This window comes from Nocardia sp. AB354, from assembly GCF_049538315.1.
Taxonomy (GTDB): Bacteria; Actinomycetota; Actinomycetes; order Mycobacteriales; family Mycobacteriaceae; genus Nocardia; species Nocardia nova.
In genome coordinates this window covers 397,903-497,577 of record NZ_JBMVFU010000002.1, presented here as the reverse complement: position 1 = coordinate 497,577, position 99,675 = coordinate 397,903, and the positions used below count along the sequence as shown (strand labels likewise).

90 protein-coding genes and 1 pseudogene (1 of these 91 only partly in view) are annotated in these 99,675 nt (G+C 69.0%); 44 read left to right on the top strand and 47 right to left on the bottom strand.

The annotated features are described in order from the left end of the window. On the bottom strand, positions 1-2,495 hold a 2,495-nt coding region (locus ACPCUW_RS04845), incomplete at its 3' end, for an ABC transporter permease (protein ID WP_423423782.1). A gap of 4 nt (positions 2,496-2,499) precedes the next feature. Further along, on the bottom strand, positions 2,500-3,264 hold the full coding sequence (locus tag ACPCUW_RS04840) for an ABC transporter ATP-binding protein (protein ID WP_104392629.1): 765 nt from the start codon (positions 3,262-3,264) through the stop codon (positions 2,500-2,502). Positions 3,265-3,391: 127 nt separating this feature from the next. Here ACPCUW_RS04840 and ACPCUW_RS04835 point away from each other — a divergent pair, with 127 nt between their 5' ends. Continuing rightward, on the top strand, positions 3,392-4,150 hold the full coding sequence (locus tag ACPCUW_RS04835; protein WP_423423781.1) for a phosphatase PAP2 family protein: 759 nt from the start codon (positions 3,392-3,394) through the stop codon (positions 4,148-4,150). On the opposite strand, the gene ACPCUW_RS04830 is transcribed toward ACPCUW_RS04835, so the two are convergent. Further along, positions 4,086-5,327 (bottom strand): serine/threonine-protein kinase, encoded by a 1,242-nt coding sequence (locus tag ACPCUW_RS04830; protein WP_082857283.1) that lies wholly within the window; start codon positions 5,325-5,327, stop codon positions 4,086-4,088. The two genes, ACPCUW_RS04835 and ACPCUW_RS04830, sit on opposite strands and share 65 nt — an antisense overlap. Before the next feature lie 151 nt (positions 5,328-5,478). On the opposite strand from ACPCUW_RS04830, the gene ACPCUW_RS04825 reads away from it, so the two are divergent. The 5 genes from ACPCUW_RS04825 to ACPCUW_RS04805 all read left to right on the top strand — a co-directional run bounded on the left by ACPCUW_RS04825 (position 5,479) and on the right by ACPCUW_RS04805 (position 9,625). After that, positions 5,479-6,249 (top strand): deoxyribonuclease IV, encoded by a 771-nt coding sequence (locus ACPCUW_RS04825; RefSeq protein WP_423423780.1) that lies wholly within the window; start codon positions 5,479-5,481, stop codon positions 6,247-6,249. 121 nt (positions 6,250-6,370) lie between these two features. Then, on the top strand, positions 6,371-7,300 hold the full coding sequence (locus tag ACPCUW_RS04820) for a TauD/TfdA dioxygenase family protein (RefSeq protein WP_423423779.1): 930 nt from the start codon (positions 6,371-6,373) through the stop codon (positions 7,298-7,300). 32 nt (positions 7,301-7,332) lie between these two features. After that, a complete protein-coding gene (locus ACPCUW_RS04815) occupies positions 7,333-8,541 on the top strand; it encodes a CaiB/BaiF CoA transferase family protein (protein ID WP_423423778.1) in 1,209 nt (402 codons plus the stop codon). Continuing rightward, positions 8,541-8,684, top strand: a complete 144-nt coding sequence (locus ACPCUW_RS04810) for a hypothetical protein (protein ID WP_423423777.1) — start codon at positions 8,541-8,543, stop codon at positions 8,682-8,684. The genes ACPCUW_RS04815 and ACPCUW_RS04810 overlap by 1 nt, the downstream gene beginning before the upstream one ends. Beyond that, positions 8,684-9,625 (top strand): hydroxymethylglutaryl-CoA lyase, encoded by a 942-nt coding sequence (locus ACPCUW_RS04805; RefSeq protein ID WP_423423776.1) that lies wholly within the window; start codon positions 8,684-8,686, stop codon positions 9,623-9,625. The genes ACPCUW_RS04810 and ACPCUW_RS04805 overlap by 1 nt, the downstream gene beginning before the upstream one ends. 12 nt (positions 9,626-9,637) lie before the next feature. Here ACPCUW_RS04805 and ACPCUW_RS04800 read toward each other — a convergent pair whose 3' ends face one another. Continuing rightward, entirely contained in the window at positions 9,638-10,387 is a 750-nt protein-coding gene (locus tag ACPCUW_RS04800) for a TetR/AcrR family transcriptional regulator (RefSeq protein ID WP_423423775.1), read from the bottom strand. 48 nt (positions 10,388-10,435) lie between these two features. Between ACPCUW_RS04800 and ACPCUW_RS04795 the strand changes: the two genes are divergently transcribed. Beyond that, positions 10,436-12,004 (top strand): FAD-dependent monooxygenase, encoded by a 1,569-nt coding sequence (locus ACPCUW_RS04795; RefSeq protein ID WP_423423774.1) that lies wholly within the window; start codon positions 10,436-10,438, stop codon positions 12,002-12,004. Positions 12,005-12,068: 64 nt separating this feature from the next. Then, positions 12,069-12,503, top strand: coding sequence for an SgcJ/EcaC family oxidoreductase (locus ACPCUW_RS04790; protein ID WP_423423773.1), 435 nt, complete (start codon positions 12,069-12,071; stop codon positions 12,501-12,503). A 6-nt stretch (positions 12,504-12,509) separates the two neighbouring features. On the opposite strand, the gene ACPCUW_RS04785 is transcribed toward ACPCUW_RS04790, so the two are convergent. Next, positions 12,510-13,334: a GNAT family N-acetyltransferase gene (locus ACPCUW_RS04785; RefSeq protein WP_423423772.1), complete on the bottom strand. Its 825-nt coding sequence runs from the start codon at positions 13,332-13,334 to the stop codon at positions 12,510-12,512. Positions 13,335-13,395: 61 nt separating this feature from the next. Beyond that, the gene (locus ACPCUW_RS04780) at positions 13,396-13,647 is read right to left on the bottom strand and encodes a hypothetical protein (RefSeq protein ID WP_146097564.1); all 252 of its coding nucleotides are present in this window, start codon (positions 13,645-13,647) and stop codon (positions 13,396-13,398) included. Between the two features lie 284 nt (positions 13,648-13,931). Here ACPCUW_RS04780 and ACPCUW_RS04775 point away from each other — a divergent pair, with 284 nt between their 5' ends. Continuing rightward, positions 13,932-14,480, top strand: coding sequence for a hypothetical protein (locus ACPCUW_RS04775; RefSeq protein ID WP_423423771.1), 549 nt, complete (start codon positions 13,932-13,934; stop codon positions 14,478-14,480). A 75-nt stretch (positions 14,481-14,555) separates the two neighbouring features. Here the strand turns inward: ACPCUW_RS04775 and ACPCUW_RS04770 are convergent, their stop codons facing one another. Both ACPCUW_RS04770 and ACPCUW_RS04765 read right to left on the bottom strand, forming a co-directional pair. Next, positions 14,556-15,689: an acyl-CoA dehydrogenase family protein gene (locus ACPCUW_RS04770; RefSeq protein ID WP_030514966.1), complete on the bottom strand. Its 1,134-nt coding sequence runs from the start codon at positions 15,687-15,689 to the stop codon at positions 14,556-14,558. Between the two features lie 9 nt (positions 15,690-15,698). After that, positions 15,699-16,871, bottom strand: coding sequence for an acyl-CoA dehydrogenase family protein (locus ACPCUW_RS04765; protein ID WP_423423770.1), 1,173 nt, complete (start codon positions 16,869-16,871; stop codon positions 15,699-15,701). Between the two features lie 382 nt (positions 16,872-17,253). Here ACPCUW_RS04765 and ACPCUW_RS04760 point away from each other — a divergent pair, with 382 nt between their 5' ends. Next, positions 17,254-17,904 carry a class I SAM-dependent methyltransferase gene (locus tag ACPCUW_RS04760; RefSeq protein ID WP_423423769.1) on the top strand — a complete coding sequence of 217 codons (651 nt, stop codon included), beginning with the start codon at positions 17,254-17,256 and terminating at the stop codon, positions 17,902-17,904. Here ACPCUW_RS04760 and ACPCUW_RS04755 read toward each other — a convergent pair. Further along, positions 17,901-19,766 carry a DEAD/DEAH box helicase gene (locus ACPCUW_RS04755; protein ID WP_423423768.1) on the bottom strand — a complete coding sequence of 622 codons (1,866 nt, stop codon included), beginning with the start codon at positions 19,764-19,766 and terminating at the stop codon, positions 17,901-17,903. The two genes, ACPCUW_RS04760 and ACPCUW_RS04755, sit on opposite strands and share 4 nt — an antisense overlap. Positions 19,767-20,145: 379 nt before the next feature. Between ACPCUW_RS04755 and ACPCUW_RS04750 the strand changes: the two genes are divergently transcribed. Both ACPCUW_RS04750 and ACPCUW_RS04745 read left to right on the top strand, forming a co-directional pair. Further along, positions 20,146-20,937 (top strand): carbon-nitrogen hydrolase family protein, encoded by a 792-nt coding sequence (locus tag ACPCUW_RS04750; protein ID WP_064909714.1) that lies wholly within the window; start codon positions 20,146-20,148, stop codon positions 20,935-20,937. 13 nt (positions 20,938-20,950) lie between these two features. Next, the gene (locus ACPCUW_RS04745; RefSeq protein ID WP_104392640.1) at positions 20,951-21,595 is read left to right on the top strand and encodes a phosphoribosyltransferase; all 645 of its coding nucleotides are present in this window, start codon (positions 20,951-20,953) and stop codon (positions 21,593-21,595) included. A 19-nt stretch (positions 21,596-21,614) separates the two neighbouring features. Here ACPCUW_RS04745 and ACPCUW_RS04740 read toward each other — a convergent pair whose 3' ends face one another. Genes ACPCUW_RS04740 through ACPCUW_RS04720 form a run of 5 tightly spaced genes read right to left on the bottom strand, consistent with a single transcriptional unit; the run spans position 21,615 to position 25,414 of the window. Continuing rightward, a complete protein-coding gene (locus tag ACPCUW_RS04740) occupies positions 21,615-22,154 on the bottom strand; it encodes a gamma carbonic anhydrase family protein (RefSeq protein ID WP_063016926.1) in 540 nt (179 codons plus the stop codon). Between the two features lie 6 nt (positions 22,155-22,160). Next, on the bottom strand, positions 22,161-22,916 hold the full coding sequence (locus tag ACPCUW_RS04735; RefSeq protein ID WP_423423767.1) for an ESX secretion-associated protein EspG: 756 nt from the start codon (positions 22,914-22,916) through the stop codon (positions 22,161-22,163). Positions 22,917-22,955: 39 nt separating this feature from the next. Then, a complete protein-coding gene (locus tag ACPCUW_RS04730; RefSeq protein ID WP_423423766.1) occupies positions 22,956-24,326 on the bottom strand; it encodes a WXG100 family type VII secretion target in 1,371 nt (456 codons plus the stop codon). Continuing rightward, on the bottom strand, positions 24,319-24,753 hold the full coding sequence (locus tag ACPCUW_RS04725; RefSeq protein ID WP_423423765.1) for a hypothetical protein: 435 nt from the start codon (positions 24,751-24,753) through the stop codon (positions 24,319-24,321). Before ACPCUW_RS04725 ends, ACPCUW_RS04730 begins: the two co-directional genes overlap by 8 nt. 16 nt (positions 24,754-24,769) lie before the next feature. Continuing rightward, complete coding sequence (locus ACPCUW_RS04720) at positions 24,770-25,414, bottom strand: alpha/beta hydrolase (protein ID WP_423423764.1); 645 nt, start codon at positions 25,412-25,414, stop codon at positions 24,770-24,772. 204 nt (positions 25,415-25,618) lie between these two features. Here ACPCUW_RS04720 and ACPCUW_RS04715 point away from each other — a divergent pair, with 204 nt between their 5' ends. After that, positions 25,619-28,957 (top strand): AAA domain-containing protein, encoded by a 3,339-nt coding sequence (locus ACPCUW_RS04715; protein ID WP_423423763.1) that lies wholly within the window; start codon positions 25,619-25,621, stop codon positions 28,955-28,957. Here the strand turns inward: ACPCUW_RS04715 and ACPCUW_RS04710 are convergent. Next, positions 28,954-30,132, bottom strand: a complete 1,179-nt coding sequence (locus ACPCUW_RS04710) for an alanine racemase (RefSeq protein WP_423423762.1) — start codon at positions 30,130-30,132, stop codon at positions 28,954-28,956. The genes ACPCUW_RS04715 and ACPCUW_RS04710 overlap by 4 nt on opposite strands. A gap of 53 nt (positions 30,133-30,185) precedes the next feature. After that, positions 30,186-30,662 carry a TetR family transcriptional regulator gene (locus ACPCUW_RS04705; RefSeq protein WP_227462692.1) on the bottom strand — a complete coding sequence of 159 codons (477 nt, stop codon included), beginning with the start codon at positions 30,660-30,662 and terminating at the stop codon, positions 30,186-30,188. 372 nt (positions 30,663-31,034) lie between these two features. Between ACPCUW_RS04705 and ACPCUW_RS04700 the strand changes: the two genes are divergently transcribed. Continuing rightward, the gene (locus ACPCUW_RS04700; protein ID WP_423423761.1) at positions 31,035-31,826 is read left to right on the top strand and encodes a tyrosine-protein phosphatase; all 792 of its coding nucleotides are present in this window, start codon (positions 31,035-31,037) and stop codon (positions 31,824-31,826) included. A 24-nt stretch (positions 31,827-31,850) separates the two neighbouring features. Here ACPCUW_RS04700 and ACPCUW_RS04695 read toward each other — a convergent pair whose 3' ends face one another. Next, a complete protein-coding gene (locus tag ACPCUW_RS04695; protein ID WP_063019537.1) occupies positions 31,851-33,107 on the bottom strand; it encodes a class I adenylate-forming enzyme family protein in 1,257 nt (418 codons plus the stop codon). Positions 33,108-33,201: 94 nt separating this feature from the next. After that, positions 33,202-33,996, bottom strand: a complete 795-nt coding sequence (locus ACPCUW_RS04690; protein WP_063019539.1) for an enoyl-CoA hydratase/isomerase family protein — start codon at positions 33,994-33,996, stop codon at positions 33,202-33,204. Positions 33,997-34,061: 65 nt separating this feature from the next. Here ACPCUW_RS04690 and ACPCUW_RS04685 point away from each other — a divergent pair, with 65 nt between their 5' ends. Then, positions 34,062-35,099 (top strand): glutathione S-transferase family protein, encoded by a 1,038-nt coding sequence (locus ACPCUW_RS04685; RefSeq protein ID WP_423423760.1) that lies wholly within the window; start codon positions 34,062-34,064, stop codon positions 35,097-35,099. A gap of 58 nt (positions 35,100-35,157) precedes the next feature. Here the strand turns inward: ACPCUW_RS04685 and ACPCUW_RS04680 are convergent, their stop codons facing one another. Continuing rightward, positions 35,158-35,586: a VOC family protein gene (locus tag ACPCUW_RS04680; protein ID WP_063019541.1), complete on the bottom strand. Its 429-nt coding sequence runs from the start codon at positions 35,584-35,586 to the stop codon at positions 35,158-35,160. Beyond that, positions 35,507-36,442 carry a helix-turn-helix domain-containing protein gene (locus tag ACPCUW_RS04675; protein ID WP_423423759.1) on the bottom strand — a complete coding sequence of 312 codons (936 nt, stop codon included), beginning with the start codon at positions 36,440-36,442 and terminating at the stop codon, positions 35,507-35,509. Before ACPCUW_RS04675 ends, ACPCUW_RS04680 begins: the two co-directional genes overlap by 80 nt. Before the next feature lie 162 nt (positions 36,443-36,604). Here ACPCUW_RS04675 and ACPCUW_RS04670 point away from each other — a divergent pair, with 162 nt between their 5' ends. The 7 genes from ACPCUW_RS04670 (at position 36,605) to ACPCUW_RS04640 (ending at position 49,453) form a co-directional block, all read left to right on the top strand. After that, on the top strand, positions 36,605-37,351 hold the full coding sequence (locus ACPCUW_RS04670; RefSeq protein ID WP_063019543.1) for a hypothetical protein: 747 nt from the start codon (positions 36,605-36,607) through the stop codon (positions 37,349-37,351). Beyond that, a complete protein-coding gene (locus ACPCUW_RS04665) occupies positions 37,348-38,277 on the top strand; it encodes an ABC transporter ATP-binding protein (RefSeq protein WP_423423758.1) in 930 nt (309 codons plus the stop codon). The genes ACPCUW_RS04670 and ACPCUW_RS04665 overlap by 4 nt, the downstream gene beginning before the upstream one ends. Next, complete coding sequence (locus ACPCUW_RS04660) at positions 38,274-39,068, top strand: ABC transporter permease (protein ID WP_423423757.1); 795 nt, start codon at positions 38,274-38,276, stop codon at positions 39,066-39,068. Before ACPCUW_RS04665 ends, ACPCUW_RS04660 begins: the two co-directional genes overlap by 4 nt. Before the next feature lie 84 nt (positions 39,069-39,152). After that, positions 39,153-42,896: an ABC transporter ATP-binding protein gene (locus ACPCUW_RS04655; RefSeq protein WP_423423756.1), complete on the top strand. Its 3,744-nt coding sequence runs from the start codon at positions 39,153-39,155 to the stop codon at positions 42,894-42,896. Positions 42,897-43,046: 150 nt separating this feature from the next. Further along, positions 43,047-46,919, top strand: a complete 3,873-nt coding sequence (locus tag ACPCUW_RS04650) for a multifunctional oxoglutarate decarboxylase/oxoglutarate dehydrogenase thiamine pyrophosphate-binding subunit/dihydrolipoyllysine-residue succinyltransferase subunit (RefSeq protein ID WP_423423755.1) — start codon at positions 43,047-43,049, stop codon at positions 46,917-46,919. 251 nt (positions 46,920-47,170) lie between these two features. After that, a complete protein-coding gene (locus ACPCUW_RS04645) occupies positions 47,171-47,869 on the top strand; it encodes a PadR family transcriptional regulator (RefSeq protein ID WP_030514941.1) in 699 nt (232 codons plus the stop codon). 93 nt (positions 47,870-47,962) lie between these two features. After that, complete coding sequence (locus tag ACPCUW_RS04640; RefSeq protein ID WP_423423754.1) at positions 47,963-49,453, top strand: DHA2 family efflux MFS transporter permease subunit; 1,491 nt, start codon at positions 47,963-47,965, stop codon at positions 49,451-49,453. A 158-nt stretch (positions 49,454-49,611) separates the two neighbouring features. Here ACPCUW_RS04640 and ACPCUW_RS04635 read toward each other — a convergent pair whose 3' ends face one another. Then, on the bottom strand, positions 49,612-51,318 hold the full coding sequence (locus ACPCUW_RS04635) for a molybdopterin-dependent oxidoreductase (protein WP_423423753.1): 1,707 nt from the start codon (positions 51,316-51,318) through the stop codon (positions 49,612-49,614). A gap of 214 nt (positions 51,319-51,532) precedes the next feature. Between ACPCUW_RS04635 and ACPCUW_RS04630 the strand changes: the two genes are divergently transcribed. Then, a complete protein-coding gene (locus tag ACPCUW_RS04630; protein WP_423423752.1) occupies positions 51,533-52,798 on the top strand; it encodes a S1C family serine protease in 1,266 nt (421 codons plus the stop codon). On the opposite strand, the gene ACPCUW_RS04625 is transcribed toward ACPCUW_RS04630, so the two are convergent. After that, positions 52,765-53,274, bottom strand: a complete 510-nt coding sequence (locus ACPCUW_RS04625; RefSeq protein WP_423423794.1) for a winged helix-turn-helix transcriptional regulator — start codon at positions 53,272-53,274, stop codon at positions 52,765-52,767. The genes ACPCUW_RS04630 and ACPCUW_RS04625 overlap by 34 nt on opposite strands. Positions 53,275-53,393: 119 nt before the next feature. Here ACPCUW_RS04625 and ACPCUW_RS04620 point away from each other — a divergent pair, with 119 nt between their 5' ends. Together ACPCUW_RS04620 and ACPCUW_RS04615 are read left to right on the top strand one after the other, a co-directional pair. Further along, positions 53,394-54,095 (top strand): SDR family oxidoreductase, encoded by a 702-nt coding sequence (locus ACPCUW_RS04620; protein ID WP_423423751.1) that lies wholly within the window; start codon positions 53,394-53,396, stop codon positions 54,093-54,095. 38 nt (positions 54,096-54,133) lie between these two features. Beyond that, positions 54,134-54,559, top strand: coding sequence for a tautomerase family protein (locus ACPCUW_RS04615; protein WP_063019032.1), 426 nt, complete (start codon positions 54,134-54,136; stop codon positions 54,557-54,559). Positions 54,560-54,607: 48 nt separating this feature from the next. Here the strand turns inward: ACPCUW_RS04615 and ACPCUW_RS04610 are convergent, their stop codons facing one another. The 5 genes from ACPCUW_RS04610 to ACPCUW_RS04590 all read right to left on the bottom strand — a co-directional run bounded on the left by ACPCUW_RS04610 (position 54,608) and on the right by ACPCUW_RS04590 (position 60,513). Next, positions 54,608-55,033 carry a VOC family protein gene (locus tag ACPCUW_RS04610; RefSeq protein WP_064902061.1) on the bottom strand — a complete coding sequence of 142 codons (426 nt, stop codon included), beginning with the start codon at positions 55,031-55,033 and terminating at the stop codon, positions 54,608-54,610. Positions 55,034-55,202: 169 nt separating this feature from the next. Continuing rightward, positions 55,203-56,993, bottom strand: a complete 1,791-nt coding sequence (locus ACPCUW_RS04605) for an AMP-dependent synthetase/ligase (protein ID WP_423423750.1) — start codon at positions 56,991-56,993, stop codon at positions 55,203-55,205. Positions 56,994-57,117: 124 nt separating this feature from the next. Continuing rightward, on the bottom strand, positions 57,118-58,044 hold the full coding sequence (locus tag ACPCUW_RS04600) for an alpha/beta hydrolase (protein WP_423423749.1): 927 nt from the start codon (positions 58,042-58,044) through the stop codon (positions 57,118-57,120). Positions 58,045-58,066: 22 nt separating this feature from the next. Then, positions 58,067-58,897 (bottom strand): SDR family NAD(P)-dependent oxidoreductase, encoded by an 831-nt coding sequence (locus tag ACPCUW_RS04595; protein WP_030514931.1) that lies wholly within the window; start codon positions 58,895-58,897, stop codon positions 58,067-58,069. Continuing rightward, positions 58,894-60,513: a flavin-containing monooxygenase gene (locus ACPCUW_RS04590; RefSeq protein ID WP_423423748.1), complete on the bottom strand. Its 1,620-nt coding sequence runs from the start codon at positions 60,511-60,513 to the stop codon at positions 58,894-58,896. Before ACPCUW_RS04590 ends, ACPCUW_RS04595 begins: the two co-directional genes overlap by 4 nt. 60 nt (positions 60,514-60,573) lie before the next feature. Here ACPCUW_RS04590 and ACPCUW_RS04585 point away from each other — a divergent pair, with 60 nt between their 5' ends. Continuing rightward, positions 60,574-61,233 (top strand): TetR/AcrR family transcriptional regulator, encoded by a 660-nt coding sequence (locus tag ACPCUW_RS04585; RefSeq protein WP_423423747.1) that lies wholly within the window; start codon positions 60,574-60,576, stop codon positions 61,231-61,233. 27 nt (positions 61,234-61,260) lie between these two features. Here ACPCUW_RS04585 and ACPCUW_RS04580 read toward each other — a convergent pair whose 3' ends face one another. From ACPCUW_RS04580 to ACPCUW_RS04560, 5 genes are all read right to left on the bottom strand, one after another. Beyond that, positions 61,261-62,835 carry an MFS transporter gene (locus ACPCUW_RS04580; RefSeq protein ID WP_423423746.1) on the bottom strand — a complete coding sequence of 525 codons (1,575 nt, stop codon included), beginning with the start codon at positions 62,833-62,835 and terminating at the stop codon, positions 61,261-61,263. Between the two features lie 178 nt (positions 62,836-63,013). Beyond that, on the bottom strand, positions 63,014-63,577 hold the full coding sequence (locus tag ACPCUW_RS04575; RefSeq protein ID WP_423423745.1) for a hypothetical protein: 564 nt from the start codon (positions 63,575-63,577) through the stop codon (positions 63,014-63,016). A 69-nt stretch (positions 63,578-63,646) separates the two neighbouring features. Then, entirely contained in the window at positions 63,647-65,707 is a 2,061-nt protein-coding gene (locus ACPCUW_RS04570; protein WP_423423744.1) for a phosphatase PAP2 family protein, read from the bottom strand. 31 nt (positions 65,708-65,738) lie between these two features. Continuing rightward, positions 65,739-66,656, bottom strand: coding sequence for a DMT family transporter (locus ACPCUW_RS04565; RefSeq protein ID WP_063012324.1), 918 nt, complete (start codon positions 66,654-66,656; stop codon positions 65,739-65,741). A 98-nt stretch (positions 66,657-66,754) separates the two neighbouring features. Beyond that, positions 66,755-67,795, bottom strand: coding sequence for a glycine betaine ABC transporter substrate-binding protein (locus ACPCUW_RS04560; protein WP_423423743.1), 1,041 nt, complete (start codon positions 67,793-67,795; stop codon positions 66,755-66,757). 178 nt (positions 67,796-67,973) lie between these two features. Between ACPCUW_RS04560 and ACPCUW_RS04555 the strand changes: the two genes are divergently transcribed. The 3 genes from ACPCUW_RS04555 to ACPCUW_RS04545 all read left to right on the top strand — a co-directional run bounded on the left by ACPCUW_RS04555 (position 67,974) and on the right by ACPCUW_RS04545 (position 70,570). Next, positions 67,974-68,648: a response regulator transcription factor gene (locus tag ACPCUW_RS04555; protein ID WP_063026572.1), complete on the top strand. Its 675-nt coding sequence runs from the start codon at positions 67,974-67,976 to the stop codon at positions 68,646-68,648. Continuing rightward, positions 68,645-70,108 carry an ATP-binding protein gene (locus ACPCUW_RS04550; protein WP_423423742.1) on the top strand — a complete coding sequence of 488 codons (1,464 nt, stop codon included), beginning with the start codon at positions 68,645-68,647 and terminating at the stop codon, positions 70,106-70,108. Before ACPCUW_RS04555 ends, ACPCUW_RS04550 begins: the two co-directional genes overlap by 4 nt. Positions 70,109-70,240: 132 nt before the next feature. Then, positions 70,241-70,570 carry a heme-binding protein gene (locus ACPCUW_RS04545; RefSeq protein ID WP_064902039.1) on the top strand — a complete coding sequence of 110 codons (330 nt, stop codon included), beginning with the start codon at positions 70,241-70,243 and terminating at the stop codon, positions 70,568-70,570. A 79-nt stretch (positions 70,571-70,649) separates the two neighbouring features. Here ACPCUW_RS04545 and ACPCUW_RS04540 read toward each other — a convergent pair whose 3' ends face one another. The 4 genes from ACPCUW_RS04540 to ACPCUW_RS04525 form a co-directional block, all read right to left on the bottom strand. Continuing rightward, the gene (locus ACPCUW_RS04540; protein WP_423423741.1) at positions 70,650-71,870 is read right to left on the bottom strand and encodes an NAD(P)-dependent malic enzyme; all 1,221 of its coding nucleotides are present in this window, start codon (positions 71,868-71,870) and stop codon (positions 70,650-70,652) included. Positions 71,871-72,470: 600 nt separating this feature from the next. Then, a complete protein-coding gene (locus ACPCUW_RS04535; protein WP_423423740.1) occupies positions 72,471-74,054 on the bottom strand; it encodes an FAD-binding protein in 1,584 nt (527 codons plus the stop codon). Between the two features lie 51 nt (positions 74,055-74,105). Beyond that, positions 74,106-74,372, bottom strand: a complete 267-nt coding sequence (locus tag ACPCUW_RS04530) for a hypothetical protein (RefSeq protein WP_063012332.1) — start codon at positions 74,370-74,372, stop codon at positions 74,106-74,108. Next, entirely contained in the window at positions 74,369-75,223 is an 855-nt protein-coding gene (locus ACPCUW_RS04525) for a PHP domain-containing protein (RefSeq protein ID WP_423423739.1), read from the bottom strand. The genes ACPCUW_RS04530 and ACPCUW_RS04525 overlap by 4 nt, the downstream gene beginning before the upstream one ends. 32 nt (positions 75,224-75,255) lie before the next feature. On the opposite strand from ACPCUW_RS04525, the gene ACPCUW_RS04520 reads away from it, so the two are divergent. Continuing rightward, the gene (locus tag ACPCUW_RS04520; protein WP_063012334.1) at positions 75,256-76,338 is read left to right on the top strand and encodes a magnesium and cobalt transport protein CorA; all 1,083 of its coding nucleotides are present in this window, start codon (positions 75,256-75,258) and stop codon (positions 76,336-76,338) included. A gap of 35 nt (positions 76,339-76,373) precedes the next feature. Here the strand turns inward: ACPCUW_RS04520 and ACPCUW_RS04515 are convergent, their stop codons facing one another. The 4 genes from ACPCUW_RS04515 to ACPCUW_RS04500 all read right to left on the bottom strand — a co-directional run bounded on the left by ACPCUW_RS04515 (position 76,374) and on the right by ACPCUW_RS04500 (position 79,766). Further along, complete coding sequence (locus tag ACPCUW_RS04515) at positions 76,374-76,973, bottom strand: suppressor of fused domain protein (RefSeq protein WP_082856862.1); 600 nt, start codon at positions 76,971-76,973, stop codon at positions 76,374-76,376. A 22-nt stretch (positions 76,974-76,995) separates the two neighbouring features. Continuing rightward, the gene (locus ACPCUW_RS04510) at positions 76,996-77,487 is read right to left on the bottom strand and encodes a general stress protein (RefSeq protein ID WP_030514914.1); all 492 of its coding nucleotides are present in this window, start codon (positions 77,485-77,487) and stop codon (positions 76,996-76,998) included. A 161-nt stretch (positions 77,488-77,648) separates the two neighbouring features. Beyond that, positions 77,649-78,683 carry a fused (3R)-hydroxyacyl-ACP dehydratase subunits HadA/HadB gene (locus ACPCUW_RS04505; protein WP_063012336.1) on the bottom strand — a complete coding sequence of 345 codons (1,035 nt, stop codon included), beginning with the start codon at positions 78,681-78,683 and terminating at the stop codon, positions 77,649-77,651. 135 nt (positions 78,684-78,818) lie between these two features. Then, on the bottom strand, positions 78,819-79,766 hold the full coding sequence (locus tag ACPCUW_RS04500) for an HpcH/HpaI aldolase/citrate lyase family protein (RefSeq protein WP_063012496.1): 948 nt from the start codon (positions 79,764-79,766) through the stop codon (positions 78,819-78,821). 50 nt (positions 79,767-79,816) lie between these two features. Between ACPCUW_RS04500 and ACPCUW_RS04495 the strand changes: the two genes are divergently transcribed. From ACPCUW_RS04495 to ACPCUW_RS04455, 9 genes and pseudogenes are all read left to right on the top strand, one after another. Beyond that, complete coding sequence (locus tag ACPCUW_RS04495) at positions 79,817-81,184, top strand: magnesium transporter MgtE N-terminal domain-containing protein (RefSeq protein ID WP_082856864.1); 1,368 nt, start codon at positions 79,817-79,819, stop codon at positions 81,182-81,184. Then, positions 81,181-81,789 carry a DUF1003 domain-containing protein gene (locus ACPCUW_RS04490; protein WP_063012338.1) on the top strand — a complete coding sequence of 203 codons (609 nt, stop codon included), beginning with the start codon at positions 81,181-81,183 and terminating at the stop codon, positions 81,787-81,789. Before ACPCUW_RS04495 ends, ACPCUW_RS04490 begins: the two co-directional genes overlap by 4 nt. A gap of 328 nt (positions 81,790-82,117) precedes the next feature. Continuing rightward, positions 82,118-83,398 carry a lytic murein transglycosylase gene (locus tag ACPCUW_RS04485; RefSeq protein WP_423423738.1) on the top strand — a complete coding sequence of 427 codons (1,281 nt, stop codon included), beginning with the start codon at positions 82,118-82,120 and terminating at the stop codon, positions 83,396-83,398. Between the two features lie 169 nt (positions 83,399-83,567). Continuing rightward, a complete protein-coding gene (locus tag ACPCUW_RS04480) occupies positions 83,568-84,404 on the top strand; it encodes a lytic transglycosylase domain-containing protein (RefSeq protein WP_030514908.1) in 837 nt (278 codons plus the stop codon). 141 nt (positions 84,405-84,545) lie between these two features. Then, positions 84,546-85,682, top strand: a complete 1,137-nt coding sequence (locus ACPCUW_RS04475) for an Mrp/NBP35 family ATP-binding protein (RefSeq protein WP_030514907.1) — start codon at positions 84,546-84,548, stop codon at positions 85,680-85,682. A gap of 62 nt (positions 85,683-85,744) precedes the next feature. Further along, a pseudogene (locus tag ACPCUW_RS04470) lies at positions 85,745-86,018 on the top strand (DivIVA domain-containing protein); the annotation flags it as partial. A 982-nt stretch (positions 86,019-87,000) separates the two neighbouring features. Further along, positions 87,001-87,573, top strand: a complete 573-nt coding sequence (locus ACPCUW_RS04465; RefSeq protein ID WP_030514905.1) for a DNA-3-methyladenine glycosylase I — start codon at positions 87,001-87,003, stop codon at positions 87,571-87,573. 180 nt (positions 87,574-87,753) lie between these two features. Further along, positions 87,754-87,921, top strand: coding sequence for a DUF3117 domain-containing protein (locus tag ACPCUW_RS04460; RefSeq protein WP_064902036.1), 168 nt, complete (start codon positions 87,754-87,756; stop codon positions 87,919-87,921). Between the two features lie 228 nt (positions 87,922-88,149). Beyond that, on the top strand, positions 88,150-88,965 hold the full coding sequence (locus ACPCUW_RS04455) for a putative RNA methyltransferase (protein WP_423423793.1): 816 nt from the start codon (positions 88,150-88,152) through the stop codon (positions 88,963-88,965). Positions 88,966-88,981: 16 nt separating this feature from the next. Here ACPCUW_RS04455 and ACPCUW_RS04450 read toward each other — a convergent pair whose 3' ends face one another. Then, on the bottom strand, positions 88,982-89,842 hold the full coding sequence (locus ACPCUW_RS04450) for a sigma-70 family RNA polymerase sigma factor (protein WP_305779152.1): 861 nt from the start codon (positions 89,840-89,842) through the stop codon (positions 88,982-88,984). An 87-nt stretch (positions 89,843-89,929) separates the two neighbouring features. Here ACPCUW_RS04450 and ACPCUW_RS04445 point away from each other — a divergent pair, with 87 nt between their 5' ends. Next, the gene (locus ACPCUW_RS04445; RefSeq protein WP_423423737.1) at positions 89,930-90,421 is read left to right on the top strand and encodes a DoxX family protein; all 492 of its coding nucleotides are present in this window, start codon (positions 89,930-89,932) and stop codon (positions 90,419-90,421) included. On the opposite strand, the gene glgA is transcribed toward ACPCUW_RS04445, so the two are convergent. Next, positions 90,397-91,554 (bottom strand): glycogen synthase, encoded by a 1,158-nt coding sequence (gene glgA, locus ACPCUW_RS04440; protein ID WP_423423792.1) that lies wholly within the window; start codon positions 91,552-91,554, stop codon positions 90,397-90,399. The genes ACPCUW_RS04445 and glgA overlap by 25 nt on opposite strands. Positions 91,555-91,725: 171 nt before the next feature. Here glgA and glgC point away from each other — a divergent pair, with 171 nt between their 5' ends. Further along, positions 91,726-92,940, top strand: coding sequence for a glucose-1-phosphate adenylyltransferase (gene glgC / locus ACPCUW_RS04435; protein WP_030514900.1), 1,215 nt, complete (start codon positions 91,726-91,728; stop codon positions 92,938-92,940). 28 nt (positions 92,941-92,968) lie between these two features. On the opposite strand, the gene ACPCUW_RS04430 is transcribed toward glgC, so the two are convergent. The 5 genes from ACPCUW_RS04430 to ACPCUW_RS04410 all read right to left on the bottom strand — a co-directional run bounded on the left by ACPCUW_RS04430 (position 92,969) and on the right by ACPCUW_RS04410 (position 97,431). After that, positions 92,969-93,217 (bottom strand): hypothetical protein, encoded by a 249-nt coding sequence (locus ACPCUW_RS04430; protein WP_030514899.1) that lies wholly within the window; start codon positions 93,215-93,217, stop codon positions 92,969-92,971. Positions 93,218-93,346: 129 nt separating this feature from the next. Next, complete coding sequence (locus ACPCUW_RS04425; protein WP_195073485.1) at positions 93,347-95,005, bottom strand: ABC transporter permease; 1,659 nt, start codon at positions 95,003-95,005, stop codon at positions 93,347-93,349. Beyond that, entirely contained in the window at positions 95,002-95,967 is a 966-nt protein-coding gene (locus ACPCUW_RS04420) for an ATP-binding cassette domain-containing protein (protein ID WP_423423736.1), read from the bottom strand. The genes ACPCUW_RS04425 and ACPCUW_RS04420 overlap by 4 nt, the downstream gene beginning before the upstream one ends. Before the next feature lie 24 nt (positions 95,968-95,991). Then, entirely contained in the window at positions 95,992-96,645 is a 654-nt protein-coding gene (locus ACPCUW_RS04415) for a TetR/AcrR family transcriptional regulator (protein ID WP_030514896.1), read from the bottom strand. A gap of 147 nt (positions 96,646-96,792) precedes the next feature. Further along, the gene (locus tag ACPCUW_RS04410) at positions 96,793-97,431 is read right to left on the bottom strand and encodes an O-methyltransferase (protein ID WP_104364296.1); all 639 of its coding nucleotides are present in this window, start codon (positions 97,429-97,431) and stop codon (positions 96,793-96,795) included. A gap of 215 nt (positions 97,432-97,646) precedes the next feature. Here ACPCUW_RS04410 and sigE point away from each other — a divergent pair, with 215 nt between their 5' ends. The 3 genes from sigE to ACPCUW_RS04395 all read left to right on the top strand — a co-directional run. Continuing rightward, positions 97,647-98,489 carry an RNA polymerase sigma factor SigE gene (gene sigE / locus ACPCUW_RS04405; protein ID WP_063012350.1) on the top strand — a complete coding sequence of 281 codons (843 nt, stop codon included), beginning with the start codon at positions 97,647-97,649 and terminating at the stop codon, positions 98,487-98,489. Between the two features lie 66 nt (positions 98,490-98,555). Further along, the gene (locus ACPCUW_RS04400) at positions 98,556-98,945 is read left to right on the top strand and encodes a hypothetical protein (RefSeq protein ID WP_030514893.1); all 390 of its coding nucleotides are present in this window, start codon (positions 98,556-98,558) and stop codon (positions 98,943-98,945) included. Continuing rightward, positions 98,930-99,675: the start of a S1C family serine protease gene (locus ACPCUW_RS04395; RefSeq protein ID WP_218401501.1), read on the top strand. Its footprint extends 829 nt past the window's final position; 746 of the gene's 1,575 nt are visible here — the first part of the coding sequence; its start codon is at positions 98,930-98,932; the stop codon falls past the right edge of the window. The genes ACPCUW_RS04400 and ACPCUW_RS04395 overlap by 16 nt, the downstream gene beginning before the upstream one ends.

The following is a 99,675-nucleotide window of genomic DNA, read 5'->3' as shown; positions in this document are numbered from 1 at the left end:
GGTGGTGTGCGCGCGGCGCGCACGGCCGGCCACAGCGCCGCCAGCACACCGACCACGGCCGAGCCGATCAACATGCCCACGATCTGGCCCCACGGCACGGTGATCGTGCTCAACCCCAGATCCGACAGCGTGCGCAGGAATCCGACGCCGAGTCCCAGCCCGAGGACCACCCCGACCACGGCACCGAAGACCGCGATCAGCATGGATTCGAGATAGATCGTGCGCCGGACCTGTGGGCGCTGCATGCCGACCGCACGGAGCATGCCGATCTCGCGCCGCCGCTCGACGACCGAGAGGGCGAGCGTATTCACGATGCCGAGAATCGCGATCACCACCGCCAATGCCAGCAGCCCGTAGAGGATGGCGAGCATGGTGTTGATCTGTTTGCCCTGTGCGCCTTTGAATTCCTCGCGGTCCTGCACCTGCACCACCACGTAGGACGCGGTCGCCTTCTCCAGGTTGCCCCGCATCGCGGCGACGTCGGCGCCCGGCGCGGCCTTGACCAGCACGATCAGGTCGGTGCGGAACGCCACCGGCATCACCTGGTTGTAGAGGTCCGGCGCCACCACCAGGGGGCCGAGCAGCTGGCTGTCGGCATAGATGCCGGCGACGGTCACCGAGAACTTCTTGTTGTCCACACTGGTGACCTCGACGCGGTCGCCCGCATGCCAATTGCGTTTGCCCGCTTCGGTTTCCGACACCAGCAGGGAGTCGCCGGTGAGGTTGTCGGTGCCGTGGCGGATGTCGTAGCGCAGGACCTGCCCCATCGGCGCGTCCGGCGAGGTGCCGGTGACCTGGTCGTCGCCCACCCGCAGCGCGACCCCGCGGAAGGCCACCACGTCGGAAACCCCGGGGACCGAGCGCGCCGCCTCCGCGGCGCCCAGCGGCACACCGATCATCTGCGGCCCGGCCAGGACGTAGTCGGCGTTCACACCCTTGTCGACGAGTTCGCCGACACTGGCCTTCGCCGAGGCGCCGAGCATGCCGATCGCCGAGACCAGCATCAGCCCCAAGGTGAGCGCGAACGCCGTGGCGGCGGTGCGGCGTGGGTTGCGCATCGCGTTGTTGCGCGCCATCGCGCCGATCGAGCCGAACGGACGTACCAGCAGGCTCAGCGCTCCGACCACCGGTCGCGACAATGCCGGTGAGGCGAACAGGACCGCGAAAATCAAAGCGGCCGCGCCGACTCCGACCGTGGCCGCGGCATTGCCGCCGGTGTTGCGGGCCCCGAGCACCACCAGCACCACACCGATCACCGCCAGGACCGCACCGATCAGCGTGCGCACGCGCAGCGATTCACCGACCGAGGCGAACTCCTCGCGCATCGCCTCCACCGGCGGAATCTTGGCCGCCCGCCGAGCGGGTGCGTAGGCGCTGGCCACCGTCACCACCAGGCCGATGCCGATCGCCGTCAGCACGGTCCGCGGCAAGACCTGCATGGTTCCGGTGGGCAGTCCGAGGTCGAAGGCGTTGAGCAGCGCGGACAGCCCGAACGCCAGCCCGATGCCGCCGGCCAGTCCGAGCAGACTGCCGATCAGGCCGATGACGAAGGCCTCCGCCACCACCGACAAGCCGACCTGACGCCGCCCGGCCCCGACCGCTCGCAACAGCGCCAGCTCCCGCAATCGCTGTGCCACGATCATCGAGAAGGTGTTGTAGATGATGAAGGTGCCGACCAGCAGCGCGATCGCGCCGAAGGCGAGCAGGAAGTAGTTGACGAATTTCAGCGCGTTGCCGACCTGGGCCTTCAGATCGGCGCGCACCTGATCGCCGTTCATGACCTTGTAATCGGGCGCCACCTTCGCAATCCGGTCGCGCAATGTATCCGGGGACACCCCGGGCACCGCGGCCACATCCACGTAGGCGACATGCGCTCCGTCGGTGAACAGTTCCCGGGCCTGCGAGTCGTCGAACAGCAGCCCGATGAATCCGCCGGTGTCCGAGGACACGGTGTAGATGCCGCTGACGGTCATATCGATGGTGCCGCGGGAAGGAATCAGCACCTTGGCCTTGTCACCCACGTGCAATCCGGCCCGGTCCGCCCCACCGGAATTGATCGCGATCTGCCCCGGTGTCACCGGCGCCACTCCGTCGACGAAATGCTCCGGGTCGGCGATCGCCTTGTCCGGCGGCAGATAGGACCGGCCCCAACTCGGCGCGCCGCCCGTCTGCACCGCATGCCCGTCCTTCAGCAGAACGATCGGTCCCTGCACCGCCGGCGCCACCGCGCGCACGCCGTCGGTCGCGGCGACCTTGGCGACCAGGTCGTTCGGAACACCCAGCGACTGGCTGTGTTTCGGCTCCACCCGTACGTCGACGCCCTTGGCCTGGTCGGCGAAGATGCCGTCGAAGGTGCGCTGCAGGGTGTCGGTGAAGACGAAAGAGCCTGCGACGAAGGCGGTTCCGAGCACGACCGAGAGCAATGTCAGCGCCAGCCGCACCTTGTGCGCGGCCAGATTACGCAAGGCCACCTTGCGCATCGGCGATCCAGCCATGGCGCTATGCCTCCAGGGATTTCATGCGGTCCAGCACCGACTCCGCTGTCGGATCCCGCAATTCGTCGACGATGCGCCCGTCGGCGAGGAAGATCACGCGGTCGGCGTAGGAGGCGGCATGGGGTTCGTGCGTGACGATCACGACCGTCTGGCCGAATTCGTCGACCGCCGCCCGCAGAATCGACAGCACCTCACCGGAGGACCGCGAATCGAGGTTGCCGGTCGGCTCGTCGCCGAAGATGATGTCGGGCCGGCCGACCAGCGCCCGCGCACACGCGACACGCTGCTGCTGCCCGCCCGACAACTCACTCGGCCGGTGGTCGAGGCGATCGCCCAGACCGAGACGTCCGATCACGGTGTCCAGCCACTCCTGATCGGGCTTGCGGCCCGCGATATCCAGCGGCAGGGTGATGTTCTCGAGCGCGGTCAGCGTCGGCACCAGGTTGAACGCCTGGAAGACGAAGCCGATGCGGTCGCGGCGCAGGCGCGTCATCTGCTTGTCCGACAGACCGGTCAGCGCGGTGTCGCCGATGTACACCGTGCCGGAGGTGGCGCTGTCCAGTCCGGCCAGGCAATGCATCAACGTCGATTTTCCGGAGCCGGACGGGCCCATGATCGCGGTGAACTCCCGCTGGGCGAAATCGGCCGAAACCCCGTCGAGGGCGCGGACCTGGGTGTCTCCGGATCCGTACAGTTTCGTCAGGTCGGTGGCGCGGGCCGCGAGCGTGGTCGCCGCGGCGGGTTCGGTGCCCAGGGCATCGGCAGTCATGGTCTCCAGTCTGGCCAAACCGGCGTGCGGGCGCCATCAGGATTTCCCCCCAATACCTGGGGCGCATTTCCCGGGACCCGCCGGGGATCCCGCAGCGCCGAGCTTCCGCGCACCTATCCTCGTGCGCATGGCTGCGCTCACCCCGGTCCTGCTGATGCTCGTCGGTGGGATCGCGCTGGCGCAGTACGGCCTTCTGCGCTGGATTTCGGCCGCCCGATTGCTTCTGCCGGCGGTGGTCCTCGGCCTCGCCGCGCAACTCACCCACGACGCGATCGACGGTGGCGGCATCACCCGCATCGACGAACCCGTCACCGACTGGGTGATCGACCATCGCATCGGTTGGCTGAACCCGGTGATTCGGACACTCACCGATTTCGGCGGCGTCGCCGCGATGACGGCCGTGACCATTGTGGCCTGCGCCTGGTTCGGCGTGCGACGGCAGTGGGCGCGGCTGCTGACCACGGCCGCGGTGGGTGTCGGGACAGCGGTGATCGGTGCCGTGCTGAAGTCGGCTATCGGGCGGCACCGGCCGCCCGCGATCGATCAGCTGGTCACCGAGACCAGTCCGTCGTTCCCGTCCGGTCACACGTTGGGGAGTACCGCGGTGGTCGGGGTGCTGGCCGCCATGGTCGTGCTCTCGGCGTGCGGCCGGATGGCCCGCGTCGCCGCGGTCGCGGTCGCGGCACTGTTCGCGGTGGTGATCGGCCTGACCAGAATTTATCTCGGCGTGCACTGGACCACCGACGTGCTGGCCGGTTGGTCGATCGGGCTGATCTGGCTCGCGCTGTGCCTCGGCCCCTACCTGTGGTGGCGGGCGCGGGTCAACTCGAGAGCGCAGCCAGCAGAACCAGAACCACCAGCAGCAGCACCACCGCGCCGACGATGATGCCGATGATGAGCCCGGTGTTCGATGTGTTCTGCGCCGGGACGGGTCGCATCGGCTGCATCGGCGCCGGCGGCCGCTGTCCGTACGGCTGGTTGTACTGGTTGTACTGCCCGGAGGCTCCGTACGGCTGCGGCTGATTCGCCGGACGCGCGGCGGTGGCGGGATACGGCTGCGGCACGGGCCCGTGGTGCGGCATCGGTTGGGGCCGGGCCGCGTGCGGCATCGACGGACCGGTCGCCGGCCGATGCACGACCGGCTGTCCCGGCCCGGTGCCCGGCCGGCCCGTCGTCGGCATCGGCGGACCGGTGTAGGGGCGCCCGACCGTCGGCATCCGCGGCGCACTGGCCGGGGACAACGCCTGGCGGGCGGCGGCGGCGAACTCCGCACAGCTGCCGAATCGGTCGCCCGCACGCTTCTGCATCGCCTTCAGCAGGACCGCGTCCAGGCTCGCGGGCAGGCCGGGTCGCACACTGCTCAGCGCGGGCGGCGGCCCCTGCAGATGGCCGCGGATCACCGCCGCCGGATTCGGCGCGTTGAACGGTCCCCGGCCGGTGAACAGCCAGAACAGGCTGCACGCCAGCGAGTACTGGTCCGAACTGCCGTCCAGCGGCGCGCCGGTGAGCTGTTCGGGTGAGGCATAGGCCAGGGTCGCGGTGAAGGTTCCGGTCTGGGTGAGGTGACCGCCGTCGTCGCGCAGGCGGGCGATGCCGAAGTCGGTGAGATACACCCGCTCGCCCTTGCCTCCGGTGGAACGGGCCAGCAACATGTTGCCGGGCTTCACATCCCGGTGCATGACCCCGTTGCCGTGCGCGTAGTCCAGCGCCTCGGCCACCTCGGCGATGATCTGCACGGCCCGCTCGGGTGGCAGCTTCTTCGGGTCCACACTCGCGGCGTCGATACCGTCGATGTACTGCATCGAGATCCAGAGCTGACCGTCCTCGAGGCCGCGATCGTAGACCGTGACGACCTTGGGATGATCGAGTTGGGCGACCAGATCGGCCTCGCGCTCGAAGCGGGCCCGGATCTCCGGATCGGCGACCATCTCGCGGTTGAGCAACTTCAGCGCGGTCATCCGCGGCAACCGCGGGTGTTTGGCCAGATAGACCTGCCCCATACCGCCGCGGCCCAACAGTCGTTCGATGACGTAGCCCGCGAACACATCACCGTTGGCCAGCATGCCCCGCTCCCACTTCCCGTGCCGGAATCCCCGAAACCATAGCAGTCCACCGGAACCGGCATTCTCGATCGACGGGGCCGCCGGCCCGCGTGAACAACGGGTCACCGCCTGTCACTGCGGGCTGTCGGTGCCTACCGATACGCTCTCTGCCATGCGTATTGGAGCACACGTCCGTCAAGACAGTGATCCGATCGGCTTCGGCGAGCGATTGGGTGCCGACGTCATCCAGATGTTCGTCGTGGATCCGCAGGGCTGGGACAAACCGCAGCCGCATCCGCGCACGGAGGAGATCAAATCCAGCCCCATCGACGTGGTGGTGCATTCCTCCTATCAGATCAACGTGGCCAGTACGAACAATAGGTTGCGCATGCCCTCGCGCAACGCGGTCGCGCAGCAGGCGCAGGCCGCCGCCGATCTGGGCGCGTTCGGCCTTGTCGTGCACGGCGGGCACGTGCGTTCGGATGCCGAGATCGAGGCCGGAATCGTCAACTGGCGCAAGCTGTTCGAGCGCCAGCAGGACAAAGGCGGGTTCGCGGTGCCGATCCTCATCGAGAACACCGCCGGCGGTAATCACGCCATGGCACGTCATTTCGATTCGATCGCCCGGCTGTGGGATGCGGTCGGCGACTTCGGCGCGGGCTTCTGCCTCGACACCTGCCACGCCTGGGCGGGTGGTGAGGAGTTGGTCGGCGTGGTCGATCGGATTCGCGCGATCACCGGCCGCATCGATCTGGTGCATCTGAACTCCTCGCGCGACAACTTCAACTCCGGCGCCGACCGGCACGCCAACTTCGCCGACGGCACCATCGATCCGCAGTTGCTCGCCGAGGTGTGCCGGACCGCCGACGCGCCCGTGGTGCTGGAAACACCGGCCGAGGGTGTCGCCGAGGACCTCGCCTACCTGCGCGAACACCTCGGCTGAGCAAGGTCGGCCGGGCGCAGCGCCGGCGCCGCCTTTGTGATCGCGCTGACCGTAAACCTGGTCGCGCGCGGGCCCCGATGGTGTGCTCGGAACACAGCACGTTCCGAGCGAAAGGCCCTCCATGTCAAGCGATCACGCAGCAGAGTCCGTGTCCGTGGTGAAACTCGGAACCCACATCGGCGCCCGGATCGACGGCGTCCGGCTCGGCGGGGATCTGGCTCCGGAGACGGTCGCGGCCATCCGCGCGGCCCTCAACGAGCACAAGGTGATCTTCTTCCGGGATCAGCACCATCTCACCGAAGACGGTCAGCACGAATTCGCTCAGCTGCTCGGCAGTCCGACCACGCCGCACCCCACGGTCACCTCCAAAGGCGTGAAGAGCCTGGCGATCGATTCCCACCACGGCCGAGCCAACAGCTGGCACAGCGACGTCACCTTCGTCGACCGGATCCCGAAGGCCTCGATTCTGCGCGCGGTGACCCTTCCCAGCTACGGCGGCTCGACCACGTGGGCCTCGACCGTGGCCGCCTACGCCTCGCTGCCGGAGCCGCTGAAGCGCCTGGCCGAGGAGCTGCGCGCCGTGCACACCAACAAGTACGACTACGCGGCGAGCCACGAGGAGCAGCCGGACCCGAACGCGCAGGCCTACCGGGAGGAATTCCAGTCGACCTACTACGAGACCGAGCATCCGGTAGTCCGGGTACACCCCGAGACCGGTGACCGTGCGCTGCTGCTCGGACATTTCGTCAAGCAGTTCGTCGGTCTGTCCAGCAACGAGTCGCACGCCCTGTTCCGCCTGCTGCAGGATCGCGTGACCCGGCTCGAGCACACCACCCGGTGGAACTGGTCGCTCGGCGACGTGGCGATCTGGGACAACCGTGCCACTCAGCACTATGCGATCGACGACTACGACGGCGCCGAGCACCGCAAGCTGACCCGCATTACGCTGGCCGGAGACATTCCGGTCGGCGTGGACGGCCGGACCAGCCTCAGCATCGCCGGTAACGCCGACCACTACTCGATCATCGAGGATCTGGCCGAGGCGGCCTGATCCGCCGCGCCGGCCGGTGGTTGAATCGGTACATGGAGATTCGACCGCTGGCCGGCGTTCGGGTACTGGAACTGGGCAACTACATCGCGGCGCCGACCGCGGGGCGCATTCTCGGCGACTTCGGCGCCGAGGTGATCAAGGTCGAGCGCCCGAAAACCGGTGACGAGCTGCGCAATTGGCGCCTCTATGGCGGCGACACCTCGATGTTGTATCGCACGGTGAACCGCAACAAGAAGTCGATCACCCTCGACTTGCGCACCGAGGCGGGACGGGCGATCGTGCTGGATCTCATCCGGCACTGCGATGTGCTGCTGGAGAATTTCCGGCCCGGCATGCTGGAGAAGTGGGGGCTGGGGCCGGAGGTGCTCGACGAGGCGAATCCCGATCTGGTCATCACCCGCATCTCCGCCTACGGGCAGACCGGACCGCTCTCCCAGCGGCCGGGTTTCGCCGCGGTCGCCGAGGCGATCGGCGGGCTGCGCGAACTGGTCGGCGACCCGGATCGGCCGCCGGTGCGGGTGGGCGTCTCGATCGGGGATTCCATCGCGGGGATCTACGCCGCCTTCGGCACGGTGCTGGCACTGTTCCAGCGCAAGGGCACCGAGGAGCGAATCCCGTTGCCGCAGCGCATCATCGACGTCGCACTGAACGAGTCGATTCTCTCCGTGATGGAGTCGCTGGTTCCCGACTACGAGGCCTACGGCATCAACCGCCAGCGCGTCGGCGGTCGGATGGAAGGGATCGCGCCGAGTAACGCCTACCCGTGCGCCGACGGCACCAGCATCATCATCGGCGGAAACGGCGACGCGATCTTCCGGCGCTATATGCAGGTGATCGAGCGCCCCGATCTCGCCGAGGATCCGGAATTACAGGACAACGCCGGCCGCTGGCGCCACCGCGACCGCCTCGACGCCGCGATCGGCGAATGGAGTGTGCGCCACACCCGCGACGAGGCGCTGGCGATCCTCGAGCAGGCGGCCATCCCGTGCGGCCCGATCTACACCGCGGCCGATATCGTCGCCGACGAACAGTACCGGGCGCGCAACATGATTCAGCATTTCCCGGTCGACGTCGGCGCCGCCGAACCGAAACAGGTCGCCTTCACCGGCATCGTCCCGGTGATCGGCGAACGTTCGCTGCCGATCCGCACGGTGGGTCCCGATCTGGGCGAACACACCCGAGAGGTCCTCTCGGAACTGCTGGGAATGTCGGACGCCGACATCGACGGCCTGGAGGCGTGATGAGCGACAATCGCGCAGCGGCTCGTCCCGCCGACCGGGTGCGGGTGTCCCGCATGAACACCGCAGGCGTGATGAGCGACAATGGCGCAGCGGCTCGTCCCGCCGACCGGGTGCGGGTGTCCCGCAAGACACAGGAGGCGTGATGAGCGACTTTCCTTCCACCACTGCGGGCACGTTGCGGGATGTGACCCTGCGGGACGGACTTCAGCTGACCGGCAAGGTGCTGCCGACCGAGCACAAGGTGGAGATCGCCCGCACCCTGCTCGCGCTGGGCGTGCCGGAACTCGAGATCGGTTCGATGGCACGCCCGGATCTGGTGCCGCCGATGGCCAACAGCATGGAGGTCGTGGCCGCGCTGACTCCCGAAGAGCTGCAACGCTGCTGGGTGTGGGTGGCCACGCCGCGGCAGGTCGCGCGTGCCGCCGAGGCGGGCGTGCGGAACTTCCAGTACTGCCTGTCGGTATCGGATGCGCACAACAAGGCCAATATCGGCCGCACGGCCGAGGACAGCGTGGCCGCGATGCCCGAGGCGATCCGGCTGACCGAGGAGGTCGGCGGGTCCATTCAACTCTGTCTGGCAACGTCTTTCACCTGTCCTTTCGACGGGCCGGTGGATCCCGAGCGAGTCCTCGCGATCGCCGCCGATCCCCGCACCGACGGCGCCGCCGATATCGTGATCGCCGATACGCTCGGCCAGGCCTATCCGGCGCAGGTGCATGCCCTGATCGCCGCCGTGCGAACGGGAACTCCGCAGCGCCGCATCCTCTTCCACGGCCACGACACCTGGGGTATGGGCGTCGCCAACTCGCTGGCGGCCCTGGCCGCCGGCGCCGATGCGGTGGACGGTTCCCTGGGCGGTCTGGGCGGCTGCCCCTTCGCGCCGGGCGCGAGCGGCAACACCGCCAGCGAGGACATTCTGTTCGCCACCCGCCCGGACTGGTTCACCCCCGCCGCGCTGACGACCATGGTCGGCCTCACCGAACGTCTGCTGACCGACCTGGGCGAGCCCAACCGCTCCCGCACCGCCGAAGGCGCTCGCTCCGAGGCTCGTGCCTTCGAATGGATTGTGCCGCGCCAGGATTAGGCGTGCCGAGCCCTATCGGCCGTCCCGATCGTCCAGGCCCATACGCGCGGTGATGCCGTCGAGCAGGCACCCGAGTGTCCACGCCACGGGGTCGGCGGGACCGGCGCCGGTGCGGCCGTGGAACCAGCGCGTGAAGGCGGGATAGCGACTGTCCGCGAGCAGGGGTTCCACCAGGGGCTTCGCCGCCTCGGCGAGCTCCTGGTCGGTGGCGAGTCCGACGCGGGTTCGCATGCGCCGCTCCTCGGCCACCTGCAGGGCGGCGCCGAACAGATGGCCGTCCACCGCACCGGTCAGCAGTGAGAGGTCATCGGCGGACAGACCGAGCGGTTCGAGCATCGCGAAACGGAAATCGAAGTAGCGCAGCGCATTCGGGCCCAGCGGGGGGCGGGTGTGGACGAGTTCACCGAACCAGAGGTGGCGCTGGATGACAGTCCAGGTATCCAGCGCGAGGCGTTCCAACGCGCCTCGCCAGTCCGAATGCGCCGCCGGAGCCGGAGCGTCGGCGAGCGGCACCTCGCCGTAGACGGCGTCGATCATCAGATCGACCAGCCCGTCCTTGCTGCCCACGTACCGATACAGCGACATCGGCGTGGACGCGCCCACCGCCTGGGCCACCCGGCGCATCGTCAGCGCCCGCGCGCCCTCGGCATCGGCGATCGCCATTCCCGCGCGCAGAATCTCGGCCCGGCTCAGATTCGTCGTCGGCCGGCCGGGCGGTTCCGGCAGGGACCAGATGAGCGGTCCCGGCACTTCCTCGGTCACCGTGCACACCTCCTTGCCGGAATTCAACCACCGGTGTACAACGTACACATGATGTACGACGTACACTCTGATCCGGTCCTCATCGTCGGCGGCGGATTGACCGGCCTGACCGCGGCCTTGTTCCTGCGCCATCAGGGCGTACCGTCCGTGCTGGTCGAGCGCCGGGCCACCACCTCGGCCCAGCCGAAGGCACGCCGGATCAATATCCGGACGATGGAGCTGTTCCGCCGGATCGGCATCGCCGCGGCCGTCGAAGACGCCGCCCGTGGACTCTCGGCACATCAGGCGATGGCGGCGGGGCCGACAATGGCCCGCGCCGAACGGTTACCGTTCACCTTCCCCGGCGGACTGCCGGACTGGGACGCGATCACACCCGCCGCGGCGTGTCTGTGCGCACAGGATCTGCTGGAGCCCACTCTGCGCGAACTGGCCGAGGCACGCGGTTGCGATATCCGCTTCGGTGTCGAATGCGTCGACGTCACCGAGGACGCCGCGGGTCTCACCGCGACCCTGCGCACGGCTCCGGATCGCGTCGACACCCTGCGAGCGTCGTACCTCGTCGCGGCGGACGGTGCGCACAGTCCGATCCGCGAGCGACTGAAGATCGGCCGCCACGGCCGCGGCACCCTCGGCCGCGCCGTGAACGTGTACTTCCGCGCGGATCTGACGGAGTGGGTGCGGGGCCGCGAATTCAACCTCTGCCAGATCGAGAACGACCGCGTCCCCGGCGCTTTCGCCTCGGTGGACGGCGCACACCGATGGATCTTCACCAGTTCGGCGGAGGTCGACCACCCCGCCGGCCGGTGGCCCGAACTGCTGCGAGAGGCCATCGGTGTCCCCGATATCGATGTGGAGGTGTTGAGCGTATTGCCGTGGGAGCCGGGAATGTTCATCGCCGACACGTTCCGATCGGGCCGGGTGTTCCTGGCCGGCGACGCGGCGCATGTGATGCCGCCGTACGCGGCCGCGGGCGCCAACACCGGCATCCAGGACGGCCACAACCTGGCCTGGAAACTGGCGCTGGTCCTGCGCGGCGCGGCGCCGGCACACCTGCTCGACAGTTACGACCTCGAGCGCCGCCCCGTCGGCCGGTACATCGCCGATCAATCGAGCATCCGAACCGCCGACCTGCGCACCATGACTCGCGAATCCACCGACGGCACGCCGCTCGCCGACCCGATCGCCCTGATCCTCGGCACTCGATATCCCGCCGGCGCGTTCGTCGACGACGGCAGCACGCACACCATGGACCATCTGGATCTGACCGGGCAGCCCGGTACCCGGCTGCCCCACCGCTACCTCGCCGCCGGCCGCTCCACGCTCGATCTGATCGGCACGGCGTTCACGCTGCTGGTAGGTCCGGAGGCGCCGGACCGGGAGTTCGACGCACAGCCTGTCGAGATCGTCCGCATGGACCGGTCGTGGTGCGCCACCACCGGATTGACGCCGACGGGCGCGCTGCTGGTCCGCCCGGACCAGGTGATCGCGTGGCGGGTTCCGGTCGCACCGGCCGATCCCGCCGCGGCCTTCCGGTCGGCCTGGGCCCGAATCATGGACGGCACCGATCACGAACCCGAGCGCGGCGGCCGCTCGACCGCCATCCACACGGACGCTTGACCTGAAGTTAACTTCAGCTTCTAGGTTGGCTGTAGCCGAAGCGAACACGACACAGGAGACAGCCATGACACAGCGCCCGACTCTCGACGACCCCGCAGCCCGCACCACGGCACAGCGGGTGGCCGCGCATTTCGCCGCGGAATTGCAGCGCGCGGGCGAGACCGGCGACGCCGATCTCTACGACCACTCCTTCGCCGCGGATGTGCTGTGGGGCAGCCCGTTCGGCGCCACCGTCGTCGGTTACGACCAGCTCAATCCGATTCACCGCCGCCTGATGGCCGGACAGGTGGCGCCGCCCTCGACCTTCGAGGTGGTCGCCGCGACCACGCCGGCGCCGGGCGTGGTGGTGGCCCAGATCCGCAGGCAGGCAGTCGATCCCGACGGCTTCTCCGAGACGGCCATGTACGTGCTGGTGGAACGGGACGGGCGATGGTGGCTCGCGGCCGCCCAGAACACCCCGTTCCAGCCGGAGAAATCGGCACTGGGACGCACGGCGTAGCCGCCGTCACCCGGAAGCGCCGAAGACGAACCTCGGGAAATCGCCGACCGGGAGGTAGCCGATCTCCTGATAGATCTTGTTGGAGGTCGGATTGGCGAGATCGGCGAACAGACATACCTGGGAGCCGCTGTCGCGCAGCACTTTCGACACCTGCGCGGTGGCGGCGGCAGCGTACCCGTGGCGGCGGAATTCGGGAGGGGTGTAGACCGGCCCGATCCGGGTCCAGCCGTATGCGCGCCGCTGATGCGCGACCACGGAGACCGCCGCACCCTCGTCCTCCCACAGCCACCACTGCCCCGCGGCGATCCGATCGGGCACGGCACGCGGATCCGGGCCGATATCCTCCTCGCGGCGCATGCGTTCGGCCAGGCGCACACACACATCGGTATCGAATTCGCCGGCGCGGCGGACACGTCCCGGAACAGCAGGGATGCGCAACTCCCCGAGGCGATACAGTCGCGTCGTCCACTGCGGCCGAAACGCGATGCCGGACAAGCGTTGCCAGTGCACGGCGAATTCCGACGCGGAGTGCGGATCTCCCTCGACGGCCACGACGGCGGGGTCGCGATCGAACAGGGCCGCGGCCAGCCCCGTCGCCGCCGTGGCGGGAATGTCACCCAGGTACGCGCCGTACCCGGGCGTATTCATGGCGACCCCCAGCACCGTGTCGCCCTCGCAGACCATGGCGAAGACCGGATCGACCGTTATCGCCCCGGCCGCGCAGTTGCGGAGCATCGTGGCAATGACCGTGTGCCGCAGCGGGTCTCGCGCGAGGCAGTCGCCTGCGCGGACACGGAGTTCGAACGGGTCCGTGGTCAGCTCGATCCTCATGCCGCCAACGGTAGGCCCGTCGGATCAGCCGGCCCACCGATTTTCCGCGACGGCGGGATCCTCAGGCCGATTGTTGCCCGTCGGCGCGAAGTTTCAGCAGGACCAGACCGGCCGTGCAGGCCAGAATCAGTCCGGCAACGGTGATTTCGACACGAAGACCCGCGATGCCGAGCACCGCGCCGACCAATCCGCCGAGGAAGATCAACCAGGCCGCGATGCGGGATGTGATCGACCAGGCGCTGCGCCCGGATTCGGCGGCAGCCGAATCACTCTGCGACACCGCGCGCGTGGGGGATGTCGAATAAGCTCCCATCACTACTCCTCGATGACGCCCACCGAGACTGTCGAAACGTCCGTTTCACCCGGTAAATAACACGCGTCTCACATGTAACTTCGCTCACACGGTACGTGCCCGACACCGAATCTCCATGCGACACGTGCCCGCGACACGCTGAACGTAACTACTTCGTTATGTGAAGTATTGGCTTTTCACGTTACCGTCCGGTATTTTGCGGTCCGACCGGCATGCCTGGCCCCGGGTGCGGCTCTCGGTTACTGTGAGTCCACTCGGAAACAGTTTGAGGGAGCACCACATCCATGGACGACAGGGCGAGCACGGGGGATCGCGCCGATGAGGAGACCCCGGGCCGCCTGAACATGAAGGTCGCGGGTCCCGCAATGGCCGCCGGTGCGGTATCGCTGGGTTTGGTGTTGATCGGAGCCTGCGGAATCGGTCACAAGGACGTCTATGTCGCCCCGCCGCCGCTCGCCGCGGATCTGCAGGTGGCCACCACCCCGATCACGCGCAGCGGCACCACCACCGCCCCCGCGGTGATCATTCCGCCCTCTCCCTCCTGGCGTGTCGCGGCGAATACCCCGGCCCGGCGCACCACCTCCGCCACGGCGACCAGCACCACGACCGAGGCCGATCCGAGCTACACCGCGTTCGCACCGCCCGTGCCGACCACCACCACCACGACGACGCAGACTCCACCTCCGGCCACGGAACCGTCCGCCGGCGAACCGTCCGCCGATTCCGACACCACGACGACCACGCGGCCCCATCACACACCGCGCACGGTCGAGGAATCCGCACCGACGGCCGATCCCTATCTCGCGCCGACCACCGAGGACGCCGGCAACTGATCCGCACAACGAAAAGGCTGGCGGCCGCGCGGATTCGCGACGACCGCCACCCTCACCGGTGAACCGGCGTACGGATCAGAGTTCGGCCAGGCCGTAGTCGCCGACCCGGCTGCTCAGCACCCCCAGATGTTCGCGGCGGCCACCGAAGGTCTGGTCCACGGCGGTGAGCCGGGCGACGTAGTGGCTGACCGGATATTCGGTGGTGATACCGATTCCGCCGTGCATCTGCACCGCTTCCTGCCCGATGTGGCGGGCGCCGCGGCCGACCTGGAGGCGGGCCCGCGACAGCGCGATCGGATCGACCGTGCCCTCGGCCAGCGAGGCGGTCGCGTAGAAGCTCATGCTGCGAGCCAGTTCCATCGCGACGTACATGTCGGCGGCGCGCTGGGTCAGGGTCTGGAACTTCGACAGCGTGACCCCGAACTGCTTGCGCGTCTTCAGATATTCGGTGGTCAGACGCAATGCCTCGCCCATCGCGCCGATCGACTCCGCGCACAGGCTCGCCTGGGCGGTCGCGATGGCGGTGGCGACGGCCTCCGTGGCGTCGCCGGCCTCGGCCGCGCCGAGCAGTTCGGCCGGGGCCGAGGCGAATTCGATCTGCGCACCCCGGCGTTCGTCGAACGTGCGGTAGGAGGTGCGGGTCACCCCCTCGGCATCGGCGGCCACCAGGAACAACCGCAGCACGCCGTCGGATCCGAGCGCGGTGACGACCAGCTCGTCGGCGCAATCACCGTGCGACACCCGGCTTTTCACACCGGAGAGGCGGTAGCCGTCGCCGTCTGCGGTGGCCGTGGTCGCCACCGTGAGATCCGGCCAGCGCGAACCGGCCTCCTCGTGCGCGAAGGCCAGCAGCCGGGAACCGCCGGCCACCTCGGGCAGAATCCGCTGCCGCTGCTCGGCGGTGCCGAGGGAAGCGATCAGGCCACCGGGCAGCAGGACCGCGTCCAGCAGCGGTTCCGGGGCGAGGCGGCGGCCGACCTCCTCCATGACGACCATCGTCTCCACGGGGCCCGCGCCGACTCCGCCGTCCTCCTCGCTGAAAGACAGTCCGAGGACACCCAATTCGGCCAGCTGCGACCACACGTCGCGACTCCAGCCGAGTTCGGTGTCGAGTACCTTCAGCCGGCTCTCCGGGTCGTAGGCACGGGCCAGCAGATCACGCACCGTCTCACCCAGCATGACCTGTTCATCGGTCAATTCGAAATCCATGGCAGCGCCTCACAATCCGAGGATGGTGGAGGCGATGATGGTGCGCTGCACCTCGTTCGAGCCTCCGTAGATGCTGGTCTTGCGGTAGTTCAGATAGGTGGGGCCGGTGCGCTGCGCCCAGTCCGGCGCGGCGATGTCGTCGGCGCCGACCGGCACCGCGTCCGGGCCCGCCACATCGAGCATCAGCTCAGTGGCCGCCTGCTGCAATTCGGTACCGCGCAACTTCAGCACCGACGACACCGGATTCGGTTTGCCCTCGGCGGAATTGGCCACCACCCGCAACAGCGTCAGTTCGAGCGCCAGCAGTTCGTTCTCCAGCTCGGCGACACGCGTGGCGAAAACCGGATCCTCCAGCAGGGTGCCGGATCCCGTCGCGATCTGTGCCGCATGCTTTTTCGCGGTGGCGATAACCACCTTGGTGCGGCCCACGCCGGCGATACCCGTGCGCTCGTTGCCGAGCAGGAATTTCGCGTACGTCCAGCCCGCATTCTCCTCACCGACCAGTTGATCGGCGGGCACTCGCACGTTTTCGAAGAAGACCTCGTTGACCTCGTGCCGGCCGTCGATCAATTTGATCGGCCGCACGGTGACACCGGGCGATTTCATATCGAAGAGCAGCATCGAAATACCGGCCTGCTTCTTCGGCGCATTCGGATCGGTGCGCACCAGGCAGAAGATCCAGTCGGCGTACTGAGCCAGCGTGGTCCAGATCTTCTGGCCGTTGACGATGTAGGAATCACCGTCACGCACCGCGGTGGTGCGCAGCGACGCGAGATCGGATCCGGCGTCGGGCTCGGAGAAGCCCTGGCACCACCAGATATCGAGGGCGGCGGTCGGCGGCAGGAAGCGCTGCTTGAGTTCTTCGGAGCCGAATTGCGCGATGACCGGGCCGATCATGTTCGCGTTGAAGGTCAGCGGCTCGGGCACGCAGGCCAGCTGCATCTCGTCTTCCCAGATGTGGCGCTGCATCGAGGTCCAGTCCTGGCCGCCCCACTCCACCGGCCACTTCGGCACCGCGATGTTCTTGGCGTGCAGGAGTTTGTGGGCGGTGACGATGTCCTCGCGGGAGAGTTCCCGGCCGTTTTCGACCTTGTCCCGGATCTCGGCCGGTATCTCGGTCCGAAAGAACGTGCGTAGTTCGTCCCGGAAGGCCACCTCGTCGGGTGACAGGGCAAGTTTCATGGGCATCTCCCACCGTATTTCGTAGGTCCGAATCGAATCTACGCCTCGAATCGAACCGGTCGTCGACGGGATCATAAACGACGAATCGCGCACGATGCCGCGATCCCGAGCGGTCCGGTTCCCCCGCCGGTACGAAGGAACCTTTAGGTTGCGGCGAAATGCCCGTACGCTGCGCAATTCCCCGCGAGTGGAATAAGTTAATGATAATTCGCATGCATTCCGCCGAATTCCCTACGACGGGAAACGCGCCCGCCGGCCGCCGCCGCGCCACCGGGCAGCGGGTCGGTTTGCCGTTTCAGCAAGTTTTCTTGCCGCCACTCCGGACCATTGGTGATCCTGGGAGCAGGCGCCGACAGGGGCGCCCCGAGCGACGAGGAGTCTCATGTCCGCCACATCACCCACCGAGGCCGCGGTGTTCTGGGAGCAGCGGTATCGCGACAACGACCGGGTCTGGAGCGGTAATCCGAATCCGTTGCTGGTGCGCGAGACCGCGGACCTGCGGCCCGGCCGCGCATTGGAACTGGGCTGCGGCGAAGGCGCCGACGCGGTCTGGCTGGCCGGTCAGGGCTGGCAGGTGACCGGCGTGGACATCTCGCAGACCGCGCTGGAACGCGCCGCGGCCCACGCCGAGCAGGCCGGCCTGGGCGATCGCATCTCGTGGCAGCGACACGAACTCGGGCGCAGCTTCCCGGACGGCGGCTACGACCTGATCAACGCCCAGTTCCTGCAGTCACCGGTGGCCCTGGACCAGGACGGCGTGCTCCGCCGCGCGGCCGACGCGGTGGCGCCCGGCGGCACCCTGCTGATCGTCATGCACGCCGGATGGCCCACCTGGATGACGCCCGACGAGTACCCGTTCGAGGCCGTCTTCCCCACCCTCGACGGTGTCCTGCACGCCCTGCACCTCGGCGACGAATGGACCGTTCGCACCTGCGAGCCGGTCGAACGCGCACTGACCTCCCCGGACGGCCGTTCCGGCACCCGGGTCGACAATGTCTGGCGCCTCTCGCGCGCCGCGGCGGCCCGTAACTAACTGCGCGGCTTGCGGCGGTCGTATTTGCGCGGACCTTCGCGGCGCGGGCCGCGGCTCAGGGAGCGATGGGACGGCGCGCCCTGGTCCAGCTGCAACTGGATCAGGACACCGCTGATCCGGGTGCGACGCAACGCATCCAGAGTCTCCGACGACAGATCCGCGGGAAGTTCCACGAGGCTGTGGTCGGGGCGGATGCTGATGTGGCCGAAGTCGCTACGACGCAGACCGCCCTCGTTGGCGATGGCGCCGACGATCGCGCCGGGCACCACCCGGTGCCGTTTGCCGACCGCGATGCGGTAGGTGGCCATCTCCGCGCCGGTGGCCCGGTGGTGCTGCGGCCCGCCCTCCGGGCGGCGCTCGCGATCCTCTCGGGGGGCACGTTCGCGACGCGGCGGGCGGATCGGCTCAGCCTCGGCCTCCATGAAGAAGTTGTCGCCGTCGTGGCCGCCCACCGCCAGGGCGGCGGCGATGTCGGCGAGCGGGATGTTGTGCTCGGCCTCGTAGTCCTCGATCAGCTTGCGGAACAGCGCGAGATTCGACGACGCCAGATTCTCGGTGATCGCGTCGTGGAATTTGACCACGCGCTGAGCGTTCACGTCGTCGACGCTGGGCAGCTGCATCTCGGTCAGCGGCTGGCGGGTGGCGCGCTCGATCGCATCCAGCAGGCGGCGTTCGCGCGGCGCGACGAACAGCAGCGCCTCACCGGTGCGTCCGGCCCGGCCGGTGCGGCCGATGCGATGCACATAGGACTCGGTGTCGTGCGGGATGTCGTAGTTGACCACATGCGAGATGCGGTCGACATCGAGTCCGCGCGCGGCCACATCGGTGGCGACCAGGATGTCGAGGGCGCCGGACTTCAGCTGGCCGATGGTGCGTTCGCGCTGGTTCTGCGCGATGTCGCCGTTGATCGCGGCGGCCGAGTAGCCGCGCGCGCGCAGTTTCTCGGCCAGTTCTTCGGTGGCCTGCTTGGTGCGCACGAAGAGGATCATCGCCTCGAACGGCTCGACCTCGAGAATCCTGGTCAGCGCGTCGAGTTTGCGGTGATGCGATACGTGCACCCAGCGCTGCGAGATGTTGGTGTTGGTCGAGGTCTTGGACTTGACCGTGATCTCGACCGGATCCTTGAGGTACTGCTTGGAGATCTTGCGGATCACCGACGGCATGGTGGCCGAGAACAGCGCCACCTGCTTCTCCGCGGGAGTGTCGCGCAGAATGCGTTCGACGTCCTCCTGAAAACCCATCTTCAGCATCTCGTCGGCCTCGTCGAGCACGAGATACCGCAGCTCGGTGAGGTCGAGGGTGCCACGCTCGAGGTGGTCGATGACCCGGCCCGGCGTGCCGACGACGACCTGCGCGCCGCGGCGCAGACCCTGCAACTGGACCGCGTAGTTCTGACCGCCGTAGATCGGCAGCACGTGGATTCCCGGCAGATGCGACGAGTAACGGCCGAACGCCTCGGCCACCTGGATCGCCAGTTCACGGGTCGGTGCGAGCACCAGCGCCTGCGGCGGCTTCGGCCGCTTCTCCAGGCCCATCAGAATCGGGATGGCGAAGGCCGCCGTCTTACCGGTGCCGGTCTGGGCCAGGCCGACGACATCGGCGCCCGCGAGCAGCGGCGGAATGGTGGCCGCCTGGATCGGGGAGGGGGACTCGTAGCCGACATCGGCGATCGCCGCGAGCAGCCGATCGTCGATGCCGAGATCGGCGAACGACGGCTCGGTCGCGCCGGCCGTGACATCCGCTCCGCTACCGTCGCGAGGCCCGGTGGCGGCGTCCGCGGGCCCTTCGTGGTTGCGCGCGTCTGCGCCTTCGGGCCTGTCGTCCCCGCCGCCGGGCACGCTGTCGACCGATGAGTTGTTCATATTGACCAGCAGTTTAATGCCTTGCGGTGGCCGCCCGGACCATCGGGCCAATACGGTGAGACCTATGCAACCGCAGCCGCCGCCCTCGCGCGCCGTTCCGGAGCCCGCCGAACCCCTGCGGCCCACCGCATCTGCGCCCGCCGAGCCGAATTCTCCGGGCGGCGCCGGAGCGCGCGTGAGTGACGAATCCGACACCGCCGACGCACCCGGAACGACCCGGGCGCACACCGCCGAACCGATCGGCAGCCCTGTCCCGATCGTGATCACCTACTCGACGACCGCGGAGGCGGGGCGGCCCGCGCCCGCGGTGGCCGGTGAACTCGAACCCCGGCCCGCCGCCCGACCGGCGCCCACCCCGGCTCCGGCGCAAGCGGTCGACATCGCGGTCGTCCAGTTCGGGCCCTATACCGACAAGGCCGCCAATCTCGCAGCGCTGCGCGGCCATGTTCGCGCCGCTGCCGAACACGGCGCGAAAGTGGTTGTCGCTCCGGAGTATTCGATGTTCGCCGTGAAGCGGCTGGACGAACGGGTAGTGGCGGCGGCCGAACCGATCACGGGCCCGTGGGCGAGCGAATTGCGCGGGCTCGCCGCGGAATTCGGAGTGCACGTGGTCGCCGGCGTCGTCGAGGCGCCGGGCGGGCAGATCACCGACCGGATCTACAACACGCTGATCGCGGCCGGTCCCGATGCCGAGTTCGCGGCGATCTACCGCAAGGTGCATCTCTACGACGCGTTCGGATTCCGCGAATCGGAGGTGGTCGCCCCCGGCCCGATCGAGGATCCCGCCACCTTCACCGTCGACGGCGTCACCTTCGGTCTGCAGACCTGCTTCGACCTGCGCTTTCCGGAGGGCTGCCGCCGGGTGGCGGCCGCGGGCGCGCAGGTGTTGCTCCTTCCCGCGCAATGGATTCCGGGACCGGGCAAACTCGATCAGTGGACCACGCTGCTCCGCGCTCGCGCGATAGAGAACACGGTCTACGTGGCCGCCGCCGACCACTGCGCCCCGCGCGGTGCGGGCGCGTCGATGATCGTCGACCCTTCCGGCAATCCGCTGGCCGAACTCGGTGATGCCCCCGGCATCGCCACCAGCCGCGTCGACCTCGATCACCTGCGCCAGATCCGCACCACCAACCCCAGCCTGAGCCTGCGCCGATTCACCGTCGAGCCATAGACTGGATGGCACCATGATCTATCCGGATCGTCGGTCGGCCGGTCGCACGCTGGGTGAATCGCTGTCGCACCTGCGGGCGTGGCATCCTCTCGTGCTGGGACTGCCGCGCGGCGGGGTGCCGGTCGCGGCCGCCGTGCGCGAGGTCATCGGCGGAGATCTGGATGTACTGCTCGTCCGGAAACTCGGCGTGCCGTGGCAACCCGAACTGGCGATGGGGGCGATCGGCGAGGACGGGGTCCGGGTTCTCAACGACGACGTGGTGCGGCAGACCGGCGTGCGATCCGAACAGATCGCCGCCGTGGAGGAGGCCGAGCGCGCGGAGTTGTCCCGCCGGCAGCGGATGGTGCGCGCGCAGGTGCCGCGAGTGCCGATTCACGATCGCGCGGTGGTGATCGTCGACGACGGGATGGCCACGGGCGCGACGGTCGCCGCGGCATGCCGCGTGGCGCAATCGCACCGGCCCCGCTGGATCACGGTGGCGGTGCCGGTGTCCTCGATCGAGGCGATGGAGCGGCTGCGCGGCCTGGCCCGGGAGACGGTGTGCCCGCTGATTCCACGTTCCCTCGGCGGGGTCGGCGGAGCCTATCGCGATTTCCATCAACTCGACGACGAGGAAATGCTGGACCTGTTGCGCACCGCGCACCAGCCCGGCCGCTGAGGAATCGCACGGGTATCAATCACTCGGTCTCCGAGTCGATCTCGCGCACCCCTTTCCGATGCCGCTGCGCGAGGTCGGCGTAGTACCCGGGGTTGATCCTGACCCAGTTCTCGGCCTGGGTGCCGGCGAGGGGACGTTTGACCTCGGCCGGCGCTCCCGCCGCCAGGACTCCCTCGGGGATTTCGGTTCCGGGCTGGACCAGCGAGTGCGCGGCGATCATCGAACCGGCGCCGATCGTGGCCATATCGAGCACCGTGCTGCCGTTGCCGACGATCGCCTCGGCTCCGACGCTCGCGCCGTGCAGGACCACGCTGTGCGCGATCGTGGCGCCGGGCCCCACCTCCACGGGCACGTCGGGCGGGGTGTGAATCACGGTGTTGTCCTGCACATTCGCCCGCTCGCGGACGATGATCGGCGCGAGGTCGGCGCGCAGCACGGCGCCGTACCAGACCGAAGCGTTCGCCTCCACGCGCACATCGCCGATCAGGGTGGCGGTCGGCGCGATGAACGCGGTCGGATCCACCTGGGGGCGTTTACCTTCGAATTCGTAGCAGGGCATGCGTTCTCACCATTCGTTGTCGTCGGCGACCACTCGTTCCGCGGCCGCGACCATCGGGCGCAATTGCGCGGCAAAGGTTTCCGCGGTGACGCCGACGATATCGACCTCCGCGCGGGTGCGGACCGCGTAACGGCCGTCGCCGGTGACGTCGATCCAGCACAGCACGCCGAGCGGGCGCATGCTGTCGTCGGCGCGACGCGCGGAGACCACGATCTGACCGATGCCGTCGCGGGGCTGCTTGAGCAACCGCCGCATCCGCGCCGTGGTGGAGGGACCGGCGACCGGCACGGTCACCAGATCGCGACTGTCCTCGCGCACCCGGTCCAGCGGTGCGGCGCGGCGCGGTTCGGCCCCGGCCGGGCATTCCGGCAGCAGCGAGACCACCCGGGCCGCGAGGGTGCCGGAATTCCCGACGAACAGCCGCACGTCGCCGCCGCGATCGGGCGCGCTGCCGTGGCGCTGGGCCGCGACCACGGTGATGTGACCGGCGGCCGCGCCCAGCACCCGGACGGGCCGAGCCTCCCCCGCGCCGTGTTCGCCGAACACCTCGACGCATACGGTGGGCCGGGCGAGCAGTCGCAGCGCCGCCTCCAGATCGGGGTCCACGGTGCGGTCGCACCATTCGGTCAGCTCCGGGAGCTGCGCGGCCCGTTCGGCACTGTCGCGGGCGGACAATCGCACCGCGAGCGGATACGGGATCCGGTCACCGTCGATCCGTTGCCACGCCATCGCGAACTGATCGGGCGTCAGCGTCCATTTCACCGCCGCCGGACCGCCTCGGCACCGGCCGTGACCCCGCGGTCAGTCATCCTCGGACCATTCGCCCAGCACGGGTGGGGTGGTCGGGTCGAGGTGCCCGACCAGTTCGCCGCCCGGCTCGGCCGGTTCGAGGAAGGTCGGCTCGTCGTCGAATTCGGAGTAGTAGTCCTCGTCCTCGTCCTCGTCGACACGGCGGATCGGCTTCGCCGCCACCGGGGTCGACGGCCCCTGTCGCACGGCATCGCCCGCGGCGAACGCGCCCCCGGCCAGGCCGCCCACGATGCCCGCGCCCATGCCGGACATCGAGTCGGCGCCGGGGTTGCGGTCCTGGTCGTGGTCGTCGCGCTTGGTCGAATCGGAATTCTGCGCCGTCGACGCCGGGCCGGTGGCCGCCCCGGCGGGACCCACGGCGGCCGCGGGGACCACACCGGGAGCGAGCGGTGCCCCGGCCACGGGCTGCGCGGCAACGGACGGTTTCGACTGCGCGACACCATGATTCGTGGTCGCTACCACCGGCACCTCGGAGACCGCGGCGGCGGGAAGCGTGGTGTTCACCGGAGTCGTGATCGGTGTCGCGGGCTCTACGAGCGTCGGTGCGACCGCGGCGGGCGCCACGGCCGCGGGCCGATCGGCGGCCGGCTGGTCACCGCCGGGCCGGTCGCCGTCGGGCCGGTCGCCGCCCGGTTCGCTCGGCCGATCCGCCGGAGCCGCTTCCGGCCCCTGTGGTCCGTCCACGGTCGGCGTCACCCGAGAGCCCGTCACCCGGCCGACCAGATCCGCACTGCCGCCACCCGGTGCGGTCGCCTCGTCACCCGGTGGCACGACAGCGGGATTCGGGTACATGCCGCCGTCGGGAAACGCCGGCACGCTGTCGCCGGTGCGCAGGAAGACACCGGCATAGACCGAATCCATCACCCGCACGGCGTCCTGCCGCACGTTCTCGGCGCTCTTCTGCACGACGACGTTGGCGGCCGCCTGTTTCGGATCCAGCAGTGCCGCTTCCAGATCCGGATGTGCGGTCACCTGTTGCGATACCGAGGCGCGCAATGTCTCGGCTGCGTCGTTGGCCTGCGCGAGTCGTTGTCCGACAACCGCCATCACATCGGACAGCTGCTGGCCCAGCCGTTCGAAGGCGGTCACCGCGTCGGCGGCCAGTTGCGCGGCACCACCGCGCCAGCCGTCGGCGATGGCGCCGCGGATTTCGGTATGCGCGGACTGGACGGCATCGGCCATCCCGGCCGCCGAACTCTGCCAGGCCTGGCGGCCGGCGGTGAGGATCTCGGGATTCAATTCCTGGACCCCACACTGGATTTCGCGATGGGTGAGGTTGTCGAACACCTCGACCGTCGGGGCGTAATCCGGGTCGGTATGCCCCTGCGCCGGCGGTGTTCCGTTGCCGCTGACCCTATGCATGTCCGACCCCCACCGGCTGCGACGGCTGTACCACGACCGCGGGTGGTGCGGTCTTCCCGATCGCCGCGGCGGCATCGGCATCGTGCTGGGCATAGGCGGCCGCGGCGGCACGCAGCGTCTGCGCCAATTGCCGTGCGGCATCGGCATATTCGCGTAACCGATCGACCGCGTCGGCGGCCTTGCTCTCGAAACCGCGGCGCAGCGACTGCCCCGACTCGAAGCCGCCGAATCCGGGCAGCGACGCGGCCGCGCCGAGGGTGCGGATCTGCTGCTCGACCTGCTCGGCCAGTGCCTCGTATCGGCGCGCGCAGCGTTCGTGGGTGCCGTCGCCCACCAGTACGCCGTCGATCCACAGCTCTCCGTCGTCGACCGCCTGGGCCAGCGCACCGACATCGTTGCGCAGATCCCCGGCCTCTTGTGACTGCATCGCGGTCCCCCTTTTCTCAACCCACTTCCGCGGCGCGGTAACGACGGTCCGCGACCTCGCGAATCCACTCCGCGATATCGGCGGTGACTGCCGCGTGCACCGGCTCGTGCAGCAAATCGTGCCCGGCATCGGTGTACTCGTGCAACCCCACCGACCGGTGCCGGGCCGACCACTCGCGCGCGGAGTCGATCGGTGCGCGACGGTCGTCCACACCGTGCAGCGCCAGGATCGGTAGTCCGGGCGGCAGGGCGGCGGGCGATTCGGCGGCCCGTTTCGGGGTGCCGGTCAGCACCATGCCCGCGCACCCGGCCATCTCCGGCAGCGACATCGACGCGAGACAGGTCGCCGCGCCCAGCGAGTGGCCCGCCAGGAACAGCGGCGGATCGGGCTGCTCGCCGCGCATCGCCCGTACCAGCGCGGCGGTGTCGGCCGCCAGTTCGGGGAGCGTTCCCGGCGCCTCCGGGTCGCCTTCGCTCAGCCCCTGACCCGCGGTGTCCAGACACCAGACCTCGATCTCGCGCGCACCCAGGGCACGACCGAACCGATGGTAATGCCCGCTGTGCTGGCCCGTTCCGGGCAGGAACGCCACCACCGCCACCGGCCGCTCCACCGGCCACCGCCGATAGTGCAGTCGACCGCGGGCACCCTGGAAGTACGGCATCACCCCATTGTCACGGGCGGGTCGCCGGTGAGCGGGCCCGGCCCGGCGAAGTGAGACCGATATCCGACACGCCCCCCTCACGCCACGCCGTACGACCTCGAAAGATTACGCTGTTGCGCGACTCGGCACGCGAGCGGTGCGTCGGCCGCGTGCGGGTGTCCGGACTCAGGAGGGCCGCGATTGATTCTGTTCGGTGATCGTGTCGTGTGCAGCACCGATGACCTGGTGAGGGCAGCGCGCTGCGAATTCGCGCTGCTGCGCGCGCTCGATACCGAACTGGGCCTTGTCGTTTCGCCGAATCCGACCGATCCGGTGAGCTTTCCGCTGGGTTCGGACACACTGTCGGACGACGTGTTCGACGATGTGTACGCGGCTCTCGGCGCGGCCGTGATCGGCATCGATTCGCCGGCCGCCACGGCCACGGAATTGCGCCGCGCACACGAGCAGACCGTCGCCGCACTCGGCACCGACGCGCCGGCGATATTCGGGGCCACCTTCTTCGACGGATCCTTCGCGGCCGGATGCGCCGTCCTCGTCCGCCGCGACGACCTCACGCCGGTTCGGCCCCGGCGATCGGCGGCCGCGGCACTGCCCGACGTCGGCGCGACCGGCGAATCCGCGACAGCGGCCGCCGACGCCCCGGACCGCGACGCCGCGCCTACTCCGCATTCCTCCTTCATCCTGTACGTCCGTTCGATGTCGTCCGATGTCGCGGCGCTCATGGAGGCCGCGGCGTGTGCGCGCATGGTGCGCGCCAACGGATTCGACGTCGATCCGTGGGTCCGGATCCGGGATGCCGCGGGCGCGGAACGGATCTACGAGCTCGGTCCGGCCGAAACCGTGTACGCGGCGCGACGGATTCGGCTCGCCACGATCCTCGCCGCCAAACAGGACGAACTGCTGCCCGTGCAGTGGGGAGACCGCCGCTACCTCGCCTGCGGGCAATGCGCGAGCTGCACCGCCGAACTGGTGGCCGGGCGTGATCTGCTGCTGGTGGCCGGGATGCGACCGTCGGTGCGTGCGCAGCTGCGCGATGCCGGCATCACCACGGTCGATCGCCTCGCCGCCGCGGATTCGTCGGTGACCGGCGTTGCGGTACAGACGTTTTCGACGCTGCGGCGGCAGGCCGAGCTGCAGTTGCGCCGCGAGCGTTCCGGGCGCCCGGCCTATGCGGTCACCGATGCGGCCGCGTTCGGCGAGCTGGCCCGGCCCGACACCGGCGACGTCTTCGTCTCGGTCGCCGGATCGGCCGTCGGCGTCGGGGTCGCCGCGCGCGGTGCGGACGGTGGCGAGGGCGTGTTCCTGTTCCACGCCTTCACCACGTACGATCCGGTGGCGCTGCTGGAATTTCTGGCCGACCGCCAGCAGCACCATCCCGACCTGCGGATCTACCACTTCTGTTCGCCGATCCGGACGCTGCTTGCCGACCTGTGCGCACGCTGCGGCGCCGACGAGGAGACCGCCGACGAGCTGCTCGGCGCGCTGCTGGACCTGTATCCGATCGTGCGTTCCGCGCTGCTGATCGGCGCCCGGTCCTATGATCTGCCGGAAGTACTCGGCCTGCTCGACCCCGAGGCGGAACCGGTTCGCGCCGATCTCGAATCCTCCTGTGCGGCAACGCTGCGGCTGCGCGAGCGACTGTGCGAACTCGCCGCCGAGCACGACATCCAGCCCTGCCCGGTCCCCCGCCGCACCCTCGCCGAACAACCGGCCGCGGTGGAGGCGGCGCTGCGCGAATTCGCCTTCGACTACGACGACACTCGCAGTGCCGGACAGCAAGCCGCCGCGATGATGGCCGCGGTCCTGGGTTATCACCGGCGCGAGCGTCAGCCGCTGCACTGGGCGCACGAGGACCGCCTGCATCGGCCGATCGGTGAATGGGCCGATACCCCGGGGGTTCTCGTCGCGGACTGGGCCAGCGTCGACACGAAATGGCAGCACACCGACGACCGGCCGATGCGGCGCTACCTGAAGCTGACCGGCAGGCTCGGCACCGGACGTCCGCCGCCTCCGGGCACCGCGGTACGCACGCTCTACGATTCGCCCGTCCCCGACCTGCCGGCCACCCCCGGCCGGCGCGCCACCGCGGCGGCGACGGTCCTCGGCTTCGCCCTCGACGACAACTTCGACGATGTGGTGCGGGTGGAGGAGCTGCTACCGCCGGGATGCGCACCCTACGACGAACTGCCGGTCGCCATCGTGCCCGATCCGCCGGGCCGCGACGACAATCTGGAACAGGCGCTGAACGCCGTGGCGCACGATCTGCTGGTCAGCCTGCCGGACGTCCCGCTGACGGCGGCCTTCGATCTGCTGTGCCGGCGGCGGCCCCGGCTGCACGGCGCGACCGCGCTGCCGCAGGTCTTCGGCGACTACGCGGCCGCGATCACCGCGGCGGTGCTGGATCTCGACCACTCGTATCTCGCGGTGCAGGGGCCCTCGGGCACCGGCAAACTCGACACCGCGGCGCGGGTGATCGAGCGGCTGGTGACCCGCTACAAGTGGCGCGTCGGGGTGGTGGCGCAAACACATTCGGCCGCCGAGGTGCTGCTCGACGCCGTGGTCCGCGTGGGCGTACTGCCCGAACTGGTCGCCAAATCGGATGTGCACACCGTGGCTCCGGAATGGCTGGGAATCGCCGGCGACCGCTATCCGCGCTTCCTCGACAACGCGGTGAACGGTTGTGTGATCGGCGGACTGACCGGCGATTTCACCGATCCTGACCAGGTGGCGCCGCAGAGTCTGGACCTCCTGGTGATCGCCGACGCCGGGTATTTCCCGCTGGCGCAGGCGATCGCGGTCGGCGCGTCGGCGCGCAATCTGCTGCTGATCGGCGATCCCGCTCCGCTGCCGGGTACCGGCCTGCATCCCGAGCGCGTCCACGAATCGGCCCTGGGTCGCATCGTCGGCGACAACCCCACGGTGCCCACGGCTTTCGGCTATTTCCTGGAGCGCACCTGGCGGATGCATCCCCAGGTGTGCGGGCCGGTGTCGTCGCTGCGCTACGGCCGCCGGCTGCGCTCCAACGAGACGGTCACCCTCGCCCGCGAACTCGAGGGCGTCGCGCCGGGTGTGCGCGCGGTGCCGGTCGAACATCACGGCAACAGCACCGAATCCGCGGAGGAGGCCCGCGAGATCGTCCGTCAGGTCCGGTCCCTGCTGGGCCGCACCTGGCGCCAGGGCGTACTCACGCGGCGGCTGCATCCGCACGACATTCTGGTGGTCACGCCCTATCACGCGCAGGTGGCACGCATTCGAATGCTGTTGTCGCGGGCCCGGATCGAGGACGTGGTGGTCGGCACCGCCGATCGCTTCCGCGGCCGGGAGGCGGCGGTCGTGCTGATCTCGATGACAACCTCGGCCCCCGCCGACGCACCGCACGGAATGGACGATCTGCTCTCGCGGCATTGGCTGACCACCGCTGTCTCCCGGGCGATGTGGTCGGCGATCGTCGTGGCGTCGCCGCTGCTCACCGACTATCTGCCCGAAACCCCCGAACAGCTGCCCGATCTGGCCGCCTACCTCGAACTGACCGGGCGCGGCTAGCCGAAGTTGCGGCCCTCGCCCCGATACGTCGGCACCGTGGTGCGCCGGTCGTCGGCATCTACGATGTGGATGGCGTCGAAGCGTTCACAGAGCTCACCGGCCTTGGCGTGGCGCATCCACACTCGATCCCCGACGGCCAGGTCCGCTGCGCCCGTGAACGGCGTCTGCACCTCGCCCGCACCCTCGGTGCCGATCAACCGTAACCCCTTGGGCCACACCGGCTTCGGCACTCGTGAGGCACCGGCCGGACCGGAGGCGATATAGCCGCCGGCGAAGACGGTGGCGATCTCGGCGGCCGGGCGGCGCAGCACCGGCAGCGCGAAATACAGCGCGGGACGAGGCGTGAACGCGCGATATCCGTCGAACAGCGTAGGCACATAGAGACCGGATCCGGCCGTCACCTCGGTGACCTCGGGTGCCGCCACACTCACCTCGATGGACCCGCTGCCGCCGCTGTTGACGATCTCGAGCTCACCGGCCACCGAACGCACGGCGTCGAGCACATGCGTACGGCGAGTGCCGATTTCGGCCGCGGAGAGCCGTTTGACCAGTCGCACCGCGGGATTGGTGTCGGGCAGGCCGGCGATCTGGGCCTCGTAGGTCATCACACCCGCCACCCGGAAGCCGCGCTCGCGAGCGACCCGGGCCAGCCGCTCGGCCTGCTCCGGAGTCCGGATCGGCGATCGGCGCACTCCCAGGTGCAGCGGGCCGATCCGCAACGAGGCGTCGACGTCCAGGCACACCCGCGGGCTGATTCCGGCGCCACCGACCGCGGCGCGGATCAGATCCAGCTGGGCGACGTCGTCGACCATCAGCGTGATCGAGTCGAGCAGGGTGGCGTCGGCGGCCAATTCGGCCAGCGCGGCGCGATCGACGCTCGGATAGCCGAGCAGAATGTCGCGTGCCCCGTGTCCGGCCAGCCACAGTGCCTCACGCAACGAATAGGACATGATGCCGGCGAATCCGCCGTGGCCGGTGAGCTGCGATCCGAGCACTTCCTCGAGGACCGCGCGGCAGCGCACCGATTTGCTGGCCACCCGGATCGGCACGCCGCGGGCCCGGCGCACCAGGTCTGCGGCGTTGGCGCGCAGCGCGCTCAGGTCCAGCGCGGCCAGGGGCGGATCGAGGTCCGCGGTGGCGGCGTGCAGGTCGGCGATGGGCGACGCGTCTGTCACCACATCAGCCAATCACGAAACTGGTCAAACGTCCAGGAGAACCCGGCGCGTCGTTACCGATCGACCGCCTTGGTGATCAGCGTGGCGACCAGATCGTCCAGCACCACGAGTGTGGTCTCGTCGTCACCGTCGGCGAGCCAGCGCAGCACGGCGCCCTGGATCACGGCCAGCACATACGCCGATATCGCCGCCACCGGCTCGATCCACTGGGTATCGGAACGCTCGGCACACGCGTACAGCGCCGCACCGACCTCGGCGTCCAGGTCACGCAGCCACTCCGTCGCCGAGAGACCGGGACAGTCGGCCTCGCCCTCCCAGCGGCGGCGTAAGGAACTGATCGTGAGGTCCAGCGTGTGCACCTGCCGTTGCGGGGTGGCCCGGATGGCCGACCACATCGCACTCACGCCGGCATGCAGAACCACCCGCAACGCGCGCGTGCCCGTGCAGTCGCAGGCGGCCGACGCGGCGTCGATGGCCTCCTGCACGATCGGCCGCGGCCGGACCCGAATCATCTCTCCACTAGCGCTCAACGACGACTCCCTCGGCGAAAGAACTCGCGCACCTCGCCTGCGCGGCTCGCTCAACGGGCATCAGATCCGCGGTGATCTCTTCCGAGGTCTACCCCGGGCGGCCCGTTCAACATCCGTCAATGTTAGAGGGTTTTCGGGGATCGTGACCAGGTTCGATGGGTCATTCCGTACTGAAAGATTGTTTTGTTACCACCCCGACACATCCCGCGGTGGGGTTCGGCGGTGGATCCGCCACGGTCAGGGCGGCTGCCGCGCAGGCGCAAACGCTCAGAACTCTACGGCCTCGGGCCGGGAATCGTTATATCGATGTGGGCGAGCACACAGCTGAGCGATCGCCGCCCACCGTATCGAACCCGCCGATAACCTGGAGTCGTGACAACGGTGCGCCCCGATCATCTCCACATTCCCGGCACCTTCAACTACCGCGACGTCGGCGGCCTGCGCACGGCGAGCGGGACCAAGATTCGCAGCGGAGTTCTGCTCCGGTCGGCTCAGCTGTGCCGGCTGGACGAACGCGGGCACGACATCCTGCGCCGGCTCGGCGTCGCCACCGTGCACGATCTGCGCGGGCCCGGCGAGGCCGACCGGATGGGCGTCGACGTCCTTCCCGACGGCGTGCGGCTGGAGGTGACACCGTTCCACTCCGGGGTCGGCGCCGCCCGGGCCCCGCACGAGGCTCCGGAGGCGACGGCGCTGCCGCCGCACGAGGCCGCCGCGCGCGACGACGCCCCGACGACCGGCCGCCACCTCGACCTGCTCGAGGTCTACGCGGAATTCCCCTCGATGCCGGAGGCGGGCATCGCGATCACCGCCATGGCCCGGTCGCTGGCCCGCGGCGACGGCGCGGTGCTGGTGCACTGCGCGGCCGGTAAGGACCGCACCGGCTGGGCGGTCGCCACCCTGCTGCGGGCCGTCGGCGTCACCGAGGACGACGTCCTGGCCGACTATCTGCTCAGCAACGAGGCCGTCGAATCGCTGGCCGCCGACGTGGCGCGCAATTCCGGCGAGTCGCTGCCGCCCGCCCTGCTGGGCGTGAGCATCGAATACCTCGCCGCCGGCACCGAGGCCATGCACCGCCACTACGGCACCCTCGACGGCTATCTCGAGGCCATCGGCATCACACCGCAACTGCGGGCCGCCCTGCACACCCGCATGCTGGAGTGATCCGGTCCTGTCGGCCGGCACCGGCTATCCGGTGCGGTGGACCAGGCCGTCGGTGTCGATGCTGACCTGATTTCCGGTGTGGAACCAACTGCCCGTGAACCGCGATTGCGTGGTCTGCGGGTCGTTCCAGTAGCGCGGGGTGATATTCGGCCCGCGACAGAGCAATTCGCCGCTGCCCACCCCGGCCCGCGGCCCCCACAGCGCCAATTCGGTACCGCCGAACGGGAATCCGAGAACGTCGCTGCCCGGCGTCACGCCGCTGTCCATCAGGGCCAATCCGATGCCGCTGGTTTCGGTCGCACCCCATACCGACCACTGCCGGGCCAGCGGAAACACCTCGCGCAGCGCCTCGGCGACGATTTCGGCGGTGCCGGCGTCGGTCGCGGCCAGTTCGGCACGATGTCCCGCACTGCACACCTGGCGCACGCCCTCCGCCCGCAATCCGGCCAGTTCCGGGAGCAGGCCCGCGAAGATGCGGGGCGTCGCGGCCACCATATCGATACGTTCGGCGACGATCGTCTCGGCGATCATCGCCGGATCCGGGGCGAGGACGACCGTGCCGCCCACGGCGAAGGTCGGCAGCAGTTGATCGACACAGCCGCTCGCGTGCGCCAGCGGCATCAGGACCAGATTGCGCAATCCTTCGGTCGGCAAGTCGAAGGCGCCCACCACCGAGCGCACCGCCGACAGCAGATTCTCGTTGGTCAACTCGACGCCGCGCGGACCGCCCGGCGCCTCCGAAAGGCCCTGGCTCGCAGCGCCGCTGGTGTAGCACAGCAGGGCGAGCTCGCTCAGCGAGGCACCGTCGTCGATGAAGGCCGCGCCGTCGGGGAAGTCGGCGTACCCGGCGTCCGCGCCGCCGCCGTCGAGGACGAAATCCGCGCAGCTGTCCGCGATCACCTGGGCGGCCACGGCATCGGGCAGCCCGTCGTGCACCAGCACCGGCACCGCACCGGACAACAGGGCGCCGAGGAAGGCCTGGACCCAGCGCGCGCCCACCGGCATCCGCACGGCAACCCGGTCGCCGTAACCGATTCCGTGTTCCTGCAGTCCGCCGGCGATCCGGGAGGCGGCATGCCACAGCTGCCGGTAGGTCAGCCGCGGACCGCCGATTTCAACAACCGCCTCCCGAGCCGAAAACGCGTGTACCTGCACATCGAGCAGTTCGGTGAGGGCCGGATTGAGATTTCCGTACCGCAGCACGCCGTCGGCACCGCGAGCAAGAGGGTTGCCGCACCACGGATTTCGCGTCTGCGGATATTCGATCAGAAGCTGCGTCATCAAGTCCCTCCGGATGCCTCGATCAACAGGCATCTGTGACTATATGACGCAGATCACAATCGCGGAGCGTTAGGCGACAAAGATGTCCGGGCGATCACCGCCCTGTGTAGCTCGCCTTCCCCGGGCCCACCTCCAGGAAGCTGCGCACCGCACCCCGCAAATCCTCGGTTTCGAACAGTTCACCGGAGACCTTGGGCGTCACCGAATCGGCATGTTCGACGCCGCCGGAACGCCATGCCGCGATGATCTGCTTGGTGGCCGCGTGCGCGCGGGTCGGGCCGTCGGCGAGGCGGGCGGCCAGCGCCCGGGCCGCGGTGTCGACATCCTCGTGCACCGCGTTGACCACACCCCAGTCGGCGAGGGTGGCCGCGTCGTACAGGTCGCCGGTCATGACCAGCTCCCGCGCCCGGCCGGAACCGGCGCGCTCGGCCAGCCGCTGCGGGCCGCCCATCGACGGCGTCAGGCCCACGACCGTCTCCACCAGCCCGAACTTGGCCTTCGGCGAGGCCAGCAGGATGTCGCAGGCCAGCGAGATCTCGAAGGCAGCGGTCAGGGTGAGGCCGTGGGCGGCGAAGACGACCGGGCACGGCAGGGCCTCGACCGGGTGGATGATGCCCTGGAACAGGCGCTGCCACAGTTCGGCGCCCTGATCCACGCTCAGCCCGTCGAATTCGTGGACGTCGACCCCACCGGAGACGACCTTGCCCTCGGCGCGGATCAGCAGCGCTCGCGGCGGATTCGCGGTCAACTCGGCGAGATCGGCGGCGAGCGATCCCAGCAGCGCCGAATCGAACAGGTTCAACGGCGGATGGTCGATGGTGATGATCGCGAGCTGGGCGCCGGCCTCGGTCTCGGTCCGCTCCAACCGGGTGGGTTTCGAATCGCTCATCGGCCGAATCTATCCAGAACCAGTCGTAACCGGTACCCCGGCCGCCGGTCTGCCAGACTGGTCCGGTGGATACCTCGCCGATCGAGCACGCCGGTTCGAACACCGCGACCTATGTCGAGCCCGGCGAATTCAAACGCGATACGAACTACATCACGACCCGGATCACCGCCGACGGCCGCGACGGCTATCCCGTCGAACCGCAGCGTTATCGGCTGATCGCGGCGCGGGCCTGCCCGTGGGCCAACCGCACGCTGATCGTGCGGCGGCTGCTCGGCCTGGAGCAGGTGATCTCGCTGGGGTTGTGCGGGCCGACCCACGACAAACGCAGCTGGACCTTCGACCTCGATCCGGACGAGGTGGACCCGGTGCTGGGCATCCACTTCCTGCGCGACGCCTACCTCGCGCGCGACCCGGAGTATCCGCGCGGCATCACGGTCCCGGCGGTGGTGGACGTGCCGACCGGACAGGTGGTCACCAACGACTACCCGCAGATCACGCTCGACTTCTCCACCGAGTGGACGCAGTTCCACCGGCCGGGCGCGCCGCAGCTGTATCCCGAACCGCTGCGCGCCGAGATCGATCAGGTGAACCGGCGCGTCTACACCGAGGTCAACAACGGTGTCTACCGCTGCGGCTTCGCCGGCAGCCAGGATGCCTACGACGCCGCCTACGATCGGCTGTTCACCGCGCTGGACTGGTTGTCGGAACGGTTGAGCGAACAGCGTTACCTGGTCGGCGACACCATCACCGAGGCCGATGTGCGGCTGTTCACCACGCTGGTGCGGTTCGACCCGGTGTATCACGGCCATTTCAAATGCAATCGGAACAAGCTCACCGAACAGCCCGTGCTGTGGGCCTACGCGCGCGACCTGTTCCAGACCCCGGGCTTCGGCGACACCATCGATTTCACGCAGATCAAGCGGCACTACTACATCGTGCACAGCGATATCAATCCGACCGGGATCGTGCCGAAGGGGCCGGAACTGTCGGGCTGGCTGACACCACACGGCCGAGAAGCACTGGGCGGCAAGCCCTTCGGGGACGGAACCCCGCCTCCGCTGCCCCTGCCGGCGGAGCGGGTTCCGGCCGCCGACTGGGTCTGAGCGTCACCGGGCGGAGGCTGTCCCGCCTCCGCACCGGATCCGCTCGTGCGTCGTTTCGTCAGGCGGAGGTTCCCGCGTAGGTGCCGAAGCTCCAGAACACGCCTTCGGGATCGCGGCAGGTGAATCCGCGCGAGCCGTAGTCCTCGTCGCGGAGACCGCGCACGATGGTCGCACCGGCGGCGCGGGCGCGTTCGTAGAGTCCGTCCGGGTCGTCGACGACGATGTACACCGAGCCGGTCCCCGGCGGCTGCTCGCAGAGCGCGGAATCGTCGCGCTGCGAACCCAGCATGATCCCGCCGCCGCCGGGCCAGCCGAGTTCGGCGTGCTGGACCACGTCGGCGGTGCCGTAGCGGGCGACTTCTACGAAGCCGAAGGCACGCTGCAGGAAGTCGATCGCCGCCGGGGCGTCACGGTAGATGAACGTCGGCCACAGCGGGGCGGTCGTCGTCGCGGTACGGGTCGTTGCGGTATCGGTTGTTTCGGTCATGCACCCAGCCTTTCTCGCCCGCGCCCCCGTCGTCTTGGACGAATGGGAACACCTCGCGCGCACGCCACGCCGACGGCGGGCAACCGGCCAGTTCGCGCCACTCGCGGGCCATATGGGCCTGGTCGTAATAGCCGGTCGCGGCGGCCACCTCGGCGATGCTCACCTCGGGGCGGCGCACCATGCGATGCGAGACCTCGAAGCGGGTCAGCCGCGCGGCCTCCTTCGGCGTGATGCCGAACTCACCGGCGAATCGCGCGGCCAGATGCCTTCTGCTCCAGCCGATCTCGTGCGCCACCCGATCGACCGCGGGTGCGCCGGCGGGATCGGTCAGCAGCCGCCAGGCCCGGCGGAGATTGGCGTCCATCTCGAGCCGGCGCGCATCGATCGCGGCGACCCGCGCACAGAAGACCTCGTCCAGCACGGCGAACCGCGCCCGCCAGTCGGAGGTCGCGGCGATCCGCTCCCGCACCCGCTCGGCCTCGGGCCCCAGCAGATCCGATAGATCGACGATCCACTCCCCCAGCTCACCGGCGGGTATGCCGAACAGCGCCCGCGCGCCCAGCGGTGTCACCGCCAGCTGGATTCCGTGCTGGTAGCCGTTGTGCGCGATCAGTGTCGGCCGCAGCGTCAACCCGCCGGCCAGCGCGTCCCAGCGGCCTCCGGCCTGGTCGGGATGGGAGGACACCGGCACGTCGATCGGTTCGTCGATGGTGAGGATCACCGTGATCGAGGTACTCGGCATGCCGACGTGCACGCCCGGATCGAATCCGCGCAGCAGATAGCCGTCGTAGCGGCCGAGATAGGGCCGCAACGACGGGGCGGGCAACCGGCGCGCTCCCGCGGAGACACCACTCACCCTCTCCACGGTAGGCGGCGCGGAGCCGCGGTGGAACCGGACCCGGGCGCGGTTCGTTGCACGGACGACGGCCGTATCGGCCACCGTCGCCGACTTCGTCCGCGGCCGTCGGATCGGCACCACTAGAGTTTGTGCCGACCGGACGAGAGGGGTGCGTTACCGATGTTCGACAGCGGCGTGGAAAAGGCCGTGCGGTCACTGCTGGACAACGGGGCACAAGTGCAGGCTCCCGCGGTCGCGAAGTACGTCGACCGGTTCCGCCGGGCACATCCGGACGAGAGTCCGGCTCAGATCCTCGATCGGCTGGAGAAGATCTATCTCACGACCGTGACCGGCAGCGGCACCGCGGTCGGCGCCACGGCCGCCGTGCCCGGGGTGGGCACCCTGACCTCGCTCGCGGCGATGAGCGCGGAAACCACCTTCTTCCTCGAGGCCTCGGCCGTCTTCACCCTGGCCGTCGCCGCCGTCCACGGCGTCGCCCCCGAGGACAAGGAACGCCGGCGTGCGCTGGTGCTGGCGGTGGTGCTCGGCGAGAGCGGTATGGAGATCGTGCAGCAGAGCGTGGGCCATTCGGCCAAGAACTGGGGCACGCTGCTGGCGGAGCGGATCCCGGGCATCAAGGGCATGAACGAATCGCTGATGAAGCGATTCGTCGTCCAGTTCGTCACCAAGCGCAGCATGCTCATGTTCGGCAAGATCCTGCCGGCCGGAATCGGCGCGGCCGTCGGCGGATTCGGCAACCGCGCCCTGGGAAAGAATGTGATCGGCAACGCGCACAAGGCATTCGGCCCCGCACCGATGCGGTGGTCCGGCCGCACCGCACGCGGTACCGTGATCGACGCCGATCCGCTTCCGGCACTGGGTAATCCGGACGGCACCGCCTCTGGTTCGACGGCCGAGCAGCGATGAGCGCGGCCCGCTCGCTCGCCGTCTCGGTCAGCGGACTGCACAAGCAGTTCGAGGGTGTGGTCGCCTTACGCGATGTCGGGTTCTCGGTTCCGGCCGGCACCACCGCGGCCCTCGTCGGCCCGCCCGGATCCGGAAAATCCACGCTGATCCACATTCTGCTCGGACTGCTGCGAGCCGATTCCGGCGTCGCCGAGACCTTCGACGGCGGCGGGATCGGCGCGGTGCTGCAGCCGCGCGGACTGCACCCGGCCCGGACCGTGCGCGCCCAGTTGCGGGTGTACGCGGCCGCCGCGGGTGTCGACGACGAGCGGGTCGACGCCCTGCTCGCGATGCTGCGCCTCGACGAGGCCGCCGCCACGCGGGTGCGGGATGTTCCCGACGGCCTGCGCACGCGGCTCGCGGTGGCGCAGGCACTGCTCGCACAGCCGCGCCTGCTGGTGCTCGACGACCCGTTCGAAGGTCTCGAATCGCCCGAGCGGGCATGGCTTTTCGACTATCTACGGGCTCATGCCCGGCGCGGTGGCACCACCCTGTTCACCTCGCAGAGCCTGGCCGCGGCCGTGCCGGTCTGCGATCAGGTGATCGTGCTCTCGGCCGGTTCGGTGGCCTATCAGGGCAGTCCGCGGCGGCTGCGGCGCAACCATCCGGATCGGCTGGTGGTCGCGGCGTCGAGCCCGATCGCGCTGGCCACCACGCTGGCCGCGCAGGGCTTCACCGACGCGGTGATGCGCAGTGACGGCCGACTTGCCGTCGCCGAGGCTTCTCGCGCCGAGATCGAGGCCGCCGCGGCGCTGGCCCGGGTCCATCTCGGCGAGGTGGTGGCCGAACCCGTCCACCCGGATCGGGTGCTGGCCATCCTCACCAAATCGTCCGCGCCGCCGGCCTATCCCGCCCCCGCCCCTGCGACCATGTACGGAACGCGATGATGCTGCCGACCCTGCCCACCGTTCCCGCCGAGGTGAACCGGGCGGCGACCGCCGAACTGCGCAAGATCACCGCGGTGCGCTCCGGCTGGATGCTGCCCCCGGTGCTCGCGGCCGTGGGCTTCGTCGTCGCCTCGGCCTCCGCGTTGCGCGGGTCGGGTCCACAACCGCGCGAGGCGCTGGTCACCGGGACCGCGACAGTCGGGTTGTATCTGGCGATCGCGGTGGCGGTGGGTGCGGCGGCGATCGGCGGCGCGGTCGCGGCCGGCGACGAATACCGCTACCGCGGCATGGAACTCACCGCGCTGTTCACGCCCGACCGCAACGTGCTCTTCGGCGCGAAAGCCGGTGTGGCCGCGGCCTATTCGCTGGTTCTCGCGGCGTGCGCGGAGATGGGCGCGGCGCTGGGCCTGCTGGCCTTCGGGCGGCACACCGTCGAATTCGGCTGGCGACTGGTGGGGGTGTTCGGCGGCGGCCTGCTCGCGGCGGTGTGCTGGGGCGTGATCGGCGTGGGCCTGGGATTGCTGGTGCGTTCACCCAATCTGGCCGTGATCGCGATGGCGGGATGGCTGTTCATCCTGGAACCGCTGATCTGGCTGGTCGCCAAGGGCGCGGGCATCGCGGGCGTGGTGGTGCTGCTGCCGGGTTCGGCCACCATCGGCTCGGTCGCGGTCGGTTCGTTCCCCGAGAGTCCGTTCCTGCCGCCGAATGCGGCCTCGGCCGTGGTGCTGGTGGTCTGGGCGATCGCCGCCGGGGCGGCCGGTTGGTGGTATCTGCGCACGCGCGACATCTGATTCGACAGCCGATCCGGGTGGAATTTCCCGCACGGGGTGCGGGAGACGCCGGGTGTCGGGGCGCGTCGGTACCGTCGAATCGACATGAACGACACCGAAACCCTCGACCCCGGATCCCGCCGCGACGCCGGCTCGGCCGCGGCGGCACCGTCCCGCCGCGCGCCCGATGCGGGCCGCGGCGGCTGGTTGCGACGGCTCTGGACTGCCTGCGCCGGTCATCCGCGGGTGCTGTCCGGCGTCGTTCTGGCCGTGGTGGCGGGAGCCGGCGCGGAGGCCGCGGCACCCCTGGCCGCGAAGGCCGCGTTGGACCGGGCCCGGGCCGGCGAGGTCGGGGCACTCGCTCCGATCGCCGCGATATTGGTCGCCCTGGCCATAGCCCGCTTCGCGGCGACCTACGGGCGGCGCTGGCTCGCGGGACGGCTGGCGCTCGACGTCCAGCACGAGGTGCGGGTGGACCTGCTCACCGCGCTGCACCGCTACGACGGACCGCGACAGGACCGGTTGCGCACCGGCCAGGTGGTGTCGCGCTCGATCAGCGATCTGCAGTTGGTGCAGGGGCTGCTCGCGATGGCGCCGCTCTCGGCCGCCTCGCTGCTGATCTTCGTCTTCGCCGCGGTGGCCATGCTGGTGCTCTCGCCGCCGCTGGCCCTGGTGTCGCTGCTGACCGTGCCGGTGCTGGCGCTGGTGGTGTACCGGGTGCGGCCGCGGCTGCACGCGGCCACCTGGTCGGCGCAGCAGCGGGCGGCCGATCTGGCCCAGCACGTCGAGGAAACCGTCACCGGCGTGCGAGTGGTGAAGGGTTTCGGCCAGGAATCGCGGATGGTGCGGATTCTGGAGGAGCACGGGCGGCGGCTCTACGCCCACCGGATGCGCGCGGCGCGCATCGATTCCCGGTTCGCGCCGACGGTGTCGGCGATTCCACAGGCCGGGCTGGTGATCGTGATCGTCCTCGGCGGCACGCTGGCGCTGCGTTCGGTGATCGGCGTCGGCACCTTCCTGGCCTTCGCGACCTACGTGACCATGATGGCGTCGAGCACCCGGATCCTGTCCAACGTCCTGGTCATGGCGCAGCTGACCCGGGCGGCGGCCGAACGCGTCTATCAGGTCATCGACGAGGCTCCGGAGACCATCGACCCGCCCGATCCGCAACCGCTGCCGGAGGGGCCGCTCGGGCTGCACATCCGAGGCCTCACCTTCGGATTCGACCCGGGACGCCCGGTGCTGCACGATTTCGATCTCACCGTGCGCCCCGGCGAGACGGTGGCGGTGATCGGACCGGCCGGCTCCGGAAAATCGACGCTGACACTGCTGCTGCCGCGATTCCACGCGCCCGAGTCGGGACGGATCAGCCTCTTCGGGGCGGACCAGGATCCGGAGACCGCCGGGATCGATATCGGGCGGGTGCGGGCCGCCGATCTGCGCGAGGCGATCGGCGTCGTCTTCGACGAGCCGTTCCTGTTCTCCGACACCATCTCCGCCAATATCGCGCTCGGGGCACCGGATGCCGGTCCCGAGGAGATCCGCGCGGCCGCCCGGATGGCTGCGGCCGACGAATTCATCCGCGCCCTGCCGGACGGTTACGACACCGTCGTCGGCGAGCGCGGCCTCACGCTCTCCGGAGGGCAGCGGCAACGCCTAGCCCTGGCGCGCGCCCTGCTCGCCGACCCGCGCGTCCTCGTCCTCGACGACGCCACCTCCGCGGTGGACGCCGTCACCGAGGCCGCGATCTTCGACGCCCTGCCCGCCCACGGCCGCACCACGCTGATCCTCGCGCACCGCGAATCGACCCTGGCACACGCGGATCGGGTGATCCGTCTCCCTGGACCGGGCGGCCGTATCGTGGAGCCGGGCCCGGATGGATTCCCGGATGCCGAACTCGTTGCGGCTGCCGAGGATTCGAGTTCGGAACCGGATGCGCCGCCCGAGATGCGGGCCGCGCTGACGAGCCTGGCTCCGGCGACCGAACAACCGGAGCTCGACGATCGCGAGCTGGAACAGCCGGATCCGAGATTCCGGCTGGTGCGGTTGCTGCGGCCGGTGCGCCGGCTGCTGGCGGCCGTGGTCGCGCTGCTGGCCGTGGACGCGGCCATCTCGGTGGCGTTCCCGGCGCTCACCCGATTCGCACTCGACGACGGCGTCGGACAGCATCGCAGCGCCGTACTGGCGGTCGCGGCCGTCGCCGGGGTGGTGCTGGTGTTCCTGAGCTGGGTGGCCGAGGCCCTCAACACCCGGCTCTCGGCGCGCGGCGGCGAGCGGGTGCTGTACGGGCTGCGGGTGCGCAGCTACGCCCACCTGCAGCGACTCGGCCTGGACTACTACGAGCGCGAGCTGTCCGGCCGGATCATGACGCGGATGACGACCGATATCGACGCGCTGTCGACCTTCCTGCAAACCGGGCTGGGCACCGCCCTGATCAGCCTCGTCACGGTCGTGGGCATCGTGATCGCACTGCTGGTGATCGACGCCGCGCTGGCCGTCGTGGTGTTCGTGGCGCTGCCGCCGTTGATAGTGGCGACAGTGTTCTTCCGCCGCGTCTCGGCCTCGGCCTATTCGGCCTCGCGGGAACGGGTGGCCACGGTCAACGCCGACTTCCAGGAGAACGTCGCGGGTCTGCGCGCGACCCAGGCCTACCGCCACGAGGCCGAGGCCGCCCGCCGGTTCACCGACTACTCCGATCGATACCGCCGAGCCCGGTTGCGGGCCCAGCGCGCCATCGCGCTGTATTTCGCGTTCGTGCTGGCGTGGGCGGATCTGGCGCAGGCGGCGGTGGTGTATCTGGGCGCTCGCGAGGTCGCGCACGGCACCACGACGGCCGGCACGCTGGTGGCCTTCGTGCTCTACCTGAGCCTGTTGTTCGGGCCGATCACCCAGCTCTCCCAGGTCTTCGACGGCTACCAGCAGGCCCGGGTGGGGTTGCGCCGCATCGAAACGCTGCTGCACACGCCGTCCTCGATCGCTCCCGATCCGGCCGATGCGGTCGACATCGAGGACGGACTGCGCGGCGACGTGCGCTTCGACCGCGTGACCTTCCGCTACCCCGACGCCAGAACGCCTGCGCTGGAAGATATTTCGCTGCACATCCCGGCCGGCTCGACCCTCGCGCTGGTCGGAGAGACCGGGGCCGGCAAATCGACGGTGGTCAAACTGCTGGCGCGCCTCTACGACCTTCCCCGTTCGCATTCCGGCGGAGACGGGGCCGGCGCACGCTCCGGATCCATTCGCGTCGACGAGATCGATATCCGTGACTACCGGCTCGACCGGTTCCGCGCCCGGCTCGGCGTGGTCCCTCAGGAAGCTCACTTGTTCACCGGCGACGTCGCTAGCAACATTGCATTCGGGAAACCTTGTGCCACATCGGCCGACATCGCCCGGGCCGCCGCGGCGGTCGGCGCACTCGAGATGATCGAGACGCTGCCGCGCGGTATGGCCCAGCCGATCGGCGAGGGCGGACGCGGACTGTCGGCGGGGCAACGCCAGCTGATCGCGCTGGCCCGCGCGGAGCTGGTCGACCCGGATCTGCTGCTGCTCGACGAGGCCACCGCGGTGCTGGATCCGGCCAATGAGGAAAAGGTGCTGGTAGCGAGCAGATCGCTGGCTCGCGGGCGCACCACGGTGATCGTGGCGCACCGCTTGGCGACCGCCGCGCGCGCCGATCGGATCGCGGTTGTCGCGCACGGCCGGATCGTGGAATTCGGCGCGCACGAGCAGTTACTGGCGGAGCGCGGAATCTATAACCGACTCTGGGAGGCAGCCGATTCCGACGAAGGAATATTCTCGACCGGGGACGAGTCGTCACCTATGAGGCTGGGTCTGTCCGGGGGTGGTTAACCGGACAGTGGCGCGGCGGTGCGCCTACGCATGGCCGCGCTGGGGCACGCTGTCACGGCTGGGCCTATCCTCAGAAAGGGCGCATCGGCGCACATCGTGCCGATCGACCCGTGCCGGGCACGTCACAAACGTCGCAGCGCGAAGAACGAAATGAGGCGAACACCTGCTGTGAGCAGCTCAACATCCCAGTTCGGACAGAACCAGTGGCTCGTCGACGAGATGTACCAGAAGTACAAGCAAGATCCGTCGTCGGTCGATGAGAGCTGGCACGAGTTTCTCGCCGACTACACACCGGAATCGCCGGGTGAGATAGCCAACAGCACTCCCGCCGCCTCCGCGCCGACCGCCGCCCCCAGCGCGCCGGCCACTCCGGCTCCGGCCCCCGCGAACGTCAACAACGCCGCGCCGAAGACCGCCCCCACCCCGGCGCCCGCGCCGCCGCCGGCGCCCGCCGCCCCGGCGCCCGCCGCCCCGGCGGCCTCCGCTCCGGCCGCGCCCAAGGCCACCGCCGCCGTCTCGGCCGCCGCCGCGCCGCCGCAGGCCCGCGGCAGCAAGCCACAGGCCAGCACCACCCCGGCGCCGACCTCCAACGCCGCTCCCACCAAGACCTCCCCGGCCGAACCGGCCGCCGACGAGTCGAAGGTGCTGCGCGGACCGGCCGCGGCGATCGTCAAGAACATGTCGTCGTCGCTGACCATCCCGACCGCGACCAGCGTGCGCGCCATCCCGGCGAAGCTGATGATCGACAACCGGCTGGTCATCAACAACCACCTCGCCCGCACCCGCGGCGGCAAGATCTCGTTCACCCACCTGCTCGGCTACGCGATCGTCCAGGCGGTCAAGGCGTTCCCGAACATGAACCGCCACTTCGCCGAGGTCGACGGTAAGCCGAACGCGGTCACCCCCGCGCACACCAACCTCGGCCTGGCGATCGACCTGCCGGGCAAGGACGGCAGCCGCACTCTCGTCGTCGCGGCGATCAAGAACACCGAGACGATGTCGTTCGCGCAGTTCCACAGCGCCTACGAGGACATCGTGCGCCGGGCGCGCGACGGCAAGCTCACCACCGAGGACTTCACCGGCGTCACCATCTCGCTGACCAACCCGGGCACCATCGGCACCAACCACTCGGTGCCGCGGCTGATGCCCGGTCAGGGCGCGATCATCGGTGCGGGCGCCATGGAGTACCCGGCCGAATTCCAGGGCATGAGCGACCAGCAGCTCGCCGAGATCGGTATCGGCAAGCTGATGACGCTGACCTCCACCTACGACCACCGCATCATCCAGGGCGCGGAGTCGGGCGATTTCCTGCGCACCATCCACAACCTGCTGATCTCCGACGAATTCTTCGACGAGATCTTCCACGGCATGGGTGTGCCCTACGAGCCGGTCCGCTGGCGCAAGGACATCAAAGAGCGCGGTGTCGACAAGAGCGTGCGCGTCCAGGAGCTGATCGCGGCGTATCGCAGTCGCGGCCACCTGATGGCCGACACCGATCCGCTGCGGCTGGTGAAGGACAAGTTCCGCAGTCATCCCGACCTCGACGTCACCCAGCACGGCCTGACCCTGTGGGACCTCGACCGTGAATTCAACGTCGCGGGCTTCCACGGCCAGGAGCGGATGAAGCTGCGCGACGTGCTGTCGGTGCTGCGCGACGCGTACTGCCGCCACGTCGGTGTGGAGTACACCCACATCCTGGAAACCGAACAGCTGCAATGGATTCAGCAGCGGGTCGAGCAGAAGCACGAGAAGCCGACCGTCGCCCAGCAGAAGTACATCCTGTCGCGGCTGAACGCGGCCGAGGCGTTCGAGACCTTCCTGCAGACCAAGTACGTCGGCCAGAAGCGCTTCTCACTGGAGGGCGCCGAGTCGACCATCCCGATGATGGACGCCGTCATCGACCAGTGCGCCGAGCACGGGCTCGACGAGGTCGTCATCGGCATGCCGCACCGCGGTCGCCTGAACGTACTGGCCAATATCGTCGGCAAGCCGTACTCGCAGATCTTCACCGAGTTCGAGGGCAACATGAACCCGGCCGCCACCCACGGCTCGGGCGATGTGAAGTACCACCTCGGCGCGCACGGCACCTACATCCAGATGTTCGGCGACAACGACATCGAGGTCTCGCTGACGGCCAACCCGTCGCACCTCGAGGCCGTCGACCCGGTGCTGGAGGGTCTGGTCCGCGCGAAGCAGGATCTGCTCACCAAGGAAGACCTGGTCACCAAGGGCGAGGAGGCTCGCACCTTCTCGGTCGTGCCGCTGATGCTGCACGGTGACGCGGCCTTCGCCGGCCAGGGTGTGGTCGCCGAGACGCTGAACATGTCGGGCCTGCGCGGCTACCGCGTCGGCGGCACGGTGCACATCGTGGTGAACAACCAGATCGGTTTCACCACCGCACCGGAGAACAGCCGCTCCACCGAGTACTCGACCGATATCGCCAAGTCGATCGGCGCGCCGATCTTCCACGTCAACGGCGACGATCCCGAGGCCTGCACCTGGGTGGCGCGCCTGGCGACCGACTTCCGCGAGAAGTTCCACAAGGACGTGGTCATCGACCTCATCTGCTACCGCCGTCGCGGCCACAACGAGGGCGACGACCCGTCGATGACCCAGCCGTACATGTACGACGTCATCGACACCAAGCGCAGCGTCCGCAAGTCCTACACCGAGGCCCTGATCGGCCGCGGTGACATCTCGATGAAAGAGGCCGAGGACGCCCTGCGGGACTACCAGGGTCAGCTGGAGCGGGTGTTCAACGAGGTCCGCGAGCTGGAGAAGTACCCGCCGGAGCCGAGTGAATCGGTCGAGCAGGAGCAGACCGTTCCGGGCACCGTCGTCACCGCCGTGGACAAGTCGGTGCTGCAGCGCATCGGCGACGCCTTCCTCGGCGTGCCGGACGGCTTCAACGTGCATCCGCGCGTCAAGCCGGTGCTGGAGCGCCGCCGGGAGATGGCCTACGAGGGCAAGATCGACTGGGCCTTCGCCGAGTTGCTCGCCTTCGGCACGCTGATCGACGAGGGCCGCGCGGTGCGCTTGACCGGTCAGGACTCCCGGCGCGGCACCTTCACCCAGCGGCATTCGGTGATCATCGACCGCAAGTCCGGTGCGGAGTACACCCCGCTGCACAACATCGGCAGCGAGAATCCGGGCTGGTTCGCGGTGCACGACTCGGCGCTGAGCGAATTCGCGGCCGTCGGTTTCGAATACGGCTACTCGCTGGGCAACCCGGACGCGCTGGTCCTGTGGGAGGCGCAGTTCGGCGACTTCGTCAACGGCGCGCAGTCGATCATCGACGAGTTCATCTCCTCCGGCGAGGCCAAGTGGGGTCAGCTGTCGGAGGTCGTGCTGCTGCTGCCGCACGGTCACGAGGGTCAGGGTCCCGACCACACCTCCGGCCGCATCGAGCGGTTCCTGCAGCTGTGCGCCGAGGGTTCGATGACGGTGGCGGTCCCCTCCACTCCGTCGAACTACTTCCACCTGCTGCGCCGGCACGCGCTCGACGGCATCCGCCGCCCGCTGATCGTCTTCACCCCGAAGTCGATGCTGCGCAACAAGGCCGTGGTCTCCAACGTCGAGGACTTCACCGACGCGAAGTTCCGCTCGGTGCTCGAGGAGCCGACCTACGAGAGCGGCGACGGCGACCGGTCGAAGGTCAAGCGGATCCTGCTGACCAGCGGCAAGCTCTACTACGAGCTGGTCGCCGAGAAGGCCAAGAAGAACCGTGACGACGTCGCGATCGTGCGCATCGAACAGCTGTATCCGATCCCGTCCTACCGGCTCAACGAGAAGCTCGCGACCTACCCCAACGCCACGGATCTGGCGTGGGTGCAGGAGGAGCCGGCCAACCAGGGCGCCTGGCCGTTCTTCGGGCTGAACCTGCCGGAGATACTGCCGGACCGGTTCAACAAGCTGCGCCGCATCTCTCGCCGCGCCATGTCGGCCCCGTCCTCGGGTTCGTCGAAGGTGCACGCGGTGGAGCAGCAGGAGATCGTCGACGAGGCGTTCGCCCCCACCGACTAGGTCGTATCGCCCGGACGCCGGGTCGGATCGCTCTGCCGAGCGGTCCGGCCCGGCGTTCGTCGTATCCGGGGCCCGAGCGGCGCCGTACATCCGGCCGCGTCACATTCGGGAGTCCTCGATCGTCGTAATGAGTGAAACAGTCTTGTGCGGCCCCACTTCCGCGTCGTATATTCGGCGTGGAATATTTGAGCCGGAACATGTCGGTCCGCCCGCGTAGTGTGCGGCGGCAGCGACGAAGGGAGTCGAGACCGATGTCCAAGCAGCCGGGTGCCACGTTGACGCCGTTGGCGATCTCGGTACTGGCGCTGCTGGAAGAAGACCGCATGCATCCGTACGAGATGTACCAACTGCTGCTCAAACGCCGGAAGGACAATCTGCTCAAGATTCGCCCCGGCTCGCTCTATCACACGGTGACCCGGCTGGCCGAACAAGGACTGGTCCAGGCGGAGGGTACCGAGCGTTCGGGTAACCGGCCGGAACGCACCACCTACTGCATCACCGAAGCGGGTACCGCGGCGCTGCGTACCCGGATCGCCGATATCGTCCGGCAGCCGACTCGTGAGTATCCGATCTTTCCCATCGGCTTGGCGGAGGCACACAATCTTCCGGTCGAGGAGGTGATCGCCCTGATCACCGAGCGGATCGGCTGGCTGGACAACGACATCACCGAACTCGACGCCATTCGCGAATGGGCGCGCTCCCGTGAGGTACCCCGCCGGTACTGGATGGTGATCGACTATCTGCGAGGTGTCGCACAACACGAGGTCACGTGGCTGCGCGGTCTCACCGAGGAGTTGCGTGACGGCTCGCTGCCGTGGCTGGAATTCGACGAGGGCGGAACCCGTTGCCCCAACAGAACCGGTGACCTCGGTCACGACTGGGGTGCGGCCCTGACCGACGACGTACTCGCCGAGCTGCGGAAAGGTGGTGCGACCGCTGCCGAGCACTGATCGGGCGCAGGTACGCGGCGCGCCCCGAGACCTTCATACGAACCACCCATCGGTCGTCGTCGTCGATCGATGCCGGGAACAGGAACGAAATCTATGACATCGCAAAGAAATCCGTGGCTGGCGCTGACCGCGCTGGTCGTCGGATTCTTCATGATCCTGCTGGATATGACCATCGTCGCGGTGGCCAATCCGGCGATCATGCAGGATCTGCATACCGACATCAACAAAGTCATCTGGGTGACCAGCGCCTATCTGCTCACCTACGCGGTGCCGCTGCTGGTCACCGGCCGCCTCGGCGATCGCTTCGGACCGAAGAACATCTACCTGGCCGGCCTGGCGGTCTTCACGCTGGCCTCGCTGTGGTGCGCGGTCTCGGCCAATGTGGAGATGCTGATCGCGGCCCGCGCGGTGCAGGGCCTGGGCGCGGCGTTGATGACGCCGCAGACCATGGCCGTCATCACCCGCACCTTCCCGCCGGACAAGCGCGGTGCGGCGATGGGGCTGTGGGGCGGCGTCGCCGGCCTCGCGACACTGGTCGGCCCGATCCTCGGCGGCGTGCTGGTCGACTGGCAGGGCTGGAACTGGATCTTCTACATCAACGTGCCGATCGGCGTGGTGGCGTTCGCGCTGGCGGTGTGGCTGGTTCCGAATCTGGAAACCCACCAGCACAAGTTCGATTTCGTGGGCGTGGTGCTCAGCGGTATCGGCATGTTCCTGCTGGTCTTCGGCATCCAGGAGGGCAATACCCGGGATTGGGACGCCTGGATCTGGGCGATGATCATCGCGGGCCTGGTGGTGCTGGGGCTGTTCGTGGTGAACCAGGCGCGCAACAAGGACGAGCCACTGGTGCCGCTGAGCCTGTTCCGCGACCGCAACTTCTCGATGTCGAGCGTCGCGATCGCCGCGATGGGCGCCGCGGTCACCTCGCTGATGGTGCCGGCGTACTTCTACCTGGAGGCGGTGCGCGAGTACACCCCGACCCGGGCCGCGCTGGTCTTCGCGCCGATGGCGATCGTCACCGGCCTGACCGCGCCGTTCATCGGCAAGATCTCCGACCGGATGCCGCCGCGCATCCTGCCCACCATCGGATTCCTGGTGTTCGCCCTGACCGTCTTCGGCTTCGCGGCGCTGATGAAGCCGGACAGCTCCATCGCGGTATTCCTGGTGGTCGCGGCCGTCGCCGGTCTGTCGAACTCCTGCATCTGGGCTCCGCTGGCCTCCACCGCCACCCGCAACCTGCCGATTCATCAGGCGGGCGCCGGTGCGGGTGTCTACAACACCACCCGTCAGGTCGGTTCGGTGCTCGGTAGCGCCGCGATCAGCGCGCTGATCTCGGCCCGCATGTCCGCACAGGGGCTGGGCAGCGGCCAGTTCGGCGAGGGTGGCGGCACCGGGATGGGCCACATCCCCGGGCAGATCCTCGACAAATTCAGCACGGCCCTGGGCCAGGCGATGATCCTGCCCGGCGCGATTCTGCTGATCGGTGTGGTGGCTTCGGCCCTGTTCGTCGGTAACTCGGCGAAGAAGCAGCAGGAGGAGACCGAGGCGGGTACCGAGCCGGAGAAGGCAGGCATCCCCGGCTGAGCCCGGTCGGCGCGCCGAACAGGGTGCGCGACAGCGCGATACGAGGTCCGCGTGGCAGTGCTGCCACGTGGACCTCGCCGTGTTCGACGCGGTGCGCGTAGCCGATCGGCGCCGGGCCGCATTTCCCCCGCTCGGCCGCGCCGGCGGAGGTCGCGCGTCTACCCGACTCGGATCGTCCGCGAGGGGTAGCCGCTCGCCCCGTCCGGAATGACGTCGGCGACCTCCGCGGTCTGAACCGTTCCGGTGCCGTCGGTGGCGCGGGCGCGGACCGTATGCGTTCCCGCGGAGGCGTCCCAGTCGTAACTCCATTGCCGCCACGTGTCGACGGACGGTTCGGCGGCCAGGCGGGCGGGTTGCCACGGGCCGTTGTCGATCTGGACCTCGACGGCGTCGATACCGCGATGTTGCGCCCAGGCCACACCGGCGATGGTCACCTTCCCGGCCCGGACGGCACCGCGCGGGGTGTCGATACGGGTGCCGGTCTTGATGGGCCCGCGTTCGGACCAGCCGCGCCGTGTCCAATAGGCCTGGGCACGATCGAATCTCGTGATCTCGAGTTCGGTGACCCACTTGGTGGCCGAGACGTAACCGTAGAGTCCGGGCACGACCAACCGGGCCGGATATCCGTGTTCCACGGGCAACGGCTCGCCGTTCATGCCGACCGCGAGCAGGGCGTCGCGGCCGTCGGTGAGCGCGGCGAGCGGACTTCCGGCGGTGAAGCCGTCGGCACTGCGCGACAACACCATATCGGCGTCCGGATGCGGCCCGGCCTCGGCGATCAACGCGTCGAGCCGATAACCCAGCCAGCTCGCGTTGCCGATCAGATCGCCGCCGACCGGATTCGAGACGCAGGTCAGCGTCACCAAGCGTTCCACCGACGGCCGGCGCGCCAGATCGGCGTAGTCGAGCCGGATTTCGCGGTCCACCATGCCGTGGATCCGCAGTGACCACGTCTCCTTGCTGACCTGCGGAACGGTCAGCGCGGTGTCGATCCGGTAGAAGCCGGAATTGGGGGTGAGATACGACGCCAGTCCCGGTACTCGCAGATCCGCGGACGGATCCACCGGGGGCACAGGCACATTCGGCGGCGGCAACCGCACCGCCGCCCGTTCCCCCGCCACACTGCGCGCGCTCGCCCCGAGTACGCGCCCGGCGATTCCGGCCGCCACCGCCAGTACTCCCACCCCGACGATCCCCCGCATCACCTGCCGTCGATCGACCCGCGCCACATCGGGTTTCACCACGCGTGGCCAGGTGGCTCCGCGCGCACTCAGGCGGGCGTCGTCTCCCTCGAAGGGCGCACCGCCACCCGAGCCCGCCTCGGCTGCTCCACGCTCGATCGGAATTTCTGGCGCGTGAGCCCGGTCCTCTTGCGCCGCAGTGGCTTTCGCCGGATCGGGCACCGCACCACCACCCCGCACCATCGCCGGTGCACCGAACACCTCGTATCGCCGAATCAACCACCGCAGCGACACGATTGCCAGCGCCACCCCCACGACCGACGGCAGCGCCCAGGTCCAGTTGGCGGCCGGGCGTTCGAGCGCAGCCCACGCCGCCCCGATGCCGAAGACGCCGAGCACCACCGATCCGATCGGCCGCGCGGTTCGCTCGACCACCCCGACGAGCGCCGCGACGATCAGCGCCACCACGCCCATCAGCAGATACAGCATCATTTTGTCGTCGGTGCCGAAGGTGTCAATCGCCCATTCCCGCACCCCGTCGGGCGTGTGATCGACCACCGTCGCCCCGATCGCCGCCAGCGGCGCGCTTCCCGCCCCCACCGGCACCGACACCAACTCCGCGACGCCCAGCGCCAGCCCCGCGGACACGATTCCGCAGGCCGCGCGCAGTCCCGATCCGGCCATAACGGCGAGCGTACTGCGGATTCCCCCCGGTGAACCCGCCCGAACGAGCGCATCGACCACAGCGTCACAGATTCGTCAGAACTCGAAGCCGGACGTGATCCGGCCCATGTCGGCGGTTCCACGGCAAGCACCCAGCCCCTTCTCAGGAATCGCGCGCTTAATTGATAGAGGATCCGAATGCGTCGGGGCCCGGGTCCGAGCCGACACACAGGATGTGACCGAACAGGACGTGATGAGCGTGTATCCGAACGAGGGCAATCGGCCGCACCAGCCCGGACCGGACGAACCACGGTCGGGGGCGTACGGTCCGCACGGGTATCCGGGTCAGCCGCCCTACCCGGGGCAGTACCCCTACCCGCAGCAGTATCCGCCGCGAGGACGCGCGCCACGGCACGGCATGACCTTCGGAATGCTGGCGGCCCTGGTCGCGGTGGTGGCGCTCGCCATCGCCCTGGTCGGCTCCCGCATCGACGCCCACGGCCCCGGCCAGGCGGCCCCGTTCGGCCACGGCCAGGGTTCGGTGGTGCAGCCGGTCGATTCGCAACCGCAGTCCGCGGCGCTGGAACAGGCGGCGAACGCGGTGGTGCCGGGCATCGTCGTGATCAACACCGAACTCGGGATGCAGAACGGCGCGGGCGCCGGAACCGGCATCGTGCTCGGATCGGACGGCACCATCCTCACCAACAACCACGTCGTGGAGGGCGCCACCGACATCTCGGCCACCGATCTCGGCAACGGCCGCACCTACAGCGGCAGCGTCATCGGATTCGACCGTCAGGACGATCTGGCCGTGGTGAAGTTGCAGGGCGCCTCCGGACTGCAGACGGCGCCGCTCGGCGATTCGGACCAGGTGAAGGTCGGCGACGCCATCGTGGGTGTCGGCAACGCGGGCGGCACCGGCTCCCCGACCGCGGCGGGCGGACGCGTCACCGCACTGGACCGCTCCATCACCGCCAGCGACGAATCGGCCGGCGCCGCCGAGCAGCTGACCGGTCTCATCCAGGTGGCCGCGAACATTCAGCCGGGTGATTCCGGCGGTCCGCTCATCAACAGCTCCGGCCAGGTGGTCGGCGTGAATACCGCCGCGTCCCAGGGCTTCCAGCTCGGCGCGAGCGGTGGTCAGGGCTTCGCGATTCCCATGAACAAGGCGAAGACGATCGCCGCGCAGATCCAGGCGGGGAAGAGTTCGGACCGCGTGCACATCGGCGATTCCGCGTTCCTCGGTATCACGATGAGCGATGCCAACGGCTCCGGTGCGCTGGTGCGCAATATCGTGAGTGGCGGTCCGGCACAGGCCGCGGGCCTGGCCGCGGGCGATGTGATCACCGGGCTGGACGGTCACGGCATCGATTCGGCGACCACCATGACGAACACGATGGATCAGCATCACCCGGGCGATACCGTCACGCTCACCTGGGTGGACCGCTCGGGACAGAGCGAGTCCGGTCAGGCGTCGCTCGCCCAGGGTCCCGTGGGCTGACCCGGCACCGACGAGTTCAGCCGGATCTCGATCTCATCGGCCTTCGTGTCCGGCACTTGCTCAGGCGTGACCCGCACCCCCACCACCGCCCCGGATTCCCGGTCGACGAACGACAGCGGCGGCTTTCCGTCCTGCAGATATTTGTCGCCCCACTGCATCAGCGACAGGAATATCGGCAGCAGATCCTCACCGGCGGCGGTCAGGCGGTATTCCGCGCGTTCGCGCCGGCCGGGTTCGCGATACGGCACCCGTTCCACGACGCCCGCGGATTCGAGCTGTTTGAGCGCACGCGACACCGCCGGCGCCGACGTTCCGATCCGGGTCGTGAAGTCCTCGAATCGGGTTGTCCCGTAGAAACATTCGCGCACGACGAGGAATACCGTCCGCGTGCTGAGCAACTCGAGCACCCGTCCGGCCGAACATCGGTCACCGATCGACCAGGCGTCCCGGTCGTTCAGTCGCGGCTCGAACATCATCGACACGAGACCATGTTACCTAACGCTTGCGTTACTCAGCGAGCTGTGCTGTCATCTAACTAACGAGATCGTTATCCAGAGGGTGGGCAGTCGCCCCGAACGATCCGAAAGGACGAGAGATGGCCGGAATCGAAGGCGCGGTCGCACTGGTGACGGGCGGGCAGCGGGGGCTCGGCAGAGCCTTCACCGACGAGCTGCTCAGGCGCGGCGCCGCCAAGGTCTACACCACCGCCCGCGCCCCGAAGGCCGCCGGCGACCCCCGCGTCGAGCCGCTCGCCCTGGACGTCACCGACGCCGATTCGGTCGCCGCCGCGGCTTTGCGGGCCCGCGACGTCGAGATCGTGGTGAACAATGCCGGTGTACTCCTCCCCGCACCGCTGCTGAGCGCCGATATGGCCGATATCGTCACCACGTTCGACACCAACGTCTTCGGCCCGCTGCGGGTAGTCCAGGCATTCGCGCCGATTCTGGCGGACAACGGCGGCGGCGTCCTGATCGACATCCATTCGGTGCTGTCGTGGGCCGCGGGCGCGGCGGCCTACGGTGCGTCGAAGGCGGCGCTGTGGTCGCTGACCAATTCGCTGCGGCTGGAGCTGGCCGCACAGCACACGCAGGTGGTCGGCGTCCATCTGGGATTCGCCGATACCGAGATGGTGCGGCGCCTCCCCGGCGACAAGCTCGCGCCGAGCGTGGTGGCCGAGGCTGTCTTCGACGGCGTACTGCGCGGCGATACCGAAGTGCTGGTCGACGACGTCACGCGCGGCGTGAAGGCGGCACTGTCCGGCCCCGTCGAGGGCCTCGCACTGGCCATCTCCCGCTGAACCCGTTACCGCACATCATCTTTCGAAAGGAACCACCGATGCCACTATGGCATGTCCATCACCCCGCCGACACCTATTCCGACGCCGACAAACAGGATTTCGCCCGGGACATCACCGCGCTGTACGCCTCCTTCGGTTTGCCGGAGTTCTACGTCGTCGTGCTGTTCCAGGAGATCGAGGAGACGTCCTTCTTCGTCGGCGGGAAGCCGTCGAACAACACGGTGCGAATCGTCGTGGAACATCTCGCCCGCCATCTGGACGACCCGCAGATGCGCAAGCGATCGACGCAGCGGCTCAACTCGATCATGGAGCCCTACACCGGCGCGCGTGGATTGCACTGGGAATTCCACACTTACGAATCCCCGCGCGATCTGTGGATGATCGACGGACTGTTCCCACCGGACGCCGGCAGCGAGGCAGAAAAGGCGTGGGCGCGTGCCAACGAGCCCATTCCCTACAGCTAGCTCCCCACAACCGACGCCGCCCGGCGGGTCACGGCGTGCGGTCGAAATCTATTCGCCGCCGTACAGATTGATCATCCACGGCACCGAGAATTTGTCGGTGACCATGCCGAACTGCTTCGCCCACTCGGTTTTGCCCAGCGGCATGGTGACCTGTCCGCCCGCGGACAGCCCGGTGAAGATCCGTCCGGCCTCGGCCTCGTCGTCCATATCCAGGCAGACGCTGAACGGCACGTTGTCGTGGTTGATCTGCTGATCGGGCGGACAGTCCGACCCCATCAGCAGCTGATCCTCCCGCCAGGTCAACGCGGCGTTGGCGATTCGCTTGCCCACCTCTTCGGGCAGGTTCCCGCCACCGCCGTCACCCATGTCGCGATAGCGAACCATCTGCAGTTCCCCGCCCAGGACCGACTGATAGAAGGTGAATGCCTCCTCGGCATCACCGTCGAACAACAGATATGCGGTAGCCGACTTCACGATTGCCTCCTCCGGAGTGGATACGGGCCTGCGGCCGGCGGCCGCGGCCCCACAGATGAGACGGCGGCAGCCGGAGAAAATCATCGCCGGATATCGCGCATATCGTCGCACGTCGAAACGCCGAACGGCCCGCCTTCGAGAAGGCGGGCCGTTCGGCGTTCGGGCGGGCTCAGCCGTAGATCGCCTCGACCTCGTCCGCGTAGTTCTTCATCACCACGTTGCGCTTGAGCGACATCTTCGGCGTCAGCTCACCGCTCTCCTCGGTCCAGTCGACCGGCAGGATGCGGGTCTTCTTGATCGCCTCCGCGTGCGAGACCAGCTTGTTGGTGTCCTTGACCGCCTTGTCGATCTCGGCGGTCAGTTCGGGCAGCTCGATCAGCTTCTCGATCGGGGTGTCCTCGGGCACGTTGTTGCGGGTCTTCCAGCCGGGCAGCGCCTCCGGGTCGAGGGTGATCAGCGCGCCGACGAACGGCTTGCCGTCGCCCACCACCATCACCTGACTGATCAGCGGATGCGAGCGCAGGGAATCCTCGAGCATCGCCGGGGAGACGTTCTTACCGCCGGCGGTGACGATGATTTCCTTCTTGCGGCCGGTGATCGTGATGAAGCCTTGTTCGTCGATCGCACCGAGATCGCCGGTCTTGAACCAGCCGTCGTCGAAGGCGTCCTCGGTCGCTGTCGGGTTGTTCCAGTACCCGGCGAAGACGACCGGGCCGCGCAGCAGCAGCTCGCCGTCGTCGGCCACCTTGGCGGCGTGACCACCGAGCGGGCGGCCCACCGAGCCGACCTTCAGGTGCTCGGGGGTGTTCACCGAAACAGCGGCGGTGCTCTCGGTCAGGCCGTAGCCCTCGTAGATCGTGACGCCGATGCCGCGGAAGAAGTGGCCCAGCCGCGCGCCGAGGGGGCCGCCGCCGGAGACGGCGGACTTGCAGCGCCCGCCCATGGCCTCGCGCAGCTTGCCGTAGACCAGTTTGTCGAACACGGTGTGCTTGACCTTGAGCACCAGCCCCGGGCCGCCGTTGTCCAGTGCCTGGCTGTACTCCACGGCGGTGTCGGCGGCGAGATCGAAGATCTTGCCCTTGCCGCCGTCGTGCGCCTTCTGCTTGGCGCCGTTGAACACCTTCTCGAACACCCGCGGCACCGAGAGGATGAAGTCCGGCTTGTACTCGCCGAACTGCTCGACCAGCGTCGACCAGTCGGCCGTGTGCGCGACGGTGACACCGGCGTCGAAGGCCGCCAGCGCGACCGCGCGGGCGAAGACGTGGGCCAGCGGCAGGAACAGCAGCGACCGGTGGCCCGGCTTCAGGAACTGCGGCATCGCGGCGCGGTCGGCAGCCGATTCGGCGTAGAGGTTGGCATGCGAGAGCATGACGCCCTTGGGCCGGCCGGTGGTGCCCGAGGTGTAGATCAGCGACGCCGGCGAGGCGGCCTCGACCTGCTTGCGGCGCTCGTGCACGACCTCGTCGCCGAGGTCCTTGCCGCGGGCGACCAGGGTGTCGATCGCGCCGTCGTCGATCACCAGCGGCTCACCCAATTCGGGCAGACCGTCCTCGATCTCGGCGATGCTGGCCCGGTGCCGGGCGTTCTCGACCACGATCAGCTTCGTGCCCGAATCCGAGAGGATCCAGCGCGCCTGTTCGGCGGAGGAGCTGTCGAAGATCGCGACGGTGCAGCCGCCGGCCGCCCAGATGGCGAAGTCCAGCACGACCCACTCGTACCGGGTGGAGGCCAGGATGGCGACCCGGTCGCCGAGTTCGATGCCCGAGGCGATCAGTCCCTTGGCCACCGCGGTGACGTGCTTCGCGAACTCCGCCGCGGTGACATCTGTCCAACCGCCCTTGCCGTCCGGCCTGTTGAACACCACCAGGCCGGGCGTGCGCTCGGCGTGCCGGAAGGCGCCATCGGACATATTGGCGTCTTCGGGGATGGTGTAGGTAGCCGGGACTTCGAACTCTCGCATCGGTGCCCTTCCACGTGGTCTACTCGCCAGTAATTTACGCCAGCCGCAACGGCAGGTTCCGCCCGGCCGCCCGGTCGAGGATTTTCGACGTGGGTGCGGCCGGGCGGAACCTGTCCTACGGCTTCTATCCTATGGATCCGGTTTGCGCTGGTTGCAGCGATTGACCGAGGAATCCCGCCAGTTCGCGCGCGGCGAGCGCGGCCGGCGCCACCAGCGACGCCTGCAACTGCGAGACGTGCCAGAGCCCGCGCGTCACCGAGAACTGCATCGGCACCTCTGCGGCCCGCAGCGCCGCCGCCAGGCGCACGCACTGCGAATGCAGCAACTCGCCCTCGTCGACCTGGACGTAGGTCGCGGGCAGCCCACCCAGGGACCCCAGCAGTGGCGCGTAGCCCGGATCCAGCGGATCGCCGTCGCCCAGATAGGCGGCGGCGCACAACCGCGACCACGCCTTGTTGACCACCAGATCCCGCTCGCGCGCCGGCAGCTCGTTCGGATCGGCCCACGGGGCGATCAAACCCAGTGCGGCGGGCCGCATTCCGTGCCGGTCGCGCAACCGCAACGCCAGCGCGAGCGACAGTCCGCCGCCGGCGGAATCGCCCGCCACCGCGATCTGCTGCGGCGCGAGTCCGGTGGACACCAGCTCCAGGAAGGCCGCCTCGGCATCGTCGAGCGCGGCCGGATACGGATGTTCCGGCGCCAGCCGATAGTCAGGAACATAGACCGGACAACCGATTTCGCGCGCCAGATGCGCCGCCAGCGACCGATGGGTGGCCGGCGACCCGATGGTGTACCCACCACCGTGCAGATACAGCACCGCACCCGGGCCGTCGGCCGGTCCGGCGGTCACCCGCTCGGCGGGACGGCCGCCCAGCCGCATCCGATGCACCCGGGTGCCGGCGGGCAGCCTCTGCAACACCGAACCGGCGTCGAGCAGGTAGCGCTGGGCCTCCCACGGCAGCCGGCTGTGCATCGCGAACCGGAACATCGGCCCGAGGACGGCCCGCGCGACGGGCAGCGGCAGGGACAAGGGTTTCGAAAGACCAGGCATCACAGTCGGTTCCCGCGGCGGCTCAGGGCAGGAACCGGCTGTTGACGACGTTCGCGATGCGCTGATAGTAGGACGCGGTGGTGCGCACGAACAGATCGAGCGCCTTCGCCTCCCAGCCGATCAGCACGCGGCCGTGGCCCTTGCGCACGGCCTCGGTGATGGTCTGCGCGGCCATCTCCGGGGTGTGCAGGGCGAGCTGCTTGTCGAAGAACGAGGAGAACTTCTGGGCGTCGATCCCCTCGGCGTAGGTGGCGTTGCGCGCCACGGCGGTCTTGATACCGCCGGGATGGACGCAGGTCACCTTGACCGGATGCTTGCGCGCCATCATCTCCTGGCGCAGCGATTCGGTGAAGCCGCGGACCGCGAATTTGGCCGCGTTGTACGCACTCTGACCCGGCACCGCGATCAGGCCGAACAGACTGGACACGTTGATCACGTGCCCGTCACCGGATTCGATGAGGGCCGGCAGGAACGCCTTGGTGCCGTTGACGACGCCCCAGAAATCGACATCCATGATGCGCTCGATGTCTTTGAACTGGGAGTCGATCACCTCGCCGTGGAAGGCGATACCGGCGTTGTTGTAGATCTGGTGCACCACGCCGAAGTGCTTTTTCACCTCGTCGGCGTAGAGCAGCACCGCTTCACGCTCGGCCACGTTGAGCCGATCGGACTTCACCTGCGCGCCCAGCGCCTCGACGCGGCGGACGGTTTCGGCCAGACCCTCGGTATCGATATCGGAGAGGGCGAGTTTCGCGCCCCGGCGGGCCAGATTCTCGGCCAGCGCGCGGCCGATACCCGAGCCGGCGCCCGTGATCACACATACCTTGCCCGTGAAATAAGCGTCATTGCTCACTGTGCTGCTACCACTTTCAGATCGGGACCCGCGGCCCCGTCGGTCGATCGGGTCGTGTCGTATGCCGCGACGTCGAATTTCTCGGTCAGCTTGCGGAAGCGGAACGTGAAATCGGGCCACAGCGTGGTGTTGTTGCCGTGCTTGTCCAGATACCAGCTGGCACAACCACCGTTGAGCCAGACGCTGTTGGACATGCGGTCCTGCAGATCGCGGTTGTAGCTGTCCTGCGCGTCTTTCCTCACCTCGACCGTACGCAGGCCGCGCTGGTCGAAGGTGGCGATCGCGTCGGCGATGTAGTTGATCTGCGATTCGATCATGTACACCATCGAGGTGTGGCCGAGGCCGACGTTCGGGCCGAGCAGGAAGAACATGTTCGGGAAGTTGTGGATCGCCGCACCCTTGTAGCCCTGCTGCCCGATCTCGTCGAACAGTTCGGTGAGCGTGCGGCCGTCGCGACCGGAGATCGTCTCGTACACCGGCGAATCGGTGACGTGGAATCCGGTCGCCACGATGAGCGCGTCGATCTCGCGCTCGGTGCCGTCGGCGGTGACGATGGAATTCGCGCGGATCTCGCGGATGCGGTCGGTGACCACGTCGACGTTGTCGCGCCCGAGCGCCGGGTAGTACTCGTTGGAGATCAGCATGCGCTTGCAGCCGATGCGGAAGTTCGGCGTGACCTTCTCCCGCAGCTGCGCGTCCGGCACCTCGAGCCGCAGCTTCAGCCGGGCCAGGCCCTCCAGCGCGAGCATGGCCGGCGGGAATTTCGCCAGGCCGACGACCTGCGTTTCACGGGCGGCGTAGATGGCCGCGCGCGACAACTTCTGCACGCCCGGAACGTATTTGAAGGCCAGGCGCTCGGGCAGGGTGTACGGGCGGTCGATCCGCGGCAGCAGCCACGGCGCGGTGCGCTGGTAGACGTCGAGATGGGCCACCTTCGGCGCGATCGACGGCACGATCTGGATGGCCGAGGCGCCGGTGCCGATCACCGCGACCCGCTTGCCGGTCAGATCCGCGTCGTGATCCCAGCGCGCGGAGTGGAAGATGCGGCCCCGGAAATCGTTGATGCCCTTGATATCCGGAAGATTCGGCTCGCACAGCGCGCCGACGGCGGAGACCAGGATATCGGCGGTGAACGCGCCCTTGCTGGTCTGCACCTCCCAGCGGGCTTGCTCCTCGTTCCACCGGGCGCCGGTCATCTCGCAGTCGAAGATGTGCTTGTCCCGCACGCCGTGACGGTCGGCCACGCCCTGGATGTAGGACTGGATCTCCGGCTGCTTGGAGAACGAGCGCGACCAGTTCGGATTGAGCGCGAACGAGTAGGAGTACAGCTGCGACGGCACATCGCAGGCCGCGCCGGGGTAGGTGTTGTCGCGCCAGGTACCGCCGACGTCGTTGCCGCGCTCGAGCACCAGGTAGTCGTCGCGACCCTGCCGGCTCAAACGGATAGCCAGGCCCAGGCCCGAGAATCCACTGCCGACGATCAACGTATGCACATGACGCGCCCCCGCTGCACCGCGGCTCCGCCCATCACGGCCTTCGCGGCGCTCTCCGTGGTCACGCAAGCTACCGCCTCCGAGCGCGTCGCTACGGCCGTTGTCTGTAACCCTACGACTCATGTATCAAACCCTACGATCCTATTGAGCAGGAGTCAACAGTATTGACTACCGTTCAGTAGGATGGCAACCGTGAGTGACAACGGTCCCGGCACCAAACGGGTGCGGCTGAGCCCGGACGAACGCCGCGAACAGCTGGTGTCCCTGGGCGTGAAAATGCTGCGCGACCGCACGCTGGAGGACATTTCCATCGGGGAGATCGCACGGCAGGCGGGAATCTCGCGCGGCCTGCTCTTCCACTACTTCGCCTCGAAACAGGATTTTCAGCGCGCCATCGTGCGCCGCGCCAACGAGGAACTACTCGCTCGCACCATGCCCGACCGCAGCCTCGATCTGTTCAGCATGCTGCGCGACGCGGTCGAACGCTACATCGACTACGTCAGCGAGAACCGGATCTCCTATCAGGGCCTGCTGCGCGGACCCGCCAGCGGCAGCCCCGAACTGGTAGCCCTCGCCGATGCCACCCGCGATGCCATGGTGGACCGCATCCTCACCGAAACCCCGCTGGCGGCAGACGATCCCGAACTGCCGCGACTGCGCCTGGTCTTCCGCGGCTGGATCGCGTTCGTCGAGGAGACGACGCTGATCTGGTTGCGGGAGGAGCAGATCGGCCGTACCGAGTTGATCGACACCCTGGTCGGCGCACTACCCGCGCTCGCCATGCATCCCGTGCTCACCGAATGGCTGGCCGGTTCGGCCGACGGCAGCGCGCTGCCCGCGTGATCCCGGCAGCGTCCTGCCCGCGTGATCTCAGTCCTCGTGCACGTATCCGGCGCGATCGCCGCGGCGCGGTAACCAGAGCGCGGTGACCACGGCGGCGACCAGGATCATGATCGCCGACACCAGCAGCGCCACCTCGAGTCCGCGGTGGAAGGCCTCGTAGGTGGCATGGATGACCCGGTTCACGATCGGCCCGTAGGCGGCCGAGGCCGCCGCGTCACCGCCGGCCGGAACGTTGCCGGTCTCGATGGCGTCGATGACGATGGCCTGGAAATTCGCCGGAACGCCGATCTGCTGCAACCGGTCTCGCAGATCGGAGTTCAGGAAGGAGTTGACCAGCGACCCCAGCGCGGCCACCCCCACCACCGCGCCGACCTGACGCATGGTGTTGGTGGCCGCGGCGGCCATACCGGAATGTTCGGCCGGAACACCGGACAGAACGGCGGAGGTCAGCGGCACCACCGCGATCCCGAAACCGAGTCCCGCCAGCATCAGGGCCAGCGCCAGGGGCGTGAATTCGACTGTGACGCCGAGGAACTGGCGAGTGAGCAGAATACCCGCGGCGCCGAGCACACAGCCGGCGATCATCGGCGTGCGGGAGCCGCGCAGTGCCACCCAGAATCCGGAGATCAGCGAGCCGACGATGATGGCCACGGCCATCGGGCCGAACACCGCGGCGGTTCGCCACCCCGAATAGTCGACCACTTCCTGCAGATACAGCGCGGTGAAGAAGAAGATCGAGAAGATCCCGAAGTACACCGCGAACGCGACCACCAGCGCACTGCGCACCAGCGGTCGCTCCAGGTAGCGGAAGTCGAACATCGGATTGGCCGCGCGCGACTCGACCACCAGGAAGGCGACGAAGGCGATCGCTCCGATCACGAACAGCGTGATCACCGAGGCGGCCGAATACCCCACCTGCTCACCGGAGATGGCCGCGTAGATCACGCAGCCGAGAAAGGTCGCGCCCAGGACGAATCCGGCCCAGTCGACCGGGCCGGGCTGCGGATCGGCGCTTTCCGGGACGAATTTCAGCGCCGCTGCCAGCACCACCACGCCGACGATCAGGTTGAACCAGAAGATCGAGCGCCAGCCGAACGCCCCGACCAGCAGGCCGCCGATCACCGGCCCCAGCGCCAGCGCCAACCCGGAGACCGCCGCCCACGCGCCCAGCGCCTTCGCGCGGGCGCCACGATCGGGGAAGATGTGCCGGATCACCGACAGCGTGCCCGGTTCGGAGGCCGCCGCACCGACACCCATCACCGCGCGCCCGGCGATCAGGATCGAGACACTGCCGGACACCGCGGACAACACCGAGCCGAGGGCGAACACCACCAGCCCGCCGACCATGACGCGTTTGCGGCCCCACCGGTCGCCGAGAGTGCCCGCGGTGAGCATCAGACTCGCGAACACCAGCGTGTAGGCGTTCACCACCCACTGCAGCGACACCACACCGGCATGCAGGTCGGACTGGACGGCGCCCAGGGCGACGCTGACGATCGTGGTGTCGAGGAAGGTGACGAACAGGACGGCGGTGACCACCGCGAGCGCCACATAGGGACGCTCGGCACCGGGCGACACAGGCTGCGCCGCAACGGAATCCATCGAAGCCGCACCGCTCGCCGCCGCAGGCTCGGCCCGTGCACTCGCGGCGGGGCCGGTACCGGGCACAGCGGATTCGGAGCCCGCCCCGGCAGCCGAGGCGGCCGATGCGTCGCGGTGCGGCGGGCGACCCGATCCGGCGCCGCGGCGGTCCGACGGGTCCGACGACGTCATCGCGATCTCAGCTGGTCGGCGCGGGAAGGCTGGTGGGGTTCCCAGGTGTCGCGCCGGGAGCCGGCGTCGCACCCGGACTCGGGGTGCCCGAGGCCGCACCGCAGACCGGCGGGGCCGCGCCCTCCAGGTTCAGCAGCGCGCAGAAGGTCGCGGCCGTCACCTTCCAGGTGCCCTCGACCTGCACCGCGCCGCCCTGCTGCCCGGACAGGGCCGGAGTGCCGTTGAACAGCACGTCGAAGGTGACGTCGGCGTGATCGGTGCTGGTGCTCGCGACATTGGTGACCTTGGCCGAGGCGGATTTGGCCATCGGCGAATCGGCCTGTGCCTTGATCGCGGCGGCGAATGCGGGCCCGTTCTCCAGGAGGGCGATCTTCTGGTCGGCGGGGGTGGATCCGTCGAAGAAGCGCTCGAAGTTCCGGCTGACCGCCTGGGCCACCGTCGGGGTCCCGCTACTGGACGATTCGGCGGATTTGCTGCCGGAATCATCGCTACCGCAGGCGGCCGCCACGGTCACCAGCGCGGTAAGTGCGCATGCCGCAAGCATTTTCGCCGCGATCCCACGATCGAACATAATGCGGCCTCCCTCGGTGACGGTAGGCTCGGTGATCAACTCGCTCGAAGACTACTCGCCGGACCGGGGCTACGGACGCTTATCGGCCACGAATGCGGTATCGGCGAGTTCGGCCAGTACGTCGGGCAACTCGGCGGCGACCGCCCGGGCATCGAGGATCGCCGGATCCACCGAAAGCCCGATCCCCAATTCGCCGTTCCAGCTCAGCACCCCGGCGACCAGCGGCACTCCCGGCGCCGACGGCAGAATCGGAAACACCTGGGTGATGGGCATATTCGCGAAAGTCATCGCCATATCGGGGCCGGCCATATTGGAGACGATCGCGTGGAAGAACCGCCCGCCGTACACCGACCGCGCGAAGGCGCCCACCGCCGGTTCGGGAAACAGCCGGAGCACCCGATCCATCACGAAATGCGAGGCGAGCGCCCGGGTTCCGGAATGCAGCCGGTCGCTGCGGGTGCGGATCTCGGCCAGTCGCTGCGCCGGGGTCGCCGCCGTCAGCGGGATATCGATCATCACGGCGGCGGTCGAATTGCCCTCCGCTCCCGACGTGGGGTCGCGCACCATCAACGGCACCGCCACCCGGATCTGCCCGCGCAATCGCTCGTCCAGGTCGGGGCGCAGACGATGCAGCGCGGTGACGGTGACGCTCAGCAGCACGTCGGTCACCCGGACGCGGTGCGAACGAGCCACGGCCCGAACGGTTTCCAGGTCCAGCGAGCAGACGGTGAACACCCGTCGCACACAGTCGTCGGGCAGTGTTCCCTTCGGCTGCGCGTCGGCGGCCAACTGCGCCAGACCGGCCGCGGTACCGGCGACGAGGGCGCCCCAGCTCGGCGGTTTACGCTCGGCCACCGGCAGATCGATGGTCGGTCGCAGCAGGCGCAGCGCCTGCACCACGGTGCCGATGCCGTCGGCGACCACATGGTGCAGCAGCAGGACCACGCCGATCGCGCCGGCCTCCGGGTCGCGCACCAGGACGAGGCGCCACAACGGCCGATCCTTGGGCAGCACCTCGGCGGCCAGATCCGTCACCACCCGGCCGATTGCGTCCACTCGCCGCGCCACCGCGCTGGGCGTCATGGTCGCTTCGGCCGTCGCCGCACCGAAAGCCGTCCCGGGGCCGGCCTCTCGACCACTCGGGTCGGCGACGGTAGCCGGATCGGTGCCCGGAATCGTGCGCTCGGTGACGTGCCAGTCCCAGTCGACCGGACTGTCCACCCAGCGTGCCCGGCGCCACCGCCCCGGCTGGTCCAGACGCTGCTGGAACCGCGGCAGATGGGCCAGCTCGCCCTGGACCAGTTCCCGCACCGCGTCGAGGCCGGGCCCGCCGTCGGCCCGTGGCCGGAACACGACCATGCCGCCCACCTGCTGCGGAATGCCGGACTTCTCGATGTGCAGGAAGAACGCGTCGGCGGGAGGCACCACGGGCGGCCGCGCATACCAGCGATCGACCAGCTGGATACTCACCGCGACGAAGGCCACCGCGATCACCGCGTCGAGGACGAAGTGGTTCGCGGTCGCGACGATGACATAGGTGGTCAGCCCGACGTGGAAGGCGCTGAGCACCTGCACCACCCAGCCGCCGGAGACGCGGGCCAGCACCACGCTCACCCACAGTGCCCAGCCGACGTGCAGCGAGGGCACGGCCGCGAGTTGATTCGCACCCGACACCAGCGACGAACCCCAGGACCCCCAGGTGTGGCCGTCGACGACGGTGTCGGTGAAGCCCAGCTCGGGTAGCAGCCGCGGCGGGGTGACCGGGAAGAGCGCGAAACACGCGATGGCCAGGATGTTCAGCAGCAGGAAGGAGTCGCGGGCGCGGGCGTAGTCGGCGCGGCGGCGAAAATACATCCAGAACAGCAGCGCGAAGGCACTGACGATGTAGGTGAACGCGTACTCGTAGTTGGCCAGGGTCGCGAGCAGCACGCGCGACTCCAGCCAGCGGTTGAGTGGACGCTCGAAGTCGATGGCGAGCCACTGCTCGAGATCGGAGATGCGATGGGCATTGCGATCGGCCAGTTCGCGGCGGGCCGGGGTGTGCAGCGCGTCGACCGCCAGGTACAGCCCGAATACCGCGAGCCCGACCACACAGTCCCGCCACAGCACCGGACGCGACGGATTGCCCACACAACCGTCATAACACATGTGTCGCAAGCTTTTACGACATCAAGCTGGGCGATTCGTCGGTTATCTCCTTGTTACCGGCGTAGAAGGCGCGGGCCAGCGGCGAATGGGCGAGTCCGCCGATACCGGCGGCGATCAGCGCTCCGGCGACCGCGACCCCGGCCAGCGCCCCGGCGGTGTGCGGTAGCGCGACCTTGAAGGCCAGCACGCCGACCACGTAACTGACGATCGGATTCGTCACGCTCATGGCCGCGATCGCCCATGGCAGCGGCCCGGCGGCGAAGGCGGTCTGCTCCAATACCAGCCCGCTGAGGGTGGAAACGGCGAGCAGATAGCCGGGCCAGTCGCCGGCGGTGGCGGGAATGCCGCGATAGATCAGATCCTCGGTGGTCAGCTTCATGAAGACCGCGCTCATCGCGAAACAGACGCCGGCGGCCACCGCGACGAGATTCGCCGCCACCCAGATCGGGCAGCGGATGCTGATCAGGGCGAGCAACGCCACCAGCGCCGCGGCGGAGAAGGTGGCCAGCAGTACGCGGCCGCGATCCGGGTCGCCCTCGAGCGGCGCCACGCCGCCGACGCCGAACAGAACTCCCAGCCCGGCGCAGACCAGCAGCGCGAACCAGATGTCGCGCCCGCGCGGGCGACGACGGCGACCGAACGCCTCGAGCGGAACCGCGAACAACAACTGCGTCGACATCAGCGGCTGCACGGCCGCCACCGAACCCAGATGCAGCGCCGCCGCCTGGGTCAGGAAACCCGCGAGATTCGTGATCCAGCCGCGCAGCCATGTGCCACTGCGCAGCAGACGGTGCATCAGTGTGGTCATACCGAAGACCCGGGCCGCCCGGGGTTGTTCGGCGACCACGGTGCGTGCCGCGCGCTGTTGCAGATAACCGGCCGCGGCGAACAGGAATGCGGCCAGCACTCCCAACGCAATGACCAGGACCATGCGGAACTCCGCTCAGGTGATCTATTCGCACTGTACGCCCGACTCCGTGTCGAACCTGATCATGAACGATGAGCGGGAACGGCGGACGAGCGGGGTGCTCAGAGGGCGTGTTCGTCGAGCCAGGTGCGGGCGAGGTCGGCCGCCGAGGCGTGTTCGTCACGCACGCGGCGGATCATGGTCGCGAATTCGGCCGTGGTGAGCTCGCCGGCGACGTAGTTGAGTTTCTTGATCTGCCGCTGGTCCAAGGCGCCCTGACGCAGCAGCGGGACGACGTTCTGCGCGCGGAAGGCATACGCCGGATCCGTGACGACGGCCGGATCCGTGCGGGCGGCCGAATCGCCGGGGCCACCCGGCAGCAGTGCGACGGCCGAGGTGAACACGCCCGCGTCGACGGTTCCGTCGCGCAATGCCTTTCGTAGTTCGGCATCGCCGGGAAATTCGACGTGACGGGTGATATCGCAGCCGTAGACCGTGCGCAGCGGCGTCACGACGTCGCGCTGCGGGTCCGGCGACGGCCGCAGCGGGTCGAGTTCGCGTCCGCCGGCGATGCCGACGGTCAGCTCACCGCAATGCGGTGCCAGATCGGCGGCGTTCGCCGGATAGCGCGCGGCCGCGGCGGCGCCGAGCGCGAGTTGCGGGCGCAGGTCCGTGGCGTCGGCGAGATCCGACACCGCCAGTCCCTCCGGCACGGCCCGGCTCAAGTCGTCGGCGACCGAGCCGACGTAGCGGGCCTCGAGCGTGACCGGCGACCCCGCCGTCATGTCGACCGCCGGGCCGGGGGCATGGTGTGCCGCGACGCTCTCGGCCGTCGCCCGGTCCGGCGCGGTCGCCGAGGACGAGGAGTCGAAGGTCGTCAGGAGATCGCCGCTGGTATCGCCGACCAGAGTGATCGTGCCCGCGTCCAAGGCCGCCAGATAGTCCGCACGCTGTCCGAGATGCTTCTTCACCGTCGTCGGCGTGCCGGCGCGCGCGAGCGCCTGCGCGTAGATTTCGGCGAGCACCTCCGACTGCGCCGAATCGCCGGCGCCGACGGTGATCGTCGCTTCGCCGTCCTCGTTGGCACATGCCACCGCCAGCGTGGCGGCGGTGACGGCGACCAGAACCCGGGCCGTCACTCGCACCGATCCGGCCAATCCCATCCGGCGACACCCACTCCCGATAGTCAGCGACAACCACATCCGGCGGCCGGGGCGCCCCGGCACAGGAATCGTAAGTGGGCCGCGTCCGTGCCGCCGCCCCGCACCCCTGCCGGCCCGCGAACCGGACTCTCGAGCAGTATTCAGCCGGGTCTCAGCCGGGGCGACGAATAATGTGCGGGTGCAGCCGGGACGCATTCTCCTGATCGAAGACGCCGACGCCATTCGCACGGCGGTCGCTGCGGCCGTGCACGCCGCCGGGCACGAGGTTCTGGCACGCGAACACGGCGACCGGCTCGAGCCCGACCTGGAGCGATTCCGTCCCGATGTCGTCGTGCTCGACGTGATGCTGCCGGGCCGCGACGGTTTCGGCTTGCTCGAGGTGGTGCGCGCCCGCAGCAGCGCCGGAGTGGTGATGCTGACCGCGCGCGACGGTGTGGAGGACCGGGTGCGCGGACTGCGTTCCGGTTCCGACGACTACGTGGTGAAACCCTTCGACCTCGCCGAACTGGTGGCACGGATCGAGGCGCTGTTGCGGCGGATGGGGCGCATGCACAGTCGCATCGCCATCGACGATCTGGTGCTGGAAACCGATTCCGGCGTGGTGCTGCGTGGCCGCGAACCGATCAGCCTCACCGCCACCGAATTCAAACTCCTCGCCTACCTCGCCGCGCACCGCGACCGAGTCGTCACCAAAACCCAAATCCTCACCGCGGTCTGGGGTTACGAGGACTACGACCCGAACCTCGTGGAGGTCTACGTCAGCGCGGTGCGCCGCAAACTGGAGGAACACGGACCGCGACTGCTGCACACGGTGCGCGGTATGGGCTACGCGTTACGGGCGAATCCGCGATGAGCGGCACCCCCGGCCACCGCGCGCCCCCACCGCCCGATCTCCCGGACGGCGCGGGCGAATCCGGACCGCACACGTTGCCGACGATATCGCTGCGCCGCCGGGTAACCCTCACGGCGGCAACGGTTTCCGGGCTCGCACTGGTCGTGGTGGCGCTGGCGGTGCACAGTCTGTTCGGCATCGTGGTGGCGCGCAGCGAGAACACCGTGCTCACCGATCGGGCGCAGCTGGCCCGGCAACTCGCGCAGCAGAACACTCCGCCCGCGGAATTGATCGCCCGCGTGGACAATCGCTCGGTCCGGGCGCGGCTGGTCCTGGCCGACGGCACCGCCTACGGCAGTCTCTCGCCCCGGCACGCCGGCGACAGCGGTATCCGGACCAGAACCATCACCCTGGGCGGTGGCGGCACCGTGGACCGCGCCCGGCTCACCCTGCAGGTCGACACCCCGCTGCTGACCAAGCTGCGGTCGCGCCTGGGTCTGGTCCTGATCGGGGTGACCGCGACCGCCCTCGTCGTGATCACCGCCGCGCTGTGGTGGGGATTGCGCCGAGCGCTGGCACCCTTGGATTCGATGACCCGGCTGGCCCGCGACATCGCCCGCGGCCGCCGTGGACGCCGCCTCTCCCCCGCCCGTACGGATACCGAATTGGGCCGCACGGCGAGCGCATTCGACGAAATGCTGGACGCCCTGGAGGGCGCGGAGGCCCGGGCCCGGGCCTCGGAACAGCAGATGCGCGCCTTCGTCGGGGATGCCGCGCACGAACTGCGCACCCCGATCGCGGGGATCAAGGCCATGGCCGAAGCGGTGCTGCATCAACCCGCCGATATCGACACCGAAGAGCGTGAGCGCATGTACCTGCTGCTGGTGCGCGAGGCGCAGCGGGCCGGCCGCCTCGTGGAGGATCTGCTGGACATGGCGCGCATCGACGCCGGGCTCACCCTGCAACCGCAGCCGGTCGACCTGCACGAACTGGCCCGCACCCAGCTGGACCGGATGCGAGTCCTGCATCCCGGCACAGCTTTCCGGCTCACCGGCCCCTCGGTGCCGGCGGTCGCCGACCCCGAACGCATCGGCCAGATCCTGATCAACCTCCTGGCCAACGCCTGCCAAGCCATGGGACAGGACGGAACGGTGAGTGTCACCGTCGTCGAGCCCGGCGCGCCCGGCGGCCGGCCGGACATCCTGCCCCCCATGGCCGAAATCCGTGTCGCCGATACGGGTCCGGGCGTGCCCGCCGCGGAACGCGAGCACATCTTCGACCGCCTGGTCCGCCTCGACGCCGCCCGCGACCGGCGCCGCGACGGCGCGGGTATGGGCCTGGCGATCGCGCGCGGGATCGCCCGGGCCCACGGGGGTGACCTCCGCTGCGTCGAGCCGCCGCCCGGAACCGCCGGCGCGGTATTCGTACTGACGCTTCCGCCGGCCCCGCCGACGGCCGATGGTCACACGGCCGCGCGGTGAGCGCCGAAGGCCGCCCGCCTTTCTGAAGTTCGGCTGAAGATCCGTCCGGCCCACTCGGCGTTTTCAGGGTCCTTTCAGATTCGGCGCGCAGATTCGGACCCGACACGTTCCCGTATGAATGGAGTTACCGGTATGAAGCGCACTGTCGCCGCCCTGCTGGCCGGCACCGCCGGAATCGCCGCCCTCGCCATCGCCGTGCCCGGCGTCGCCTCGGCCGACGCCCCGCAGTGCAGCCCGCAGGCACGCGCCCAGGTCCAGGCCCAGACCGCCCCGCAGGTCGCCGCATTCCTGGCGGGCCACCCGGATCTGGCCGCCGAACTGGCCAAGGTGAAGGGTATGCCGAAGGATCAGCGCAAGGCCGAGATGCAGGCCTATCGCCAGGGCCACCAGCAGGAGCTGAAGGACTTCCGCGGGGTGCGGCAGCCGATGATCGACTACCGCAAGGCCTGCCACAAGAAGTAGCGGCCGCGCGTCGGCGTCCGAATACGGCGAGGGCGCCCCGGGAGTTCCCGGGGCGCCCTCGCCGTGATCGAACCTGGTGTTACGCAACGCCTTCCGCGCGCGCGGCCGCAGCCACGGCCTCGGCGACCGCCGGAGCGACCCGGGGATCGAGCGGGCTCGGGATGATCTTGTCGACCGAGAGTTCGTCGGCCACCACACCGAAGATGGCGTTGGCGGCGGCCACCTTCATGCCCTCGGTGATCCGGCGCGCACCGGCATCCAGCGCACCCTTGAACACGCCCGGGAAGGCGAGCACGTTGTTGATCTGGTTCGGGAAGTCGCTGCGGCCGGTCGCCACGATGGCGGCGTAGCGGCGCGCGACCTCCGGGTGGATCTCCGGATCCGGGTTCGACATGGCGAACACGATGGACTCCGGCGCCATCGAGGCGATCAGTTCCTCGGCGATGGTCCCGGCCGACAGGCCCAGGAACACATCCGCACCGGCCAGCGCCTCGGCCGCACCGCCGGTGACGCCACGCGGGTTGGTGCGGGCGGCCAGATCGGCCTTCACCTCGTTGAGGTCCGTGCGGTCCCGGCTGACGATGCCCTTCGAGTCGAGCACCACCACATCCGACACGCCGGCGGCCAGCAGGATGTTCGAGCAGGCCACACCCGCGGCACCGGCACCGGAGACGACCACCTTCAGGTCGGCGATATCGCGCCCCTGCACCTTGGCCGCGCCGTTGAGCGCCGCCAGCACCACGATGGCGGTGCCGTGCTGGTCGTCGTGCATGACCGGGCAGTCCAGCGCCTCGACGACGCGCTTCTCGATCTCGAAGCAGCGCGGGGCGGAGATGTCCTCCAGGTTCACCGCACCGAAGCTCGGACGCAGGCGCACCAGGGTTTCCACGATCTCGTCGACATCCTTGGTGTCGAGCACGATCGGAATCGAGTCCAGCCCGGCGAACTTCTTGAACAGCGCGGCCTTGCCCTCCATGACCGGCAGCGACGCCCGCGGACCGATGTCACCCAGGCCGAGGACCGCGGTGCCGTCGCTGACCACGACCACCAGACGGTCGGTCCACGTGTAGCGCTTGGCCAGCGCCTCGTCCTGGTGGATGGCGCGACTCACCTGCGCGACGCCCGGCGTGTACGCGATGGACAGATCACGCTGGGTCTCCAGCGGTGCGGACAATTCCACCGAAAGCTTGCCACCGAGATGGCCGGCGAAAATTTCCTCGTGCGTGATAGCGGACAGATCGGTCGTATCGGTTTCACGGCTCGCTGTAGTGGCATTCGGTGCGTCAGTCACAGATGACACGATTTCACTCCTGCTCGGTCCGGGCTGAACCGGCTCACGGTTACCGCCGGGTTTTCGTATAAAAGGTCTTCGAAATTCGAACGATGTGCGCCGACCGCGCGTTCACGTGGCCGCGCAAAACCGTTCGGTGATTACATCGCGGCATGCCGCGGGGGTACCGGCTGGTACGGCATACGCGCGTTCGCGCCTTTGCGGGCTTGCTTCTTTGCGATCTGGCCGCGCACGATCCGTCGAGCGAGAACCGGACGGGTGGTCCGGGCAAGGCTGCGGGGTGATCCGCGGATCGGAGCCGTGCGTCACGAACCGAAGGTCACCAACCGTCCCGGACCGGGCGGTGGCGTCGGCCGGGAATCCGCAACATTCTGCCAGTACGGACAGGGAGTTGCAAAATCGCTCCTCGACCGGGGCACGATCCTCTCGATGCGGGGCCGGCCCTAGGGCGGGTGTCTACTGCCATCTTCCGAGGGTAGGGCCCCCGAATTACCTGCGCGTAAGGGGAAACTCGCCCCTGCTGGGAAGCAGCGGTGAACAGTCCCACCGCCACCCGGAACGCCGATGTGAGCTCAGGGTGACGCAGGCTGCCACGTCCGGGCCTGTCCGCTACGCCGGGCGCACCCAGATCTCGTTCACGCCGCCGGTCAGCAGGCGGCGCCGCCAGTTGCGAGCCGGGCCGGGATGATCGGTGCGCCGATGCAGGCCCCGGGTCTCGGTGCGCGCCAACGCGCTGTACTTCGTCCAGCGGGCCACCGCCAGCAAGGCCGCGGCCTGCCGGGCCCGCACCTGGTCGGCGCCGGCGCCGCCGAGCCCGTATTCGGTGACCGGCCACATCGCGTCGAGTTCGGCGATGCTGTCGCGCAGGCTGCCCGCACTGCGCCAATAGCTGCGCCGCAGCGGCAACGTATGTTCCTGCACCAGCCCGATCACCGCACGGGGATCGATATCCGCGCGCGGATCGTCGCCGGGATGGGAATTCAGCCCGGCCCCCGGAACCGGCCGCGCGGCGCCGACGCGGCCCCGGTGGCGAGCGAACCGCGCCGCGCCCGATCCGGCCCACATTCCGGACGAGATCGCCCACCCGCCGCCGTGCCCGTCGAACCCGCCGACCGCACCGGTGATCGGTTCCCGAGATGCCACGTCCCCCGCGGCATACAGTCCGGGAACCGTTGTGGCGCAATCGAATCCGGTCAGCTTGATGCCACCGGAACCACGCACGGTGCCCTGCAGGACCGGACGCAGTCGCACCCGGCCGGCCGACGGCGACGCGTCGGCACCGGCGCTCGCGGGCACCGCCGTGGTTCCCGATGGCGCCGCCGACGCGGGGCCGTACCGGACCGCGGACTCCGGCGGAATGTCGGCGTAGACCGCCCTCCCCTCCGCCAGCGCGGTGAGGGCCACGGACCGGACGGTGAAGTCGTCACCGTCGATGCGAGCCCCCGATTCGTCGTACAGCGAGGCGAACCGGGGCTCACGCAGATCGCTCATCGTCGCAAGACCGTAGGCGCCGGAGAACTCCATGCCCGACAATTCGGTGCCCGCCTCCGCCGCCATCAGCAGGCCCTCACCGGTATCGACATCGGTTCCCGCGCCACCGGCCAGAAACGCGCACCCACCCGTCGCGAGCACCACCGCACCCGCGCGGATGGTCCAGCCGCGGTATCGGTCGTCACCGGCGAGCCCACCGGCTCCGCACACCGCGCCGTCGCCGTCGACCAGCAGATACAGCGCCGGATGATGATCGACGACCTGGACACCCAATCGGAACAGCGTGCGCCGCAGAGCCGCCAGATACCGCCGGCCCTCGAGGTGGACGCGCGTCGACGGCCCGTCTCCGGCCTGCCGGTATCCCCAGCGCAGCAAGTGGGCGATGCGGTGATGGGTCTCGCCGAGCACCCGGTCCATCCACTCGGGGTCACCGAGGTCACCACCGCGCGAGAGACTGTGCGCCAGCGCCCGCTCCCGCTCCGGCCCGGGCGGGATATCCCACAGCGCGACAACGCCTTTCGACGTCGGACCGCATTCACCGCAACGACCCTTGTCGACCAGGATCACGCGCGCTCCGGCCGTCGCCGCCGTCAACGCCGCCCAGGCACCCGCCGGGCCGCCACCCACCACCAGCACATCGGCGGACGTCTCCGCCGCGAACTCGGATTCCGCGCGAATAGTGGACCGGCTACGCACGCTCACAAAGGAAAATATTCGGCCACAATTCATCCGGCCGCAACTGTTACGCGGAGATCAATTCCACCATTGCGTAACCAATAGGTAACCCGCCGCCACAAAGACGACCAGAGATCCGAAAAACGCCGGAATTCCCCGACGCCGGTCGGAAAAAATTTGCGCGCCGAGCGCCAGCGCCGCCATTCCGATATGCCAGCCGACACTGCTCGCACCCGGTCCGGGAAATCCGCGCCGCACCCCCAGGACCGCCGCGCCGACGACGACCGCCGCCAGCACCACCAATCCGGCGGCCACCGTTCCGCTGAGCGCCCGCACGACCCTCACGAGGCGACCACCGCGACGCCGCTCGCCTTCTCGGCCAGACGCTCGAATTGCTCTGCGTCCGTGAGGCATTCGCCCAGGCCCACGGGCTTGTCGGCGCCGTGGTAATCCGAGGATCCCGTACCGATGAGGTCCAGTTCGCGCGCCAGCTCGCGCAGCACCGCCCGGTCGGCGGGATTGTGGTCGGGGTGATCGATTTCGAGTCCGCCCAGCCCGTGCTCGGCCAGATCGCGGATGTCGTCGAGCGCCAGCAGCCGCCCCCGGGTGCGGGCGCGCGCGTGCGCGACCACGGTCACCCCACCGGCCGCGGCCACCATCTCCACCGCCTGCCGCAGCGGCGTGTCGGCCTTCTCGACGTAATAGCGGCCGCGCGGCGCGAGCAGATCGTCGAAGGCCGCGCCGACCGTCGGGACCACACCGACCTCGACCAGCGCTCGCGCCAGATGTGGGCGTCCCGCTGCCGGGCCCGCCGCGGCGAGTACCGCGTCCGGGTCGATCGGCAGGCCATCGGCCACCATGAGATCGGCCATCGCGCGCACGCGCGAGACGCGTTCGGTGCGCAACCGCTCGCGTTCGGCGGCGAAGGCGGCATCGGCCGGATCGAACAGGTAGGCCAGCAGATGCACCGGCACCGGCCAGCCGTCCTCCCCCATACCGACGCAGGACATCTCCATCCCGCGCACCAACCGCAGCCCCGCGGGCAGCGCGGTGACCGCCTCGTCCCATCCGGAGGTGGTGTCGTGATCGGTGATCGCCACCACGTCCAGCCCCGCCGCCGCGGCGGCGCGCATCAGATCGCCGGGAGTGTCGGTGCCGTCGGATGCGGTCGAATGGGTGTGGAGGTCGATACGCACGCGTTCCATCTTGCCCAACTAGCATCCGGGGCGTGCCCTCGATACCGCCGTTTCCCCCGTTCCGTGGCTCCGGGAGGTCGCGGCGGGGGCCGCAGCTGCCCCGGATTCCGGTTCCCACCGCCCGCGCGATCGTCGATTGCGGCGTCTATGTCGACGGCCGCCGCCAGTCCGGACATGTGACCCCGGCGGCCGCGCTGGCACAGGTGCGCGAGCGCGGCGACGGCTTCGTCTGGGTGGGCATGCACGCTCCCGACGCCGACCAGATGGCCGAGGTGGGCGAGATCTTCGGCCTGCACGAACTCGCGGTCGAAGACGCCGTGCACGCCCATCAGCGCCCCAAACTGGAACGCTACGACGACACCCTGTTCCTGGTGTTGCGCACCGTGAAATACCTCGAACACGACCCCAACTCGGTCAGCGAGATCGTGCAGACCGGCGAGATCATGATCTTCATCGGCGCGGATTTCGTGGTCACCGTCCGCCACGGCGAGCACACCGCGCTGAAGGTGGTGCGCGAGGAGATGGAGAAGCATCCCGAACGCCTGGCGCTGGGACCGGGCGCGGTCCTGCACGCCGTGGCCGACCATGTGGTGGATACGTATCTCCTGGTGACGCAGTCGGTCGAAGACGATGTCGAGGGCATGGAGGAAGAGGTCTTCACCCCGCGCAGCCGGCTCACCATCGAGGCCATCTATCAGCTCAAGCGCGAGGTGGTCGAGTTGCGGCGGGCGGTCAACCCGCTGGCGCTGCCGCTGCAGGTGCTCAGCCGCAGTTCGGAACTGCCGATGCCGAAGGAGATCCGCCGCTATCTGCGTGACGTCGCCGACCACCACACCGCGGTCGCCGAGCGGATCAGCGATTTCGACGAGGCGCTCAGCGCGCTGATCAACGCGGCGCTGGCGAAGGTCAGCGTGCAGCAGAACACCGATATGCGCAAGATCTCGGCCTGGGCCGCGATGGCCGCGGTGCCGACCATGATCGCCGGCATCTACGGCATGAACTTCACCCATATGCCGGAGCTGTCGTGGACCTACGGATACGGGATGGTGTGGATCGTGATCCTGGTCATCTGCGGTGCGCTGTTCGTCGCGCTGCGGCGCAACAAGTGGTTGTGAGGCTGGACGTTTCGCCGCCGGGTGCCCGCGCGGTCTTACAGATTCGCGGCGGCCCGGTGCGGATCCCGGATGTCGATCCCCGCTTCGGCCCACGCGTCCCGGAGCGCCGCGGCCCCGCGCACCCGCACCCACGCCGCCTCGGTGGCGGTGATCGGCGCGACCGACAGGAATCGCACCGGATCGGCGGGTTCCGGCAGTGCCACCTCGGCGATATCGGCCTCGCCCAGCAGAACAGCGGTGAAGGGAGCGTTGTGCCACAACGGTTCTCCGAGGTCGAGCAGCGCATCCGGTTGCAGCACAACGCCTTCCACCGCGGGCGCGGCGATCAGCACGCCTAGTCCGCGCGGCAGGCCCGCCTGGGCACCGGCTCCGCCGCGCAGCGTCAGCACCAGTTCGGCGCGCGGGCCGCGCACGGGGTCGGCCAGCGCCGCCGCGGAATCGGTCATCGGATGCCGGGAGCCGCCGAGGGTGACGTAGTGCACGAACTCGCCGTCGGGGATGCGCAGGATGTCGATCGGCTCCAGGCCGAGAAAGGTCACCGACGCGGAATCGAAGCGGGTGTCGTCGAATCCCGACCCCGTCCGGGGGATGCCGAAATGCGTCAGTACCGCGGACCGCACCTGATCGAGTTCCATAGCCCTAGAGCGTGCCAGAGCCCTACAGCGCCAGGCGCGCCAGCATATCCCGCGCCTGCTCGGCCACCTTCGGGTCGCACAGCACGTCGTAGCGGCCGGCGACCAGCTGCATGGTGGAGGCGAAGTCGCGGGTGCCGCGGGTGGCGGCGTACGGGATCACCGCCGAGATGAGCCCGAAGATGATGCCGCCGACCAGGCCGACCACCAGCGGCCCGATCACGCCGCCCGTGGTGAACAGGCTCAGCAGCAACCCCAGGAACAGGCCCAGCCAGGCGCCCGAAACCATGCCGCCGCCAATGACTTTGCCCCAAGTAAGCCGGCCCAGCACTCGTTCGACCTGCATCAGATCGACACCCACGATGGTCATGTTCTCCACCGGGAACTGGTTGTCGGCCAGATAGTCGACCGCCCGCTGCGCTTCGGCGTAGGTCGGATAGGAGGCGACCGGCCACCCCGACGGCGGCGTCGGCAAGCCGGGCCGATTGCGATTCGGACTACCCAACGGATTGGTCATAACTCCACGATCCTAGGTCGATATCGCCGCTGCGGCTGGATGCGACGACTCAGCGGCGCACCGCGTGTCCGATTTTACCGCCGAAGGGCAGCAGTTCGGACATTGCACCGCCGAGGATCACACCGAGTGGACCGCACGCATCGACCCGGACGAACCCCGGCTCACGCCAAGCGGACCTCGGCGGTGGCCAGACCGAATATCTTGCGGCCCGCCGACTTCGCGACGACCACCACGACGGCGGTGCGGGCCTGCGGATCGAGGGATTTGATCCGGCCGGTGAATTCGACGACGCCCGCGGACCGGGCGTCCACGATCGTGTAGTTCGACAGCCGCACCGCGTATCGGGTCAGCGCTCCGGGGTCGCCCAGCCATCCGGTGACGAAGCCCGCGCCGAGCCCCATCGTGAGCATGCCGTGCGCGATGACGTCGGGCAGGCCCGCGAGCGCGGCGACGCCGTCGTGCCAGTGGATGGGGTTGGCGTCACCCGAGACACCCGCGTAGTTCACCAGATCACCGCGTGTGACCCGCGCGGTGCGCGGCGGGAGCTCGTCGCCCACCGCGACCTCTTCGAAGCGAATGACATTGTGCAGTACGCGCTTTCGCGATACCTCGGAGAAGCGGTGGTCGCGGCGAGGCGCGACGGCGGCTTCCAGCACTTCCGCCTCGGAAAGCCCCTGCGCCGCCGACGGCGCCCCGACACCCTGCATGATCACGCGTTCGATCGCACCGCCGATACCCGCGTCGATATCGTCGCCGGCGACACCGACCGCGGTCGTGTGCATCACGTGGACGACCTCGTCGAACTGATCGGTGAAGGTGTTGGTGACGGTGATCAGATCCTTTCCGGCGATGGTGCGCACCGCGGCGACCTCGACGTCGCTCACCAGACGATCACCGGAGACCACCGGCCGATGGAACTCGAAAACCTGATCGGTCTGGACGTACACGTCGTAGCCGGTGATGACGCGTTCGAACAGCCGGCGATTGGCCAGCATCGCGGGAATCGACAGGAACGTGGGCGGCGCGACCACCGCGCCGTAGCCGTACTCCGCGGCGGCCGCCTCCCGCCAGTGCACCGGGCCGTGATCCTGCACCGCACGGGCGTACTCGCGAATCTTCTCCCGCCCGACCTCGTAGTAGTCCTCGGCACGGTAGGCATATCCCACCAGGGACCGCGTGTATGCCGCCACATCCACGGTTAGCTCGGACAAGCCACACTCCTCAACGCTCGGCTGCGCTGGAGCGTAAGCACGCCGCAGCCACCGGTCGCCGGATCCGCCTACCTTTCGGAAGGTTTCACGACACGCGGGCGGGCCGATTGTGAGTTGTCGCTATGCCTGCGGCGGGACGAAACTCGTGCTGCGGGCCATCCCCGCGGCCCGGCCCTTCTCCGCGACGACCTGCGCCATCTTCGCGCTGGCCTCGTCGATCATCTCGTCGCCGAGCATGACCGCGCCGCGGGCGCCGCCGGCGGTCGAGGTGTGATACGCGTAGGCGTCGAGGATCTCCTCGGCGCGGTCGTAATCGGCCTGGCGCGGGCTGAAGATCTCGTTGCACGCCTCGACCTGTGTGGGGTGCAGCACCCATTTGCCGTCGAAACCGAGGGCCGCGGTGCGGGATGCGGCGCGGCGGAAGCCGTCGAGATCGCGGATCTGCAGATAGGGACCGTCGATGGCCTGCAGGCCGTGGGCCCGGGCGGCGAGCAGGATGGTCATCAGAATGTGGTGGTAGGCGTCGCCGGGCGCGTAGCCCTCGGGCTGTTCACCGACCACCAGGGTGCGCATGTTGATACTGGCCATGAAGTCGGCGGGACCGAAGACCAGGGTCTGCACGCGCGGACTGGCGGTGGCGATCTCGTCGATGTTGCGCAGTCCCTGCGCGTTCTCGATCTGCGGCTCGATGCCGATGCGGCCCACCTCGAGGCCGTTGGCCTTCTCCAGCTGGGTCAGCAGCAGATCGAGCGCGCGCACCTGGGCACCGTCGAGCACCTTGGGCAGCAGAATCGCGTCCAGATCGCGGCCGGCGCCCTCGACCACCGAAATGACGTCGGCGTAGGTCCATTCCGTCGTCCAGTCGTTGACCCGCACCACCTTGATCTGATTGCCCCAGCCGGGCGAGTTCAGCGCGGCGACGATATTGGCGCGGGCAGCGGCCTTGGCGGGCGGAGCGACGGCATCCTCGAGGTCGAGAAAGATCTCGTCGGCGGGCAAACCCTTGGCCTTGTCGATCATCCGAAGATTACTGCCGGGTACGGCTAGCACCGATCGACGCGTTGACATGGGCGGCTCCTGAATCGTCTCGCGGGGCGGCACCACATAGCCTTGCACTTATGGCAGCAACGAAAGTTTTCGCCGCCAGGCTGGCGGGCCTGGTGGTACTGGGTCCGGACGGCGAGTCTATCGGCCGTCTGCGGGACGTGGTGATCTCCATCCGCTACGACCGCCAGCAACCCCGGGTGCTGGGACTACTGGTCGAATTACCCACGCGCAAACGTATTTTCGTCCCGATGCTCCGGGTCAACGCGATCGAGCCGAACTCGGTCAACCTCAACACCGGCACCGTGAGCCTGCGCCGCTTCGAACAGCGGCCCGGCGAAATGCTGGCGTTGGCGCAGGTGCTCGACTCCAAGGTGCGCGTCGTCGATCCCGAACTCCCGGACCTGGAAGGGGTGGACGTCTTCGTCGTCGACCTCGGCATCGAACAGAGCCGCACCCGCGACTGGGTGCTCTCGCGGGTGGCGGTGCGCGGACATCGGCGCCTGGGCCGGCGACGCGAGGTGCACGTGGTCGAGTGGTCGGATGTGCGCGGGCTGACCCAGCACGAACTGAATCTGCCCGGGCAGGACGTCACCCAGCTGCTCGGCCAGTTCGAGGGCCTGCGCCCGGCAGACGTGGCGCATCTGCTGCGCGAACTGCCCGAGAAGCGCCGGATCGAATTGGCCCGGGCCCTCGACGACGAACGGCTCGCCGACGTCGTGCAGGAACTTCCGGAGAACGACCAGGTCGACGTGCTGCAGAATCTGGGTGTCGAACGCGCGGCCGACCTGCTCGAGGCGATGGACCCCGACGACGCCGCCGACTTGCTGGGCGAGCTGCCCACCGGCGAGGCCGAGGCGCTGCTGGCGCTGATGGATCCGGAGGAATCGGAGCCGGTGCGGCGCCTGCTCGAATATTCGCCCTACACCGCGGGCGGCATGATGACGCCGCGCCCGGTGGTGCTCACGCCCGCGGCGACCGTCGCCGAGGCATTGGCCCGCATCCGCGACCCCGACCTGACTCCGGCGCTGGCGTCGATGGTGTTCGTGGTCCGCCCGCCGACCGCGACGCCGACCGGCCGCTATCTGGGTTGTGTGCACACCCAGGCGCTGCTGCGGGAACCGCCCGCGACCATGGTGGGCGGGCTGGTCGACAGCGACCTCACCCAGTTGCATCCCGATGCCGCGCTGACGGCGGTCACCCGCTACTTCGCGACCTACAACCTGGTCTGCGGGCCGGTGGTGGACGAGGAGAATCACCTGCTCGGCGCGGTGAGCGTCGACGACGTGCTGGACCATCTGCTGCCCGAGGACTGGCGCGAACAGGACGAGGACGCCACCGAACCGGCGAGCACGATCCATTCCATCGCGGCGGCGTCGCGCGCGGCGGCGACGGGTAACGCGGGGGCGGGTAAAGCGGCGGCCGGAAGGGCGAAAGCATGAGTGAGCGCAGCGAACGCGCGAGCCGCCCGGACAAGCCGATCGCCCGGGCGCGCTTGGAGACACCTGTCGAATCGCGGTTCCGATTCGAGATCGACCCCGAGGCCGTGGCGCGGGGCAGTGAGACCGTGGCCCGCTTCCTGGGGACCGGTCGTTATCTGCTGTTGCAGACGGTCGTGGTCGTGGTCTGGATCGGCCTCAACGTCTTCGCGGTCAGCCTGCAGTGGGATCCGTATCCGTTCATCCTGCTCAACCTGGCCTTCTCCACCCAGGCCGCGTATGCCGCACCCCTGATCCTGCTGGCCCAGAACCGGCAGGACAACCGCGACAAGGTATCTCTCGAGGAGGATCGCCGCCGCGCGGCACAGACCAAGGCGGACACCGAATTCCTGGCCCGGGAGCTGGCGGCGCTGCGGATCGCGGTGGGCGAGGTGGCTACTCGCGACTATCTGCGCCGCGAACTCGAGGACATCAAAGACGCTCTGGCGCGGCTCCAACTCCATGCGCCTCTGGACGACGAAGATGCTGTCGAGACGGCGAAGTCCAAGAAAAGTACCGATCGAAAGAGGGGTCGAGTACCGATTTCGCCTCAAATAGATGGCGGCTGACCGCAATTATCGATAACAAGGTGCTGACCGACAGGTAACCTGGATCACGTTGTCCGTGGCGGCCCCGCGCGTATCAGGTCGCTCAACGACTACGAGGGGATTGGTTGTGCCGATGCGAATATCTGGACCGATTACCGTATCGGCGCTGGTGGTTGCGGGTTTGATGGCTACAGGTTCGGCGGCGCACACGACCGCGCGAACCAGTGCGCCCAGGACGACCGAGGCGCGCTTGGCGGCAGCAAGCTCCCCCACCGACGCCGGCAACTCCGACCCCGAGGCGGTGGGGCTGGTACCGGCCGCTCCCGAACCTCCTCGCAAACTCAGAGCTATGACGGCGCCCGCGGATGGGGCGCCGTTGTTCGGCGGTACCGTGCCGCTGCAGGACATCGCGTTGCCGGGCGGTAGCGGAGCCTTCGGAATTCCGGAGATCGTGCTCGCCGCCTATCGCAATGCCGAACTGACACTGCAGTCCTCGGAGCCGAACTGCGGTCTCAGCTGGAGCCTGCTCGCCGGGATCGGGCGCATCGAGTCCAATCACGCCGGGCACGGCCGCACCGACGCCGCGGGCACGACCATCGGCACCATCTACGGACCGTCGCTGGACGGCACGCTGCCGGGTAACGAGGTCATCAAGGCCGCCGACGGCAATTTCGTGCGGGCGGTCGGCCCGATGCAGTTCCTGCCCGGCACCTGGTCGCTGTACGCGTCCGACGGTAACGGCGACGGCGTCGCGGATCCGAACAACGTCTTCGACGCGTCGCTGGCCGCGGGCAAGTACCTGTGCTCGGGCGGGCTGAATCTGCGTGACCCGCAGCAGGAACTGCGCGCGGTCCTGCGCTACAACAACTCGATGGCCTACGCCGCCAACGTGCTGAGCTGGGCCAATGCCTACAAGACCGGCGGCGCGCCGACCCAGGTGCAGATCTCGCCCGATCTGATTCCCCCGGGCACGATGCAGGCCCCGCCCGCGGGCCCGGACATCCTCGCCGCCAACGGCAGCATTCCGACCACCACCGCGCCGCCGTCGCAGGCCACCACCACCGCGCCGACGCCGCAGCAACCGACCCAGGTGATGATCAATATTCCGGGGCTGCCGCCGATCCCGTGCGGCATCTTCTGTCCGCCGCCGAAGCCGAATCCGTGCGACCCGGCCGTGGTGCCGGCGCCGATGCCGCAACCCGGGCAACCCGCACAACCGGCCGCACCCGCGCAGACTCAGCGCTGGGCGGCGGGCGACCCGGTGCGCCCGATCGATCCGCAGGCCGCCGAGGGCAAGCCCATCGATCCGAACGCGCCCGCGAATCAGAATGCGGCCCCGGCCGATCCGAACGCACCGAAGCCGGCGGCACCGGCGTGCACGCAGCCGCAGGGCCAGCCGGCGCCCGGCAGCCAGCCCGGGGCACCGGCACAAACGGACGGGGCACCGGCACCGGCCGCGCCCGAGCAGCAGTCGCAAACACCTTCCAAGACACCGGAACCCGGCCCGGAGGCTCCCGCGCCGGCACCGGCGGCGCCGCCGAGCCCGACCCAGCAGCCGGGAATCACGCTGCCGTTCGGAATCGTCGTCCCGCTGCCCGTCCTGCCCGGTCCGCCGGCGCCGCCGCAGTAGTAGTAGTCGCTCGATACCCTCGCCCGATCCGAAACCCCCGCTGAGACGGGGGTTTCGGCGTAAACGGGAGAGGCGGTCACGAAGCAGTAACGAAAAGGTCTCGGATGCGGTAATCTGATCTCGTTGTGTCACGAAAAGCTCACAGCGAGCATTGGAGGGTCACCACATCGTGGGACGTCACCGTAAGCAGCCGGCCACCCCTGTCCGGCGCGGATCCGTTATCGCTCTGACCGGACTCGTCCCCGCGGGACTCGTCGCCGTCGGCGCCTCTGCCGCCGAGGTCAACACCGGCGAATTCACCGCTGTGGCTCTGCCGCAACACACTCCGGACGCCCAGCAGGCCGTCGACCAGCAGGCCGCGCCGGACGAAATGATGCGCGCCGCAAAGCATCCCGGCCCGCCGATCGTGAAAACCGTTGCGCAGCCGGAAGGCCGGGTCGCCGCCGATCTGCCGCCGGGACCGAACGGTATGCCCGGCATCGCCTACGCGGCCTACCAGAACGCGGAACGCATTCTGGCCCAGGAGGAACCGGACTGCCACATGCCGTGGTCGGTGCTGGCCGGTATCGGACAGGTCGAATCGCATCACGCCTACGGCAAGGCCGATTCCAAGGGCGTCGCGCTCGACCCGATCTACGGGCCCGTTCTCGACGGCAGCCTGGCGGGCAACAACGTCGTGCACGCGAACGGCGACGACCTCGACGGCGGTATGCAGGGCTTCACCCGGGCGGTCGGCCCGATGCAGTTCCTGCCCGAGACGTGGCGCAAATTCGCCGGAGACGGCGACGGCGACGGCATCGCCGATCCGCAGAATCTCTTCGACGCCGCCCTGACCGCGGGCAACTACCTCTGCTCGGGCGGACTGAACATGACGGATCTGTCGCAGCAGTCCAAGGCGATCATGCGCTACAACAACTCGATGGCCTACGTCGCCAATGTGATGGCATGGGAGGTCGCGTACCGCACGGGTGTGGCGCCCAAGCCCAGCCAGCTGCCGCGAATCTGAGCCGGACGGTGACGGGGCCAGGCTGCCGCCTCCGGCCCCGTCGCTCCGGTCGCTGTGTCTATGGCGACCTACGCGGCGGCCTCCGGGGTTACGCAGGCTGCCGCCTCCGGCCCCGTCGCTCCGGTCGCTAGACTCACGGCTATGCCAGTGGTTACGGAAACGGATGTGCGGGGCGCGCTCGCAAAGGTGGACGACCCGGAGATCCGCAAGCCGATCACCGAACTCGGCATGGTCAAGAGCGTCTCGGTCCGCGACGACAGCAGTGTGCACGTCGAGATCTATCTGACGACCGCGGCCTGCCCGCTGCGCACCAAGCTCACCGAGATGGTCACCAAGGCGGTGGCCGACGTCGCGGGCGTCGGTGCCGTGACCGTCGACCTCGATGTGATGAGCGATGAGCAGCGCACCGAACTGCGCAAGCAGCTGCGCGGCGATTCCGCCGACCCGGTGATCCCGTTCGCCCAGCCCGGATCGCTGACCCGCGTGTACGCGGTCGCCTCCGGTAAGGGCGGTGTCGGAAAGTCGAGCGTCACGGTCAATCTCGCGGCCGCGCTCGCCGCGCGCGGCCTGTCGGTCGGCGTCCTGGACGCCGATATCTACGGCCATTCCGTACCGCGCATGCTCGGCACGGACCAGCGGCCCACGCAGGTCGAGCGGATGATCATGCCGCCGGTCGCCCACGACGTGAAGGTCATCTCGATCGCCATGTTCACCCAGGGCAATACCCCGGTGGTGTGGCGCGGCCCGATGCTGCACCGGGCGCTGCAGCAGTTCCTGGCCGACGTGTTCTGGGGCGATCTGGACGTGTTGCTGCTGGACCTGCCGCCCGGCACCGGTGACGTCGCGATCTCCATCGCTCAGCTCATTCCCAACGCCGAGATCCTGGTGGTGACCACGCCGCAGCCGGCCGCCGCCGAGGTCGCCGAACGGGCCGGGGCCATCGCCCTGCAGACCCGCCAGCGCATCGCCGGTGTGGTGGAGAACATGTCGTGGCTGGATCTGCCCGACGGATCCCGCATGGAGCTCTACGGGTCGGGCGGCGGCCAGGCCGTCGCCGACCGGCTCACCCGCGCGGTCGGCGCCGAGGTGCCACTGCTCGGCCAGATCCCGATCACCCAGGAATTGCGCGAGGCCGGTGACGAGGGCACCCCGATCGTGCTGAGCGACCCGGAAAACCCCGCGGCACAGGCCCTTCAAGGGATCGCCGATAAATTGGCGGTGCGCCGCCGCGGGCTGGCGGGCATGTCGCTGGGCATCGACACCACCCGTCACCTATAGGGCGGTGCCGGCCCGCCACAGCTGCCGAGATCGCTGTCGGTGTCGCCACCTAAGCTCGACCTATGCTCACGCTGCTGTTGTACGTGCTCATCGTCGGCTTGGTGGCCGCGTTGCTGTTCCTGGTGGCCAGTGCGGTGTTCGGGCGCGGGGAGGAATTGGGGCCGCTGCCGGAGGGGACAACGGTGACGGTGCTGCCCGCCGCGGGTATTCGCGGCTCGGATGTGCGCGCGTTGCGGTTCCAGCAGGTGTTCCGGGGGTACAAGGCGGGCGAGGTCGACTGGGCGCTGAGCCGATTGGCCGCCCGGATCGACGAGCTGGAAATGCAACTCGAGCGCAGCCGCAGCACCTACCCATCCGCCGCCGGAGAACCCGAAATCACACCGGCGCAACCGAATACGGGAACCACGCTCCCTCCCACGGACACGCCTCCGGCCGCCGGCAACGGCACGACCACCAACTTCAGCACCGGAACCTTCTTCGGCGGCGCCACCTTCGCCGGTCCCGGCGGCGCCACCTTCGCCGGTCCCGGCAGCGCGAATCCCAACGGCCTGGGCGGACCGGCTCCGGCCGGTCCGGGTACCCCGGCTGTCGGCGGTGCGACCGGTCAGATTCCTGCCGATAGCTCCGGCAGCGGCTTCACCCTCGGCGCGAGCTCCACCTCCAGCACCGGCTCTGCCCCCGGCGCAGGCTTCACACCCGGCGCGGGCTCTACCCCCGCCGCCGGCTTCACCCCCACCGCCGGCTTCACCCCCGGGGCGGGACCTACCCCTGGCGCGGGCTTGACCCCTGGCGCGCGCTTCACCTCTGGCGCGGGCTTCGCCCCCGGCGTCGGTTTCGGCAGCCTGCCCGCCGGGGCGGGAATGCCCACCGGCACCGCCCTCCCCGGAACCGGCTACCCGGTGAACGGATATGCACCGGCCATCGGTACCGCCCCGACCGTCGCGGGCCCTCACGCCACCACACCCAGCGGGTCCACTGTCGGTGAGCCGGGCAGCATCGGGCAGGCGTCCGGCACGGTCGGTGTCGCTTCACCGACCGACGCCGCCGCGCAAGCAGCGGCATCGGGCTCCGTCGAGCAGGGCACCACCCCGCAGGCTTCCGCCGGGCACGACGGGGTGGCGCCGACCGACCGGTCGACGACCGTCCGCCCCGAGTCGGAGACCACGAGCGAAGCGGGAGTGGCCGGAACCACCGGTTACATCGCTCCCCCCGGGCCGGACTCGACGACCGGATTCGCCCCGGCGACGGAGACACCCGCGACCGGCTGGGCGCCGCCGCCGTTACCGGGAGACCCCCCTTCGGCCGCCGGAGGGCCTCGATGAGCGTCGAGGCGGTGGTGGACGATGGGAAGGTGCGCTGCGGCTGGTCGCAGTCCTCGCAGCTCTACCGGGACTATCACGACACCGAGTGGGGCCGGCCGCTGCACGGCGACGACGCGCTGTTCGAGCGGATGTGTCTCGAGGCGTTCCAGTCCGGGCTGTCCTGGATCACGATCCTGCGCAAGCGGCCGGCGTTCCGGGCGGCCTTCGCCGGATTCGCCATCGACCGGGTGGCCGAATTCGGGGACGACGATGTGGAGCGGCTCCTGGCCGATCCAGGCATCGTGCGCAATCGCGCCAAAATCCTTGCGTGTGTCGCCAATGCCCGGGTTGCACGGGAGTTGAGCCCCGGGCTGGACGAGCTGCTCTGGTCGTTCGCGCCGCCCGCTCGCCCGCGCCCGCGCGAACTGTCCGACGTGCCCGCCGTCACACCCGAATCCGTCGCTCTCGCAAGAGAACTCAAGAAGCGCGGGTTCCGGTTCGTGGGTCCGACCACGGCGTACGCATTGATGCAGGCGACCGGAATGGTCGATGACCATCTGGCCGATTGCTGGGTCGATCTGCGGCGTTGATCACGCGCCACGCCGGTCGGTTTTCGAACTCAGGTACCCGGCCGGTTCGCTGATAAGGAAGAATAGGCGTGGTGCAGCCCAACCGGACATGCCTGTCGCGTCCGGCGGCTGCCTGTTGGTGACAACACATTAGTTCCGAGAAGTGCGCAGCAGACCGCGCGGATCTGGAGGGAGCAGAGGATGGCGGCCATGAAGCCCCGCACCGGGGACGGTCCCCTCGAGGCAACCAAGGAAGGGCGTGGAATCGTCATGCGGGTTCCACTCGAGGGTGGCGGGCGTTTGGTCGTCGAGCTCACGCCGGAGGAAGCGGCAGCTCTCGGTAAAGAGCTCACCGCGGTCACCAGCTAGCCGCTCGACCCAACGAAATACACCGGTGATGAAATTGCCGGCGCGAACCCGCGCGCGCAGATCCGGCCGGGTCACCGGCTGGATCTGCGCCCGTCGCGTCGGCCTCCTCGGCCGGGCGGCCGAGAATGCCCGGCGGATCACATGACCGGACCGAACCGCGGAACACGGCAGGCGGCACCCGGCACGACGCCGGGGCCGCCCACAGACCACGCCTCACCCTTGGCCGCGATCGCATCCGCGGTGGCCTGCCCGGAATGTCGTGCGGGCGTCGAGCTCCGGGATCGTCGCCTGATGTGCGAGGCGGGCCACAGCTTCGACATCGCCAAACAGGGTTACGTCAGCCTGCTGACCGGCGCCGCCACCAAGATGACCGGCGATACCGCCGACATGCTGGACGCCCGGGCGCGATTCCAGAGCGCGGGCCATTTCGACCAGATCACGCGCGCGACGGCCGACGTCGTCGCGGATGGCGCACCGACCGGCACGATCCTCGAAATCGGCGCCGGCACCGGTTACTACCTGGCCGCCGGGCTGGAGGCGGCGCCCGCGGCGCACGGCATCGCACTCGACGTCTCGAAACCGGCGGCGCGCCGGGCCGCTCGCGCCCATTCGCGTGCGGCGTCGATCCTCGCCGACGTCTGGCAGGGGCTGCCGATCCGCGACCGTGCGCTCGACCGGGTGCTGTGCGTCTTCGCCCCGCGCAATCCGGCCGAGGTCGCGCGGGTGCTGCGCCCCGGCGGCGCCTTCGTCGTCGTCACACCCACGCCACGCCACTTGGCCGAACTCATCGCCCCGCTGGACATGGTGGGCGTGCAGACGGACAAGGACGCGCGCCTGACCGACGCGCTGTCCGCGGATTTCCGGCCCGCCGGACGCGTCACGGTCGAATACGAGATGACCCTCGATCACGCCGCGATCGCGAATGTGGTCGGCATGGGTCCGTCGGCTCATCACGCCACCGCATCCCGCGACGACCTGATCGCCGGCCTCCCCGAAGCGATGCCGGTGACGGCCTCGGTCACCGTCGCGTCCTACCACCGCTGACCGGCGGCCACCCTGCTCACCGGAAGAAGGCCGCAACCCGCTCCCGGTCGGCATAGACGTAGATCTCCGCGATACGTCCGTTCGTCACCGTGAAAGCGAGCAGCACCCCGGGCTGCCCGTCGAACATGATCACCGCACCGACGGCGCCGTTCACCAGCACCGGCCGCACATCCGAGGACGGCCGGGCGAACAGCAGGGCACGGGTAGCGGTGTCGCGCGGGCCGTGAATTTCCCAGCCGCCTCCCGCACCGGCGTCGGCGCGCAGCACGATCTCCGGGGCCAGCTGCGCCACCAGAGCCTCGAAGTCGCCACGGCGGGCGGCGGCGAAGAACGCCTCCACCACCGCCCGCTGGTCGGCGAGTTCCCCGTCCGGTGTCGGCGCGGCCCGCAGTCGGCGACGAGCGCGACTGGCCAATTGGCGGGTGGCGGCCGGGGTCCGGTCCAACAGCGCGGCGATGTGATCGAACGGCACCGCGAAGCTGTCGTGCAGAACGAAGGCGATACGTTCGGCCGGCTCCAGCTGTGACAGCACCATCTGCATCGCCAGGCCCACCGAATCCGACAGCAGCGCTTGCTCTTCCGGCGCCGCCGGACCGTCGGCGGCGACGAACAGCGGATCCGGCAGCTGGGTGCCGCTCGGTTGTTCGGGCCGAGACCGTCGGGTGCGCAACAGATCCAGGCAGGTGTGCGCCACAGCCGTGGTGAGCCAGGCATCGAGGTTGCCGACCGCGCGGGGCGGGCTGCGATGCACGCGCAGCCAGGTCTCCTGGACGGCATCCTCGGCATCGGTCGCCGAGCCGAGCATGTGGTGCGCGAGCGCCCGTAATCGCGGCCGCTGATCGTGCAGCCGTTGCAGGGCCTGCTCGCGCTCGCTCACGCCGGTCACATCCTCGCCACGCGCTACGCCGTCTCAAGTGTGGCCGTATCAGTGCGACCACTCACCATCATCAGCCAGGAGGCAGCCATGCGCAGTCTTTCCCGCTCCGCGCCGGACGGTACGACCACGTCGGCCGGCATCATCGGACGCCTTGCCCGCCCACCCGTGCTCGCGATCGCCGACGGCCGCTACCGCACCGTCGGTTATCGGGTCGCCACCGCGGCCATTGTCGCCGAGGCCGGGGTGGGCGGCGTCTGGGATCTCGCCCGCATCCCGTTCGTGACCGATGTGGTCACCCAGCTCGGGTACCCACGCTATTTCCTGGTGTTGCTCGGCGTGTGGAAGATCCCGGCCGCGATCGTGCTGGCCGCTCCCCGGCTCCCGCTGTGCAAGGAATGGGCTTATGCCGGAACGTTTTTCGTCTACACCGGCGCGATCGCCTCACATCTGGTCACCGGTTACGCCCGCGCGGAGGTCGGGATTCTGAGCGTCATGACCGCGCTGACCGTCACGTCCTGGGCGCTACGGCCCGCCGACCGTTGCCTGCCCGGCCGTCAGCCCTTGCGGATGCGGTCGTAGAGGTCGGTGGTGCGGGCGGCGACCTGCGCCCAGCTGAATTCGGCCGTCGCGCGTGCCCGGCCGGCCGCCCCGAACCGCGCCGCGGTCTCCGCGTCCCCGGCGAGGTCGTTCACCAGGTCGGCGAGGTCTCGTTCGAAGCCGCGCGGCGCCTGCGGGTCGTAATGCGCCAGTCGTCCGGTCTGCCCGTCGAGAACCACCTCCGGAATCCCGCCGACGTCCGACGCGACCACCGCGGTACCGCAGGCCATCGCCTCCAGATTCACGATCCCGAGCGGCTCGTACACCGAAGGGCAGATGAAAACGCTTGCGGCGGAAAGGATCTGGCGAACCTGCTCGGTCGGCAACATATCGCGGACCCAGAACACGCCGCCGCGTGTCGCCGCGAGTTCGCGCACCGTCGCGGCCGCCTCGGCCTCCAGCTGCGGCGTATCCGGTGCGCCGGCACACAGCACCAGCTGAATCCCCGGGTCGATGTCGCGCGCCGCGGCGAGCAGGTGGGCGACCCCCTTCTGCCGGGTGATGCGGCCGACGAACGCCGCGATCGGCGCATCGTCGCGTACCCCCAGTTCGGCGAGGACATCGCGGGCCTCGGGCACCGGACCACCCGGGAACCAGGCCCGCGTGTCGATCCCGTTGTGCACGACGTGTACTCGCCCGGGGTCGACGGTCGGGTAGGCATCGAGCACATCGTGGCGCATGCCCTCGCTGACCGCGATCACCGCGTCGGCATTCTCCATCGCGGTGCGCTCCGACCACGACGACAACCGGTAACCGCCGCCCAGCTGTTCGGCCTTCCACGGCCGGCGCGGTTCCAGCGAATGCGCGGTGAGGACGTGCGGGATGCCGTACAGACTCGCGGCCAGATGTCCGCCGAGCCCGGTGTACCAGGTGTGGGAGTGAACCACGTCGACCGCGCCGACGGCATCGGCCATGCGCAACTGCGCCGACATCATCTGCAGGGCGGAATTGGCGGCGTAGAGCATCGGATCGGGCTGATGGACCACCGCATCACCGCGTTCGGCGCCCATGCAGTGCACCGTCACGTCGCACAGCCGGCGCAACTGCGGGACCAGTTCGGTCACGTGTACTCCGGCCCCGCCGTACACCTCGGGGGGATATTCGCGGGTCAACATCGCGACCCGGAGCCGGTCGGGGTCGGCAGGCGATATCGGCTCGCGGCCGCCATCCGCGAAACTCACCGGTCCAACCTAATCGGTACGCCCCCGCCCCACCACACCTGCCCGGCCACGCCGGAGTGAACCGGCATCGGACACGCCGTGGCCTGGGACGGTAGGTTGAATTCCGTGAGGAGCCAGCCGCACGTACTCGGAGTAGTGCTAGCCGGTGGTGAGGGCAAACGACTCTTTCCCCTCACCAAGGACCGCGCCAAGCCGGCGGTCCCGTTCGGGGGCGCGTACCGCCTGATCGACTTCGTCCTCTCCAACCTCGTCAACGCCGGTTATCTGCGCATCTGTGTGCTGACCCAGTACAAATCGCATTCCCTGGACCGGCACATCTCCCAGACCTGGCGGCTGTCCGGCTTCGGCGGCGAATACATCACTCCGGTCCCGGCCCAGCAGCGGCTGGGACCGCGCTGGTATACCGGCAGCGCCGACGCGATCATGCAGTCGCTGAATCTGATCTACGACGAGGACCCCGACTACATCGTGGTGTTCGGCGCCGACCACGTCTATCGCATGGATCCCGAACAGATGGTCGCCCATCACATCGATTCCGGTGCGGGGGTGACCGTGGCCGGAATCCGGGTGCCGCGCAGCGAGGCCAGCGCCTTCGGCTGTATCGATTCCGACGAATCGGGCCGCATCACGCAATTTCTGGAGAAACCGGTCCATCCGCCCGGCACACCCGACGATCCGAATATGACCTTCGCCTCGATGGGCAATTACGTCTTCACCACGAAGGTGCTCGTCGACGCGATCCGCGCCGATGCCGACGATGTCGATTCCGATCACGACATGGGTGGTGACATCATCCCGGCGCTGGTCTCCCAGGGGCAGGCCGGTGTCTACGATTTCGCGCGCAACGACGTTCCCGGTTCCACCGACCGCGACCGCGGCTACTGGCGCGACGTCGGGACGATCGACGCCTTCTACGCAGCCCATATGGATTTGGTGTCGGTGCACCCGATCTTCAATCTCTACAACAAGCACTGGCCCATTCGAGGCACGGCCGAGAATCTGGCACCGGCGAAATTCGCGCAGGGCGGGCTCGCCCAGGAGTGCATCGTGGGCGCGGGCAGCATCCTGTCCGCGGCGACGGTCCGCAATTCGGTGCTGAGCTCGAATGTGTTCATCGAGGACGGGGCGACCGTGGAGGGCAGTGTGCTGATGCCCGGAGTGCGGATCGGCCGCGGCGCGGTGGTGCGGCGCGCGATCCTGGACAAGAACGTGATGGTCGGCGAGGGCGAGATCATCGGCGTCGATCTGGACCGCGACCGCGAGCGGTTCGCGGTGAGCAACGGCGGCGTGGTCACCGTCGGCAAGGGCGTCTGGGTCTGAGCCCCCGATGTCGGGGTGAGCAACCGGCTCAGCGGCCCGGCATCGGATACTGCGGCGGCGGGGCCGGTTCGGTGACGCCCGGACTTTCCGGGGTGTAGCAGAACGGCGCACAGGTACCGTGCGGCACTCTCGGATATCTCGACGGATCGTCGAACTTGTCGTCACTGACCAGCAGCATCACCAGCAGTGCCACGAAGACCGCCGCGCCGAGGCTGACGAGAGCCAGGACCAGCCACCCGCGAGGCGCGACCTCGATCAGGATTCCGCGCTCGTACACTCCCCGCCTCCCGGTACCGCCGAATTACCCACTGTGCCAATGGTATCGGCAGTCCGGTGGTCCCGGCCACGGAAAGTGCCGCCCGGCGCTCCGGGAGAGGAGCGACCGGGCGGCGAAATGCCTTGCGGATCAGCGCAGATCGCGTCGGCGCCAGCCCGCGAGTCCGACCGCGGTGATCACCGCCGCGAGCACCAGCAGCACGATCACCGGCATCGCGCGGAAGTCCTCCGCCGGCAGCTTCGGCAGATGACCGTAGGGGTTGAGGTCCAGAACCCATTGCGGCATACCGGAGATCGAGCCGAGCAGATAGATCGCCACCCCCGCGGTGAACACACCCCACGCCACCGGGGTCCAGCGCGGCAGCAATCCGAACAGCAGCACGGTGATCGCGGTGAACACCCACACCGCGGGAATCTGGATCATCGCCGCTTCCAGCGCCTGCGGGAACTTGCCGCCCATATCCGACGCGGCGATCCCGTAGGACAGGCCGCCGATCACGCCGGAGGCGAACAGCGCCACCACCGGACCGCCGAAGGCGAAGATCAGATGGCTTGCGGCCCAGCGAATTCGGCCGACGGCGCCGGTGAGGACGGTTTCGGCGCGATCGTCGCTCTCCTCCGCGTACATCCGCAGCGCGGCCGAGATCGAGAAGGCCGCCGCGCCCAGGCCGACCATCGAGAAGGCGGTGTTCAGGAAGGCCTGTTCCACCCCCTGCGAACCGCCGAGCCGGGCGATGATGTCGCGGACGGTCTGGCTGGAGCCGATCTCGTCGCCGATGCCGTGAACCACGCTGCCGATGATCAGGCCGTAGAGCGCGAGCCCGACCGTCCACGCCGCCAGGGTGCCGCGCTGCAACCGCCAGGCCAGCCCGAACGGCCCGCTCAGCAGGGCCGATCCGGCGGTCGGACCGGGCCGGTCGGCGATCAGTCCGGCCCCCATGTCGCGCCGCCGCAGCAGCGTGTAGGCGACCGCGACCAGCACGACGGTGGTCACCGCATGCAGCAGCAGCACCCACCAGCGATCGCCGGCGAAGGGGCGGACCTGCAGCGACCAGCCCTGCGGCGACAGCCAGGTCAGGATGTCGGTCGGACCGTCTCCGGCCCGCGCGTCACCAATGGCGCGCAGGGTGAAGGTCACCGCGAGCACCGCCAGCGCGATGCCGCGGGCCAGCCGGGCACTCGCACTCAGCTGCGCGGCGACCGCGGCGACGGCCGCGAAGACGATGCCCGAGGCCGCCAGCGCCGCGCCGAAGGCCAGCGAGCCGTCGAACGGCACTCCCGCCGAGGCGATGCTCAGCGTCGCGACGATTCCGACCGCCACGCAGGCGGCACAGGTCAGCAGCAGGGTCGCGGTCAGGGCGGCGAAGCGGCCCACCCGGGTCGAGGCGAGCAGCTCCTCGCGTCCCGTCTCCTCCTCGGCGCGGGTGTGCCGGATAACGGTGAGGATGGTGGCGATGCCGATCAGGGTGTAGAACGCCCCTGCCTTCCACACGCCGGCCGCACCGATGCTGGTGTTGTAGATCGGGCCGTACAGCGCCAGCTGCGCCGGGCTGGACAGGATGGTGTGCGCGAAATTCTGCAGATCGGCCGGCGACGAGTACAGATTCTTCACGCTGGAGACGTAGACGCTGCCCAGCGGCGCCGAGAGCAGCAGCACCCACAGCGGCAATACGATGCGGTCCCGCCGCAGATACAGGCGCAGCAGCTGCCCGGTGCCGGTGAAATCCGAGGACCGAGTGGAGCGTTCGGCGAATCCGCCGTGCGGGCGGTCGAGGGTCGCGGTGGTCATTTCGTCGCCTCGCTCAATGCCTGCTCGTCCCGCGACGCGGAGGTGTGCGCGGGTCGCCGGGCATCGGCCGGCGCGTCGCCGTCGAGCGAATAGTGGCGCAGGAACAGCTCTTCCAGCGTCGGCGGCTGACTCACGAGGCTGCGCACTCCGGCGTCGCCGAGAACCCGGATCAGTTCGCCGAGATGTTCGCTGTCGACCTGGCAGTGCAGCGTGTGGTCCTCGATCGTGACGTCCTCGACGCCCGCGATGGCGCCGATATCGCCCGGGTCGCCGATGAGTTCGGCCTTGATCGATGTGCGGCTGAGATGACGCATCTCGGCCAGGGTGCCGCTCTCGACGGTCTTACCGGCGCGGATGATCGTGACCCGATCGCACAGCGCCTCCACCTCGGAGAGGATGTGGCTCGACAGCAGCACGGTAGCGCCGCGCTCGGCCGCCTCTCGCGCGCATTCGCGAAAGACCTGTTCCATCAACGGATCCAGGCCCGAGGTCGGTTCGTCGAGCAACAGCAGTCGCGCGTTCGAGGAGAACGCGGAGACGAGTGCCACCTTCTGCCGGTTGCCTTTGGAGTACGCGCGCGCCTTCTTGCGCGGATCGAGTTCGAAACGCTCGATCATCTCGGCGCGGCGCGCGGTATCGATGCCGCCGCGCATCCGCGCCAGCAGATCGATCGTCTCCCCGCCCGACAGCGACGGCCACAGCGTGACATCGCCCGGAACGTAGGCGATATCGCGATGCAACTCGACCGCATCGGTCCACGGATCGCGCTCGAGCACCCGGGCCTGCCCCGAGGTGCGCGCCAGGATGCCGAGCAGAATGCGGATGGTGGTCGACTTGCCGGCCCCGTTGGGCCCGAGGAAGCCGTGCACCTCTCCCTCGGCGACCTCGAGGTCGAGGCCGTCCAGGGCGCGTACCGATCCGAAATGCTTGTGCAGCTTCCGGACCTCGATTGCCGATGACATCGAATCTCCTTGTGAGATAAGGGTTCACATTTCGGCGAGCAACGAGTCGAGCACCGAGGAATCGGCGAACAGGCCGTGGGTGTTGGCCTCGACCGCCGGCAGCATCATCTGATCGGCGTACTCGCGCAACGCTTTTCGAAAGTCGAGCTTTCCTTCGTGGCGGGCGGCGTAGAGCTGCAGGAAGAAGAAGAATCCGCCGCCGTTCTGCACCGCCAGATAGTTCGCCGTCGCCGATACGTCCCTGGGCCGGCGCAGCGTGCCGGCCTCGATACCGACCTCGAGATAGGACTCCACGTCCGCGCGCATCTGATCGAACAGCGAGGTCATCAGCGTTCCGCCGGCCTGGAAGCTGCGCATCAGATACGCGGTGTAGGGCGCGAACTCCTCGATTTCGGCGAGGGCCTTCAGGGTCGAATTCGGCGAGGGCTGCTGGACGTATTCCGTCTTCGCGGCCCGGATGACGGCACGTACGTGCTCGTCACACGCCTCGCGCAGGCCGTCCTTGGAACCGAAGTGGTGATTGACGAGGCCGGGCGAAACCCCCGCCGCCTTGGCGATGGCCCGCACCCCGACCCCGAATCCCTCTTCGCCGAAGACGACGATCGCCGCGTCCCGGATCCGGGCGGGCGTGCTCAGATCCGAGGCGGATCCTTCCGGTACGGCTGCTCCCTTAAACACATGTTCAATATACTAAACACTCGTTCAATCCGCACGCAAGACTCGGCCCGTGACAAATTTCGAAAGCCGAACGCGCAGGTAGACAGCTTTCAGCGAGCTATTTCCGGAACCGGCTCGATCGAACCGCCGGACCACGGGGAGCGGCGACTAGCCGCGCGAGGCGCAGAGCAGCCCGTCTCCGACCGGGATCAGCACGCTGGTCAGGGCGGGGTCCTCGGCCACGGCCCGGGTCGCCGCCCGCACCGCCTGGGTCGCGGCGTCGCGCTGCGCCGGATCGGGCACCCGCCCGCCCAGCAGCGCGTTGTACATCAGCACCGCCCCGCCCTCACGCAGCAAACGTACGGCCTGCTCGACGTATTGCGGATGCTCGAGCGGGGCCGCGTCGATGAACACCAGGTCGTAGGCGCCGTCGGCGAGCCGGGGCAGCACGTCCAGAGCGCGGCCGTTGATCAGCCGGGTGCGCGCGGGCGCGACATCGGCCGCGCGGAAGGCGTCCTTGGCCGCACGCTGATGCTCCGGCTCGGAGTCGATCGTGGTCAGCGTCCCGTCCTCGCGCATGCCGTCGAGCAGCCACAGGCCGCTGATTCCGGCGCCGGTGCCGACCTCGACCACCGCTCGGGCGCCGAGCAGCTGGGCGTACATGCTGAGCAGCGCTCCCACCGACGGCGGCACCGGCGCGGCGCCCAGTTCGGTGGCCCGCTCCCGCGCGGCGATGAGGATCTCGTCCTCGACCACGGATTCCTCCACGTAGGCGAGGTTGCGCTGCAGGGCCGATGCCGCTGGGATGTGGCTCACGAATATGAGGCTAACGGCGTGGCTGTCCGGGGGCGCGACGACGGCCGGTGTTTTTCTCAGGTGTCCCTCAGCCTCCCCATACCACCGGCACATCGGGAACCGCCAGAGTATTGACCAAGCAAGGGCCGGCCGACCGCCGGACGGCGCCCGGGAACACCGGACTCGGGTCCGGGGTTGTACCCGGTACGCGACGACCACCAGTCGTCGTGCGCCTTCCACGGTCCCGAGTAGGAGGTCACCCCATCCACAAGGTCGATGCGGCGCGCGAGTACGCCACCCTGCCCGAGTCGAGTCTGCCGATCGGCGTCTCGGCCGATTACGAGCTGCCCGCTGCCGCTCGTAGCGATGTCCGTACCGAAGTCGAAGTTCGTCCGGAAGCCGAAGTCGGTCCCGAAGCCCGGGCCGTCGTCGCGAACGGCGCCGACTTCGACGATACCGAATCCGTCGCGGGCGAGGCCGCGGACGACGACGCGCTCAGCGGTACCGCCGCCTTCGACGCCACCGGCGACCGCACCATGATGCCGACCTGGGACGAACTGGTCCGCGAGCACGCCGACCGGGTGTACCGGCTGGCCTACCGCCTGACCGGTGACCCGCAGGATGCCGAGGATCTGACCCAGGAGACGTTCATCCGGGTCTTCCGCTCGCTGCAGAACTACCAGCCCGGCACGTTCGAGGGCTGGCTGCACCGGATCACCACGAATCTGTTCCTCGACATGGTCCGCCGGCGCAACCGCATCCGGATGGAGGCGCTGCCCGAGGACTACGACCGGGTGCCGTCCGAAGGTCCCGGGCCCGAGCAGGTCTATCACGATGCCCGGCTGGATCCGGACCTGCAGCGGGCGCTCGACGCGCTGGCGCCGGAATTCCGCGCGGCCGTCGTGCTGTGCGATATCGAAGGTCTGTCCTACGAGGAGATCGGCGCTACCCTCGGTGTGAAGTTGGGTACCGTGCGCAGCCGGATCCACCGCGGCCGTCAGGCACTGCGGGAATACCTTGCGCATAATGGTTCTCAGCAGCGGTTCGCCGCTGAGGAGAAAGTCGGGTAAAACAGCGGTGCAGCGCCGCGGCCGTGCCCGGCGAAGCTGTAGTCCGTCGGAAGGGTGTGCATCCGTATGACCGGCGAGGGTCGTTTCGCCCCCACCGAACACCTGGCCAATGAGGCCGTCGTCGCATATGTCGACGGCGAGCTGAGAATGAACGCCTATCTGCGCGCGGCCGAACATCTGTCCCGCTGCCCCGAATGCGCCGCCGAGGTCGAGGCGCAGCAGCAGGCCCGGGTGGCATTGCGCCGGGCGGCACAAATGCAGATTTCCGCGCCGACCGACCTGCAGGACACGCTGAGCAGAATTCCGCTGGCCGACCTGACCGGACGTAGCACCGAAGATATGTCGCGCGGCGCGAGTTTCCTCGGCCTGCGGGCGGATTCGTTCCGTTTCGCTTCCTCCTCGAATCGAGAAATGGGATTCGAGAGCAGGCGGTGGACGGGATGGTGGCGCAAGTAGAGTTTGCGAACGTGACCACCGAATCGACGCCGTCCGCTTCATCGGATTCGGCGGCCAGGGGGAACCTGAGGCCGTCGGACGCGCCCGTGCTGGGGCCGCGCCCGGTGTACCGCCCGGATATCGATAAACACACCGCCCGCGCTTTCCGCCGCCCCGAGGGGCAGGCCGGATCCTTCGCATCGCACACCCAGGCCGCGTCCGCGCCGCGCCACGACAGTCCCGAATTGGTCAATCGCCCGCCGGACGCGGTGCTGGCCGAGGCCTTCGGCCGGCCCGCGGGTTCGGACGAGCGCCTGCAGCGAGATCCGGACGCCGCAACCGACACGCCCGATAGCGGCGCACCGGTCGATCCCTGGCGCGATCCCGCCGCCGCGGCCCGCCTCGGTGATCCCGCCATCCACACCCCCGCCCCGCAGCCGCTGCCGCCGGGTACCAAACTCGGCGCCCGCGAGGTGCTGTTCGGCGGCAGGGTTGCGCCCAAGGCATTGGCCGTCCTGGGTGTGGTCGCCCTGATCATCGGCGTGCTCGGCGGCCTGGTGGGCCGGTTCACGGCCGAGAACACCGGGGCGCTGACCTCGCGCAAGATCGCGCTGCAGCAGGAGAGCAACACCGACAAACCGCACAGTCAGGTCGCCAAGGTGGCCGACGCGGTACTGCCCTCGGTCGTCTCGATCCGCGAGACCGTCGGCGACAACGGCGCCCTCGGTTCGGGCGTGGTCATCGACGGCAA

Bases quoted from the DNA above. Each gene is read 5' to 3' on its own strand.
- ACPCUW_RS04730 (WP_423423766.1), bottom strand. From the start codon at position 24,326: ATGCATAGGGTCAGCGGCAACGGAACACCGCCGGCGCAGGGGCATACC.
- ACPCUW_RS04825 (WP_423423780.1), top strand. From the start codon at position 5,479: ATGCGTATTGGAGCACACGTCCGTCAAGACAGTGATCCGATCGGCTTC.
- ACPCUW_RS04820 (WP_423423779.1), top strand. From the start codon at position 6,371: ATGTCAAGCGATCACGCAGCAGAGTCCGTGTCCGTGGTGAAACTCGGA.
- ACPCUW_RS04600 (WP_423423749.1), bottom strand. From the start codon at position 58,044: ATGCCTGGTCTTTCGAAACCCTTGTCCCTGCCGCTGCCCGTCGCGCGG.
- ACPCUW_RS04720 (WP_423423764.1), bottom strand. From the start codon at position 25,414: ATGCCGTACTTCCAGGGTGCCCGCGGTCGACTGCACTATCGGCGGTGG.
- ACPCUW_RS04615 (WP_063019032.1), top strand. From the start codon at position 54,134: ATGCCACTATGGCATGTCCATCACCCCGCCGACACCTATTCCGACGCC.
- ACPCUW_RS04795 (WP_423423774.1), top strand. From the start codon at position 10,436: ATGATGTACGACGTACACTCTGATCCGGTCCTCATCGTCGGCGGCGGA.
- ACPCUW_RS04835 (WP_423423781.1), top strand. From the start codon at position 3,392: ATGGCTGCGCTCACCCCGGTCCTGCTGATGCTCGTCGGTGGGATCGCG.
- ACPCUW_RS04585 (WP_423423747.1), top strand. From the start codon at position 60,574: ATGGCAACCGTGAGTGACAACGGTCCCGGCACCAAACGGGTGCGGCTG.
- ACPCUW_RS04510 (WP_030514914.1), bottom strand. From the start codon at position 77,487: ATGACCAATCCGTTGGGTAGTCCGAATCGCAATCGGCCCGGCTTGCCG.
- ACPCUW_RS04790 (WP_423423773.1), top strand. From the start codon at position 12,069: ATGACACAGCGCCCGACTCTCGACGACCCCGCAGCCCGCACCACGGCA.
- ACPCUW_RS04660 (WP_423423757.1), top strand. From the start codon at position 38,274: ATGATGCTGCCGACCCTGCCCACCGTTCCCGCCGAGGTGAACCGGGCG.
- ACPCUW_RS04565 (WP_063012324.1), bottom strand. From the start codon at position 66,656: ATGGTCCTGGTCATTGCGTTGGGAGTGCTGGCCGCATTCCTGTTCGCC.
- ACPCUW_RS04445 (WP_423423737.1), top strand. From the start codon at position 89,930: ATGCGCAGTCTTTCCCGCTCCGCGCCGGACGGTACGACCACGTCGGCC.
- ACPCUW_RS04840 (WP_104392629.1), bottom strand. From the start codon at position 3,264: ATGACTGCCGATGCCCTGGGCACCGAACCCGCCGCGGCGACCACGCTC.
- ACPCUW_RS04770 (WP_030514966.1), bottom strand. From the start codon at position 15,689: ATGGATTTCGAATTGACCGATGAACAGGTCATGCTGGGTGAGACGGTG.
- ACPCUW_RS04515 (WP_082856862.1), bottom strand. From the start codon at position 76,973: ATGGAACTCGATCAGGTGCGGTCCGCGGTACTGACGCATTTCGGCATC.
- ACPCUW_RS04550 (WP_423423742.1), top strand. From the start codon at position 68,645: ATGAGCGGCACCCCCGGCCACCGCGCGCCCCCACCGCCCGATCTCCCG.
- ACPCUW_RS04670 (WP_063019543.1), top strand. From the start codon at position 36,605: ATGTTCGACAGCGGCGTGGAAAAGGCCGTGCGGTCACTGCTGGACAAC.
- ACPCUW_RS04475 (WP_030514907.1), top strand. From the start codon at position 84,546: ATGCCAGTGGTTACGGAAACGGATGTGCGGGGCGCGCTCGCAAAGGTG.
- ACPCUW_RS04495 (WP_082856864.1), top strand. From the start codon at position 79,817: ATGGCAGCAACGAAAGTTTTCGCCGCCAGGCTGGCGGGCCTGGTGGTA.
- ACPCUW_RS04605 (WP_423423750.1), bottom strand. From the start codon at position 56,993: ATGCGAGAGTTCGAAGTCCCGGCTACCTACACCATCCCCGAAGACGCC.
- ACPCUW_RS04745 (WP_104392640.1), top strand. From the start codon at position 20,951: ATGATCTATCCGGATCGTCGGTCGGCCGGTCGCACGCTGGGTGAATCG.
- ACPCUW_RS04665 (WP_423423758.1), top strand. From the start codon at position 37,348: ATGAGCGCGGCCCGCTCGCTCGCCGTCTCGGTCAGCGGACTGCACAAG.
- ACPCUW_RS04775 (WP_423423771.1), top strand. From the start codon at position 13,932: ATGGACGACAGGGCGAGCACGGGGGATCGCGCCGATGAGGAGACCCCG.
- ACPCUW_RS04740 (WP_063016926.1), bottom strand. From the start codon at position 22,154: ATGCCCTGCTACGAATTCGAAGGTAAACGCCCCCAGGTGGATCCGACC.
- ACPCUW_RS04680 (WP_063019541.1), bottom strand. From the start codon at position 35,586: ATGACCGAAACAACCGATACCGCAACGACCCGTACCGCGACGACGACC.
- ACPCUW_RS04810 (WP_423423777.1), top strand. From the start codon at position 8,541: ATGAGCGACAATCGCGCAGCGGCTCGTCCCGCCGACCGGGTGCGGGTG.
- ACPCUW_RS04765 (WP_423423770.1), bottom strand. From the start codon at position 16,871: ATGAAACTTGCCCTGTCACCCGACGAGGTGGCCTTCCGGGACGAACTA.
- ACPCUW_RS04655 (WP_423423756.1), top strand. From the start codon at position 39,153: ATGAACGACACCGAAACCCTCGACCCCGGATCCCGCCGCGACGCCGGC.
- ACPCUW_RS04760 (WP_423423769.1), top strand. From the start codon at position 17,254: ATGTCCGCCACATCACCCACCGAGGCCGCGGTGTTCTGGGAGCAGCGG.
- ACPCUW_RS04645 (WP_030514941.1), top strand. From the start codon at position 47,171: ATGTCCAAGCAGCCGGGTGCCACGTTGACGCCGTTGGCGATCTCGGTA.
- ACPCUW_RS04500 (WP_063012496.1), bottom strand. From the start codon at position 79,766: ATGTCAACGCGTCGATCGGTGCTAGCCGTACCCGGCAGTAATCTTCGG.
- ACPCUW_RS04695 (WP_063019537.1), bottom strand. From the start codon at position 33,107: ATGACGCAGCTTCTGATCGAATATCCGCAGACGCGAAATCCGTGGTGC.
- ACPCUW_RS04690 (WP_063019539.1), bottom strand. From the start codon at position 33,996: ATGAGCGATTCGAAACCCACCCGGTTGGAGCGGACCGAGACCGAGGCC.
- ACPCUW_RS04465 (WP_030514905.1), top strand. From the start codon at position 87,001: ATGAGCGTCGAGGCGGTGGTGGACGATGGGAAGGTGCGCTGCGGCTGG.
- ACPCUW_RS04590 (WP_423423748.1), bottom strand. From the start codon at position 60,513: ATGAGTCGTAGGGTTACAGACAACGGCCGTAGCGACGCGCTCGGAGGC.
- ACPCUW_RS04785 (WP_423423772.1), bottom strand. From the start codon at position 13,334: ATGAGGATCGAGCTGACCACGGACCCGTTCGAACTCCGTGTCCGCGCA.
- ACPCUW_RS04560 (WP_423423743.1), bottom strand. From the start codon at position 67,795: ATGGGATTGGCCGGATCGGTGCGAGTGACGGCCCGGGTTCTGGTCGCC.
- ACPCUW_RS04725 (WP_423423765.1), bottom strand. From the start codon at position 24,753: ATGCAGTCACAAGAGGCCGGGGATCTGCGCAACGATGTCGGTGCGCTG.
- ACPCUW_RS04420 (WP_423423736.1), bottom strand. From the start codon at position 95,967: ATGTCATCGGCAATCGAGGTCCGGAAGCTGCACAAGCATTTCGGATCG.
- ACPCUW_RS04425 (WP_195073485.1), bottom strand. From the start codon at position 95,005: ATGACCACCGCGACCCTCGACCGCCCGCACGGCGGATTCGCCGAACGC.
- ACPCUW_RS04640 (WP_423423754.1), top strand. From the start codon at position 47,963: ATGACATCGCAAAGAAATCCGTGGCTGGCGCTGACCGCGCTGGTCGTC.
- ACPCUW_RS04635 (WP_423423753.1), bottom strand. From the start codon at position 51,318: ATGGCCGGATCGGGACTGCGCGCGGCCTGCGGAATCGTGTCCGCGGGG.
- ACPCUW_RS04625 (WP_423423794.1), bottom strand. From the start codon at position 53,274: ATGATGTTCGAGCCGCGACTGAACGACCGGGACGCCTGGTCGATCGGT.
- glgA (WP_423423792.1), bottom strand. From the start codon at position 91,554: ATGTTGACCCGCGAATATCCCCCCGAGGTGTACGGCGGGGCCGGAGTA.
- ACPCUW_RS04575 (WP_423423745.1), bottom strand. From the start codon at position 63,577: ATGTTCGATCGTGGGATCGCGGCGAAAATGCTTGCGGCATGCGCACTT.
- ACPCUW_RS04830 (WP_082857283.1), bottom strand. From the start codon at position 5,327: ATGCTGGCCAACGGTGATGTGTTCGCGGGCTACGTCATCGAACGACTG.
- ACPCUW_RS04580 (WP_423423746.1), bottom strand. From the start codon at position 62,835: ATGGATTCCGTTGCGGCGCAGCCTGTGTCGCCCGGTGCCGAGCGTCCC.
- ACPCUW_RS04545 (WP_064902039.1), top strand. From the start codon at position 70,241: ATGAAGCGCACTGTCGCCGCCCTGCTGGCCGGCACCGCCGGAATCGCC.
- ACPCUW_RS04620 (WP_423423751.1), top strand. From the start codon at position 53,394: ATGGCCGGAATCGAAGGCGCGGTCGCACTGGTGACGGGCGGGCAGCGG.
- ACPCUW_RS04780 (WP_146097564.1), bottom strand. From the start codon at position 13,647: ATGGGAGCTTATTCGACATCCCCCACGCGCGCGGTGTCGCAGAGTGAT.
- ACPCUW_RS04755 (WP_423423768.1), bottom strand. From the start codon at position 19,766: ATGAACAACTCATCGGTCGACAGCGTGCCCGGCGGCGGGGACGACAGG.
- ACPCUW_RS04805 (WP_423423776.1), top strand. From the start codon at position 8,684: ATGAGCGACTTTCCTTCCACCACTGCGGGCACGTTGCGGGATGTGACC.
- ACPCUW_RS04460 (WP_064902036.1), top strand. From the start codon at position 87,754: ATGGCGGCCATGAAGCCCCGCACCGGGGACGGTCCCCTCGAGGCAACC.
- ACPCUW_RS04650 (WP_423423755.1), top strand. From the start codon at position 43,047: ATGAGGCGAACACCTGCTGTGAGCAGCTCAACATCCCAGTTCGGACAG.
- ACPCUW_RS04485 (WP_423423738.1), top strand. From the start codon at position 82,118: ATGACGGCGCCCGCGGATGGGGCGCCGTTGTTCGGCGGTACCGTGCCG.
- ACPCUW_RS04815 (WP_423423778.1), top strand. From the start codon at position 7,333: ATGGAGATTCGACCGCTGGCCGGCGTTCGGGTACTGGAACTGGGCAAC.
- ACPCUW_RS04490 (WP_063012338.1), top strand. From the start codon at position 81,181: ATGAGTGAGCGCAGCGAACGCGCGAGCCGCCCGGACAAGCCGATCGCC.
- ACPCUW_RS04400 (WP_030514893.1), top strand. From the start codon at position 98,556: ATGACCGGCGAGGGTCGTTTCGCCCCCACCGAACACCTGGCCAATGAG.